This is a genomic window from Sporomusa aerivorans, from assembly GCF_041428895.1.
In the GTDB taxonomy this organism is placed as follows: domain Bacteria; phylum Bacillota; class Negativicutes; order Sporomusales; family Sporomusaceae; genus Sporomusa; species Sporomusa aerivorans.
This window is the reverse complement of the sequence record NZ_CP156926.1, coordinates 2,699,601-2,814,943: the sequence shown is the minus strand read 5'-3', so window position 1 is coordinate 2,814,943 and position 115,343 is coordinate 2,699,601. Positions and strand designations below refer to the sequence as shown.

Sequence of the window (115,343 nt, the reverse complement as noted above, 5' to 3'; positions counted from 1 at the left end):
GCAGCCTGCTCGATTCCAGCGCAGCCACCCAGTACGATCAGGTCGGCCAGCGAAACCTTTTTAGAGTCCTTGTGGGCGCTGTTAAAATCTATCTGAATTTTTTCCAGAGCCAGAAGGACGGTATTCAGTTGATCCGGCTGGTTGACTTCCCAATCCCTTTGAGGTGTCAGGCGGATGCGTGCCCCGTTCGCTCCACCGCGCTTGTCAGAGCCACGGAACGTGGCTGCAGAAGCCCAGGCTGTTGAAATCAACTGGGAGATTGACAGGCCTGAAGCAAGGATCTTGTCCTTGAGATCCGAAATATCCTGTTCACTGATCAGTTCATGATCGACCGGGGGCACCGGATCCTGCCAGATAAGTTCTTCCGTCGGAACCTCCGGACCAAGGTAGAGTGAACGAGGCCCCATGTCGCGGTGAGTCAGCTTGAACCATGCCCGGGCGAAGGCGTCCTGAAATTCTTCAGGGTTTTGCAGGTAGCGCCGCGCGATCGGTTCGTAAACCGGATCGTAGCGCAGGGAGAGATCTGCCGTGGTCATCATCGGCCGGTGTTTCTTTGCTGGATCGTGCGCATCAACTACCATGTCTTCTTCGGCTACATCCTTGGCCAGCCACTGATGTGCTCCGGCCGGACTCTTGACCAGTTCCCACTCGTATCTGAACAGCACCTTTAGATAGCCCATGTCCCATTTAGTCGGGTTCGGCTTCCAGGCCCCCTCAATGCCACTGCCAATTGTATGGCCGCCTTTGCCGCTCCCAAAGCTGCTCTTCCAGCCTAGTCCCTGTTCCTCGATGACGGCGGCCTCGGGCTCAGGACCCACATGAGCCGCCGGACCAGCACCGTGGCATTTGCCGAATGTATGGCCGCCTGCGACGAGCGCAACAGTTTCTTCATCGTTCATAGCCATACGGGCGAAGGTATCCCGAACGTCACGGCCGGAAGCGACCGGATCCGGATTACCGTTCGGCCCTTCCGGGTTCACATAGATCAGGCCCATCTGCACGGCGGCAAGCGGATTCTCAAGCTCCCGGTCGCCGGAATAACGCTTGTCGCCCAGCCACTCGCCCTCAGATCCCCAATAGATATCCTCTTCCGGTTCCCAAACATCCACGCGTCCGCCGCCAAAACCGAACGTTTTTAAGCCCATCGACTCCAAAGCGCAATTTCCGGCAAGGATCATCAGGTCGGCCCAGGATATCCTTCTGCCGTATTTCTGCTTGAGCGGCCAAAGCAAACGGCGTGCTTTGTCGAGGTTCACATTGTCAGGCCAGCTGTTGAGGGGAGCCAAACGCTGGGAGCCAGACCCCGCGCCGCCGCGACCATCATTGTTTCGGTATGTACCAGCACTGTGCCATGCCATCCTTATGAAGAGCGGCCCGTAATGACCGTAATCAGCTGGCCACCAATCCTGCGAGTCAGTCATCAACGCATATAAGTCTTTCTTCAGGGCATCAAGATCGAGACTCTTGAACTCTTCAGCGTAGTTGAAAGACTCATCCATTGGATTGGAAAGCGAGGAATGCTGGTGCAAAACTTTAAGGTTTAACTGGTTCGGCCACCAATCCCGGTTTGAGGTACCGCCGCCGGCAATGGCTTTTCTGGTCATGCCTGTTACTGGACACTTGCTGTCTTCACTCATGAAATCACTCCTTCTCTATTTTGACAAGTCACTTAGGACAAATACGCCGAAATAAATGCTATTCCTGGTGATGCAAAAGGATTGTCACTCACGAATACAACAGTAATGTTTCTTAATAAATATTCTAAATCTATAAATTATTGTAATTTTATTTTATTCATTAAATTATTGGTTGTCAACACAGAATTGGAATTATAATGTCAATAAAAGGCGGAGTTGATGTCATATTATCAACTCCGCCCTTTTGCTTCTAATTTCTAATGTTTTTCATTTTTCAGCTTTTTGATAAATTCCAAACGTTCTTTGATATTTTTTTCAAGGCCTTGCCCTGTAGGCTGATAATACTGCCGGTCGTGCAAGTTTTTCGGCAGACACTGCATATTCGTTACTTTATCCGCGACATTATGTGCATATTGATAACCTTTACCATAGTCGAGGCTTGCCATCAGCTTAGTTGGGGCATTCCGCAGGTGCAAGGGCACACCATCTGCCAGCGTACTGTTCGCATCCTTTTTAGCGTTTTCATAGGCCACATATAGGGCATTAGACTTGGCAGCCACCGCAAGATATACCACCGCCTGGGTTAAATGCACATTACACTCGGGCATACCCAGATAATGGACGGCATTATACACGGCGACAGTCATTTCCAAAGCTCTGGGATCAGCCAGGCCGATGTCTTCAGAGGCAAAACGGACCAGCCTTCTGGCAACAAACAACGGTTCTTCTCCTGCTTCCAGCATTCTGGCCAGCCAATAGACTGCAGCGTCGGGATCACTGTTGCGCATGGATTTGTGCAAGGCTGAGATAAGATTATAATGTTCTTCCCCGTTTTTGTCATATAATAATGCTTTCTTTTGGAGGCACCCTTCCACGATATCCTTACTGATTATCGTAGTGTCCCCCTGTTTGGAACCGCTCATCACCGCCATTTCCAGCACATTAAGCGCTGTCCTGGCATCTCCGTTGGCATATACGGAAATTAATTCCAGAAGTTCATCGGCAATCTCAATTTGTTGGCCGCCATAGCCTCTTTCATCCTGCAAAGCATGCTTTAATAGCCTCATAATATCTTCTGTTTGCAAAGAATGCAGGACAAATACCCTGCTTCTCGATAGCAAGGCGGAGTTAACCTCGAAAGAGGGGTTTTCCGTAGTGGCGCCGATGAGAATAATGTTGCCTTTCTCGACATGAGGAAGAAAAGCGTCCTGCTGTGCTTTGTTAAAGCGGTGGATTTCATCCACAAAGATCACGGTCCGCTCGCCCATCAGCCTGCTCTTTTCTGCTTTCACCATGATTTCCTTAATCTCTTTGATGCCGGAAGTTACCGCACTAAAGGTTATAAATTTAGCATTCGTTATATTGGCGATAATCATAGCCAGGGTAGTTTTGCCAACACCAGGCGGCCCCCACAGAATCATCGAAGTAATATTATCCGATTCTATGATCTGTCTTAGTACCTTGCCCTTACCCAGGATATGTATCTGACCAATATATTCTTCCAAAGTTCTTGGCCTGATCCTGTCGGCCAAAGGGGCTTTATGCATATTTTCAAAAAAAGTGCCTTGTATATAATCCATTTATTACACCTGACCTTCCCAAAACAGTACATATGTTCTATTATATATTATCATCCAATTGCCAAAATATTCAATGGGTACAGCCAACAAGAATATACGACTCTGTACACTACGAAAATTAAAAGTGTTCGTCCCTTTAAAAAGGAGGCGGGATACGCTGGCAGTTATTTATTTAGCCTAATTAAAATGTAATGCTGCATGAAAAAAAGCCCCTTTAGGGGCTGACTGAAAAGCTACTTCAAATGTCAGTCTGGATAAAGACTGTAATGTAAAATTCAAAAAGAACCGTACTATCACTTACTTTTCACTATTTCTGTAAGCAGCCGATGTTATTTATTCTCCCTTAAAAAGTGGACATCAATTTTTCAAGATTTTTCGTAATATCCTCATCGTTAAAGCAGTACTTTAGATCGGTGAAATTACCCCTAAGTTTTGCAACTTCTGCCTTGATGGATTTATTCTTTAGAACGATGTCCGCTATATATTCTGCCGTCTGTTCAAACTCTTTGCAGCCAAAGCCGAATCTCGTCATTTCAGAAACGCCAAGCCTGATTGCGCCGGAAGCCGAGAAGCCTTCTTCTTCAGGCGTAGCCTGATAGTTGACGATGATATTGTTGTTTTCGAGCCTGTTTGCTATTTCCGGCCCTGTGCCATATCCCACCCTCACAATTACCTGATGAGTCTCCGTGTAAGATATAGAAGGATCGCCGGCAACATCCAGTCCGGCATTCTTAAGACATTTTGCAAAATACTTGGCATTTTCGATTATATTCTTCTGGTACTCATCTTTGAAGCTGTTCATTTCATAAGCTGCCATCAGCAGCCCAAGCATAGTACCCAGGTGGTGATTGCTTACGCTTCCAGGAAAAGCTCTTGTTTCGATGGTTTCCCATAATCCGAATTTATAATCATCCTTGTCGTAATTGCCGGCAATGATTCCTCTTTGGGTGCCGAAGAAGGTCTTATGGGTTGAACCTGTGACAATTTCCGCACCTTCAGCAAATGGATTCTGGAAGTAATCCCCTACCAGTCCAAGTACGTGAGCCATGTCATACATGATAACCGCATTGATTTTCTGGTCATCGATAAACTGACGGATTTCTCTTACCGGTTCTTTATGTAATACCATGCTCTTACCGAAAATGATAAGCTCCGGTCTATATTTCTCTATGACTTTTTTCGTTTCCTCAACATCGATTTTGAAACTGTTATCCTTTTCTACCGGAAAATTGACAACTGCGTTTTTTTCGGTGACAGGATCAATGGCTATGTAGTCATGCAAAGCGCCCATAGGCTGGGCACTCAAGTGTCCACCCCTGATAATGTGATTGTTTAGTACGTAGCCCAAACGGGCAGCGTCCTTTTTTCTATTTACTCTGTTTTTGAAATCCATAATCGCACTAAAAACTGCAGTGTTTGCCATCTGACCGCTGACAACTCTTGTTTCTACCTCAGTACATTTGAGGTATTTTTTCATTTCTGCCATCAATAAATGCTCGATCTCATCAATGAAGCCGGTACCTTGATAGTAAAAAATATCGTAGTCATAGAATGATTTCATTTTCTTGTGCTCCGCATACCTAAAAGAAGGATCCATTACCGACAACAGTCTGACAGCGGCAGAGGGTGTCTGCTCAGAGGGAATAAGGTTAATGGCTTCTTTCTGTCTCCATAAGGTGTTCCGGCAACTTTTTTCGATGAGCTGCAAAGCCTTGGTCTTGTAATCTGCCGAACTGTCAAATGTACAGTCTACTAGAGCTCCATAAATAATCGGTCTGGCAAACGGAGGAGCATCGCTTTTCAGATGATAAGGCGTGATAACAGCCTTCACCTTGTTGCCTCTGATCTCCACCGCCACCTTATCGTTCAGTTCTACATCGCCATCAAGCAAGGCCAGACCGATTGCTCTCGTTGCTTTATCATCGGTAATTTTGCTTTCAAGCCCATATCCTTCAGCCTTTAAATAAGGCACCATGGTTGCGCTTGTTATGTAGCCTATTTCCTTATCACCTTTGAAAACCTTACAGCCTGCCCTGGCAACACCTTTATCAAGCAAGGCGATCGGTTTTACTATTCTGGTTAAATCGGCCAGATCGGCAAAATCTCTTTCCATTATCTTTTTAAAAGCTGTATATTGTTTGGTCAAAGCTTCTCTGCCTATATAATCGCCTTTGGCTGCAGCAAAGCTTACGGCAAATTTAGCTAAAGGGCAAGAGAAAATCGGGATTTCCCCGCCGTCAGGACCTAAGCCCAATTCGTGTCCATAAAGAGGCAGTCCGGCCTCAAGCCTCAGTGTATCTCTGGCGCCAAGGCCAATAGCCATAGCCCCGTACGCAAGCAGCCTTTCCCAAATAACGGCTGCCACGGATGCTTTAACAAACAACTCAAAGCCTAACGGCTCTCCGGTATAACCCGTCCTGGCAACAAGCACTTCTTGCCCGTCAAGCTTTAGAATATCCAGTGCGTTCTTTACCGGTTCCGTAAGATAAACGCTGCCGGTAAGTGTACTGAGGATGCTCTTCGAGTCCGGTCCCTGTACCGAAATCATAGCCAGTTCGCTGGACTTATCAGTAATTTCCGCGTCAAATCCCGCTATTTCCCCTTGTAAATGTTCCCAGTCCTTTTCGGCGTTGGCAGCATTTACAACAAGCAAATACTCATCTTCATAGAAGCGGTAAAGATAAGCATCATCAAGCGCGCCGCCATTCCCGTTCGGAATCATGGTATATTGCGCCTGCTTAAGGTCAAGGGCAAAAACATTATTCGTTAAAACATATTGGAGAAATTTCGCAGCTTCTTTACCGGATATAACGAATCTTCCCATGTGCGACACATCAAATATGCCGGCCTTTTTCCTGGTGTAAATATGTTCTTCAATGATTCCCGTTTTATAATTGATCGGCATTTCCCATCCGCCGAAATCCACCATCTTTGCACCTGACTTTACGTGATTGTCATAAAGTACTGTCCTTTTTAACGCTGCCATATTATCAACCTCCATAATTTTCCTGCAGAAAATTGGCGATGAACACCGCGTTTTTCGATACCTAAAACCGACATTCTTGGTAAATATTGGGCTTTATTATGGTGAAAATATTCTCCTTCCATAAATAAAATCCTTTATCCAGACAAACAAATTTTGTAGTTCGGGTGTAAAACTATATCATCAGCTCCGCTCCCTCCACAGAAGCAAAATCCCTCAAAATCCCTGTATAAATACCGACTCACCTAAACAAAAAGTCGCCTAAACATAAGTTTTAGGCGACCATAATAAAACTATTCCATTCTAGCATATCTACAGTGGCAAAATCGCCGGCAGCGGATTATCATTTCACCAGTTCCCATTTACATCGTACCGGCGAAGTGATGGCATTTTCCCCTTTCAATTCTTTAAATGCCTTATCAATATCTTTTCGGTTCAAACCGGACAGTTTCTCAACCTCACCCGCACTTAAAGGTTTGCCGGCAGCTTTCATAGCTGCGATAACAGACTCTTTAACACTCATGTTCTTACCTCCTAAAATTTCAAGTATCTTTTCGCTACATAGTAGCATGGATTCACCACTACTTACCTTTCAGAAACATTTCGAATACCTTTTCGCCAAGGCGATTAAGGGCCTGTTTCGTGAGTCCTGATGATCCTATAATGCAGCATTATTATTTATCCTTGGCGGCAGCTGCCAATTGCGTAAGCTTAGTGACCGTTTTCCAGTTACGCACTGTCATTGGAACATCCAGTTTGGAAAGATTATTCGCAAGCTTGGAAACCCGGATGCTGTGATGAAACAAAAGGTATACATCCCGTCTCTGGATGCAAAAATCATCATTTTTGCTCCGATAAGAGTTCAAGCGTTCAACGCTTTCCTCGGCGGGAGCTTGGAGTAGCAGCGCCACGTACAGGCTTTCCGCTGCCGACGCTTCTTCTGCCGCAGCTATCGCTTCCTTAGAGAAGGGGCATTCCCTGATCATCTGGTTTAATTCCGTAACGGTTCGCAAAACAACAATAACAGGGAAACCAAAAACGCTCGCAAACTCCTGCTCAATTGTTTGCCGAAGCATTTCTTCTGTTTTATCTGATTTGAACAAAACATTGCCGCTTTGAATATAGGTTTGAACAAGCTGTAGTCCGAGTTCTTCAAACATGCGTTTTAAATCCGACATTTTAACTATGTTCTTTCCGCCTACATTAATTCCTCTCAACAGCGCTATATACTGAGTCATTGCTATCACTCCGTTAAAATATCCCACTAATTTGCCTTCGCAGTAAAACCCAAGCTGCTTTTACCTACTTCCATTCTATCAATGCAGTATTTTAATCTTGGCCAATTTCTTGTCCTGGAAATTGGAATTTAAAAAATCAGCGTACCTTCTCTGCTCCCTTGCGAGCTCTTTTTACTTCATACATTGATTTATCTGCTTTTTCAATCAGAACTTCCAGCTCAATGCCGTCTTCACTGAAAAGAGCATAGCCGATACTGGCTCTAAGATTTAATTTCCCGCCTTCAAATTCAAATGATTTTATAATTTCAAAATCTATCCGCTGAATCAACGATCTAAGATCATTCCGAGTCATTACTTCTGCAACAAGGATTCCAAACTCGTCTCCCCCAAGCCTGGCAACAGTGTCCATCTCGCGCAAGGTATTGCTAATCCGCAAAGCAACTTCGTTAATTGCTGCATCACCTGCCCGATGCCCATAATTATCGTTGATCTCTTTCAATCCATCCATATCAAGTGTTATGATTCCGAAATTTTCATGTTTTCTCGAAGCCTGTGACAATTTTTGCCGCAAACGATCATAAAATAAAGACCTGTTTGCTATCCCGGTCATATTATCATGTGTGGCTTTATGAAACAACTCGCTTTCTTCATTACTGATTGCGTTAAACATCGCCGCTGCAATGAGTCCTGACATAATTTCCAGTATTTTAATACTGTCAGCATTGAAATGACCGGCTTTTTCTGAAAGAACCTTTAATACGCCAACAACATCATTCCGGCAGATCAAAGGCACTACGATCATGGAGTTAAGGCCAATTTGCCTGCAGGCCTCCTTATTGACTCTTTCGTCACATTCAATATCATTACTGACCAAAGGCAATCTTGTTTTTATACATTCTCCAGACAAGCTATTTTCCATATTCAATCGTAAGCCAAGGTACTTCTCAGCAATTCCGGAGGCAGCACTGTACACGAGTTCATTTTTCTCAATTAATTCGACAGAAGCGCCAGCTGCATTGGTAATATACTGAGTTCGCTGGGTCACTAACTCCATAATACTGCTCAGATTTATGCCTTGCTGAACCACTTCAGTCTGTATGCTAATAATTTCCATCAAAATATCGCTGCTTAAATTATTTTGATTCAATCCAACCCACCCTATTCTTAATCCTATCAGTTTCCATCATTCAATCACTCGGGTTTAAAATTGTAATCACATTTTTGGCATTGCGAAAGAACAAGCTCGCTGTTCTCTCTGTGGAATACGCCCGACCATTTACAAATGCTTTTCAGAATGGGTACAACGGATTTTCCTCTATTCGAAAGAGAGTACTCCACTCTCGGAGGAATTTCGTCATAAGACTGCCTTTGAACGATTTTATCTGCGATCAATTCCTTTAATGCCGATGCCAGGACCGCATCTGTAATGTTCATCATCTGCTTACACAGCGAGCTGTAACGAAGGACACTTTTCTCTGCCAGAACGCAAATAATGCGTGATTTCCATTTCCCTCCGAAAATTTCTAATCCATATTCCAGAGGGCAACGAATATCCTTTTCTAATTTACGTTGATACATCTCATCATCTCCTGCTTGTATTATAAAGATATCGCTTTCCTACTTCAAGTTACTATTAAATTTAATAGTAACTTATTAATTTACCAATGTATTCCCTGCCAGGAATTGCCGGACTATACTTTAGTCAAGGCTCAAGCGAGAGCAATTCAAAGGGGGTCCATGCAAATGAAAGAAAATGTTGTAAAACTTCTTAAAGAGCAGCTGTGGTATCTGGGTACTTATTCTGACGAACCGAACAACGTACCCGTGGCATTTAAAGATGTAACTACCGATGGTAAGCTGATTGTCGGTGATGTATTCCTTGAGACCACTCTGTCCAACATCAAGACCAATGGCAAGGTAGCCGTTTCCGCCTGCAACGGTGCGACAAGGGAAGGATATCAGATCAAGGGTATGGCAGAGTATGTAACCACAGGTCCCATCGTTGACACCTTAAAGAAGCTAGTATCCGATGTGTCCAAGGGCGCCTTAAAGGCCAGAGGCGCTCTCATTATCATTCCTGAAAAAGTTATTGTCACCACCCCCAGTGCGGATAATAAAAAAGTTATCTGATCATCTGCAAAAAACGCTTGGTTTTATCCGGCAACTAAAAATCCATGCAGCTAGCTGCATGGATTTTTACGTTTCAAAGAAGCATAGCGAGCGTCCCTGCGCGTCTCTTCAAATATGATATACATATAAATGAGATGTCGCGTTTATTGACAGTAGTATTAGTCGGAGATATAATCAAATTTAGAATATATTAACAATTCACTCACATAACTACATTTCGCGAGGTGATTATTCTGGAATACAAGTATATTGAAATTGCCGATTGGGGTATTATTCGCCGACAATGGATCTATGATGATTCTGAGTATGTGGTTGTGTTAGAAAAACACGAGGAAGACCGTTTCACCGTCAAAATTACACATAAAAATAAGAATTTAGAATACTACTCTTACTGGAAAGCTAGTGGGAAACTAACTTTTGGATCGCTGGAAGAAGCACAGTTATTTGCAGAAAACAAACTGGCAAGCATGAAACAAGGGGACTATACCCACTGCACTGGATTAACATGAGTCGAGTGATAAGTTCCTCGCTAAAATTTAAATATCAATATTTCATTCGGTACCGTCAAGATAGTTTTGCAATTTGTTTGTAATCCACAATAAGCAAAATCAGTTAGCACTAAAATCCGGCTCAAGGTCGGTAGTTTCTAAGTGTTTCATATTCTTATACTTTTTGCTACACCACAGTGGGTTTACCTTTGGCATTTACAGTGCCTTATGTAATTCATAGAATTACCGATAAATTAGAATTGTAATGGTTATTCTAATAGGTCTACTTTCAGAAGCATGTGGATTTTTCCCTTGGAAAAATCCACATGCTTCTGTTTTTTGTGTCACTCCCCATGCTCCTTCGCCAGTTCCACTTCCAGGCGGTCCATGCGGAAGTATTGCAACAGTTTGATAAATCAGGGCGAGTGAAGCGGGTCTTCATAAAGAAAGTAATACTTCTATTTCAACGCATCAAGCGCCAGATTCAGCTCCAGCACGTTGACACGGGGTTCACCCAAAATGCCCCATTGCCTTCCTTCTACATGCTGTTCCACCAGTTGCCGCACTGAATCAGCACTTAGCCTTCGCTCCCTGGCAACCCGTTCAGCCTGGGCATAAGCGGCATCAGGCGTAATGTGGGGATCAAGACCGCTGCCTGAGGCCAGCACTAAGTCGGATGGCACCCCAGCCCCTGCGGGCAATCCATTTTCTTCACGTACTTTTTGTACATTATCCTTCACTGTGTCCATCAGCTTCTGATTGGTCGGACCCAGGTTAGAGCCGGAGGAACTAGCACCATCATAGCCGTCCTGGCCAGCCGCCGATGGCCGGCTATGGAAATAGCCGGGGCTGGTAAAATTTTGGCCAATTAATCTGGAACCTACCGGCACTCCGTCTCGAACGATAACTGAACCGTTAGCCTGATCGGGAAATACCGCCTGCGCCACGCCGGTCATCGCCAACGGATAAATAAAACCGGTTATAATGGTTAGTGCGACAAGCATTACTGCCGCACTTACAAATTGTCGGAACATACTTTTTCAACACCCTTTCCTTCTATTCTGTGACAGTTATCTCTTACTCTGCCCCATCACTAGACCAAGCCAAGCGCTACAATGATCAAGTCAATCAGTTTGATCCCAATAAACGGGGCCACAATCCCCCCCAAGCCATAAATTAGAAGGTTACGCCTGAGCAGCACCTCGGCACCCACCGGCCGGTACTGTACCCCACGCAAGGCCAGCGGTATCAAGGCGATAATAATCATCGCGTTAAAGATAACTGCGCTTAAAATCGCACTTTCCGGAGTAGCCAGGGCCATGATGTTGAACACGTTCAGCACCGGAAAAGCTCCGGCAAACATGGCAGGAATGATGGCAAAATATTTGGCTACGTCATTGGCCACGCTGAAGGTGGTCAGGGAGCCGCGGGTAATTAAAAGCTGCTTGCCGATTTCAACCACTTCAATCAGTTTAGTAGGATTGCTGTCCAGGTCTACCATATTGCCGGCCTCTTTGGCAGCCTGAGTGCCGCTGTTCATGGCCACACCCACATCAGCCTGAGCCAGCGCCGGCGCATCGTTGGTGCCGTCGCCGGTCATGGCAACCAGCATTCCTTTTTCTTGATACTGGCGAATCAACCGCAATTTATCTTCAGGTGTTGCTTCGGCCAGAAAATCGTCCACTCCGGCCTCGGCGGCGATGGCTGCGGCAGTCAGCGGATTATCACCGGTAATCATGATGGTTTTAATGCCCATCTGCCTAAGATCCCGGAACCGTTCCTTAATACCGCCTTTCACGATATCTTTCAGATGAATGGCACCAAGCACGCGTGCTCCTTCCGCCACGACAAGGGGTGTTCCACCACTCTTGGCAATCGACTCGCAAGCTTTTTCAACGGCATCAGGGAAAGCCCTGCCCCGCCCTTGCGTATATTTTTTGATGGCATCCACCGCACCTTTGCGGATTTCCTGGTCTTTTACATTCACGCCGCTCATCCGGGTCTGCGCCGTAAACGGAACAAACTCGGCTTCCATGGCCGTTAAATTCCGTTCCCGCAGGTTGTACTTTTCTTTGGCCAATACAACAATGCTACGGCCTTCCGGTGTCTCATCGGCCAGCGAGGCAAGCTGAGCCGCATCGGCCAGTTGTTCCGGACTAATGCCGGGAGCCGGGACAAACTCAGTCGCCATACGATTGCCCAGCGTAATAGTGCCGGTTTTATCCAGGAGCAGCGCATCCACATCGCCGGCAGCTTCCACCGCCCGGCCGGACATGGCCAGTACGTTCCGCTTAAGCAACCGGTCCATACCTGCAATGCCGATGGCGGAAAGCAGCCCGCCAATAGTCGTGGGGATCAGGCAGACCAACAAGGCTATCAAAACCGCAACCGGTATGTTAATCCCGGAATAAATCCCCAAGGGTGCCAGCGTTGTCACGGCGAACAAAAAGATGATGGTTAAGCCAATCAGCAGGATGGTCAGGGCAATTTCATTGGGGGTTTTTTGCCGTTTTGCCCCTTCGACCAGTGAAATCATCCGGTCGAGAAAAGTTTCGCCAGGATTGGCTGTAATGCGGATTTTAATCCAATCGGACAGCACCCTGGTACCGCCGGTAACTGAAGATTTATCGCCGCCTGATTCCCGAATGACTGGCGCCGATTCTCCAGTCACGGCGCTTTCATCTACTGACGCCATGCCTTCGAGGATTTCACCGTCGCCGGGAATAAAATCTCCGGCTTCTACCAGCACCACATCACCTTTACGCAGTTCAACCGCATCCACCAAGTTCGTCCCGCTGCCGTTTACCTTCTTGGCCTTGGTCTGGCTGCGGGTACTGCGCAACGCATTGGCTTGCGCCTTACCCCGGCCTTCAGCGACCGCTTCGGCGAAATTGGCAAACAAAACGGTAAACCATAGCCATAGCGTGATCTGCAGGGTAAAGAAGGTCGACTGACCGCCTCCCAGCACAAAATCGCGTACAGTAAACCAGGTTGTGATAATAGCTCCGATATACACGATTAGCATGACCGGATTACGCAACTGAGTGCGCGGGTCTAATTTTCGGAAAGCATCGCGCACGGCGGTTCCCAGGATCTCTTTATTAAAACTGCTTCGAGTATTCATTCCATTCGCTCCTTTTAAAACGTAGTCCCCTGCAGCATCAGCAAATGCTCAACAATAGGTCCTAAAGTCAGTATAGGTAAAAAGGTTAACGCACCGACAATCAGGATGATGCCAGCTAAGAGCAATACAAACAGCCAGCCGGTTGTGGGGAAAGTGCCGGGGCCGGGAGGGGAAACCTTCTTTTCCGCCATACCGCCGGCAATCGCCAGAATAGGCAGAATGACACCGAAACGGCCAATCAACATCCCCATTGCCAGCATTACATTATAAAAGGGGGTATTGGCACTCAAGCCGCCAAAAGCACTGCCATTATTGCCTACGGCAGAAGCGAACGCATACATGATCTCACTCAGGCCATGCGGTCCGGGATTGAGAATAGAGGATGTTCCGGGTTCCGTAACTGCGGCAATGGCACTGCTGGTCAGCATTGTAACCGAAGGAAATAATATCCCAAGCGTTGCCATTTTAGTCTCCCGGGCTTCAATTTTTTTACCTAGATATTCCGGCGTCCGGCCGACCATCAGGCCAACGATAAACACGCTCAAAATGATAAACAGCATAATGCCGTAAAAGCCGGCGCCAACGCCGCCGAAAATGACTTCTCCCAGTTTCATCTGCAACAAGGGAAAGAAACCGCCCAGCGGCGTAAAACTGTCATGCATGGCGTTAACCGCACCGCAGGAAGCCGCCGTCGTCACCGTGGCGAACAAGGCCGAACCAGCGATGCCAAACCGGACTTCCTTGCCCTCCATCGCTGTGGGACCGTCCACGTCCAAACCGGCCAAAATGGGATTGCCGTTCAGTTCACTGAGATAGGCGCCGGCCAGCATCAGGCCGAACAGCAGCACCATTGTTGCTAATACGGCGTACCCCTGCCGCCGGTCATGGGCCAGCCGGCCGAAAGTCAGCACCAGGGCTGCAGGAATAAGGAAAATGCCTACCACTTGCAGAAAGTTGGTTAACGGCGTGGGGTTTTCAAGGGGGTGGGCGGAATTGGCGTTAAAGAAGCCGCCACCATTTGTTCCCAACAATTTCGGGGCTTCCTGGGAAGCCACCGGTCCCATCGCCAGTGTTTGTTCCGCCCCTTCCAGCGTTTGCAGCGTCAGATAAGGCGACAAATTTTGTATAACCCCTTGTTGAATAAAAATCAGCGTAAATACAATGGATAAAGGTAACAATACCCGGAATGTGCCGCGCACCAGATCGACCCAGAAGTTGCCAATAGTTAAAGCTGTCTTACGGGTTAAACCCCGGATCAGGGCCATCGCCACTGCCAGACCTACGGCTGCCGAAACAAAATTCTGCACAGTCAGGGCCGTCATTTGGGTGAAATAGCTTACGGTTGATTCCCCGCCGTAGGACTGCCAGTTGGTATTGGTCATAAAGCTGACCGCAGTATTGAATGCCAAGTGCCAGGGTGACACCCCGTTCAGCTCGGCCGGATTCCAGAATAGCGCCCCCTGCAGGACTTGAATCAGATAAACTAAAATCGCGCCCAGCACATTAAACATCAGAAGTGCTCCGGCATACTGCCGCCAATTCATTTCCTGTTCCGGATTGATCCCTGCCAGTCGGTAGAGTAGCCGCTCCAACGGCTGAACTACCGGGTCAAGGAATGTCTTTTCCATGGTAAACACTTTTACCATGTACTTGCCTAACGGCCAAGCCAGAAGCAGTACCACAACGAGAAACAGTCCAAACAATACAATATCTGTCATCATGTTAAAATTCCTCCGGTTTCCATAATGCATAAAGTAAGTACACCAATAATAAGACGGCAGTGATTCCTGCCAACCATAAGTCAGCCATAGTTTCCCTCCTATTTCCTTTGGACTTCAGATTTATTGTAGCCCCGGTGGGGATAAAGATGTCGCTAAAAGATCGGCTTACGGCATAAAAAAAAAGTAAAGGTGGTACTGCCTTCGTTCATAATATATGGTCACGATTCCTTTCAATATTGAGATTTGAGACTGATTGTCTCTATACCTACAATACCGCCAAATGCCGTAAAAAAAGCGGCTAAAAATCCTTGTTGCGGCATATAGAATATGTAAAGATCCGACACCTCGCCTACTTTACGCCAATAAAAAACAGACTGCTTATGGCAAGCAGTCTGTTTTTTATTGGCATCAAGATCATCTAACGTCCCATCAGCCGGTAGCCAATACCTGATTCGGTGACAATATAACGGGGCTGAGCAGGGTCCTGCTCAATTTTGCGTCGCAACTGACCGATATAGATGCGGATATAATGGGTATCCTCCCCGTAGGAATTGCCCCATCCCGCCTTTAACAATTGCTTGTGCGTCAGCACCCTCCCGGCATGCTGCATCATAAATTTGATCAATTCATACTCTGTCGGTGTCAGTTTAATTTCCCGGTCATCCACAGTGACCCGTCGCTGCAGCAAATCGACAGCCAAACCACCGCAGCGCAGTATTGGTTCGTTGTCGCTAGTTGCTATTCGCCGCAGGCAGACCCTCATCCGGGCCATTAACTCGCCTATGCCGAATGGCTTGGTGATATAGTCATCTGCGCCAGCATCCAACGCAGCAATTTTTTCCTGTTCCTGATCACGAGCTGTCAAAATAATAATTGGCATCGATGACCATTCGCGAATTTGCTGAATTACTTTTTTTCCGTCCATATCCGGCAGCCCCAGATCTACAATAGCCAGATCGGGTTTAAAGGCAGCTGCCTGTTGAATTCCTTCCAACCCATTGCCCGCCTCGCTTAATTGATAACCATGCGCCTGCAGGGAAACATTCAGCAATTTTCGTATTTGCGGCTCGTCATCAATCACCAAAATTCTGAGGCCCTTTTCCGTCATTCCACTCACCCTCCTTTACTATAGTCCTACCGCCGTTATCCGGTACAGGTATAGCAAAAACAACGCTTGCTCCTCCACCCGAGTTATTCTTGGCCCAAATCCGTCCCCGATGGGCTTCCACAATGCTCTTGCAAATCGATAAACCCAGCCCTGTGCCGGTAACCTGCACCGCTTGCTGTGGCGTACGGTAAAATTTTTCAAAGATTTTTGCCAGATCTTGCACCGGTATGCCGCAACCACCATCCTCCACCGATACAATAATTTCCGGCCCGTTTTGCTCGGCGGCAATAGTGATTTCCGTGCCGGGAGGCGAATATTTAATAGCGTTATCCAGCAAATTGACTAAGACATGCTCCAATAAGACGCAATCAGCCCGCAGCAGCGGCAATTCATGGGCCAGTCGGGTCCGCAGGACATGATTTTTCGTTGCCTCACCCATGCGGCGAATGGCCGTGCCCACAATATCCTCCACATCACACCAGTCGATTTTTAACTGAAGCATTCCACTCTCAAGCCGGGCGGTATCTAGCAGATTGCTCACCACCCGCTCCATCCGGTTAGCACCGTCTTTGACTGTCTCTAGCAACTCGCGCCGGATTTCGGCACTATATTGCTCCCCCATGTCCAGCAAGGTGGCCACGGCTGCGCTAATTGCCGCCAAAGGCGTCCTGAGTTCGTGAGACACCGAATTAAACAGCGCTGTGCGCAACTGATCGGACTCTTTTAATAGCGCCGCCTGTCGGGCATCTTCAGTTAGCTTCCCCCGTTCCACGGCAATGGCCGCCAAACCTGCCCAGGCATAAATGAGCTGCCGTTCTTCCTGTGTCATTTTCTGCTGCCCCAGTTCGATGCCAAACACTCCCACTGTCCGGCGGTCAACGGCCAGCGGCACAAACAAAAAGTCCGCGCCAGGCAGTGTTTCCGTAGACCGCCCTGCTACCTGGCCATTGGCCCACACCCAGTTAGCCACCGCATGTTCTGCGGCTGGCAATTCCGCCTGATCTCCCCTGCCATCCGGCGCACTGGCATCATACCATGCTTCTACTTTTAGATTTCCCTGAGCCTCTGGTAAGAGCAGTACGGTATTACGGCCAATCGCTACACCGGTGTGCCTAACAAACGTCCAGGCAATCTGGTTTACGTCAATGATAGCTGCAATCTGGCTACTAAAATCATATAAGGTACGCACGCTGGTTTCTCGCTGCCGGGTCAGCAGTACCTCTTTTTTCAGCATTTCCGTCCGTCCGCCGACCACAAAGGAAATGACCAAGAAAATGATAAAACTCCATAAATAACGAATATCGCTCACTGTAAACGTCCACAGGGGCGGGGTAAATAAAAAGTCAAATACCAAAACACTGGCCAACGCTGTAATATAGGACGGCCAGCGGCCCCACCGGACAGCGCTGAACAAAATCGGCAATAAATACAACAGGGCAATATTCACTTGCTCTAATTGTTCCCTGCCCAGCCAACTTATTGCCGTAACCGCCGCCGTCATCAACAGCCCCCCGGTAATAGGCAGCCAGGGTATCGCCGGCGCATCAGGCCGGGCTGTACTGATGGTGGAATACGCCTCAGCCTCTGCCTTGCTTTGAATAACATAGACGTTAATTCCTTCACTGCGCCGGATCAACTTATCCACCAGCGAGCCCTGCCAAAACTCCCGCCACCGGCTGTGGCGCGGCTTACCAATCACGACGGCCGTTACATTTTCGTTGCGGGCCACCGTTATCATTTCCTCCACAATGTCGTTGCCGACGACCGTGATAATTTTGCCGCCCAGCTCCTCTGCCAGGCGCAAATTACGCCAAACCCGGTCCCGCTCCTTCTCCCCCATGGGAAAACGGCGCGCTAGGGTATCTACATAGACAGCCAGAAAACCGGCTCGTAGTCCTTTTGCCAGCCGGTGGGCTGCCCTGATAAGCTGAGCCGAAAATGGACTGGCGCTGACACAAACCATCACCCGGCCGGCTGCCGGCCAGGGCCCGTCAATATGATTCTGTCGCATATATTCTGTCATATCCTGATCGACCCGGGAGGCGGTAAACCGCAGGGCCAGTTCCCGCAGGGCATTGATATTGCCCGGTCGAAAAAAGCTTTTTAACGCCTGCTGAGCCTGACCGGAAATATAAACCTTGCCGTCCTTTAAGCGTTTAATCAGGTCTTCCGTCGGTATATCAATCAACTGGATATTGTCGGCCTGCTCAACAAATGAATCAGGCACCGTCTCCCGGACAATGACGCCGGTAATCTGGGCAACCACATCGTTTAGACTTTCTATATGTTGAATGTTCAGCGTTGTATAAACATCGATCCCGGCATTTAATAGTTCCTCTACATCCTGAAAGCGCCGGACATGACGGGAGCCTGTCAGATTGGTATGCGCCAGTTCATCCACTAAAACCAGTTCCGGTTTTTGCTTCAAGATGGCGTCAATATCCATTTCCATTAGATTCTTGGCACGGTATGTTAGCGTTTTAGGAGCAATTTGGGGTAAGCCTGTCACCAGTTTTTCAGTCTCCGCCCGTCCATGCGTCTCCACCCAGCCAATGACTACCCGCACTCCTTCTGCCAGACGGTCATGGGCGGCTTCCAGCATGGTATATGTTTTGCCGACTCCGGCGGCCGCCCCTAAAAAAATTGTCAACTTACCGCGATGCTCTTTATGAATTTGCTGTAGTAACTCTTCAGGATCAGGCCGACGTTCCTCCTCTTTTTTCATATGTTATACCAACTCCTTATAAAGTAGGCTTAGCTTCAGGCGGGGTTTTAGCCCCATCTGAAGGTTAGTCTCAGGATTAAGCAAATGCTTATAATATCCCCGTATTGAAGCGATATTTAAATCTCATCTTGCCGTCAGCAAAACATAGAACGGCACTTATTATTGTACCTCTAATCACTGTAAAAACCATATTAAGAAACAGCAGCCTGATATAAAAAAAGTAAAAGCGCATGGATAGTATTTCTACACATGCAGCTTAAAAACCATTTTTGTATTTTATTAACACACAGAGAGAGATACCATGTCTTTAGAAAAACATGGTATTCCTCGCTATCATCTATTTTTGCAAATGAAAGGGAAGTGTGGTAACAGCCACATTTTTATTAAAGATCAGCAGCGTCCTCAGAACCAGTCCGGTCTGATTATGCAACAGACGATGCCACCATTTCCGGGTCTCGAACTCAGGAATCACCACAGTAATATAATCCTCCGGTTGTTTCCGCCGGGTTAGTTTTTCCACAAAGTGCAATAACGGCTGGATCACCAGTCGGTATGGCGAATAAACCGTCACCAGATTCACTTCCGGATTCCACTGACGCCATTTTTCTTCCACCCGCCGGGCTGTCTCCTTATCGGTTGCAATATGCAGGGCGATAATCTCGTCGCCAATCTTTTTTGCGTACCGCATTGTTTCCGCCACTACCCGAGTGGGGCTGGCAACCGGCACAACGACATAGTGCTTTCCCACCGGCTTTATACTATACGGGCCTTCCTCCAGCGGCAAATGCAGTTGTTCCGCCATATCCAGATAATGCTTTTTTATTTTTTTAAATACGAACATCATGGCGGGAATGAAAATTAGTACAATCCAGGCACCCGCAAAAAATTTGCTGACGGCGATCACTACCACGACAATACCCGTTATCGTCGCCCCAAACCCATTGACCAATGCCCGCCTGCCCCAGTTGCGATTCTTTTGCCGCCACCAGTGAACTACCATGCCGGACTGTGCGATGGTAAAAGAGAGAAACACACCAATGGCATAGAGAGAAATGAGATGTTCCACGTCGCCGTTAAAGCCAATAATGAGCAATCCCGCTACCAGACTCAGCAGCAGAATGCCATTGGAAAAGCTCAACCGTTCTCCGCGCATGCCCAAATAGCGGGGCATATAACCGTCCTGCGCCAAGAGCGACAAGAGTGGCGGCAAACCGTTATAGGCGGTATTCGCCGCCAGGAACAGAATTAGCATGGTAGCCATTTGAATGTAATAGTAAAACCAGCCTCTGCCCACCGTTTGCTCGGCAATCTGCGACAACATGGTCACATGAGCTATCGGCATGACATGATAGTGGAGCAGTAAAAAAGAGATCCCCGTCAGCATAACGGCCAGCAGCCCGGACATCCAGTAGGTCGTCTTTATGGCATTCACATGCTCCGGCTGCTTAAACATTGGCACCCCATTCGAAATGGCCTCCAAACCGGTCATCGAGCTGCAGCCATTGGCAAAAGCCCGCAGCACCAACGCCAGCATCATCCAATCCAACTCCTGGCGGGCCAGCGACGCCGGTGGAAAAACAGGCCCCGGACCGGTTAATGCCTGATAAACTCCAGTGATGATCAAGCCCAGCATACCCAGCACAAACAAGTACGTCGGGAGCACAAAAACATGGGCAGACTCCCTGACCCCGCGAAGATTGATCAAGGTCAGGATGCCAAATAAGACCACAAGGTCAATACTGACTTCCCGGCCCTGTAATGTCGGAAAAGCGGATACCAGCGCCTGCGTGCCGGCACATATGCTCACAGCCACTGTCAGCACATAATCGGCGAATAAAGCGGCCGCTGCCACAAGCGAGGGGTATTCGCCCAGATTCTTTCTGGCTACCGAATATGAGCCGCCTCCGCCCGGATTGGCTCTGGCAACTTGGGTATAAGAGGCAGTAACAATGGCCAGTAAAATAAGTACAGTTAGAAATGCATAGGGATAATAGCCATAGGCTACAAGACCTGAAACAGCCAGTACCAGTGCAATCTGCTCCGGACCGTAACCAACCGAAGATAATGCATCCGAAGAAAATATCGCCAGCGCCTTCCATTTGGGCAATCGTTCGCCCATGGCTTCCCTGTTATGCAATGGCCGCCCAATCAAGATCTTTTTAATGTGATGAAACAGAGTAATTACCTCCTGCTATGATTCCTGTATATTTGCAAATATATTGCTATGAAATATTGTCAGCTGCATTGTCCCATCCATTGTTTTATACCGCTTCTGCCAGCATTTTTAAGCAGCTAACATCAGCACTTCATTCTCATTAAACTAATGTTTTAATAATGCTAGATATCACGCTTACCGTATACCTATCAACAAAGCATATTTTACCTTTAAACACTGTAAAAATGTTATTAAAAAACAGTTCATTACTGTAAAAAAAAAGTAAAGATTTTGCTTCAGGATGGAAAAGAGGTACCCTTAGCGACTGACCCTTATTCACTGACAATAAAAAGCCGGTTGGGTGATTTTCAACCATCCAACCGGCTCGCTTTTTTTATTATGCTCATGATACAACAATTATTGTTTATCCCTTTTTTCCTCCCAAAGGCGTGTGCGTTCTTCAAAACTTACTTCTTTATGCACTTGATGCAGCATCCATTGATAGCCGAAAGAATCTATAAACATAGCATTGGTGACTCCGTAATCAGGCAGTTCAGTCACTGGCTGAAGTTCTGCACAACCCGCGCTGACAGCCTTTGAAAATGTTTCCTTGATATCAGGAACGATGATGTTAAACCACATTGATTGGGGTTCATCCGGGTTTGGCGCTTTTAAGCCGAATTGCGGGTTTTCATCCAACATGTGAAAGCGAACTCCGTATAGGGTAAAAACGACTTCATTTTCACCTTTGGGGAAATTCGTAACCTCAATACTTTGGACATCAAATACCTTTTTGTATAATTCCAATGCTTTCAAGCTGTCGGTAATAACCATGTCAATTTCTACTCCGACCATTTTGAACACTCACCTTTTATAGATTTAACAATATCCCGCTTTCCCCGTCGTCCTGAGTTGCTAGATGAATACCCGGTCAGGACTGTTAGGCTACTCTCACTGAACGCGACAATGAAGCGTGACTTATAGTTCTATTATGCATCAAATTCATTTAAATATAGACCAATACCTATCCTTTGTAATCTTCTATGGTCATCAAAAAACTGTACATTGAAATTGGTGTTCTATACATCTCAACTATTTGATCCTTGACGGTCTTTATTACAATTTTCCTAACCACGTCCAGGGAAACAAGCAGGAATACCTAAAAATTATGGTTTTGGGATAATATTAAAAAATACAAAGGGAAGCCAAATGCTTCACTTGCTTTGTTAACCTATTTTAGGAGGTTACCTTAAGTGCAATAATCATTTTTACAACCTCATATTATATAAAATAATAATCTTTACTTATCTTTTTAAATATACTGTATATGCCAACTTATTTCCAATAAAACCGACTTCGGCAAAACCTATTGCTTTAACTAAATCTAATATGGTTTGCTTTTTTTGGTAATGAGGGTCAAACATAGTTTCCGAAATTGCGAGTATTCCCCCCGGCCTTAATGAGTTATATATTTCCTTTAGAGCAGTAGTTCTGTTTGGTATCTCACCAAGTACAGCTGCCAAGACTGCCCTATCGGCTTTATAGTCTCCAAGTTTTCCTTCTCCCATTGCTATATTCACAACAGTAATATTATGAACATTCGCCTTCAGGGCTTTTCTCTGAACTATATCTAGCATCTCTTGCTGAATATCAACTGAAATAATCTTCCCGTGTTCAGCAACTGCCTTTGCTAAGGGTATACTTATCCGGCCGGGACCACATCCGATATCGAGTATCGTCATTCCTTCTTCAATATCAAGTCCGGAAATAATACTTTTCGATTGACTGCTTCTAGCGAAAGGGTTTTCTAGTTCGACTGCCCAATAAAGCCATGACGGACACGGAACATTTTTCTTCCTTGAGGTAAATTTCCATGCAAACCAAATAATACTAAACAGAATAATTATTCCGATTGAATATGATAGATACATTCTTTCACCTTCCATAATTGCCCTTATGCAAAAGCGCAGCCATAGCTCACTAAAAATAAGCTATGGCTGTTTTTCTCTAGCTTTAATAATATATCCTGCTATATTTTAAATTTCATAACTATAGTTTCGTCGTTTACCGTGTTTTAGAGCAATTCTGACCAATCTTAAACAGTAGTTAGTCCCCTGCCTATAGTTTTGCGCAAAATATCCCAACATTTCGTACAAGGGGTGTACCCTTAGCATACGTTCGCCCCCGCTTGCTGCGTCCATGAGAACACAAAAACACACATTTGAAATTACGCCCAATCCGCATCCCCTTACTGTTCCTGAGCTTTTCGTTCTATTAACCCAATTGACTCCACGTGAAACGTCATCGGCAACATATCCACCGGCTGAATCTCCCGGGCTTCATACCCAAGCCCGCTTAAGACAGCCAAATCCCGTGCCAAAGATGCCGGATGCAGTCTCAAGCACCTTCTGTTCGCAGCCGGCCCGGGGCGGATCAACGACCGTGTCGCTTTTGTTTATCTTGGTCTGCGGAAACTTAGAGAGCGTCAGGCGACAAAATGCGATTGACTAAAGTGAATCAAGAAAGTCGTGCCTTGATTTCCGGTTTTTACATTAATGGTGGCATGGTGCCGGGTGGCAATGCGGTAGCAAATTGGTAGGCCCAATCCCGTGCCAGTATCCTTCGTCGTTAAAAATGGTGTTCCTAGGTTTTGCAGGATATCATCCGGCATACCGGTACCCTGATCCTGCACCCACAAGACAACTTCCTTTTTTTCAAAGCTTGTCCCGATAACAAGTATGCCCCCCCTTGGCATGGCCTCCAAACCGTTACGTACTAAATTCAGTATCAGCTGGCGGATTTCATTTTCATCCAGAGCAAGCGTGGGTAATTCTTGTAATCTAAGACTTACAGCGACATTAAAATTGGCGGCATCAGCCTCAATTAAAGGGGATATTTTATTTATTAATGTATTCAAGCAGTGGTTTTTTAGTTCAACCCGTTTATCTTTGGCTAATAAGAGGTATTCGCTGATAATGGTATTAGCACGGTTCAGTTCTTCCAACATTAAAACCAAACGCTTTTCATACTTATGTAAGTCAGCCTCACGGGCCATTATTTGCAAATAGCCGCAAACCGTTGTTAAAGGGTTGCGTATTTCATGGGCGACACTGGCAGCCATCGCTCCCGCCATATTCAGCTTGTCAACACGGGTGGCAAGGCGCTCCAGTTCTTTACGGGCGGTGACATCCCGGATAATGCCGTCAAGGTAAAGCAAATTTCCTTTTTCGTCATAGTGGTGAACACACTTATTCTCAATCCATATTATATGGTTATCTTTGCGAATTAAACGCAGCGCAAGAGGCAAAGAACTATATTCTCCCGTGGCGTTAATGAAAGCCTTATACGCTGGCAGATCATCGGGATGAATCAAACTCCGCAGCAAGCCGGCTTCGTCATAATATTCCCCGGCACTATAGCCGGTGATGGGAAGTATGGACGGACTGATATACTCCAATTCAGGTTCAGGTAAAAGCCGGTAACGGTAGATGATGTCTACTGCACCTTCTGTTAACAGCCGAAAGTAAGCTTCCCGTTCAAGCAAATCGGCGCGGTTTTTTTCAAAATACACAATTAACGTACCAGAGGCAATAACCAGCCGTAATATTCCGCCAATGGCGTAATTCACGGAAGTTATCCAGGGCAATCCTAAACCGAGGGTATAAAGGGTGCTGGCGGTAAGCAGGCCCCAGAGGATAAAGGCATAGCCGGTAATGCGGTTGCCGATGCCCTTTATTTTTAAATCATAGATAAAAGAATGACCGATAGTGATCAGGATTATGCCGGCGAACATGGCGGGAAAAGAGTGTTTAAACCAAAAGGGTAAATCCAGAAAAGCGGCGGTAATGCTGATTAAAATTACGGCGGTGGCGCCGTACACCCACCAACGGTTAAACGGTCTGCCGACAAAAAGATATTGACTATATAGAAACAATAGTATTGTGCTGTTATACGTTATTTGAAAGATAATAAATCCGGTCAGCGATTGTTTCCAATCAAGTATCCCGGAGTCAAAAAGGACCAGCCGCACGGAAAAGGCGACCCAGGTTATGATCCAAATCCCCATGTAACGTTCGCGGTATAGAACGTAAAGATAGCTGTAGACAAGAATCATACAAAACATTCCGGCTACCGCGCATAATATTGCCAAGCTCGCATGATTCACGAAAGTTCACCTTATTTCAAACATTATTATTGATCGGTTCAAGAATTTATCAATACTATTTTACTACTTCCCATTGTAATAATTACTCGAAATGAGTAATAGTTTACCAAATTTATGCAAAACAGAGACCCTTTATTCAAATGCTGTATTTGAATAAAGGGTTTTTATTTTCAAAAAGGGGCATTTTTTTCAAACCCATAGGGAATACAGCCTATTTCCTTAATTTTTAATTCAAAGGAGGTAATTGGCGTTGAATATAATGCCCTCTATTCGATCGTCCACTACAAACGAAAAAAAGGAGCGAAAAAAATTATGACAAACGTAGTTAGCTTATCTGACAAATCCATCACCATCGGAATTGCGACAACACCACAAGAAAAAAAAGAAATTTTCCGCTTTCGTTACCATATTTACGCAAAAGAAATTGGCCATCGGCTCGCCTCCGTTGACCATCGTAAAGAAATGCTATGTGATGAATTGGACGAATTTGGATTGCTGCTGAATGTAAAGACTGGAACAAATCTCATTGGTACTGTAAGAGTAAATATCGGACGGGTAGAAGATTTCCCACCAAATTTAGCGCAAAATTTTTTATTGGACAGGTTTCAAACCTTTAGTGCTGACGTAGACAATTTATTTGGATATGCTTCAAAGGGTATGATATCTCCGGATTTCCGCCATTCCGCCGCCCATTTTCTGCTGGCAACAACAATTTATGAACTGTATTGCGAAAATAGAATACAATTTGGCTTTCTCAACTGCAATTCTTATTTGCTCCCCTTTCATGAACACTACGGCTATCGACGCTACACACGCAATTGGGTCGACCCGGATTACGGCCTGCAAATACCACTTGTCTTATTAATAGACGATATCGCATACTTGCAGACCGTAAACTCCCCTATACTTAATGTGGCTTATAATAGAACCGCACCGAATGATCAAACCCGCAAATGGTTCTACCGGGAGTTTCCCGAAGCTGCAAAAGTAATCAGCAACCGTGCAGTCGCGGAAGATGCTTATTGGGCTTACCTGAGCAAATGTCTACAACATTCCCCTCATAAGGCAATTCCGGTGCTCCACGGAATTCCTGAACCGGCGGCCAAAAGATTCGTCCACAGTTGCGGCGCAATTCTTAAATGCCACACCGGCGAGCCGATAATAACCTGCAGAGATTCCGGTAATGAACTGAATATTTTACTTGCCGGCAGACTGGAAACGTCGGATGGTACATACATATTACCAGGACAGTTTTTTGGCGAAGTCGGTTTAGTTAATCGTACTAAGCATACATCAAATGTTTTTGCAAGCACCGATGTAGAAATTCTTGTTTTGTCTTTCCAATATTTTAAAAAATTCAGTTATACTTACCCTGATATTTCCCGTAAGATTTTACAAAACTTAGCGGCAACAGGTAGCCTTAGATCCGAGACAAGTTCGTCGTTTTAGGTTTCGATCCTTACTTCTATACATGTAAATTGCCGCTTTAAGTAGACTGAAAAACCCGGCTCATTTATTGAGCCGGGTTTTTCTCTGAAATCGGTAATCGCAATCTTGTCCTTGGGTGATCTTCAAGCCCTCTCTTGCATCAACTCAACTTTTAATTCTTGCCTGTCTTGTCATTTTTAGAGCCCCGAGCAGTTTCATTAGGATGCGCCTCTACTAATACCCTAAAAATTGGTCTTTTTTCTGATAAAATACAGCGGCCGGCGTTTGGACTCATTATAAATCCTGCCGATATACTCGCCGATGACGCCTAAGGTCATCAGCTGGGTGCCGCCAAAGAAGAAGATGGCCACCATCATTGAGGGATAACCTGGCACCGGATCGCCATACAGCCAGGTTTTCACAATAATATAGGCGATATATACGCCGGAAAGCAAAGCTGTCAGAAACCCCACATAGGTTGCCAGTTGCAACGGGACAAAGGAGAAGGAGGTGATTCCTTCCAAAGCAAAATTCCAGAGCTTCCAGTAGTTGAAGCTGGTTATCCCCTTGTGGCGGGGGTTGCGGAGGTAAGGAATGCTTGTCTGCCTGAAGCCTACCCAGCTAAACAGCCCTTTCATAAACCGGTGGTATTCGCTCAACTGGTTGACCGCCTCCACCACCTGCCTGGTCATGAGCCGGAAATCGCCGGTATCGGGCGGTATATCCACCTTGGCGAGGCGGTGCATGACCCGGTAAAACAGGAAGGCGGTCACTTTTCGCAAACTGCTTTCCCCTTCCCGGACCAGCCTGGTAGCGTAAACAACATCATAGCCGTCCTGCCATTTATCTATTAACGCCGGGATGAGTTCCGGCGGGTCCTGCAAATCGGCGTCAATGGGGATGACGGCGTCGCCCTTTGCTTCAAAGATGCCGGCGGTCAGGGCGATTTCCTTGCCGAAATTCCGGGACAGTTCAATTACCTTGAGCCGCTTGTCCCTCGTTGCCAGCAGTTCAATTTTTTCCAGTGTATTATCAGTGCTGCCGTCATTGACGCATATAATTTCATAGTCATACGCCGTTAAGGCGCCCATGACCTCAGATACTTTTTGATAAAAACAGTCTATGTTCTGGCTTTCATTGTACATGGGCACAACAATGGAGATTAATGATTTCATTGGTCAGCCCTCCTTGGCATCTGTATTACTCCTGTGCAGGCAATGGCGGCACAGGCCCCGTTTCTTTTTGCAGCAGTGATCCGACAAACACAAAGCCTTTGTGGCTTAAATAGGGCATATCATAAATTCGGGCAAAATCAATAACCGTAAACAGGGGCTCGCTTTTGCCCAAATGGCCATACAAAAGCTGGGAATTGGCGCTTTCGATCAGCCAAATCCGGCCTTTGTAGTCTGCCAGGACATTTAAATCATAAATAAGTTTAAGCTCCGGCTGGAAGGGATTGGGCTTGGACTCTTCCTGCCCGCCTGGCAAAAACACATAATGCTGATGATTAGGAAAGGCTACCATATAGATCCCCGCCGGATGAATGTCTGTGTACAAAAAGATATCGTCAGGGTTGAGGCTGTAAGCAATATCAGCCCGCAAGTCATTGTTCCGGGGGTTGTAAATTTTATCATAATGCAAATAAAAGTTTACGGAGGAGGCAATAAAAATCGCCGTACATAAAAGAGCAGCCACGCCCTGCCGCCTGACGGCAGCCAGCCCGCAGGCCAGAGCAATGAATAAAAATCCTGAATTCGGCATTAAATACCGGGTTATGAAAATTGGCTTTACCTGGGACAAAAGCAGGGCCAGGCCAATCACGGCCAGATAAATAGCCAGGCTGCTTAGTGCCAGTCCCGCATAGTGCCGTTTCTGGGTAAAAGCCGTGTACAGCCCGAAGCCGCAGACCGCCAGCCAGCCAAAACTCAGCAGCCAGGTGGCAGAGGCCGGCAGGTTTTCGGCGAAATAAAACACCAGCAAATCCCGCAACAGGTGCTGATAATTGATAACAATCCAGTATTCTTTGGTCACCGCAACTACCTGACTGATTAATACGAACAACCACGGAAGATAAAGAATTATCTGGGCCAAAATCGTCACCAGACAGGGCTTGAGCAAATATCTTTTCCTGGAAAAAACAGCCGTCAGCAGGCTAAGATTAATAAAAAAAGCACCAAGCAAGGCATAGTTGTGGGTATAAGCGCTGCCCAGCGAGAAGAACGCAAACAGTACCCAATGGCGCCGTTGATTTTGCCGGTAGGCCAGATAAGCGTAGATCCCGGCACTGGTCACAAAAAACATGGCCCACGAATACATTCTGGCTTCCCCTGAATACTCCAGCATCACCGGCAAAGATACCGCGAAAAAGGTATAATAGAGGCCCGCCCGGTTGCCGCAGATACGGCGGATATGAATAACGCCCAGCAGCAGGAACAGCAGCATCCCGGTTACCGACACCAGCCGGTAAACCACAATATCCTGTCCCCAGACCAGAGAAGCCAGCTTGGCGAGCATATAATACAAAGGCGGATGAACATCGAGGGCTGTGATTTCGCAAATTCTAAAAAAATCATGCCTGACCATGGCCACTGTATACGCCTCATCAAACCACATTTCCTTATAAAAGGCACAGGAGACGAAAAATAAAAGCCCTGCGAGCAATAGCCCCGCATAGCCCAGCTGCCAGTACCGGTCCGACCTGTCTGCAAATATAATACTACGGTAATTGTACATAAATCTTGCTAACACCCTCTCCTGCCAATAAAATCACCATTGCCGCCGTCTTCCCCCTGACGAATAACAGCAATAACGCCAATTGGTCTTAAGCATAATTCTCCATCCCGACTGTAAATCCCTCCCAATTTTAAAATTAAGCAATCTAAACGCCTTTTACCGGCGTGCTCAGAGTACGTTGATTTAAATTGGAAAGCGGCGCTTCCACTCCATTCGTAAAAGCTTGTCCTCTCCATGCTGCCGCGCCGGCACGCCTCGGACACATTGCCGAGGATTTCGGCTAGGCTGAGAACCGCAAGAGGTTGACGTGCCACTTTTATTCTGCCTTACCGGTAAAAAAGATATCAATCATTTTCTCTGCCAGACGTTTCGAAGCATTGGCCTGAGCAACTAGCATCAATATGATTAAAAGAAGCTCAGCCGCATTCCGATTAGTTGTTTCTATAGCAGATGTTTTGCTCTCTATATATTTGACTTTTTCCTCAAAAGTATCATGGAATTCTGCGAATTGTTCTTGTCTTAACTCCAGGAAGGTTATGTATATATCTTGGAGAGGAATAACATCATCGTCAGGGGTATTAATATCGTTTAAAATAGGTGCAAACAATTTTTTGATATCACTAATTGAAAGTATACTTTTTAATTGGGAAATCAATATCAGGAGCATAATATGCTGCCTTCCATATTTTCGGTTCTGAGGCGGTATCAATAGTTGATCTTTGGTATAATTGTTGATCATGGTTTTTGTTAAACCCTTGTCAAGCGGCTCTCTTTTTAACCAATAAAGCCTATTGTTAAGAAACTCTAATAACTGGTCCATATAAAGATTTATATCAGGGATATCGTCCACCTGAATATCCTCGGTCAAGCCAAGACTCTCAATGATTGTTTGTATGATTGCCTTGTTATATTCCATGACTATATCCATTCCTTTCGCTCCGCTCCAGGCGCAAAGCGGACTAAAATCCCTTGCCTAGAGTATTTTTTTGTATGCGCAGCTCCTGATTAAAAATATATTTCCATATAATCTTCTCTATGCCACGAATAGTATGACCATGTTTTTCACATCAGAATAGCTCTTAAATATCCTTTTGATTGATCCCATGCTCATTTACATATCCGGTGTATTCTTCCATAAACTGACAGGACGGGGCACCCGTCCTGTTATATAACATTAAGTATACTGATCATCCGGCGACGATGTTCTGGATATCGGTTTGTCTATTTATAAGGCCAAAATATTCCTCTACCTTGCTAGTAATAGAGCGATTAACTGGGTATAAGCAAAATGATATGCAGCAGTTTCTTATTTTAGAAACTGCTGCATATCATTTTGCTTACTATGTTACCCGGCATGTCGCATGTTGGTTTAGAATATACAACGTTCCGTGTTTGATTATCCATTATTCATATATTAGTTAAACGAAGAAACAACGCGAAAAAAAGAGAAATTTTAAGATAACACATGTTTTTCTACAAAACAAAGTCACTTTTGGTAGTTGCCATGAATACTATATACCGCGATAGGACGAATTATCAATTCCGGAGCAAAAATTGGCGGAGAAAAATTGAAAAAGGGAGAGAGAAAATCTTGGTTAAAGTGGGATTTATCGTTTGTCCGCAATGCGGCGACATGACTTGGGAAACAAAGGACTTTGTAGCAGTGCAAAAAGGAGCGGGTGTATTTAGGGATTTAGGCCCGGCTGCAGTAGTTGGATGTATTGCCTGTGCTGGGTGTCCAGGCAAGCGAGTAGTGGATAGAGCTAAATTATTGATTAAATGTGGCGCCGATATAATTGCGATGTCCTCTTGCATGAGCAGTACTGACTCTGATGAAAATGCCTGTCCTTATTATGAGCGTATCCTGGAGGAACTGTCTAAACAGTTACGATCGACAATTATTATTGACTGCCGTAATGGCGTTGGCGCTTAGCCTGTCGGTAAACACACAGAATTTATAAATGGAGGTATCTCTGTGAGCTTAGAGGAAATAGGCTTATTAATCGCGGTAACTGCCGGTTTGATAGTTTTAACGATTTATCGCAGTAACAAAATACTTACGAAACTAGGAATCCCGAATACAGATAGCAAGAAGAAAGATCCTAACCGCTGAAGTGACCAAAAAAAGTTAGACATTATTTGATTAGTATACTTTGGTATGCTACCCCTTTAGTAGACAGGAAGTACGGTTTAAAACGTACAACTAGTTTACTAAAGTTTTTTCTGTTGCCTGACGCTTTCTAGCCACGTTCAGGGAAACGTTTACCGCATTTTCCCGCAGACTGTGAACCCAGAACCGGCTTGGCTTCACGGTCTGTGTTTTCTTTTCAGCCAAACGCAACACTCCATGTGTGTTAAAAACAACTTTTAATTTTTATAAATCATATTTAAGTTTCAGTTTGCAGGCCCAGAATCAATTGCGACTATTATCTCGACTGGTCAGATCATTGTATTCCAAATATATCTTGCAGGTAGTTATCAAGAATACGAAGGGTATCATGTAAAGCCTGGTTGGGAAACTTGTGAGTTACCTTATAGCATATCCTTGGAGGCACCGGTGCCGATAATTTCTGAAGAACAAAATCTCCAATCCGCATCATATGTGCGCCAATAGATGCGGGAACTATAGTCCATTGTCTTGCGTCCTTCAAAAAAGTAGCGATTAGTCCCGCCGTGTCCAGATGAACACGGGAAGGGCAAAGAGGATCCCACCACTGGTCATGCCTGAATTGAAACTCTCTGTTCCAATTTATGAAGACTTCGTGCTCTGCCGCCAATTCTCCCATTTCAACAGTATCTCCAGCCTGCCGCCCCGGCACTGCCAGACGCAACAGCACCATTTCTTCAGAAAAAAACGGTTTAACCGTGACACTAGGAGACACTATCTCTCGCACCACAAACGCCACATCCATCTCGCGTCGCTCAATACTATCAAATGCTTCCTGAGTATGTTGAGTACGAATTTGCAGTCGGATCGGCGGGGTATGCTGATTTAGCATGCCATATACAGGAGGCAAAACAAAGTGACTTATACTTTCGGCAGCGCTAATTGCCAGACTTAATTGAGAACCGCTGGCCTGTAAGATTTGTGTTTCCCTCCAGAGAGCATCCCATCTTTCCGCAATGCTAAAAAAGTTCTCCCCTTTTGGTGTCAGACGGATTTTGGATGCTCCTTTTCTTCGCTCAACCAAAAGGCCACCCATTTCCTGCTCCAAGGTCTTTAACCGATAGCTTACAGTAGCCTGTGACAAGTGCAACAATTCGGCCGCCTTGCTTATACTCTCGGTCCGTACGATAGCTAAAAACGCCTCAACCCCAGGAAAATACATAGAGCACCTCTCGATATATAGAAATAATTAATATAGTTCACAAAATATTTGAGTTTTACAACAATATTCTTTATGCTTAAAATTATCATTAATGGAGACGATGGTCAAACGTTTTTTCACTGGAGAGATCATAAACAAAATCCACTAAGTAAAAAATGGAGGTTATAAAATGTTTGAAAGTATGATTGAAAAATTAAAAACCAAACATCAAAAGCTAGTATTTACAGAAGGTTCCGATCCAAGAATTCTTGAGGCTGCAAGCCGTTTAAAAAAAGAGAAGATCCTCGAACCGATACTGTTAGGTGATCCAGAAGAGATACATATTGTATCGCAAAAGTATGGTTTTCTTACAAATGAAATTGAAATCATAGATCCTAAAACATATCCGGCTATAGAATCCATGGTTGCGATGATGGTTGAACTTAGAAAAGGAAAAATGGATGAGGCCACCTGCCGAGAGTCTCTGATGAAAACTAATTATTTCGGTACGATGCTTGTAAAAACAGGGTATGCTGACGGCCTTTTAGGTGGTGCAACCTATTCTACTGCCGACACCGTTCGCCCGGCACTGCAAATTATTAGAACATCACCTGGAAACAGGATTGTTTCAAGCAGCTTTATTCTATATCGCAAAATAGAGAATGTTGAGGAAAAGTACGCTATGGCCGATTGTGCTATCAACTTGAATCCAAGTGAGGATGAACTTGTCGAGATTGCTGTTGAAACGGCAAGAACGGCAAAAGTCTTTTCAATTGGTCCAAAAGTTGCTTTATTATCTTATAGTACGTTAGGCTCAGGCACTGGAGAATCAGTTGATAAAATGCGAAATACAGCCACAAAATTAAAGAGTATGAATCTTGATTTTCCAATTGACGGTGAGCTACAGTTTGATGCCGCGTTTTCCAAAGATGTTGCAAAAATAAAAGCGTCACACTCTCCTGTCGCTGGGGAAGCGAACACTTTCATATTCCCGGATATTAATGCCGGTAATATTGGTTATAAGATAGCTCAGCGTCTTGGAAACTTTGAGGCATATGGTCCGATTCTCCAAGGGCTAAATGCACCGATAAATGACCTTTCCAGAGGTTGTAATGCAGATGAAGTTTATAATATGGCAATTATTACTGCTTCTTTAAAAGGATAAATTGCATACATTAATCGGGTTTTCTTCGAAGCATGGTATAGAGCATGAAAGGTGATTTAGCAATGAAGATTCTCATAGTCGGCTATTTTACTGATACCTCAAAATCAAATGTTGCAAGGTATTTTCCGGAAGACTGGGACATTGTAATTGTCCCGCCCGGAAAAGAAATGCTGCATCATATTGAAGATTGCCAGGTAATCATACCTGAACATATAAAAGTGGACCGCAGCCTGCTTTCTATAGCAAAAAAATTACAATTGGTACAGACGGGTGCAGGATTTGATAATGTAGATATCGATGCCTGTACGCAGTTCGGCATTTGGGTGGCCAATGCTGCAGGAGTGAATGCACAGGCAGTGGCCGAGCATGTAATGGCACTGATATTGTCTTATTATAAAAACATACCGTTTCTTGATTCTTTCATGAAAAACAGGCTGGATGAAAATCAATTGGACTATACAGGGAGTGAATTAACGGGTAAAACGATTGGAATTATCGGCTTGGGCGCCATCGGTAAAAAAGTAGCTGAGTTTTGCAGGGTTTTTGATATGAATGTGCTGGCTTATGCTAGAAATGCCTCCCAACAGTCTGACGGTTTTGTGAAAATGACGGATTTCGATAATCTTGTAAGCGCATCGGACATAGTAAGTGTACATATATCCCTGAATCAGCAAACCAAACAGCTGATCAACAAAGCAGTATTCAAGAAAATGAAGAATACCGCGCTTTTTATCAATACAGCCCGCGGCGGGATTGTCAATGAAAGAGACTTGATAGATGCATTAAAAAACAGGGACATTTCAGGCGCATGCCTGGATGTGTTTGAATCTGAACCGCTTCCAACTGACAGTGAGCTCCGGAATCTGGGTAATGTGATACTTACTCCCCATACAGCAGGCATGCCTGACGGTCGCAAATTCCATAAAAAAAGATATGATTTCTTTGTGAATAATATAAAACGTGTAGAGAATGGTGAAGAGCCTGAAAGCAAGCTCAATCAGTTATTATAGATGACCGGACTGGCTTTATTTCTTCTCATTTGTGCTGCCTTCTGCCATGCTTCCTGGAATTTTATATCAAAGAAGGCTTGTGGCGGAGCAATTTTCGTTTGGCTATTCAATGCAACCGCCTCTATAGTATATATTCCAATTGTCATTGGCTCAATGTGGGTCACCAAATCCTCCTTTAGTTGGGATTACACGATTTTCATGCTGGGCAGCGCTTTTCTTCATGTTGGGTACTTCATTCTATTAAATAAAGGATACAATGTGGGTGACCTTTCACTAGTTTATCCTTTAGCCCGTGGCACAGGCCCGTTAATTTCCGTACTTGCAGCCATTCTATTCTTGGGGGAGCATCCTTCTTTACTCGCCTTAATGGGTACGTTGTTTATTGCCATTGGTGTATTTCTTCTGTTGGGCAACCCAGCAAATTACGTTAAAAGAAACGCTTCTCAACCCGTCCTTTTTGCCGTTTTAACCGGCGTTTTTATTGCAAGCTACACACTCTGGGATAAGTATTCAGTCAGCACTATAAACGTTCCTCCGGTACTGATGTATTGGGGAGCTACTGTCGGCCAGGCTTTTTTACTGCTCCCCTATGCCCTGAAAAATCGCGAAGAAATAGTTCATCAATGGATAACAAAACGCCTCTCAATTATTGGTGTTGCAATTTTGTGTCCATTATCTTATATTCTTGTCCTCACCGCTATGGTTTTCACACCAGTAAGTTACGTTGCCCCGGCTAGAGAAGTTAGTATCCTAATAGGGGCCATAATGGGTGCGCGATTTTTGGCTGAAGATGACGTAAAGCTTCGCATAACTGCCGCTACGGTTATTTTGGCCGGATTAGCCTGTCTATCGATAGGTTAAATGCAGATTAGAGCATCAATAATTCTATAACTCCAACCCCAACCCGCAACACGAATTCCACTTGAACCTGAGTTTTTCTTCTCTATTCTCCCGAAAAAGCCTTCAATTTTTGTACTACTTTACAAAAAGCGCCATTGTATACGAATGCTTTTTCGTACACAATGGCGCTTCTAATTTCACTATTTCTCTTTCCGTTCTATCAACGCTGCACACTCAACATGTGCTTTGGAAGAAAGGTAATACTAATACACGGAATTAGAGATTCGTGTAAAGGTTCGGCCCCCCCTAGATGGAGGGGTGTCGTTTTTCGTTTTCCTGAAACGTTAATTTCTCTATTATCAGTCAGCGTATAGAAAAAGGTAACGGGGTACAACGATCTCGTCTTTGCTTGCATCTGGATTCTCGATATATTCAAATACCAAGAATATGTTTTGATTAGGGAGTATAGTATTTTTTTCAATTGTAAGATTCGGTGTTCTTCTAAAACCTCATCAAGATTAGTCTTTATGTTGTGTGTATGAATCCATGACCCGGCTTGAATATCTGTAATGGCATTGCCAATTGGAAAACGATAATTTATTTATTTACAAGTTTCTTTACAGCAGTCTGCATACCTTGGTTTGTTATCATGTATAGATACTCGCCAACCTTTTGTTTTAATCCCGGAACACTCGTCAGATCTTCGCCCCATAACGCGGTATTTGACAGCACGTCTTTCGCAACCATCTGCGCCCCGCTACAGCTACCGTCAAACTCAGACCAAGTACTTACAAAGAACGCCAGTACTGACAAGTCATCTTTCATAATAAATTCGTCTTTTTCCCGGGCGGCTCGCATTGCCGCACCTTCAAGTTTGCCATCTTTGTAGACTGCTATCAAGGCCGCTAAAGAAAAGGTTAGTTTTTCTGGAAGCTTTCCCTGCAACTCGTTATATTCCAAAATCGAAGGTAATACCCGGGCCTTGAACTTAGATGCTGAATTTAACAAAATACTAAGTAAATAATGCCTGATATAGGGGTTTTGGAATCTCTCAATAACTGCCGTCGCAAAATCAGTTAGCATTCGCTTATCCAGATTAATCGAAGGAATAATTTCATCAGTAATAATCTGCCTGGTGAACGCCCCCATAACGCTATGATCCATCATTTCTCCTACCGTATCTAGGCCATATAAAAAGGCTGCCGGTACTGAAGACGTATGAGCGCCATTGAGAATGCGCACTTTACGGGTACGGTACGGAGTCATATCATTAGTCCAGATAACATTTAGGCCGATTTGGGTAAAGGGGAGTTTTTTAGCCAATTCAACAGGTCCTTCAATTACCCACAAGTGGAATAACTCACCGGCGTCAATCAGTTCATCTTGATAGCCAAAACGGGATGTTAGCTCTGCTATCTCATCTTTGGGATAACCGGTAACAACCCTGTCAACCAAGGTATTAAGAAAGTAGTTACATTCTTCTACCCATTCTTTAAACTCTTGCGGCAAGTTCCAGCTTTCAGCCAGTTGTAATACCACTTTTTTAAGAGTAGCACCGTTACGTTCAATGAGTTCACATGGCAGAATAATCATACCTTTGTCTGCTTGGCCGTTAAAATATTGGAACCGGTGATATAAATAGGCAGTCAGTTTTCCCGGAAAAGAAACTGGCGGCCTATTTGTCAAAATGTCGTTAACATCAAAACAAATTCCAGCCTCAGTCGTGTTAGAAACAACAAATTCAATTGCGGGATTCTCGGCGCATTTAATATACTCATCCCACTCAGCATATGGGTTGATACAACGGCTGATAGAGCTGATTACTTCTTTTTGTTCAACAACTTTACCGTCCTGTAATCCCCTTAACAGCAGAGTATACAATCCATCCTGGGCATTGATTTTTCCAGCTAAACCTTCAGCTATTGGCTGAACAACAACAACCCGTCCATTAAACAAGTTGTTTTTATTTAATAAGTGAATCATCCAGTTCACAAAGGCTCTCAAGAAATTTCCTTCGCCAAATTGTATAATTCGTTCTGGTAAGTTAACCGGATAACTCCGCATTTCAACTTCGGCAGAAACTTCAATGTTATTAGTCAATAGAGTTTTATTAAGCCTGCTCATAGTTATCTCCCTACTAATTTAATCAATGTTATAACATAAATAATCTAAGTTAGACCCGATACCCCATCTTATTTGATCCATCGATAAGATGAGGTACCAAGCCCTGAAGGAAAACCTTATAATATCGTCTGGCGATAATCACCATTAGTCACAATATCTTTAGGCAGCACTTTTCACTGCGATTGGCTCTTTAACAATAAACCAGTAACACAAAGCAGCTCCGGCGGCAACAATGCCGCCACTGATAAAGGCCAGCGCAAATGATCCAGTTTTATCGGCAATCATTCCCACGACAATCGGTGAAAATGCCCCGCCAAAAAAACCACCAAAGTTCTGAATAGAGCCAACCGATGCAACCAGTGCTCTAGGAGCAACATCGGAAGCCAAGGCCCACGTATTGGCACTAATAGCAGCTATACTGCCAATGGAGACTGCCATTAACGCCACTGAAACGGAGATACTGGGTGAATAAGAGATGGCTACCGCCATTACTGCTGCTACCAATGCTGAAACACTAATTACAGCACGTTTTGCTTTCATAGGCTCCATAGATTTTTTCTCCACTAACAGCTTGGTCATATACCCGCCGACCAGATCTCCAAAAATTCCTCCCACCCAGGGAAGTGTGGCATAAACGCCAAGGTCTTTTAACGAAACATTGTAACTTTTAACTAAGTACAGTGGTACAAAGTTTTGAAATATATTAGATAACCAGACTACACAAAAATATCCCAGCATCATGCCCCACATACTCCGGTAGGTGAATAACGAACCCCATTTGATAGTGTCTTTACTAGTGGTCTCTTCAACCCCTGAGCCGTCAGCCTTGATATATTCAAGTTCTTCTTTCGAAATGCTTTTACTCTTATCAGGATTAGCGTAATATAAAGCAAATAATACAACATAGATAATTCCGGCGGCGCCCGTTATATAAAACAATGCTCGCCAGCCAAATTCGATCATTAAAGCAACAAGCACCGGTACCGCGAGCGCCGGACCAACCTTTGAGGACGCATCCCAGATACCTGACGCCAGGCCTCTTTCTTTTTGCGGAAACCAGTAGGAAGTAATTTTGGCTGATGTCGGCATGCAGGGTGCTTCAGCAATACCCAGCCATACCCGTACAGCCAGGAATGACGGTAACGTATTGCAAAGACCGGTGGCAGCCGTGGCGGCGCTCCACCAGATTACAGCCTGCGTATAAATCTTTTTAGCCCCCAGACGGTCCACCAACCAGCCTGACGGTAGCTGCCCCAAAGCATAGGCCCATGAAAATACGGCTCCGATTAGGCCGATATCGGTATTGGTAAAGTGCAGTTCCTTCATCATCTCCGGAGCGGCAACAGCGATATTCGCCCGGTCGAAATAATTGATTATGCCTCCCAGCAACAGCAAAAAACTCATTTTCCAGCGCAGGTTCCCGTTGGGCTTTGGGATCGGTGTGTGGCTTGTTTCTGTCATATTAGACATAATTATTCCTCCCCAATAATAAAATGAGCGTAAAATGAGTATGATATCGAAACAATAAATCTTGACTTTTTAAAAACATTAAAATATTCAGTAAAATGAACGCAAACTTGTACTTATTATCGACCGATTCAAAACTTGGTCATATTAGTTACAATTTACGCTGATTTATCGCACTGGGATTCAGACAAGTGGGCGGCTGTTGTCCGTCAAGGGCGGCATATATATTGGCAATACAAAGTTCTCCGGCAGCAACGCGGGTATCCAGCGTGTAAGTGCCAACATGAGGCGTCAGTACAACACGAGAGTGCGAGCGCAAGGCTTCACCAACCACTGGTTCATTCTCGAACGTATCCAGACCGGCGCCAGCTATTTCACCGGCGGTTAACGCTGCTACCAACGCTTCTTCATTGACCACCGGTCCACGGGCCGCATTAATCAAAAAGGCGGTCTTTTTCATGAGTTTAAGTTCCTGCTCATCAATTAAGTGCCGTGTTTCCGTCATCAATGGCACATGCAGGGATACAAAATCAGCTTCCTTTAACAGTGTCGCCTTATCAACAAATATCCCGCCGGTTTTTTCCTCAAAGTGAGTATTAGGCTGCATGTCCGTATACAAAATTTTCATTTTGAAGCCTTTAGCCCGTTCAGCTACAGCCAAACCGATACGGCCGGCACCAATAATCCCCAATGTCTTGCCAGAGACTTTAGTACCCATGAGGTTTTCCGGCGACAGCCAGTTGCCGGTATTTCCCGATTGCACAAATTGGTGACCGCCAACGATCTTCCGGGCAACGGCCAGCATCAACCCCCACGTGATATCGGCGGTATCATCGGTTACAACATCTGGTGTATTACTGACAAAAATTCCGTACTTAGTGGCTGCCTCAACATCAATATTGTTGTAGCCAACACCATAATTAGCAAATATCTTGCACTGCGGACTAACCGCTTTGCAAACGTCTTCGTCCATCACACTTCCGACCACAAATACGGCATCCCGGCCCTTAATTTTCTCCAGGAGTTCAGACTTTGTTAATATCTTATCCTCCCGGTTATAATCCACATGGCAACGCTCGCTAAGTTTATCAATTACCGGTAGTGGGATCAGGCGGGTCACATACACACTAGGTTTAGACATTGTAAGCACCTCCAACAATAATTGTTAACGCAGTCCTACTGCTATAACCTGTTACTCTCCATTCACGAGAGGCTGACGAGTTCTGAACTCTGTAAAAACTCAATACTCTTGGCAATATTTTCTTGAGTTTCCTGTAACGTTTTACCTGGCGGTAATTCGAGGCAAAACAATGCATTCGAAACCTCTGCCATCTCTCGGAATAATGCCTCCATATCATAATCATCAGTTGAAGTTATATAGGGTAAGAGGCTGTGCGCCGCCGTAGTCTTAATATGGAAATAAGGTATCTGGCGTTTGTATTTACGTACAAACGCCAATAGCTCTTCTGCGGACGGCAAAACCCGGACTTGTACTTGATTGGCATAATTCCCGGGGTCAAATACGGTGTTCATATCCTGAATCCGTTCTAGCAACTCACTCATACCGAAATACTGACAATTATCTCCCCGCAAAGGCTCAAATGCATTTTCGAAGCATAAGACTACACCTTTTGCTTGCGCATATTGTGTGTATTGTTCCACTAACTGGCTGATCAGTTTAAACTCATTTTGGTTGTAACCCTTTTTGTCAGGTACGTTTTTAATATGCCAGGGCGCAGCTAACACGCGCGAATAGGTATTCTCGCCAAACACAAGCGCATTTTCAACACCTCTATAGAACAATTGATCATCTGGCTGCAAAAGATCAATCGTATCCCAAGCATAATGAAGGCGAAGCCCTAAACGCCGTCCCAGTTCCTGAATGCTTTGCAGATAATCACTGCTCATAGCTACTGCCGGATCGCGTACCTCGACCCAAGAAAAACCTTTGCTGTAAGCCCACTCAATGATTTGTTCTTGGGTAGTTTCATTGCTTTTAATAAAACTGATAAATGTTCCGGTTGTTAATCCAAAATCTGGTCGTAGTCCATGATTCACAGTTATTTTTTTCATTTTCTATCTGTACCTCCATAACTTCTCTGGCAGTATCAGCTATAACTGTTTTGGCCCCTCCTTCTAGTTAAGCAGGGCCTTACATATTTCAACAGCGGCTCCGGCGTCAGACGCATAGGCATCGGCACCGATGGAATCAGCAAACGACTGGGTAACCGGCGCTCCGCCTACTACAATCTTGACTTGCTCTCGGATACCGGCAGTCTTGATAGCCTGAATGGCAGTGCCCATTTCCGGTAAAGTTGTGGTAAGCAAAGCGCATAACCCAACAATCTGGGGCTTATGCTCTTGAATGGCACTGACAAACTTTTCGGCCGGCACATCGATACCGATATCAATTACTTCAAAGCCTGCTCCCTGCAGAATCATAGCTACCAGATTTTTACCAATATCATGCAAATCGCTGCGAACGGTTCCAATTATGCATTTACCGATATATTGACGTTCTCCTGGGGCAAATAGCGGTTCAATAATCTTGATTCCGCCCTGCATAGCCCTAGCAGCCACCAGCATTTCCGGAACAAAGATTTCTCCCTTTTTGAATTTGTCACCCACTATTTCCATCGCCGGTATGAAGCCCTGGCTGATGATATCGGCCGCATTCATTTTCTCCTCTAGGGCTGCACGAACCAATTCTTGCACTTTTTTAACGGCACCTTTCATAGTGCTTTCTTTGATTTGTTCAATTACTGTCATAATAAAATTCCCCTCTCCCGTGGTTGTATAAATTAATCTAACCGACCGTTGCGGAACTCACTGATATACTCCATGCAATACTCGTCGGTGCCCGCCAGTGCCTCTGCCGCATATATCGCCTTGATCATTTCCTTATTTAAAGGATCGCAGATAACCGCATCTAAGCCTGCAGCAATACACATAATCATAAATGAGCGATTTAACAGTCCCCGCCCCGGCAGACCAAAAGAAACATTGGACAATCCGCAGACAGTATGGATACCCGGATAAGTATTCATTATGGTCGTGATAGTTTCCAGAACTGCCATCGCCTGTGTCCCGTCTGTCGATATCGGCTGAATCAGGGGATCAATATAGATGTCAGTAAGTGGAACCCCATTTTGGGTTAGTTTGTCAATTAGATTCCCTGCCACTCTTATTCGGTCTTTTGCAGTAGACGGCATACCAGTATCATCCATGGCCAGCGCCACAACACCAGCCTTGTATTCCCGCACCAGCGGCACAATCTGCTCATAACGGTCCCGTTCCCCGCTGATAGAGTTGATGAGGGCTTTGCCTTTGTGTTCTTTCAACGCCAGGGCCAAAGCCAGCGGATTAGGGCTGTCGATACACAAAGGAACCTCTACTTTCTCTTGTACGGTTTGAACAAGCCAGGATAAAGCTGCTGGTTCCTCCTCCAGCAATGTCCCGCAGTTTACATCCACATAACAACTGCCAGCCTGGACTTGTTTCCCGGCCTCTTCCTGAATGAAAGCGACATCCCGGTTACGGACTGCCGGCTCGATACCTGGGCGGCTGGTATTGATTCTTTCTCCGATAATTATCATAGTATCAATTAACTCCTTTGTTGTCGTAATAGGTGGTTAATAGCTTAAATCCGTTGTGATACATTATGAATATAATTTGCCGCTACCGCGATGTCCTCGTGCAGTCCCTTCAGGCAACGCCCTTCAATAGTAATCGTTCCACTATAATTCAGGCTTTTTAATACAGAAATAATCGCAAAGAAATCAATCCCGCCAAGTCCCGGGAAATACCTGTTATTATCGGAAATATGAATGTTCTTATAATAATTCTGGTATTTTACCATAGCGGCAAACATATTTGTCTCTTCAATGTTCATATGGTAGGTGTCTGGTAATATCTTAATGCAAGTACCGGCTTTAGCGGAAAAATTCACACCCTCAAGAACTGTATTAACCAATGTTGCTTCATAATGATTGGTTGCCTCCAGGTATATGTCGACCTGGTTAACAAGCTCCAAGCGGCTCAGTTCCAACAGGGAAAGTTCCATTTGTTTAGTCGCCGCTGCCACATTATTATCAGGGCCGCCTTTAATAAATCCGCAGATGATTCCAGCCTTGGCTTGTTCGGCAAATGCCATAATTTTATTCATATGCTGTACTGTTTTTTTCCTAGTCTCTTCATCCAGGGAACTTAACGATAAACCATTTTGTTTGGCGTACATGCCGGTAGCAACCATGGTCAGTTTTAAATCAAAGTCTGACAGGTACCCGGTCAGTTCCAGCGGTTTAATATTGTCAAAATCGGTAATATTTAACTCGACACCGTAGAATCCATATTCTTTCAATAGCTGCAGCGTAGCTTTGAAATTTTTGTCATGATAAATATCATCCGGTACAGCAAGTTGTATACACAGTGGAAATGCATATCGGGTGTTCATATTCTTCATCTTCTCCCAAGTGGCGTTTTTTCTAATCGCAACTAGAATTGCAAGATAACTTTTAACATGTTGCCGGCATTTTTGTCAAAATCCGCAAATGCTTGTACCGCGTCATTCGCGCTATAAACATTTGTTACGATTTTTTCCAGATCCACCTTCCCGCCACCTACAATGTCTATCAGTTGCTCAAAATCTTCCTTTATCGCATTACGGGACCCTAAAACAGTCAGTTCTTTTTTCTGTATCACCGTAAAATTAAAATCCAGGTTCTGTTTAGCAATGCCTATCAGCACCACCCGTCCGCCAAAAGCAGCAGCATCTATGCAGTTCTGAAAGGTTGACGGCAAGCCCACAGCCTCGATAGTTACATCAAACCCGTTTCCCTTGGTAATTTCGTTTACTTTGGCTGTAAAATTTTCCGGGCTGTCATTTAAGATTGCCCCATCCGCGCCAAGTTGTAGAGCGTAGTTGAGCTTTTCCTGTTGCGTATCACTTACATACACGTTGGCACCAAACAACTTGGCGGCGACCATCGCCAGTACTCCGATGGTCCCTGAACCAATAATAAGAACGTTTTCGCCTTGTTGTACTTTGGCGCGCTTTACGCCATGATAGCTGATACAGAAGGGTTCTATTAAGGCCAGCGTTTTGGCTGAAAGTCCTTTGCCAGCGTAAATCCGGTCAACAGGCATCGTAATATATTGGGAAAATGCGCCATCCCGTTGCGCACCCATAGTCTGATTATCCATACAGCAATTTACCAGGCCACGCGTACAGGAATAACACTCCCGACAGTTAAAATACGGATTGGCTGTAACCACCATGCCTTTTTTCAGGCCTTTGTCGTTAGGTCCTATTTCCACGATTTCAGCCGAAAATTCATGACCAGGAATACGTGGATATGAGGAATAGACAAAAGTACCCCGGTAGGTGCCTAAATCCGATCCGCAAATACCCCCGTAAAGAAGCTTAAGTAAGGCTTCATCTTTTTTGGGCACAGGGATTTCCTGGTTAATATATTCTATATTGCCGGGTTCTCTAATCAGGATTGTCTTGTTCATGGGTATACTCCTTATAGTTCAAATTTAAGTCGCTTTTAAAACAAATTGCCATTTGCATCAAAATCCCACTCTGTAGGTTCGGAAACAATCTCGATATCCGGATACTGCCTGACCTCTTGTATATGGGATTCGGATACATAAAACTCGCCCAGTTCCAGCGTGTTTTTAATACGGATTATCTTGAGGTTTTGCCAATCGGAAATGCTGCTTGTTTTGACTGCCGCTTGGATTGCCTGCCTATCATTATCCAGGATCAAGGGCATAAAACAATTTTTTATCGCTGTACTGGTCAATACATTAGGGTATGATTTTTCCCGGTCAAATTTTTTAAAAGCCCGCATGGTAGTAAAGTCGGCCAGTCCGATTCCATTGCCGTTATTGTGGCTGTTGTCACGGATATCCAGCACCACAATGCGTTTGGAAACAAGTCCGCTATGAATATTATCAACGGTCCATCTGCCAGTCACATTTGGGTCCATGCCATCACCGCTGATGTCCTTGCCAATTTCATCCACAACCAGAATGTCGGTTGACGGCAATTTAATTTTTGCCATAGCGGCTTTTGCCTGCTGAAGCAGTTTCGGTTCTTCCTCAGGTATCTCGTCATAAGTTAGTGCCGTAAGCTGAGCGGTTTCTTCATATGCATTTTCCAAAATAGCCAACCCAAATAAAATTTTACTATGCTTGTGAATGCCAAGTCCGTACCGTTCCACATTAACGGCAATAGCGGGCAAGCCCTCCTTATGACATTCTTCCGCGCCGATTTGCTTGGCCAATCCGATAGCCATCATTTTAACAAGGCCGCTTTCATACTTTCCGCGAAACCCGGTATGCGCTTTTATGCGATTTACTACGATAATGCCATCGGCTGCACTGGCGTGCTTGTCTATAAACAGTGGCCTGCCGTTATCTAGCGTACCAATTTGGGTAATCTCCATTGAGGCGATAATCGGACAGCCAACAATCTCTTCTTTGATCAGATAACCGGACAAAACCTCCAGTTGCCCTGCTACCGTTGCCCCGCCATGGCTGCCCATGGCCGGAATTATAAATGGTTGAGCCCCCCGCTCCTTGCACACCGCTACAATTTCACGCAGAATAATATGAATATTGGCGATACCGCGGCTGCCGGCAGTAATTGCAATGCGCATGCCGGGTTTTACGGTCTTGGCAATATCGGTACGAGCAAGCTGGTTGCGCACCGCTGCGGGAATATCCTCAATCACCACCCGATCAAACTTCTGTCTAACTTTAACCATTTTAGGAAGTTCGATGCCTTGTAACAACTCGTTTATCACACTCATTTATACTGCACTCTCTTCTGTGATGATTTTATCCATCCCATATATAGTCTTACTATCCTATCGGTAATTCTTAAGCACATCAAACACTCTTCTCACATTGTCCATAGGGTCATTAATTTGAATATTGTGCCCGATTGAAAATACAAAACCGCCGTCAGCACCAAGGATTCTGATTCTTTCCTCCATTTGCTTTTCCACGTCATCCGGTGTACCTTTAGCAATGGTAGACTGACTGTCAACGCCGCCGCCCCAGAACACCAGTTTTTTATTATATTTGTTTTTCAGCGCTTGAGGATCCATATTCGCAGCCTCACACTGTATCGGATTCAAACAATCCAATCCAAAATCAACCATTTCGTCCATAAACGGTGATACGGACCCACAAGAATGGAACAATGTTTTCCATGTGGTATTTTCATGTACCCAATTACAAACTTTCCGATAATACGGCGTATAAAGCTCCTGAAACATTGCTACTGACATGATAGGCCCTGCTTGTGTGCCAAAATCTGTACTACTAAGAAAAACTGCCTGAGGTTTATTCCCCACCGCTTCTTTGAGCAGTTGCAGATTTTTTATTGCCATATCAGACTGAAATTCAAAAATTTCTTTTACATAATCTGGATATAAGTGATGAGCCATTAACCATTCGGCAAGGTCACGAATACCCGGTGATACTTTCAGCATAGGACCGATTACCTGAGTCGCTGCTCCAAAAGCTGAAACTTCGGCGTTTAAAACAATGCCGTAATCCGTATTGTTATAATAATAGCTTGTGTTTTCTTCGTAGTACCTTAACGTCTCATCATCATATAGCACAAACTGCTCTTTGTAATCCTCAAAGGCATTTGCGCTATCTTCATCAAATGCTTCCTGACGGACAATCTGGTCAAAATAGTACCCATTCTTCGGCAACCTACCGCTTGGCTTCGCAGTTAGATCTCCCTGTGGATAGATAAAAGTAGTTCCGGCACTATCAACTGTTGATGCAAACCCTTCTCCTACCAGGGCAGGTGTCCCATCCGGCATCGTCCAACTTTTCCAATTTTTGTTCCGATAGCCAAAACAAGTAACATCGCTCCATATACCGACCACATCAATGCCAAACATCTCCATGTCTTTCTCATCGATCATGCCTAACATCTGATAAACATCATAGATTTTAACTGGCTCATCTCGTCCATACGCTTTTCTCAGCCTGTATAACATCGATGCGTTAATTCCCGTAGCTTTCGTAGCGCCTAAATCAAATGCCAACTTTCCTATGCACTGGTGATTCAGTGCAGCAATTAATTTTTCTCTTGACTTCAAGAATTGTCCCTCCCTGAATTATTTTCTAGCATAGAAAATGCAAACTTGATTTTGCAATTACATTTCTCAAACCACGTTCCTGTATTACCGATTTTTAACTTTTTAAAAAAGTTCAGAAACGGCCAAAACTGCCAATAACGCGAAAAAATGTTTGAAAATCAAGTTATATTAAAGCATTTCGTCTTGCTAACCTTTCTTTATTATATACATATCTGTATTACAGGTCAATGGTTATATTTAAAAATATTGCCTTTATTCCATATAGTAAATATTTTTCGACAACTTCAAGGTAATTTTTAACTATCTAAAATTATTAGCACCACTCGTCCAACAAATGGTTTGCGCGCCTCTACAAAGAGCGGTTACCGGCCAGTGCCTAAAAACGCTGACTTTCACTTTGTTCAAGTCGTAACGCCTTTGATTCTTTGCCATATCGCCCCCTTAAAGGTAAGCGTCAAAGCAACCACACATGGCAATAAAAAACTACCTGAATATGATAAACAAAACATCAGGTAGTTTCTTAAGGAATCAGTCTATATTATGATTTTGTGACCGATATCTTACAACTTATAGGAATTTGCTCAGTCCATGAAGCATTTTGTCACTCTGTATAGTATCCTATTGTCGGCTCTGCTTTAATGCAAATTCCAGATAGCCTTGTGGTTTTCGAGGGCTTAATTGAACGCTCCGCTCTGTTTAGGCGATACTTCAAGCCGGCCATCTTCCAAAAGCATGAATGCTCATTAGCCTGTTTTTTCTCACTTGTAGCCAGCTGCACTGGAATACGTGCTGCGCTTACTCGTTATTTTTTCTATCATAGCGCGTGTGGTTCGCAAAATTCAGGCACTCCGCTGGCTTAAGCCGATAATAAAACGCTTGTTCAAAATCGCTGTTACAATTTTAAACAAGCATTTTTCCCTTCCTTTCAAAACTTAATTACTCTGAGTTCTCCGCATATGACTTTGCCACATATCTCTTGACATATCTAAATGTTCTTCACTGTAAAAAACTGCAGCCTTGGGGTTCTTCTTTTTAATTGCTTCGGCAATCTTTAAATGTCCATCATGCCCGGCTTTAGCTCCCAGCCATAAATTCGAATCACTGATTTGTTGCTGAAAAATATCGCCTATAATATCTACGACCCGTTCAATTAAAGAATTCTTTGATAGCCGGGCAATAAACTGATGGAAGCTATAATCACTTTCAGAATATAATTTCATATCCCCACTCTGATATATTTGTTCCATATGGGATACTATTTCATTCAGTTCTATTATATCCTCATCTGTTGCTCGTTCTGCAGCATAGCCTGCAGCCATCGACTCAATTCCCCGCCTGAATTCGAGTATTTCCTGGACGTCTCTGGGCTTTAGCACCATAAAAGGAATCAGAGTATTGAACGCTAGAGAAGTAGATGCTTTTTTCACATAAGTACCACCACCATTGCTCGTTTCAACCACCCCCAGGGCAGAGAGCCTTTGAAGAGCTGCTCTAATAGTAACTCTGCTTACACCGAATAACGCACACATTTCATTCTCTGATGGCAGCCTGCTTTCCGGCATATATACACCATTCAAAATACTTTTTAAGATTTGATAAAATACCTTTTCAGCAGAATTTTTATGCATTTCCATAGTTTCCTCCGTTTTTCCAGTAGTTTGACCCCGCTTCAGCCCACTTGAAAAAAGCCTATTACTCATTTGTATATGCATTTAGAAAGCTCGCTTTCAAGAACGCTAAAAGATTTACCGAAGGCCTAATTCACACTGTATTTACTTTAGCAAATTATTTGATATTTTGCATAATTTTAATGAGCTTGGCAGTATCAATCAATTCGCTGGACGCAATGTGTTTCCTTTCTTGCTTATTTCGTCATCGTCTTTATTTTCTCCTGGTTTGTCTTTCGTCGAACAAACTCCTAACGTTAAAGAACATTGTCAAAAATGGACACAGGCTATCCATGATTAGGATATGGTTTTAAACCATTTAGTCATACTTTTCGGAGATCGTTACGCAAGTTGATTACCCCGTAAAAATACGATTCCCCAGCCAAGATAGAAGCATTCATACTAGCACTCGCATATTTATTTCCGTTCCGGCTAGAGGATAGAGACCAGTTATAAAGGTTTCCTAATAATAAAAGCCGCCCCTCTTGCCCAATTGGGGAATAAGGGTCTTTCGCCAGTTCCACTTCCAGGCGGTCCATGCGGAAGTATTGCAACAGTTTAATAAAGCGGAACGAATGAAACGGATCTTCCTGCATACCAAACAGATGACTTGTGCAAGAGCAGTCGGAACGGCCGAAACCAGGAATTTGCCAATCGGCAATCGCACTTATGGCCTCGGCCAGATCATGTTCCAAATCCGCCATGGTGCGTATGGCAATAGCCTCATGGTATTCGCAGAAAGTCCGAAGACTTACAGGGGCGGTTCTTCCAAGTCTAAAAGTCCTGTTAAGCATCACAAATAATAAATTTACCTATAAAAACACAAAGTTTCTACAAAATTATTAGAACATTCTGCAGGAACTCGACTATCTTTTGTATTTACTTGTATTATGAGTTATTTTCGCCATTACCAGTGTGGTACGGTTCTCTGCAATTAATCTTAAACGGTAAGCTTTAATTCCTTCGCATGCATATCTTTACACAAAATATCTTTAGCCTTTCGAGTCTCGTGTAAGGAGTACACCCCAACATGCGTTCGTCCCTATTTACTACGTCTGCGAGAACATAAACACACACATTTGAAATTACGCCTAACCCAAAAAACCTTACTATTTCCGGGCTTTCCGCTCTCTCAACGCAACTGACTCAACATGTGTTTTGATAGAAAGATGATACTGTTACACGTAAATAGCTATTTCGTGTAACAATGCGCCGCCTTTTGAGGGGGTGTCTCGTTAGTTATTTTTTAGATACTTTTACACGATTTACGAATTAACTTTCTATTCCTTACCTGGTGCTTATGGTTATAGCAGACAATCATAAGAAATAGACCGCCAATTATTAACTTGCTAATAGTGGCGGTCTATTTCATCCTTTTCCCAGTCGTAAAGATTACTCATTCATCAATTGAGCGTCAAAATCAGTTCTACTAAAATGCACTAAAAATATTAAGCCTTTTAAAAATCCTCTCTAACGTGGGAAACAGCCCTGACGTGGGAAACAGCCCTGGCGTGGGAAACAGCCCTGACGCGGGAAGCAGCCCTGGCGTGGGAAGCAACCCTGACGCGGGAAACAGCCCTGACGCGGGAAACAGCCCTGACGTGGGAAACAGCCCTGACGTGGGAAACAAAAACTTCGTGGGAAACAGCCAAACGGGAAACAACCAAATCCCCCAAACCCTATCCCAATAAACTGCCGCTCATCCTCAATTCGTAAATCGTCATCATCGTCCCATTCTTCTATTTCAGGGCTCTCCCAGCGAGAGAATTTATTTCTGCGTTTCATAATTCCCCTCCGGTTAAAAATATAGAGAGTATTTACGTTTACTCGCTATATTTTATGAAATTGTTTGGTAATATGTTCCCCCCTATAAATTCTGCAGTAAATGTTACCGCTAATATGGAACTATCGGCAAAAGGCAGACCATCTATTGAAAAAAGCGAAAGAGTACCTTACTCCAGGTACCTTTTCGCGCAAAACGTAGCAGTTACAAAACTTGTTTCGTGTAAGGGATATCGCCCTCAAACAAAAATTCGCCTAAACATAAGTCTAGGCGAATTTAAAACACACATTTGAAATTACTCCCAATCCTCAAACCCTTACTATTCCTGGGATTTTCGGACTATCAACGCAACTGACTCAACGTGATATGTCATCGGAAACATATCTACCGGCTGAATCTCCCCGGCTTCATATCCAAGCCCGCTTAAGACAGCCAAATCCCGTGCCAGAGATGCCGGATTGCAGGATACGTACACAATCCGTTTGGGCTCCATCCGGGCAAAAGTCTCAAGTACCTTCTGTTCGCAGCCGGCCCGGGGCGGATCAACGACAACGACGTCAGGTCTGATACCTTGTTTGTACAGGCGGGGCATGACCTCCACAGCGTCGCCGACGATGAATTCGGCATTGTCCACCTGGTTGTTGACAGCATTTTGGCGGGCGTCGCGGATGGCCTGTTCGATGATTTCGATGCCGTATACCCTGGCCGCATGCCGGGCCAGAAAGAGCGTGATAGTGCCTGTGCCGCAGTAAGCGTCAATCACCGTTTCACTGCCGGTCAGGCCGGCGTATTGCACGGCCTGGTTGTATAATACCTCAGCCTGTACCGTGTTGACCTGGAAAAACGACCTGGCCGAGATGTTGAAGCTGAACTCGCCCAATTTGTCGGTAATGGTATCCCGCCCCCAGAGGGTGACGGTTTTATCGCCCATAATGATGTTGGTCTTTTTGGAATTAATATTCTGCACGATACTGACCAGGCCTGATACTTTGGCCTTAAGCCGTTCGATCAGCGCCTCCCGTTTGGGCAGGCGGTCGGTTGCCGTCACCAGCACCACCATAATTTCCCCGGTTGCTGTTCCCACCCGGCCAAGGACATGGCGAATTACGCCCTGCCCGGTTTGCTCATCGTAGGGTGTAATGCCCAACTCGGCGATAATGGCTCTGAGTTCCCGCACAATGGCGTTATTGCTTTGGTGCTGGATCAGGCAGTTATCGGTATCGACGATATCGTGACTGCCCTGGGAGAAACAGCCGATAACCACGTTCCCCTGCTGGCTGCCCACCGGAAACTGCATTTTATTGCGATAGTACCAGGGATTGCCGGCTCCCAGCGTGGGGTGAATTACTACATCAGGCAGTTTGCCGATTCGGGTTACGGCATCGACCACCTGCCGGCGTTTGGCCTGTAATTGTTCTTCATACTTTAGATGCTGCAGTTGGCAGCCGCCGCACCGGTCATAAATCCCGCATTCGGGTACAATCCTGTACGGCGACGGGATACGAACGGTGGTAAGCGCCCCCACCGCATAAGTCTTTTTGACCGTGGTGATTTCGGCGGTAACGGTTTCCCCCGGCAAAGCGCCGGGGACGAATACCGTAAAATCCTGATAACGGCCTACACCTTCCCCGCTATGACCCAGGCCGGTAATTTCGATCGTATAGGCTTGTCCCTTCGTGACAGGCAGATTGGCAACTTGTTTGGGCACAGATAGTTCACCTTTTTCTTAAAAATCCTTGATTGTGAAGTCAACGTGGGTTAGTTTGTGTTTACCAAAAAAAGGGCGGCTATCCCGCCCTTTTTTAGTCTTTCTTGTCCTCTGCTTCTTTTCCCAGTTTAATCAGGGTATCGGTGTACTCTTTAAGCTTTTTGCTGACAAGCGCATTGACGCTTCCGGTCCGGTAGGTCTCACCGTCGGTTAGTTCACCGGCCGATACTCCAGTCAGTATTTCTATTCCCTGATCAATGGTTTCGACCGGGTAGATGTGAAATTGCCCCTGGCGCACCGCCTCAATGACTTCATCGTTTAAGGCCAGGTTGCTGACATTCTGGTGCGGAATCATTACGCCTTGCTTACCGTTCAGTCCTTTTAACTTGCACACCGAGAAAAAGCCTTCGATTTTTTCGGTTGCGCCGCCAATGGGCTGAATCTCGCCTTTTTGGTTAACCGAACCGGTAACGGCAATATATTGTTTGATTGGCAAACCGGCGATACTCGAGAGGATGGCATATAGCTCGGTGCTGGAGGCGCTGTCGCCGTCAACACCGTCGTAGAGCTGCTCGAAGGTTAGGCTGGCGGTCAGTGCCAGCGGATGCTTCTGGGCGTATTTCTCGCCTAAATAGCCGCTTAAGATGAGCACGCCTTTGGTGTGGCTGGTGCCGCTGATTTTGGTTTCCCGCTCAATGTTGAGCACGCCGCTCTTGCCGAGGAAGGTATTGGCCGTAATGCGGGAAGGCTTGCCAAACATATACTCGCCCACCGACATGACCGCCAGGCCGTTCACCTGGCCTACCTTTTCCCCTTCGGTGTCTATCAGGAGGTGGCCTTCGGCAAACATTTCCTGCAGCCGCTCTTCATATTTATTGGCGCGATACCGTTTTTCCTCAATGGCTTTTTTAATGTGTTCGTCCGTAACGATCTCACTGTTATCCATAGTTGCCCAGACATCGGCTTCGCACAATATCTCCACAACATCATTAAAACGGGTGGTTAGTTTATTCTGCGATCCGGTCAGGCGGGAACTGTATTCCACAATCCGGGCCACAGCCGCTTTGTCGAAGTGTTTGAGCTTCTCACGCGCCACCGTCGAACTGATAAAGCCGGCCAGCTTTTGAATATTAAGTGGATTATTTTCCATAACCACGTCAAAATCGGCATGCGCCTTGAACAATTTCCGGAAGTCTTCGTCATAGTTGTATAAAAGCTGATAGATATAGGGATTTCCGATAAGTACAACCTTGACGTTAATCGGTATGGGCTCCGGCTTGAGAGAAGCCATGGCCAGCACGCCATACTGCTCCCCCAGGTTCTCAATCTGCAGTTTTTTGGTTTTGAGCACCCGCTTCAAGGCTTCCCAGGCGCCGACATTGGCCAGGACGTCACGGGCATTTAAGATCAGATAGCCGCCATTGGCCTTGTGCAGCGCGCCGGGCTTAATCATCGTGTAGTCGGTGCTGACAACGCCCATGCGGGTTTCATATTCGGCCCGTCCTACCAGATTGTAATAGGTTGGGTTGATTTCCACCACCACTGGCGCACCCTCGGTTTCCCGGTGGTCTACCAGTAGGTTCACGCTGTACTTATCCTTGGCATCCTGCGCGGGGCGCTTGAACAAAGCCAGCGGGTTGTTGTCCTCTTCGGTCTGAGGTTTGAATTCATTGATATTTTTGGACACATCCTGCTTAATAGCTTCCAGGTAATCGACTACTGTTTGGTGTCCTGCGTATTTTTCTTTAAGCTCGTCAATCAGATGACCGGCGGCAAACAGGCCGATCTTGACATCAAGCTGTTTCAGTTCCTCCCGAGTGGAGCGCTCCAAAAGCTGGATGCGCCGGACGACATCCATACCCTTTTCGTGGACGGCCAGCATGTTTTTCTCAATGACATCACGCTGCTCTTTGTCAAGTTTTTGGTAATCTTCCGGGGCTACGGCTTTGCCGTCAACCATGGGCAAGCCGACAAAGCCGGTTGAACTCCACTGGGGAGAAATGCCCTGCGATTCGGCGTACTGGGTAAACTCTTCGACCATAACCGAACGCTGTTCCTGGTACTGTTTTACCAAACCGGCTTTAGCCTGTTCATAATCTTCACTGCTAAACACCTTGGGAATATCGGTTTTCAGATCTTCAACAAGTTCCTGCATATCCTGTTTAAAAATATATCCTGCCCCGGACGGCAAAACCAAGGCAATCGGCTGACCGGGAGTCTCCAGGTTATTGACGTAGCACCAGTCATAAGGCGGTTCCTGCTTGCCGGCCACTTTTTTTACGGCGGCCTCAGCATAAGTAATCTTGCCTGTGCCCACTAAGCCGGAGATAAAGATATTATAGCCAGGATTCTTGGTGAACAGGCCAAATTCGACAGCTTTAACAGCCCGTTCCTGGCCGATCATAACTTCTAGTGGCGGTACTGTTTCTGTCGTGACAAAGTTAAAGACGTTTTCATCACAGTTAAAGCGGAGTTTCTCAACCGGCAATTCCTGACGTATTGGCATGAAAAGAGTCCTCCCTTTGTATTTAAATACCTAAACTTCTCGCCGCAGACCTTAAAAATTTACTTGCTGATCAGCGCAGCCATACAGCATGTCGGACTGTTACTGGCACGATGCAGTGTCACACATTTACAACACTGGGAGTGGTTGTCACATTCTGTTTGGGGACAGGGACAGTTTACATCAGGTTTCAGACAGCTGACTTCTTGCTCGTTACTCATTCGTTATCACTCCATCTATGCAAATTTTTCCACATAGATGGGTTCTCTGTCTCATAAAAAAATTCCTGCTATTCTGGTTCTTATCCTGCCGATTTAAGCTTGTCACTGCACCAGCGGAACCCCCAGATACATCATGATGATTTTACTGGTATTAATAAACGAGTGGGCCGTTATCGCGGTTAAAAGCGAGCCGGTCCAGTAATACAGCAGAGCGAAACCGATGCCGACAATAATCATTTCCACCAGCCAATAGGCATTGAAGTGAAAAAGGGCAAAAATACTGGCGCTGGCCAAGGCTCCGCCCCACAGGCCCCATCTATCCTTGAGCGGCAAAAATGTAAAGAGCCGGTACAGCATTTCCTCTGTTACCGGCGCAGCAATTCCGGCGAGAAACAACGGTATAATGAGTTGCTCCCAGGAGATGGCTGCCTGCACCTGGGCCACAAGCGGGTGCTGGGTCGGTTCCACCAGCAGTAAGGTAGTATAGAGGCGTTCACTGTACAGACTGACCAGGAGCAGTGCGACACCGCCGGCCAGGCCTTTCATGACATTAGCGCCCCAGTTGCGCGGTGAGAGCCCCAACTCTCGCCAGCTACCCTGCGTGTCACGGACCTTCCATACTACCAAGGCCAACACGATGAGCCTGTCGGTTAATTCGATGATAAACGAACTGGCGGTAAAAAACAGGGGGTATATGAGGCGCACAACCAGTATGCCGGCAACCAGGCGCAGAATGTGGATAGATAGTACTGAACGCAAATCCCAGGTAGCTTTTAACATGGCTTTTTTGACCTCTTTTTTCCGGCGTATCAATACCATTATGTGCGCGCCAACACTCTTTCATGCAAAAAAACAGGGCGCAAATCACGCGCCCTGTCTGGGAATTTATGTGTTAGTTTATAGTATAGCAGTCAATAAAGATGTACAGGCGGGACATTATCTTTATTGGCTTTCCTATAGTAAAGCCAGCCGTTCCTTCAACAATTTGTTGACAAGTTCAGGGTTGGCGCGACCCTTGCTTTGCTTCATGACCTGGCCGACCAGGAAGCCAATGGCTTTTTCTTTGCCGGCTTTAAAATCGGCGACCGATTGCGGACTGGCGGCAATAACGCCGTCGACTATGGCGACAATGGCGCCTTCGTCACTGATTTGAACCAGGCCTTGCTCTTTGACAATGGCTTCGGCATCCTTACCGCTGGACCACATACCCTCAAACACCGTCTTGGCAATCTTACCGGAGATGGTACCCTTATTGATGAGAGCAATGAGACCGGCCAGCTGAGCAGGCGAAACCGGGCAGGATTCGATGGAGGCATTGGCGGCGTTCAGGTGCTTGGAGACATCCCCCATCAGCCAGTTAGCGGCGGCTTTAGCTTCGGCGCCGGCTTTGACGGCCGCATCATAGTAATCGGCCATAGCCCGGCTGACGGTAATGGTTTCGGCATCATAGGCCGACAAGCCGTAGTCGGCCATCAGTCTGGCCTTGCGGGCATCCGGCAGTTCAGGCAGGCTGACGCGAATGCTTTCTACCCTGGCAGGATCAACGACAATGGGAACCAGCTCTGGCTCAGGGAAATAGCGGTAGTCATGGGCCTGCTCCTTGCTGCGCATGGACAGGGTCACGCCTTTGTTCTCATCCCAGGAACGGGTTTCCTGGATGACGCGGCCGCCTTCCTCCAGCACCTGGGTTTGGCGTTCTACTTCATACTCCAGACCACGCTGCACCGAGCGGAAGGAATTGAGGTTCTTGAGCTCGGCTTTGGTACCGAACGGCTCAGTGCCGGCCGGACGCAGCGAAATGTTGGCATCGCAGCGCAGGCTGCCCTCTTCCATCTTGCAGTCGGACACGTCAATGTATTGGAGAATGGCTTTCATTTTTTCCAGATACGCTTTAGCCTCTTCCGGTGATCTGAGGTCAGGCTCGGATACAATTTCAATCAGCGGCACGCCGGTACGGTTGTAGTCGACCAGCGCATATTCACTATTGCTGATGGTGCCGGAGTGCACCAGCTTGCCGGCGTCTTCCTCCATATGGACACGGGTGATGCCAATGCGTTTGGTTTGGCCGTCGACCTCAATATCCAGGTACCCGTTGACAGCAATCGGCAGGTCATACTGGGATGTCTGATAGTTCTTAGGCAGGTCGGGGTAATAGTAATTCTTACGGTCAAATTTGCTGAAGGGCAGAATTTGGCAGTTTAAGGCCAGGCCGGCTCTGACGGCAAATTCCACGACCTTTTCGTTGATGACCGGCAGCACGCCCGGCAAGCCTAAGCAGACCGGACAAACATTGGTATTTTGATCAGAACCGAATTTGGTGCTGCAGCCGCAGAAAATCTTTGATTCGGTTTTTAGTTCGGAATGGACTTCAAGTCCAATGACTGTTTCATATTTCATGGCGTTAAACCTCCCCCAGCGGCGCAAAACGCGTATGATAATCGTTGGCCTGTTCGAAGGCGTAAGCCGCCTGAATAATAGTAGCCTCTGCCAGCGGTTTGCCGATAATCTGCATGCCTACCGGCAGGCCATGGGCAAAGCCGCAGGGCAGCGAGATTCCGGGCAGACCGGCCAGGTTGATGGGAATGGTGCAGATATCCTGCAGATACATGGCTAAGGGATCGCTCAGCTCACCAATTTTAAAAGCAGTTGTTGGCGCAGTCGGCGTAATCAGGACGTCAACTTCGGTAAAGGCCTTGTCAAAATCCTGTTTAACCAGGGTGCGCACCTGCAGGGCTTTGAGATAATAGGCATCATAGTAACCCGAGCTTAAGGCATAGGTGCCAAGCATGATCCGGCGCTTGACTTCCGGGCCAAAGCCTTCACTGCGGGTCTTTTTGTACATATCAATAATATCGGTGCCCTCGGCCCGGTGGCCGAAGCCTACGCCGTCATAGCGGGCCAGGTTGGAGCTGGCTTCTGCCGGTGCGATAAGGTAGTAAGCCGGCAAGGCATATTCGGTGTGCGGCAATGATACTTCCTTCACTTCGGCGCCCATGGCCACAAGCTGTTTAACGGCTTTATCAATGGCCTCGGCGACTTCCGGCTGGATGCCGGCGGCGAAATATTCTTTGGGCAGGCCGATTTTAAGACCTTTGACATCGTTCACAAGGGCTTTGGTATAGTCTGGAGCAGCCTCGTTGACAGATGTCGAGTCCTTGGCATCATGCCCGGCGATGGCATTTAAGACCAGGGCGCTGTCGGTAACATCCCGGGTGATGGGCCCGATCTGATCAAGCGAAGAGGCGTAAGCTACCAGACCGTAACGGGATACCCGTCCATAGGTTGGTTTGAGGCCGACATTGCCGCAATAAGCGGCCGGCTGGCGGATAGAACCGCCGGTGTCGGAACCGAGCGCCCAGATAGCTTCACCGGCAGCTACCGACGAAGCCGAACCGCCGCTTGAACCGCCTGGAACCCGCTCGGTGTCCCAGGGGTTGCGGGTAATAAAGAAGCCGGAGTTTTCGGTGGAGCCGCCCATGGCAAATTCGTCGCAGTTGGCTTTACCGGTAATGACTGCGTCCTGGACTGCCAGCCTGTCCACAACGGTGGCATCATATGGCGGAACGAAATTGGCCAGTATTTTGGAGGCACAGGTCGTCTTAATGCCCTTGGTGCAAATATTGTCTTTAAGAGCGCCGGGAATGCCGGCCAGCGGTGCAAGGGCTTCGCCCCGGGCAATCTTCTCATCGACGCGGGCGGCCTGGGCCAGCGCCAGGTCTCTGGTTTCGGTTATGTAGGAGCGTATCTTGGGCTCAACGGCATCGGTTCTGGTAAAGATGTCCTTGGCCAGTTCCACAGCCGATATTTCTTTTTTTACCAGCAGTTCATGCAAGGCATGAATAGGTTTCTTGAATAGTTCCACTTGTTGACCTCCCATCCTCTACCCTTCCATAATCTTGGGTACTTTGAAATAGCCGTCCTCGGCCTCCGGCGCATTAGAAAGCGCCAGTTCCCGCGGCAGTGAAGGCTTAACCGCATCAGGCCGCATAACATTCTTTAACGGCAGTACGTGAGCTGTCGGCTCAACGTCTTTGGTATTTAATTTATTAAGAACGTCGGCATACTCCAGGATGGCATTAAGCTGTCCGGCATAGGCGTCCAGTTCTTCTTTTGTCATCTCCAGCCGTGACAAAAGAGCCACGTTTTCAACATCTTGGCGGGTAATTTTCATCAGATCACCTTCCCAAAGGCAAAATGTGCCAGTATTTTCAATAATAACAGATATTATATCATGCCTCAGGCGTTTGCACCAGCACCCGGAACTCTTCTTCATTCAATACCGGAACACCTAATTCCTGGGCTTTGTCCAACTTGCTGCCGGCTTCCTCGCCAGCCACCACATAACTGGTCTTCTTGCTGACCGAGGAGGAAATCTTACCGCCACAGGCAGCGATCAGGGCCTCGGCTTCTTTGCGTGGCATGGACAGTGTACCTGTCAGCACAAAGGTCTTGCCGGCCAGCTCCTGACTTACCGGCTCCTGGCGCTCCTCGGTCAATTTGACGCCAACGGCTTTGAGCTTGGCAATATAGGCCAGATTATCCGGCTCGGCAAACCAGCCGGCCAAACTTTCGGCAATTTTGGGGCCGATTTCGTCAATTGTCATTAATTCTTCGGTGCTGGCGACGGCCAGCTTGTCGATATCGCCATACTGCCTGGCCAGAACAGCCGAGGCCTTGGCGCCGACATAGCGAATGCCTAAGGCAAACAGCGCCCGGGCCAGACCGGCCTCTTTGCTGGCGGCAACAGCCGCTACCAGATTGGCAGCAGATTTTTCCCCCATCCGTTCACGGCCCGCCAGGGTATCACTTTTCAGCAGGTAGAGATCGGCTGCATCGTTAATGAGGCCGGCGTCCAGCAGGCTGGTGATAACGGCCGGACCCAGCCCGTCAATATTCATCGCATCACGGGAAACAAAATGAATGAGTCCTTCCCGTAGGAGCGCCGGGCAATGAGGATTGATGCATTTATGGGCGACCTCGCCGGCCTCACGCACAATAGGCTTCCCGCATTCCGGACAGTCAGTCGGCATGACAAAAGGCTGCTCGCTGCCAGTTCGGCGGTTCTCAACAACCGAAATTACTTCCGGAATGATCTCTCCGGCTTTATGAACAATGACGGTATCGCCAATGCGAATATCCTTTTCTTCAATAAAGTCGGCATTGTGCAGCGTGGCCCGGCTGACCGTGCTGCCGGCCAGGCGGACGGGCCTGAGTATGGCTGTCGGTGTCAAAGCACCGGTGCGCCCCACCCGGACAAAGATATCTTCCACCACGGTAGCTGCCTGTTCGGCGGGAAACTTGTAGGCAATGGCCCAGCGTGGGTCTTTGGCGGTTGAGCCTAAAGCGTGCTGGTGGGCTAAGTTATTAACCTTAATGACCAGGCCGTCAATGTCATAAGGCAGGTCTACCCGTTTTTCCGCCCAGCTTTCACAGTATTCTGCGACAGCCTCAATGTCGTCAAACAGCCGGTAATGGGGATTGATTTTAAAGCCCAGCGCTTTGAGTTTCTCCAGCATGGCCGCATGGGTGGTCACCCCCAGACCTTCTTCCGTTCCCAGACCGTGCATGAAGATCGCCAGCGCCCGTTCGGCCGTGATCTTGGGATCAAGCTGACGGATAGAGCCGGCGGCCGCATTGCGGGGGTTGGCCATCAGCGGCTCGCCGGCGGCTTCCCGCAGTTTATTGAGCCGGTCAAATTCCTTTCTGGGCAAATATACTTCCCCGCGCACTTCCAAAAGCGGCGGAATGCCGCCGGTTTCACTCAGAACCAGGGGCACCGACCGGATAGTCCGGAGATTGGTGGTCACATCCTCGCCGTAGGTGCCGTCTCCCCGGGTAGCGCCCCGGGTCAGCCGGCCGTTCTCATAGACAAGATTCATGGCCAGACCGTCTATCTTAAGTTCAACAACGTATTCTACCTGGTTCTTGTCAAGCCCGCTTTTAACCCGGGCGTCAAAAGCCCTTAATTCTTCACGGGAAAAGGCATTGCCCAAACTTAAGAGGGGGGTTAGGTGAACCACCCGATCAAAACCGTCGGCCGGGGAGCCGCCCACTCGCTGGCTGGGCGAGTCGGGGGTAATCAGCGAGGGATAGGCCGTTTCCAGGTCAATGAGACGCCTTAAGAGCTTATCAAATTCCCGGTCGCTCAGTTCGGGATCGTCCAGTACATAGTAGCGGTGGTTATGATAGTGAATGGTCTTTCTTAAATGTTCGATTTCCTGGGCGGCAGCCGACAGAGTGTCCGGTAGCGCGTTGTTCATACAATGTAACCCCCGAAATATAAATTAGACTTTACTGATTGGCGCCGCCTGGGCCAGCAGTTTTTTAATGCCTTCATTAGGAAAGGCGATGCTAAGCTGCATATTGGGACCACTGCCGGTCACGGCAACAACGGTGCCGGTGCCCCATTTGGCGTGATACACCTTTTCCCCGGCTTTCCAGTTCATTTCCTTGGGATTAGCCGGATTCTGCACCGGACTCTTTAAGACGGTCAGTTCCGGCTTAGGTACGGCCCGCGGCGGGATACTGACGGCTCCTGGCCGGTTGCCCTGGACGGGCGGTAAAAAGGATGGCCGCTTAGGGGCATAGCGTTCGATAAGATCTGCTGGAATTTCATCCAGGAAACGCGAAGGTGCATAACTGACGGTATTGCCGTAAATCATGCGGTGGTGCGCATTGCTGATATAGAGCTTGTGCTCCGCCCGGGTGATACCGACATAGCACAGACGGCGTTCTTCCTCAATCTCCCGTTCATCCATGAGCGTGCGGACATGGGGGAAAATTCCTTCCTCCAGACCGGCCAGAAAAACGACCGGAAACTCCAGGCCTTTGGCCGAGTGCAGCGTCATCAGGGTAACTTTATCATCCGAAGTCTCGGCGTTGTCAAGATCTGTCAGGAGGGATACCCGGCTCAAAAAGTCTTCGAGCGTGTTTTCCACTTCTGTCTCGGCAAACTTCTTGGCGTCACTGACAAGTTCTTTCAGGTTTTCAATACGGTTAGGAGCCAACGGGTCGCTATCGGCTTCCAGTTCGGCCAGATAGCCGGAGTCACGCATAACTTTATTCACCAGTTCAGCAATCGGCAAGGTACTCATGCAGGATATCAGATTAAAGATTAGTTCGGCCAGCGCTTCGAGCTGATGCCTGGCACGCGCCGTCAGTCCCGGCACCAGATCGGGATTGGATACGGCATCGAATAAAGGTACATTGTTCTGGGCCGCATATTCGTTCAAGCGGCCGATGGTAGTATCACCAATGCCCCGGCGGGGCACGTTGATAATTCTCAGTAGACTGATGGCATCGGCCGGGTTAAAGAGAACCTTGATATAGGCCATAATGTCTTTAATTTCTTTACGGTCATAGAACCGGAGACCTCCGACCATGGTATAGGGGATGGCGGCGTTGCGCAGCCCTTCTTCCAAAACCCGCGACTGGGCGTTGGTCCGGTAGAGAATGGCAATATTTTTATATGGCGTGCGATACACGGTATTAAGCTTGACAATATTGTCGGTAATATAGCGGGCTTCGTCCCGTTCATCCATCGCCAGGTAATGGGTGATGGTTTCCCCGGCCACATTGTCGGTCCACAGCGATTTGGGCTTGCGGTTGCAGTTATTCTCAATAACGGCATTGGCGGCATCCAGAATGGTCTGGGTGGATCGATAGTTTTGCTCGAGCTTGATGACCTTGGCGTCGGGATAGTCGCTTTCAAAGTCAAGGATATTTTGGATATCGGCGCCCCGCCAGGCGTAGATACTCTGGTCAACATCGCCTACGACACAGATATTGCGGTGCTTGGCGGCCAGCGTACGGGCCAGCAGGTACTGGGCCCGGTTGGTATCCTGATACTCGTCGATCAGAATATAGTGAAATTTATTCTGATATTTTTCCCGCACCATGGCATTATATTCCAAGAGTTCCACTGACAGCATCAATAGGTCGTCAAAATCCAGGGCATTATGGGTCCTGAGTTTGTTCTGGTAAAGTTTATACACCTCGGCCACCCGCAGATTATAGAAGTTGTCGGCCTGCGAAGTAAAAGCCCGCACATCCTGCAGTGCGTTTTTGGCATTGGAGATGGTGGACTGCACACCACTCGGCGTAAACTGTTTTTCGTCCAGATTGAGCTCTTTCAGACAGGCTTTAACAAGCGACTGGGAATCACTGGCATCATAAATAACAAAATTGTGCGTATACCCGCCGAGGTTCTCAATCTCCATCCGCAGAAACTTGGCGCAGAAGGCATGAAAGGTACTGAGCCACAGATCTTTGGCCACCAGCCCGACCATGCCGGCCACCCGTTCTTTCATTTCGGCCGCTGCTTTATTGGTAAACGTTATGGCCAGAATATTATACGGCGCCACTCCCTGGGCCAGGAGATTGGCGATCCGGCTTGTCAGCACCTTGGTTTTGCCGGAACCGGCCCCGGCCATAATTAAGAGCGGACCGTTAGTATGGGCAACAGCTTCCTGCTGCGCCGGGTTCAAGCGGTCAAATAGGTTATTCATAGCTTCCTCCCAATGTTCAGTAGGGTGTAGGGTCAAACATATTTATTTTCTCCATACTTTTCCCTTTTCCTGTCGCAGCCTGAAGAAAAATATAGGGCCTGCACCGGCAGGCCCTGGTAATGCGTATCATATTCAGCAGTTAATTAATCAAAAAGACAGGCCTGCTTATATTGAGAACCCGGCCTTGGTTTAAAAGCCTGCTCACAAATAAGCTGCTCCCGGGGAATATCGGCGACAAACGGCGATGGGCTGCGGCCTGTTAAGAGGATCAGTTCATCCCGGGCCCTGGTCATGCCGACATAGAAGAGCCGCCGCTCCTCAGCCATATCCAATTCGGCTATACCGTTTCGCAAGGGAATCAGGCCATCGTTTACGCCGCAAATAAATGTAACCGGGAACTCCAGGCCTTTGGCCGCATGCATGGTCATCAGGGTGACGGCATCTGACGAATAGACCTTACTGCTGCTGCGGACGACATCACTTTCCCGGCCCAGCATGAGGTTCTGGATAAAGGCCGCCAGGTCCTTGTGCGCAACCGCTGTATGTACAAGCAACTCCAGGCACTTTATGCCGGCCAGGTGGTTGTCACTGATCCAGGCATCCATAATTTTTCCCGGTTGCTCTTTCTGGATAAGAGGTTCATATTTCTTTAACAGGGTTATAAACGCCTGCGGGTCGCCTGGTTTATTGAGCGGCCAGGGTGTCGCCGCGAGCAGCTTTTCCAGGGCGGCAATGTCTTTCTTACCGGCATTATAACTGTCCAGAATTTTCAAATTGAGCTCGGGCGTATAGATGTTATTGGCTTTGAGGCAGGTAAGCAGGGATGTAACATCGCCGGGGTTAAGTAAAAACTTAAAAAACGCCAGCGTCTCGCGGACCGGCTTTTCGGCCAGAAACTCGTCCCGTCCGACAACCACATAGGGAATTCCTTCCTGTAAAAGGCATTGCTCCAGGACATCGGCCTGGCGGTTGGTGCGGTATAAGATGGCAATATCGGCAAAACCGCGGGCTTGCCTGTCCGCCGGCTTAAGCTTCCGAACCGCCGTCTGCAGGTGTGCGTCAAGCATATCGATACCGCCGACCATACGGTTGATCTCCTTGGCGACAAAAATCGCTTCGCCGAGTTCATCCTGGTTGTCGATAAGCCGCACTTTGCTGCCGCTCTCTCTGCTGGCTGCCAATAAGCAGCTCTTATCGCCTGCTTGTTTTTTGGCGATTACTGCCTGGGCGGCGGCAATAACCTCCGGAGTTGACCGGTAATTCTGCGTCAGCTCAACCTGCCGGATAGCAGGAAACTCGGCGGTAAACCGGGCAAAATAGCGGAAATCTGAACCCCGGAAACCATAGATCGACTGGTCAGGATCACCGATGACAAAGATACTCTCGCTACTTTTGCCCCATGCTTTGATCAGATTAAACTGAATGCTGTTTATGTCCTGAAATTCATCCACTAAGAGGTGGGAGCAGACGTGCGCCACACTCCCCGTTTCAGTTCCGCTGCTCACATCTTCAAACCGGTGAAGCACCTCCATGAGGATATCGTCATAGTCCATTACGCCGTAGCCCTTAAGCTGTGCGCAGTAGGCGGTGTACAGTCTGGCGGCCGTATCGCTTTTTTCCGTCTCAGCTGCCGTTAGTACACCGCTTTTCAGCAGCGCGATCTCCTTCAGGGCATCCCGGGGCGAAATGGCCAGCTTCATACTCTTTACCAGTTCCTCGACGATGGAACGGACATTATACTCATCAATAATGGTCACATTATTTTTGCCGCGCCATAAGCTCAGCAGCTTCAGGCAGATGGAGTGAAACGTGCCGATTGTCATGGCCTTGACCAGCCGCTTGTTCTTGAAATGCTGCTCCAAGCGGCTCTTCATCTCCTGGGCCGCTTTATTGGTAAAAGTGACGGCCGTGATCTCTGCAGGCGGTACCCCGCACTGTTCTACCAGATAGGCAATACGGCTCACCAGGGTTTTGGTCTTGCCGGTTCCCGGCCCGGCAATGACGGCTATGGCCTGATCAGGAGCCGCAACAGCTTCCCACTGTTCTTTGTTCAGTCCATAAGGCAGGACGGCTCCAGCGGCTTGACCGGCCTGTCCGTTCCTTGCCGGCAAGCGGGCATCAGCCTGCACCGGTGCAGGTTCTTTAAGCGGCGCCGTCAGGCCGGCAGCAGCTTCAGCAACATCTGCCACCGGCTGGCAGGCAGCGGTATCGGCTAAAACCTGATCAGTCAGAAAGCACATTTGACCGGACAGCCTGTCGATGTCACTTTGGTCCAGTACCTTGACTTTACCGTATTCACCGTCAAAGCCGGGCTGGATGTCAATTTTTCCGTCTCGTAGCCGGCGGATGCCTTCGGCAATGCAGGGACCGGCAACTAATTCAATGTCAGGCAAGGCCGCCTCCCGGAGAATAAACAGCTCCGGGCCAAGATTCTGCAGCAGTTGGTCGTATTTTTTCTTTACCCTGACACTGGCGACGGTGGTCCCCTGAGAAGAAGCGATAATCTCCGCCAGCGGGACAAGACTGGTAAAAGGCTTGGCGGCCGGCGGCCTGAAGCCTTCCTCCCTGTCGGCCAGGGCCTCCACCCGGTGCAGCACGCCGACGGTCAGCCTGCCGCCGCATACCGGGCAGATGCCGCCGGCCGCTCTGGTGGCTGGCGGCTGCCAGCACACTTTGCAGTGCCGGTGTCCGTCGTAATGATATTTGCCTTCTTCCGGAAAAAACTCGATTGTTCCGGCAAATTCCTGCGTACTGCGGTTTTTTAACGCCTGCAGCATGCATGGGTAAGAAAGGCCGGTTTCGAAAATATTGGCTTCTCTGGCCAGGTTGGCCGGAGAATGGGCGTCCGAGTTGGATACCAGCGTATAGTTGTCCAGGGCCGAGAGACGCCAGTTCATGGGCGGATCGGAGGACAGGCCGGTTTCGAGGGCATAGATGTAGCCGGTAAGGTCGCCAAAACACTCGGTAATGTCGTCAAATCCGGAATAGGCGCCAAACAGTGAGAAATGCGGCGTCCAGATGTGGGCCGGTATAAAAATAGCCTCAGGGCAGGCATCCAGAACGATCTCCAATAGATCCCGGCTATCAAGTCCCAGTATCGGCCTGCCGTCCGAGCGTAGATTGCCGATGGCCTCCAGCCTGCGGGCTATTGTTTCGGCCTGTTCCAGCCCGGGCAGCAGGATCAGATTGTGAACCTTGCGTACCCTGCCGTTCTTTTTGTAGATTGAGCTGATCTCGCCGGAAACAACAAACTGCGGCTTGAAATCAGCGCCGGCAAGATTGTCCGCCTGCCGGAACTCATTCTTAAGGGTATACAGGCCTTCACCGGCCGGGATAAACTTTTCCTTTAGCTCCGCCCGCCAGGCCGGATGCGTAAAATCCCCGGTACCAAGCACATGAATGCCTTTCCGCCGCGCCCACACGTCAAGCACTTCTGGTACGCAATCCCGGCTGGTGGCTCTTGAGTATTTGGAGTGTATGTGAAAATCCGCGATAAATTTCATAATTCCACCTGTTTTTCTGTAATTTACCTTTTACATTCTCAGTAAGGTACAGAAATTCCTCCGGTGAAAAAGATTATCCATAAATATTTAGCGGGTGATCTAAAAGGTTAGTCTTGAGCATAAAGAAAAATAGAACGAAAAAAACAACGTCCCTGTCTCCATGTTTCTAATAATATAAATAAAGGAAATATCACCATTTAATGTAATTACATACATAGCTAAACATATACTTTTTTAAATTATAGAAAGGAGACACCAAAACTATGCCAGGCAGCCAAAGCTGGAAAACAGCCTTCCTAGTGGCCTCTGCACGACTGCAGGAACAGTATCAGCCACCAAAATTGCGCCTGTTCGCTGATCCCGTCATTAAGATTTTCTTCAGTAAGTTAACCCTGTTTCTTCTGAGTTTTAAGATCTTCAGAGCCATGGAAACTATGGTATTCCAGCTTACGGCCAAAGGTGTACTGGGCTCTTTATTATGCAGGACTAAATATATCGATGATTCATGCAAAGCCGCAATAGATGCTGGCATTGACCAGATAGTTATTCTGGGGGCGGGTTTGGACACACGCCCCTATAGAATAGCAGGTATAAATAAGGTAAAAATTCTCGAAATTGACTTACCGGCTATACAGAATATAAAGAAGAAAAAACTCAAACAATTTTTGGGGGCATTACCCGCAAATATCACCTATATTCCCATTGACTTTAACATTCAGACCCTTGCTGAAGCACTAAGCGCTACAGAGCTTGACTTAGCTAAGCGTATTTTTTTCATTTGGGAAGGAGTCACTCCCTATATCACTGCCGAAGCGGTAAAGAACACCCTCTCATTTATTGCAAAATCCTCTCCCGGCAGCATACTGGTATTTACGTATATCTTGAAAAGTGTGATAGACAAGACCTCTGCAATACCGGGCGCAGATAACCTACTGCAGTATTTCGAAGAAAAGGACCAAGCCTGGATTTTTGGCCTGGAACCATCCGGTTTATCTGATTTTCTCCAACAGTTCAATCTTACACTTGTTGAAGATATAACTGCCTCCTATTACCGGGAAAATTATTTAAACCCGTTAAAGCGGGACTTACCGGTAGCTGAGTTTGAAAGAATAGCCTATGCGCGGATCATTTAAACAACTATCGCAGTAACGCTATATTCCCGGTCAGTTTGTTTACCTTCTTTTTCGGCCCGTACAGGCAAACCCCCAGGTAATACAGGTCTGGTCCGGACAAACGGGATAACACGCCGGTATAATCAGCATACTCCAGGCTTCTTTGGGCCACCTCACTGAAATCAATCGTGGTTACATCGGCGAAAGCAGTATCAAACAGCCTGTCCCGGAGTTCTTTAATCTGTTCCCTGCCGCCGCCTAGAATCGGGATTGTCTGCGCGGTAATGCCAATATGCGTGTTGCCGTCGGCATCCTCTACATCAGGCCCAACAATATCCTTCTGAAACATTTTGCTCAGACTTATTCCTAATACAGCCGCCGTATTGGCAATCATGCCCAAAGGCAGTTCCTTATCAATAACCATAACGAGTTTCATAATTGCTCTCCTCCCTTTCCATGCCATAGTAACAGATCTCAGCCAGGCTGTATTGTAAAAAATTGACGGTCGTAGAACGCGGGGACAGGGATGCTGTTTCGTTTTTTACTTTTACCCAAGAAGCAGGTAGCGCCTCGGTCCCCTGTTTCTGTTACAGTATACAATTGGATAGTATATTTCAAAAAAGTGCGTACTTGCCAACTGATATATGAATGTTTATTATTACAGCTAAGAATGCATGGAAATAATAGGTAGAGGAGTGCAGGCTATGAAGCTGATTGAAGTAGACAAAGAGCGGTGTACCAAGTGCGGCATTTGCACAGAAGTGTGTCCGGTAGGAATTCTCACTGAAGAAGTAAACGGTATAGAGGCAGGTTTTCCCGGCGCTTGTATCGCTTGCGGGCATTGTGTAGCTATATGCCCCAATTCTGCAATTGACAATCAGAAAGCCCCGTTGGAAAATCAGGCAACGTTGGAAAATTTTCCGGTTTTGGATGAAAAAACAGCGCAGCAATTTCTTAAGTCGCGCCGCTCTATTCGGCGCTACAAAGCAATCCCCGTACCCCGGGAAAAACTACAGCAGTTAGTTGAAATTGCGCGTTTTGCGCCTACCGGCAGTAATCGGCAGGGTGTATCTTATACTATTGTTGAGGATACAAAGATTCTTCATAAAGCTACTGAAGCAATAATAGCGTGGATGGAAGAACAGAGTAAATCCCAGGCGCACTGGAGCTTTGATTATCATATTCGCTCCTATAGAGAAAAAGGGAAAGATCCTATATTACGTGGAGCTCCCCATCTTATTTTAGGTACTACGCAAAATAATTTTCCTCGCGGCCGGGAAAATACAATTTTTTCGCTTGCATATCTTGAATTATTCGCAACGGCTTTGGGTCTAGGTTCCTGCTGGGCAGGACTTTTTGAGATGTGCGCTTTAGCAAACTATAATCCTTTGCTAAAGTTGTTTGATATTCCCGAAAATAAGGTCATAACCGGCGCCGTCATGGTCGGGTATCCTCAATACAGCTACAAAAGGTTTGTTGACCGGAACCCGCAGGAGGTAACCTGGTTGTAGTTCTTGGTATGAAAAGAATCTCATAAGCGGTGACCAGGAACAGAAATAGACGGATGCGGGTAAGCATCCGTCTATTTCTGCTATATTCCAAAGACACATTGATTGAAAATGCCTAAAAACAGGAGTATCAGCAGAGCAGTTCCACCCCCATATTCCCGCGGGCAGAGAACTGCTTTACTGCATTTCTCCCGGCCTGGTTACCTTAATTATTTCATTACTGCACGCGAGCTGGCGGTTATAACCAGCAACAGGGCGGCAACCCCGGTAAAAGCAACGGCAAGACTTGTTGCATGCGCTACAAAGCCTACGAGCGCCGGCCCGGCTAGTATACCGGAATAACCAAGCGTCGTGACAGACGAGACTGCCAAGTTGACTGGCATTACTTGCTGACGGCCTAACGCGGAAAATAGCACCGGCACAATATTGGAAGCCCCTAAGCCGACAAGACCAAAACCAATAAATGCGGCTAGCCAATGGGGGATTATTATAGCCAGAGCTAACCCAGCCGCCGCACAGCCGCCGCCGAAAATAAGTATCTTCCTGCCGCCAAATTTTTGTACCACCCGGTCGCCACATAACCGACCTAACGTCATCGTAACAGCAAACAGAGAGTAACCAAACCCTGCATAAGCAAAATCGACATTACGCATGGTGGTTAAAAACAAAGCACTCCAATCCAGTATCGCGCCCTCGGCAAGAAAAGCAATGAAACATAAAGCGCCAATGAATAGCACTATTCCCTTAGGCATAACAAGCAAAGGTGCATCCTTTGCTTTACTCCCGTAAGGCAGCAAATGCTTGCCGAATGTAATTACAAGTATGGCAATTATACCGGAAGCACATAACGCGGCGGTCATGGGTGACATTCCGCTCCCGAGAAGGCCGCTGATAAATCCTGCCCCGGCAATCCCCCCAATACTCCAGAATCCGTGAAAGCCGGACATTAAAGCTTTGCCACTGGCCGTCTCAACAATTACAGCCTGAATATTGATTGCCACATCAATCGCCCCAAGAGCAGCGCCGAAGACCAGCAGAGCAACAATAAGCGCTGTAATGGTTTCCGCCGTAGCCAAAAGCGGCAAAGAAAAACCAATAAATAAACTGGCCACCGTAATCATAAACCGGCAGCCAAAACGTGCCGCAAAGGCTCCGGAAATAGGCATAGTAACAATAGATCCGGCGCCCAGGCACAGCAAAAGCAGCCCCAGAACTCCTTCATCGATACCAAGACGGCTTTTAGCATAGGGAACAAGCGGTGCCCAGGAAGAGATTCCAAAACCGCCAATGAAAAAAGCCACGCGTGTGGATATGGATGCCCAGTCAGGCTCATTTCTTTTACTCATTTTCATCCTGCCTATCAATTATTTGGGAACTAATTGCTAAATTCTTTTTTCTACCATTTGTATATTACAATTCAGGCTTTCTAAAGTAACGGAAAACAAACCGTATAAATAATCCTCCTGCATATCCTCCCGGATAATTATCTGCGGCATATGCTCACAGGGTATTATTTTCCGGCAAGAGCCAGCAAGAGCGTCCAGCATATCCGAACGGATTAGCCCGCCTGTTATTACAATGGTTTCCGGATTAATAACCGCGATAATTGAGGTTATGATCTTCACCATTACAGGAAAAAAAGACTCCGTGCAACTTGTCTGCTGTAATTGCTCCTCCCGCGAAATATCAAGCGGCAAATAGGATACTTCCCCGGCAAAATTTGTATTGCCTTTAATTATATGTCCATCAACAATTATGCCTGCGCCGGCACAATTATCCTGCGGAAAAGTTACAACAGCAACCGTTTTGCCGTCACCATAGTTTTGCTTCTTATAGAAACCGTAAGTAGTCAGATTCATATCATTTTCAACTGTAAAATTCACGTTATAGCTGGCTTTTAACCGGCTGACCAATAAAATATTGCTCAGTTCTTCAATATCACAGGCGCCAATCACACCATTTTGGACAATTCCGGGTATACCAAAGCCAACAGCCCTAATATTCCCGTAGCTGCCAATTAGTTTTGCAATCAGATTATCTATAGTTTCATAGTTGATGCTTTCTACTTCTGTCGAGTCTTTCTCAATCATCTCACCCGCTAAATTAGTAACCGCGTGTATGATTCTGCAAGTACCGCCTTCCTTAGCCACATAAATACAAGCAATATAAGCGTAGTTTACATTGTAGATAAACCGCCGGGCCGGACGGCCGCCACTAGACTGCTCTAAATCGGCTTCGATAACCTCGCCCCGCTCTAATAATTCATTAAGAATGTTGCCGCACGTTGCTACACTTAATCCGGTTGCATTCGCTATAGTTAATTTAGTTCCAAATGACAAAGCTCTCAATGCGGTTTTAACAAGTTCAACATTGATCTGCTTTACTCTAATCGTATTGTTTACTATCGGAAACATAGTTTGTACTCCTTATGCAACTTTCTAAAATACTTATTAAAAGTACTATTATAAAATACCATTTCACCTTAATTTTTGCAACATTTTTTGTTCATATGAATATGATATATAAAATCCTTTATGTCAACCAGTAAGTCAAGCATAACAATCGCCCCCAGCGATATGGGAAGGAGAAATAGTATGTCAAATAATTTCGAAGGTCCAAAAATAATTGGTTTTAAAGAAGCCTTAGAATTACTACTGAAATGCAACCCCTGTGAGCATGGATATACCGGCGCCGGGGCTACAGGGGCTACTGGGGCTACTGGCGCTACAGGATTAATTGGGGAAACTGGCGCTACCGGCGCTACAGGATTAATTGGGGAAACTGGGGATACCGGCGCTACCGGGGAAACTGGCGCAACTGGGGCTACTGGCGCTACCGGGGAAACTGGCGCTACTGGCGCTACTGGCGCTAGAGGATTAACTGGCGCAACTGGGGATACCGGCGCTACTGGGGATACCGGCGCTACTGGGGATACCGGCGCTACCGGGGAAACTGGCGCAACTGGCGCTACCGGCGCTAGAGGATTAACTGGCGCAACTGGGGCTACCGGCGCTACCGGGGCAACCGGCGCTACCGGGGAAACTGGCGCAACTGGCGCTACCGGCGCTAGAGGATTAACTGGTGCAACTGGGGCTACCGGCGCTACCGGGGAAACTGGCGCTACTGGCGCTAGAGGATTAACTGGCGCAACTGGGGCTACCGGCGCTACCGGGGCAACCGGCGCTACCGGGGAAACTGGCGCTGCTGGGGCAACCGGCGCTACCGGGGAAACTGGCGCTGCTGGGGCTACTGGCTCTACCGGGGCCGGCGAAAATACGATTTATTTAGGTTCAGGCCTCGCAATTAGCAACAATGATTTCATGGGACTCGGAACCGCATCATCGAATTTTATTCGAAATACCGTACTCATACCACAGACTTCAACCATTACAGGCCTAGTTTTTAGTATCCGAGATGAGCCCTTGGATGTGGGACAGTCAATAACGGGTGAGATAGTTAGAAGTACAGACTGCGGGGTTACTCCTGTCCTTACGGGAATACGAGCAACAGTAGCAGGGCCAAACCCGCCAAATTGTTGTGCAGTCACAACTGCCAACCTAGTTGTTAATCAATGTGATCTGTTATCGATACAAATCACCCGTGTGGGTACCAGTGCCGCTTTACCAAATGGCGCAGCAGCCACTATTCTATTAACTATTCCCTGATAGGAGCCTGACATAAGGTTGAACTGAAAATTAGTCCCCGTCCTCAGGACGGGGACTAATTCCGTTAGATAACCATCATTTATCGGATGCGTTAACCGACCTCGTGGCATAATAAACTGTAAAACATCTCTTAAGCAAGGGGGAGCCTATGCTACTTGCCGTAACAGGTATGCCGCTTGAGTCGGAAATGCAGAAACTGCTTACTTCTACCCATATCGAAAACTGGCTGCGCGAGGATGCTTTCCAGCTTAAATGGTGGTTTTTGCTTAGTTTGTCTATTTTAGCCGTAATCTGCTGGTGGAAACTGCTTGACAAAACACGACTGCCGGAAATTACGCTGTATGCAGTTTTAACAACAATCATAATAATGGGTATTGATGAATATGGTGCAGAATTAATTTTATGGGACTATCCTATTTACTTATTTCCCATTTTCCCAGCCATAGCAGCTATTAATTTAGCGCTATTTCCCATGATATTTTCTCTTGTTTACCAACATTTCACTACCTGGAGAAGCTATATTCGAGCCAGTCTTATGTCAGCCGCCTTGCTGTCTTTTATTATTGAACCATCCCTCTCTTATGGTAATTTTTATCAGTTAATTAACTGGAAATATTATTATAGCTTTCTGCTATATATTGCTGTTGCCTTGCTGATCAAAGGGTTGCTTGTCAAGGTTTACGCCCTTGCGGGAAAGGCCTAGAAGCAGTCACTTCCAAGGAGGCGTATAATATTGATCTTGGATTCAACGGCAGCGGCTGCTGTGGAACTGCAAAGATTATTAACTACCCTGCGCGTAGAACAGTGGCTACAGGATGAGGTGTTTCATTTTAAATGGTGGCTTATGCTGGGCTTATTCGTCTTCTCCATATTTACCTGGTGTAAACTGGTCGATAAAATCCGCTTACCGGAAATCATGCTGCATAGTGGATTAACTACAATAATTACCTTAGTCCTGGATGAGTTTGGCGAGGAACTGGTTTTGTGGGATTACCCCATTGATGTAATCCCAATTTTTCCGCCTTTAACCGCAGTTGACCTGGCCAGCCTGCCCGTCATCTATTCCCTGATTTACCAGTATTGCCCGACGTGGAAAAGCTTCCTGTACGCTACTATATTAATGGCGGCCGTGTTTTGCTTTGTTTTAGAACCTATACTGGTATGGGGTGGCTTTTACCAATTACTTAAATGGAAATATTACTACGGTTTTCCTGTCTATATTATCATGGCACTATTCATCCGGTGGTTGGTTATTAAAATTTATACCATTGCGGAACAAGCCAAGAATCCCCAGTTGCAATGAAAAATCCGAGGCCTGATCAAGGCTTCGGATTTTTTGTCTAGTACGCAGTTTAGGTATCAATAAACAGGAGCTGGCCAAGCAGCAAATAAATCTACAATAACCTTTCAATATCCGCTTTCATTTCTAGCGGAGATGTAGTAGGTTCGTAGCGCCCGGCAACTTTTCCTTGACGGTCAACAAGAAACTTTGTAAAGTTCCATTTTACAGAATCCCCTTCGAGTATTTCAGGAAAATTATCCCGCAATACTTCTTGAAGTTTTCCACCGATGGGGTGCTTCAAATCAAACCCTTTAAAAGGTGCGCTTTCAGTCAGGTAATTAAACAAAGAATGGGCATTTTTGCCGCGTACTTCTATTTTTTCGAACATAGGAAAGCTTACCCCGTAATTGATCTGGCAAAAGTTTTGGATTTCCTCATTACTCCCAGGCTCCTGTTCGGCAAATTGGTTGCTAGGAAAGCCAAGGATAAGCAAGCCTTTATCGGCATATAAATCATAAAGTGTCTGCAGTTCCACATATTGCGGTGTAAACCCGCATTTACTGGCGGTATTAACAATAATTAATACCTTTCCTTTAAACTCAGCCAATGAAAGTTCTCTGCCATTTATGGTTTTTACGCTAAAATCATAGATGCTCATAATATTCCTCCTAACACTTGCTAAGTAACTCCCGGAGCTTTTCAACTTAAACAGCGAAATGAAAATTTATAGGCTATTGGCGGGAGACATTCTAGCCAGCCTCTCTCACAATCAAATTCACACCGGGATAGTTCCCTGACTGCTAGAGTGAGACGTTATTACGTAATCTTACCCAGATTTTTATAAATTACTCTTTCACATCCTGGCAAATTGCATATTCTCTTAAAAAAAACCAAATTGTGTTATAATGTAGTCGTAGAATCCATAGAAATAAAAATGAAGTAAACTTTTAAAGAAACATAGGAGAATCTGCCCATGAGTGAACAAAAGCATCCGCTTCTTACCAAATCCGTGTTATTAGTTGCACTTAGCCACGCAATCACCGATTTAAGCCAAGGGGCCCTGCCACTCCTGCTGCCCTTTTTAAAAAGCGCTTTTTCCCTCTCCTATTCCCAGGTTGGGTTCATCGTATTGACCCAGAATCTAACCTCCTCAGTGATTCAGCCCATTTTCGGATATATCAGCGACCGCTTTCCGATGCCCTGGCTGGTCCCGGCCGGGCTTTTGCTTTCCGGGGTAGGCATGGCAGTCACCGGCTTAGCGCCGTCTTACACGAGCCTATTAATGATAGTCATCATAACCGGCTTAGGAATCGCGGCTTTCCATCCTCAAGGCGCAAAAATGATTCACAATACCAGCCATTCTGATACTCGCGGCCAAAGCATGGCCATATTTTCGGTTGGCGGTAATCTGGGGCAAGCATGCGGCTCAGTGTTTATGATGGTTTTGTTAGCTTTGCCAGGCTCGGTAAACAACACCCTTTACTTCTGTCTTCCGGCTATTCTGCTCGCTTTTATGCTCTGGAGGAACCTGCCCGTACTATCGCCCGCAACAGTAAATCAACCGCTAAATACCATTCAAAAGAAAAAGACCTCTGCGCCCATACCGTGGGCAATGATAACACTCCTGCTGGCATATATCTTCTTTCGCAGCAGCATTGCCGCCGGGCTGACTACCTATATTCCTCTCTACTTTGGCGAGTATCTGGGCGGCAGTCACGCCTATGCCAGTTATCTTGTCTCCGGCTATCTGCTGAGCGGCGTATTAGGCACTTATATCGGCGGGGTACTTGGGGATAAAATTGGCCGTAAGACCATCATTCTGGGTTCCATGCTCCTTACATTGCCTTTATTGATCCTGTTACCGCATGCAACCGGTTACTGGGCTTTGCCGCTGGTTGTAATAATTGGTTTTGTCTATATTGCCTCTTTCTCGTCCACAACCGTGCTGGCCCAGGAGATGATGCCAGGCTACGAAGCGCTTGGGGCCAGCCTTACCATCGGTTTCAGTATTGGTTTAGGGGGACTGGCGGTTACTATCCTGGGATACATTGCCGACCACTTTGGCATCCCCAGTGTATTTTCGGTTATTTCCCTTGTACCTGTTGCGGCTGCTGTATTGGCGTTTTTCCTGCCAGGCCGTCTTTTTAAAGCCGATAATGTAGCCGTAAGTAAGCAGCCGGCTTCTTAAGCCAACTTCTTTGCTTAAACCTTATCTCTTATCGCAATCTTTTCCCGCTTACACATAGTAAGCCTCTGCTTTGGGGCACGCTACAAGTAACTAACTATGAAGGGGTTGCGCAATGAAACTAATTTCAGTTGGTGAGAATGCACCGAATTTTACTTTGACTGATAACAATGATCAGTACGTTTCTCTGACAAACTTTCAAGGCAAAAAAGTACTACTTTCCTGGCATCCCTTAGCCTGGACACCGGTATGTACCGATCAGATGCGAGCATTAGAGAACAATTTTCAAACTTTTCAAAGCCTGAACACAGTTCCGCTGGGTTTTAGTGTAGATCCCGTCCCCTGTAAAAAGCTTTGGGCTGCCGCCATACAACTAAAGCAACTGCAAATTTTAGCTGATTTTTGGCCTCATGGACAGGTCGCCAAGCAATATGGAATATTCCGTGAGCAGGACGGTTACTCCGAACGCGCTAACATCATTGTCGACGAGAATGGCAAGATAATGTGGGTGAAAGTATATCCGTCCGCCCAACTTCCTGACATTAACGAGGTTTTAAGCGTCTTGTCCGGGAGTACCCGTAAGTAGTTTCGATAACAAAGTTAATTAGCCCGGGTATAAAATTCATGTTAAAAGGGACAGTTTCAATAAAAATTGAGACTGCCCCTTTTAACATTCTGTAAGCTGAAGAAACAAGTAGGATTTTGGTTCCTTAAGTGTAACCATTTTTAAATTGAATAAATATATTTTACTAAGCGGCTAATTTTGTCAATCCCTTTTAATCCATAATAGGAGATTAATTGAATGGATAACATTAAATCAAACTTACCAGTATGGAATTTTGTTTCATCCCCGGCTTTGCACCCCATGAAGGTTACTATTAATGTTAATAAACCCTGTACTGCTTCCGGCTTACTATTTGTTGCGCCTTATACTTCGTATGAGGCAACAATGATCGGGCAAACAGGCGCTCTAATCATGGATCAAAAAGGTAACCCAGTCTGGTTTAGGCCCCTCGATAGTATATATAAACAAAATGCGGACTTTAGAGCACAGTGCTATAAGGGTGAACCAGTTCTGACTATGTGGGAGGGAACTATATCAGGAACCCAGTCTGCAAATCCAAATCTGCCGGCAGGAGACCCTGAGCCCGGCGCTTACTATCTGATCATAAACCAGAATTATGAAGTTGTTAAAAAAATCACTGCACAAAGAGGCTTCACTGCCGATGTCCATGAATTTACTATTACCAAACAAAATACGGCTTTGTTTACTGCAGTGAAACAAGTACCGGGAGATCTTACACCGTTTGGAGGCCCAGCAGACGGATATTTTGATAATTATTCCATTCAGGAAGTTGATCTTCTAACAGGCAAGCTTCTTTTCTTTTGGAATGTGCTTGCTCATGTAGATCCGGCTGACTCAATGCTATCAGCATCATCTGCAACAAGCTCTAATAATATTTGGGATTGTTTCCACGTAAATTCAGTGGTAGAGGGACCGAACCATACGATCTTGATTAGCATGCGTAACATGTGGGCCATCTATAGCATCGATAAAAAAACAGGAAAAATAATCTGGCAGCTTGGTGGAAAACAGAGTGATTTCGCTTTTGGTCCGAACGCTACATTTTCCTGGCAACATGATGCCCGTCATAGACCAGGGCAAAGAATAAGCTTATTCGATGATGCTTGTTGTGCATCGCCCAATTCCCCGCCTAATGGGCCGGCACGTGGCTTAATCCTTCACCTCAATTTCCAAAACCGGACTACAGAGATGGATCGAACATACTATCATGCTCCGATTCTAATGGTTCCCAGTCAAGGAAATGTTCAACCTCTACCTAACGGAAATGAACTCGTCGGCTGGGGACAGGAACCATATCTATCTGAGTTTGCCCAAGCAGGCAATACCACAGAGGATCCGTCAATGAATTTTTTATATGATATGCAGTTTCCTAATCAAAACATTTCTTATAGAGCGTTTAAGAATGAATGGATAGGATTGCCGCACTATCCACCCAGTATTGCTGTAAAGCAATTATGCGAAGATGCGTCGATAATTTATGCATCATGGAACGGCTCAACTGAAACGGCTGCATGGCAGGTATTAGCCGGACCAACCCCTGATAAATTGTCAGTATTGGTAAAGTGTACTCCCCGCACCGGATTTGAGACAGATATTTGTATTGATTCAGTCGGTCCGTATTTTAAGGTAAACGCATTAAATTATTGTGGCGAAGTCATTGGTACAACACGAATTGCCCACATATGTGAACAGCATTGTTAATGGCACTAGAAAACTCCCCGCTTTCAACAGAAAATCTCTTCGTGGAAGAGAGAATTATGCTAAAAGACGGGGAGCTTTTTTAATAAGCAAAAATGTCTTTTTATCTCTATTTACATATTATGATATTGAAATCAATTTGATTAAGGGTTAACTCTTCTTATATTAAATATTATCGATAAGGAGAAATAATGAGCATGGAAAAATATCGAAAAATGAAAGGGGCCGCTAAAGGAGGACTTACTGATGTTCCCGGCATTCTGGTGGGGAACGCCGAAAGCGAATGCGGTTGTACGGGATGCACGGTAATTCTCTGTCCGGCTGGGGCAGTCCCTGGCGTATCCGTAAGCGGAGGCAGCCCAGGTACGCAGAATACCGATTTAATCCGCCCCGGTACCGCGGAATATCCTATATATGGCCTTCTCCTCACCGGCGGCAGTTTCTTCGGACTACCGGCGTCGGGAGGAGTTATGCGCTGGATCGTTGAGCGTGGGATTGACGAGGTGCCGCTTGTACCGGCAGCGGTTATTAATGACCTCACATTCGCCAAGGGCTCTCCCCCGCCTACTGCAGCCTTGGCCTACGCCGCCTGCCAGGCTGCAAATGCGGGTCCCGTGCCGGAAGGAAATGTGGGGGCCGGAGCAGGTGCTACGGCGGGAAAAATCTACGGGAGGCCGATGAAATCCGGACTGGGCACCGCCTCAATATGCATTCCCGGCGGTCCTGTAGTGGCTGCGCTGGCGGTGGTCAATCCTCTTGGTGACATATGGCGTGGCGGCCGCATCGTCGTCGGAGCGCTAAATACTGACGGAAGCTTTGTCAATCAGACCCAGGCGATGTTAACCGGCGTGCCGCCACGGTATAGCCAGAGCATGAACACCACAATCGCGGTAGTAGCTACCACCGCGACGTTGACCAAGGCAGAGGCCAACCGAGTGGCAGAACTTGCCGAAGATGGAATGGCTCGGTCCATTTCTCCCGATCACACTCAGTTGGACGGTGACACGATCTTCTGCCTTGCCCTTGGTTCATACACCAGTAACCTGACGGGCGACGAGCTCGTTACACTGGTGGGTACAGCCGCTGCGGTGGTGCTGGAAGAGTCGATTATCCGTGGGGCACTGGCCGCGCAATAATCAAGGACATACGTACAAAAAAAATATCCTACGCAATAATGTAGAGGTTTCTTATTAATATGCCCGGAACACATGTAGCTCCGGGCATATTCTTATTTGGTTTCGCTCACTCAGCAGATTAAAGTCCATACTAAAAAGACCTTCGTTAGTTTTTATGTTCCATATTAAATTTCTTTTGCAGCATAATAATTTTCTCAGTAGGTACAAGGTAATCAGTATATTGTCTAATTACACTGCATTTTAAATTTTTATTCTGGTAAATTGCTTCGCCCAGTATTTCCGCTCTTATTAAAATTTCCGCCTCATTAACGCCTAATAAAGAGCGCATTCCCGTGGAACTGCTGAAGCGAGGGTTGATTTCAAAAATATAGGGGTTACCCTTGAGAAGACGCAATTGAAAATTGCACGGGCCGTAAGGTTTCAGGACCCGGGCTACTTCTTTGCAGTAATCGGTGATCTCCGTAAAATCATCTGCGTCCGCTGACATAGTCATGCCTTCCTGCAAATATCTTTTTAGGGTTATCCCGGAAAGAATCCTGCCGTTGGCCCCAGCGCAAATACCGGTCGTAAATTCTCCGCAGTCATCCGGCAAATATTGCTGAAGGATAATGTCTTGTTTGTTTGCGATGAGAGGGTGAATATCTTCATATTGATTAACGATGTATAAACCCTGCGATCCGGCGCCCTGTCTCGGTTTAATTACAATGGGAAATTGCACTGCTTTAATAAATTCATTGATTTTGTCCTGATCTTCCGGATAGCGAATGGTAACAGGAAAATTAAAGCCCTTTTCTTTAAGAAAGTTTACTGTAAGCCATTTATCATTACATATATTCATGGTTTCGGGGAGATTGGTAAACACTTTGACTCCGGTCTTTTCTTCAATATCAAGCTTATTACGGCTATAAAAAGCAAGCTCATGTGAGGAAGCAACAAAAATAGCGTGTATATTTTCCTTGGCAATAATATTTAACAAGCTGGTTAAATATAGTTCCTCCTGGTGGGCAGGCGGTACGATATAGGCCTGATGTGCCAGGTATAGTCCTAAGGTGCGGGCGCTGATATCACAGGCTACCAGGTTTAAGGGTAAATCCGATCTCAGCAAAGATTCAATGACAGCTACTCCATAAAGGGATCCGGAGCCCGATATCAATACATTAACTTTTTTCACATGATCACCTGCTTGGTAAGATAATCTTTACTGTTGGGGCCACAGTTAAATATCAAATCCACTGCCGACAAATTCGGCAGGAAGTCTCCCCACTCCTGTGGGTAAACAGGATGTTCAAATTTCTGGTAAACCAGCCGGATGTTGCTTTTTGCAAAGGCTGCCTCGTCATTATAGGCTTGTGCTCCGATGCCGGAAAAGTAGATATCGGCTTTACATTGTTTACATAGACTAATGATACGGTCACCTTTGTTTCCCTCTATTCCAGGGATTTCGGAAGATCGGATCATCGGCGTCTTAATTTCCAAGACTTCCCGGATCACATGGATTAATCGCAGGTTCAGGTCAGCCAGCAGTTCCCCTGGATTTTCATAAATGGGAAAAAACAAGTTTTTGTACTTCTCCCAATAGGGAGATCGGGCATAGCAGGTTTGTAACGAACCCCAGTGGTTTAAATACCACGGGAAATCGTTTTGCAGAGCCGCATCTTTAATCAAGCTCTTTTTTCTGCTTACCTGCACGCTTAATAACCGCTCTCCCTCCGGAGCCTTTATTTTGTTCTTTTTAGTAACTTCCCTTCTCGCAAGAAGCACATCATCCAGGATGACAAACAAATCACAGGACATCATTTTATGAAAATATCCCAGCCATGGTAGGTAATTCGGTTGATGACCGCTAATAATCACATATAAGCCCCCTCAACGGTAATTATTAATTACTTCTACAATGGTTGTTAATTCATTCCGGGAAAGTGCCGGATGAACAGGTATTGAAACACAGCAGTCGGCCAGGTCTTCGGCCACCGGCCAGGCGCCTGCGCAGGTCGCTATATTTTTATATGCCGGTTGGGCCGGCATAATTAACGGGTAATGAATGCCGTAGCCGATGCCGTTGGCATCCAGGCAGGCTGTTAAAGCGCTTCTGTTGTCTACTTTTAAAGTATATTGATGATAAACATGCTTTCTATCTGGCGGTAAAACCGGTTTTTGGATACCTTGATTAACAATGTGGTCATCGTAAAATTTTGCGTTCTCTATTCTTTTCTGGTTATATATATCTAATTTTTTAAGCTGCTCTAACCCAATAGCTGCATGAATGTTGGTCATCCGGTAGTTATAGCCCACCATTTCATGATAGTAACGCCGGCGCTGGCCCTGATTAACCAATATTCTTACTTTTTCTGCGATCATTGGATCATCGGTTAAGACCATACCGCCTTCGCCGGAGGTTATATTTTTACTTGGATAAAAACTAAAGGCTGAAGCTTTACCCAAAATACCGACCTTTTTGTTTCGGTAAATAGCTCCGTGGGCCTGGGCACAATCTTCTATGACAATGAGATTATTTTTGTTTGCAATCGCTAAAATTTCATCCATATCTGCCGGTAACCCAAACAGATGAACCACGATCACAGCTTTAGCCTCCGGATGGTCCTTCACCGCATTATCCAGTGCGGCGGGCGAAAGATTGTACGTTACCGGATCAATATCAGCAAAAACCGGGGTGGCCCCTGTATATAAAATGGCATTCGACGTAGCAATAAAGGAAAAGGGGGTAGTTATGACCTTATCACCGGCGCCGATACCCATAGCTTCTAAGATTACATGTAGGGCGGTTGTACCGGAGGAAGTAGCAACGCCGTACCCGGAACCGTGATACCGCTTAAACTCATCTTCAAACTCCTGAACATAGCTGCCCGCCGCCAGCATACCGCTGCGCAGCACTTCGATCACCCGATCTTCTTCTTCTTTGCCCAATTGGAGCTTCACGTGGGGAATCATGTACACAACTCCTCCTTAACTTGCATCTTTAATTTCTGACATAGTTGATTGTTGTCTTTATGTCCTGTTCGAAAGCCAATAAAGTGACCCTTTACGGGTCGCCCCATGGTATGAATGTCTCCTAGCAAGTCTAGCACCTTATGCCTTGCCGGCTCATTGTCCCATTGTAAATTTAGCGGACCTTTTGAAATGACCAGACAATCCTCAATATTTTTGCCAATTAATTTGACAACCGTTTCATATTCACGCTCCGTGATATATGACCTTGCCGCGGCCAGCTCGGAAGTAAAATCTGATAGATTACCGAATGCAAAATGAGCTGTCTGGGTGGGAATTTCTTTATCCGGGTAGTCTAACAGATATGTGAGGATAAGTTCAGGCGCGGGTAATGCCAGCAGAAACCGATCATAACGCTTATCTTGATGAAAAAATGAGTTTTCGACACAGACCGGTTCTTTTACACAAAAATATTTTTTCGCCTTATCCTGTAAAACAGGTTCTGCAGCTGAAAGAGTCTGCACAAACTCCCGGCTGCTAAAGCTGCTTACCACCGGGATAAACGGGCTGTTCAGTCTAATCTGCAAATTATCCAGGCCCAGTCCGGCAATGGCTGCCAGCAGGTGTTCCGTATGTTCAATGCGTATATCATTGTCAACCAATGAAGTCCAGCGGGCGTCCACCTGTGCATATTCCGGACGGCATGGAATTTCCGGTTTCCCCGGCAAATCTTCCCGGATAAAAACAATACCGGTATCGGGTGGCGCTGGATGAAACATTGCTGTGCAATCTGTCTGACCGGTAATGCCAATGCCAGTACAACTAGCTGCTTGTTTTATAGTTTTCTGCATGATTTAGCCTGCCTTAAACCTGTAAACTTAAGGATTTGTGCAGCCCTGTCACCGTACGTATTGTGGTAAGAATATACTTCCTGCTGACCTGCTAACGCAATTTCCTTTCTCTTTTCATCCTGCTCCAGGTAAAAATCTACCATACGCAGGGTTTCATCTTCTGAGCGGGTAACGGCCAAGTGTTTTCCTGGTTCAAACTTTTCTAAAACGGCGGTAGTAGCCGGTACCAGGAGAAATCCCCTGGCACCCATAACCTCGTAGGTTCGCGAGGTTAATTCCGTGGTTACGTTCTGAAACCCGAGAATTATTTTAGCCGAACTGTAAACACGGTTTGTTTCCAGATAGGATAACTTCCCCCGCAGATGCCGGGAGGCCACATTAAATCCGACAATATCCGAGTCCAGGTTATCCCAGCGTTTACCCCAAATGGCAACATTATAGCCCCTCTCCACTAAAGGTTTTAATAATATCCGGGCACTGTCCCGGCGGTAGGAACTCCAGGTTATCCCGGCAGTAGCTACAACTGCGATATCGCATTTGTACTTTCCTACAGGCTCGACAGGCCGGTGAAACTCCGGATTGCAAGCCCAGGGCAAATAGTCAGCCTTAAAACCAAGCCGGTTGTAAAAGGATACTGATTCCCGGTCAATTGTAAAAATATATTCCGGCTTAGTTGCTTTAATATAAGGCAATGACCATTCATCCGTCCAGCGGGGATCTTCTGTGGCCCAGTAGGCATGTTTTAAGCGGTATTTCTCCACCATCTCCCCTAATATTTTAAGTCTTGAGTCAGTGTGTATTTTAGTCCATCCGGCAGTTACCACAAGATCCGGCTGATATTCTTTTAATACCTGCTCCAGTTCTGCTTTTACAATATCCTGTAATATCTTTACTTCACACCCTTGTCTTTCAAAACCGGCAGGTAAACCCAGTAAATACTGGTGATCCACATCAATAAAAAGTATTTTCACAAAAGCACCTCCGTTTATAAAAAGAACTTAGCTTCAGGTGGGGTTGGAGCCCCACCTGAAGTTTAGTCAGACTTATCCGGAGACCAAATCGCTCGCCGGTGCCCGTAGGGGTATATCTCCTGCCTGCAGCAGCGGGAGTCTTAGAGCGGCTTAGTCATCGAATAACTCAAGATTATACATTTCCCGCAATACGCCCCGCCCGCCGAACTTTTCTTTAAAATCAAAGAGTCCCTGATTTATCTTCAATCCCTTGTCTTCAGTGGAAATACCCCAATCCAAGTAATAAAAGCCTTTTTTCATACCCCAGCTAATTAATTGGTAAAATAACAGTTCCCCGGAGCGCAGGCTTTGATATCTATTGTCACTGGCGATGTAGAAACAGTTAATAACACGACTGTTGAGCAAAAATGCGACTACTCCGCTAACCATTTCGCCTTGCAGAAACGCGGCGAAGAGCTTTATGGACTCGGGATACCTATTTGTTAAATCAAGGATTTCGGCAAGGGTATGGGTAGGTTCTGCATTATGTCTTTCTTTAAGGTTATTGGTAAGAATACGCCAATACGTTGTTAAATCATGACTTTCTTCGATGGTAACTCCGAGCTTTTGCGCTTTACGAATATTTCTTTGCGTACTCTCGATCAGGTAATCGGAAGGCTCAGCAAGTTCTTTTAAAGGCAAGGCCGTGGCTAATTCGGTTCTGCCTATGGAAAAGCCGTAATATCGCAAGGCAAAGTCTATTTCATCACTAGGCCAAAAATGATAAATGCGGGGAATCATTTTTATTTCTATAGCGTCAAAGCGATTCGACTTGCAGTGTTCAGTTAATAAGGGTATCAAAGCCATTGCTTCGGAGGTGCCAAACCTTTGATCAACAATGATTCCGCCGTGTGAAGCACCCGGATAAGAGGAAAATACTTTTTTTTGCTCTGTCATTTTTTGCGCTGCCGGTATTACAGCGATTAATTTTCTGTGGGAGTTATAAACCATCAAGGAACAATCAATAAAGCGGTCTGCCGGGTGATAGTTTAGAAAATTTCGCTGCTGCATAAAAGTACCGTTCCGTGAGGCGCCGACGAAATTATCCCATTCTTGCTGATGAGTTTGGTTATATATCTCTATCTCTAACATTTGTTTCACCGTTCCCATCCCAACAGAGTTTTGCTCCATTGCTCATAAGTGACTGTTCCACTAGCTCTGTCGCCTTTATTACCCAGAGAATATCTGCGGCCCCAGTCCTTGGTGCTGACTTGGATTTTATACAGTCCACAAAATGCATACACTGGTTGGTTAGCGGCAAACACTTTTCAAACTCAGGCATAGTAATCTCGCAGTTATGAGCTATTAGCTGTAACTTATCGGTATCTTGGACATCGTCAAAGACCAATGTCATCTGATCTCCTGAAACTACCGCCTGTCGTTTTTTTATTGGACTGATCCAGTTTGCGTGAATTTGTACAAACAAATCACCGGGAAACTCCATAATAATGCTAACCAGGTCATATATGCTTGGTTGTTGATAGCTTACACCATGGGCAGCTACCCATCTCGGATTTCTGTTAACCAGGTATCTGACCATGGAAAGATCATGCACCGTAAGATCCCAGTGTACGCTAACATCATTGCGAATTTTTCCAAGACTGGTACGTTCCAGCAAGATATATCTCAACTGACCCAGCCGCCCCTGACTAATATGCTCTTGCATTTTGCTAACTACCGGGTGGTACTCCATTAGATGCCCTACCATTAAAACAGTATTGTTTTTTTCGGCCAGCTTAATTAAAGTATCTGCTTCATGATAGGAAAGAGTACACGGCTTTTCCACCAGCACTGCCTTGCTTTGCGATAAAAATTCTGCTGCAATGGAAAAGTGACTATGAGGCGGCGTTGCAATGATAACACCGTCCAACTGGTCATCTCTTAAGAGTTCACGGTAGTCGGCGGTTGTTCTTATATCAGGGTAATTTTTTCTTGCCTTGTGCAGCGATTCTTCTTTTATGTCGCATACACTTTGAAGCTTTACTTCCGGTATAAAACCTAACGTTTTGATATAATTAAATCCCCAGGCTCCACAACCTACCAAACCAATTCTAATCATATTACACCATCCGCTTGAAATAAAAAGTTTCTATTTATTACTAGGGTATTCTGCGGACATTTGAAGCGTGATAATTTGGGGAATTAACAATAACCGCTCCCTTAAAGGAAGGTAACCTATAGTGAATGAACAATGCTGAAAATTTAGCCAGCAGCTTTCATACTGTACTGAGAGCAACTTTGACAAATTTCCTTATAAAATGTAGCCATGCGGGCAGCTTGCTCTTTTATATCAGGCGGGTAATGTGCTCCATTCCTTTTTTACCAGACATACGAAGACCTCCTATAGTAGGTTACTTTCATCCTACCATAGGAGGTCTTTTCGTTCGTCTTCCCGATTAGGGGTTCACTTCACAGCCGGAGCCGTTGTTTCTGCTTCGATGTTTTTCTTTAGTAGTGTTAAAATAACCAATTCCGGGATTATTTTTTCACAACTGCCAGAAGCTTCTGCTTCAGTTCATTCTCAATATTACCAAGTTCGGCCTCTGCGGCCCGGCGTTTCTGTTTGCCGTCCTCCTGCACCTGAATTACTTCTTCAATGGTAGCAATTAGCTGCTGACTCACATACTTAATGGTTTCTATATCTACAATGCCCCGCTCCGATTCCTTGGCAATTCCCACTGTACTAGTTTTTAACATTTCAGCGTTCTTTTTCAAAAGTTCATTAGTAACGTTCGTTACAGCCTTTTGAGCTTCCAGAGCTTTCTGGGCGTTAGACAGACCCATAGCCAGCACCATATGATTTTTCCAAAGGGGAATGGTATTGATGATGGAGTTTTGGATTTTTTCCACCATTGTGCTATCATTATTTTGCACCAAACGGATCTGAGGTGCCATTTGCATACAGATGCTTCTTGTCAATTCCAAATCATGGATCTTTTTGTCGAAGCGATTGCACATGTCTTCAAAATCCCGGGAAAGCTGGGCATCTTGGGGCAACCCACTCGCCTGGGCCTTTTCTCGCAAGGCCGGCGCCTCAGCCTCTAACGCCTCTTTAAGTCGCGCTTTTCCTGCAACGATATACATGGTAAGTTCCTTGTAATAGGTAAGATTCATTTGATACATTTTATCCATAGTGGAAATGTCTTTTAAGAGTTGAATTTTGTGGTTTTCTAAAGAATTGGTAATACGGGTTATATTAGCTTCCACACTTGCATATTTAGTACGCAGGACTTGCAGTTGGTCTCCGGCTTTTTTAAAAAAGCCCAGTATCCCTTTTCGTGGTTCGGCGTCTGTTGTAAAATCTCGAAGCTCTACAGTTAATCCGGTAAGTATGTCACCTACCTGTCCCATGTCCTTAGTCATGACCTTATTTAAGGCAGCTTCAGAAAAGTCCGATACATTCTTTTGTGCGGAAAACCCATATTGCAGTAACTGATTGGTATCCGTCAAATTGATTTTCTTTGAAAATTCTATTACTTGCTGTTTTTCTTTTTCGCTTAGTATACTCTCGTCAGTCTGCACGGAAAGGGGTATAGGAGCAGGAGCTGTTTCGGGTTGCTTCTCGGAATTTTCGATTCCAGCAACATCTTCCCCAAGCGTCAGGTTGATTTCCGGTAGGTCATCCTTATTTTTCATCATTTACATTCATCCTTTTTCTGACAAATAATTCATTTTTCCCCTCTGTTAAGCCGTTTTGAACAAAAATATCCTTTAGCACCTTTACATCTGTTGAAATCTCAGAGGTAATGTCATTAAACATACTGTTGTACAGATTCTGAAAGGCCTCTGTTATAGTAATAAGAACACTCTCAATTTCAGCCATGGCAGCGGTCATCTGGTGATTTTTCATGGGGTTGTTGGACAATTCAATATACCTCTCCAAAAGTTTGACGATTTCCGGCATGTAGTAATTGTTCAACGTTCTGACTGCATCCTGCTTTTCCGGGTGTTTTTCTACGTAATCAAATATATTTGTCAATACCGACTCTATTTTATCAAGATAGGCGCTGACGGTTTCATCAGTAATGGGAGCGTTTAAATTCCGTATTTTTCGGACAAATTCACGGTCGGACATATGTACTTCCGATAGTGTTGGCTCAGACTCAATGATACGACCTGCTGTTTCTTGGTCGGAATCATACTCCTTTTCGATACTTTCGTAAAGCGCCTGATTTTCGATCTGCTCCTGCTTGCTTTGATAGATATCCAGACGAATCAGATATTCTTTCCGACAAACAAAGGCATGGATAATTCCAGCGAAATAGGCAACTAATGAAATGGATACGGTCAAGCGGTTTGCCGCAGGTAAAGGGCAAAGGAGAAGAACCATGTAAAGAACTCCTGCAAGCTTCCATTTCCGGCAGCAGGTTCGAAAACCGATGATAAAAAATGATAAAAATGACACCGGATAGAAAAACGCAAGCAATATGTACCATGAATTTTTAAATTCCCATAACCTTCCTCTTTTGGTTATATCAGGCAAACGCCCTTCCTCCTTTTAATGAATTTATATTATTTTTTAAATAAGCTTCCCTCATAAACTTGCAGCAACTGTTGATACCACTATGTTTTCGACATACTAAGTAGGTTTCCCTTTTGGGTTTATTTTGCCGGCTCATTTAACAATAAAAATGCTCCGAAGTTTGCTATAACAAACTTCGGAGTATCTTTATTTATACCGCATTTTGCTGAGCCGCTCCATTCGCTGTAGCTTCCTTAGCCATGACCCGCGTTTTATCGCTTCGCGAACATTGAGCCAACCTATCCTGTCGTAACGTTGCTCCAAGAAGAGGTATTTTTCGTTTTTGTTTGCTGGAAATAAAAACGTCATTAAGATGTGTCACGGGGGTGTTGCCAACAAGGAATTTTAGGATCTTTATATTATTCGTACTCTCTTGAAAAATTCAGAACAACTATAATTAAGTATCGTCGTCAAATGAACATAATAATACGCAACACCTTGTTCCAAACGATTAGTAACCACCTCAAAATTTCCTGCTGTCCCTGCCACTTTTCCAGAGGAAGCAATAGATTCAAATGCTTCCCTCATGGCTTTTTGTACAACCGGGTGCTCAGAATTGCCCGGATGTCCTAATGACTGGGAAAGGTCGGATGGGCCGATAAATAAGACATCAACCCCCTCTACACCCGCAATTGCGTTAATATTATTGAGCGCATCTGTATCCTCAATTTGCACACAAACCAAAATTTCTTTGTTAGCCTGCTGTGTATATTCACCCAGGGTAATACCGAACCCGTAGTTTGCCGCGCGTGTTCCCACCGCAAGGCTGCGCGTACCCAGAGGGTGATATTTCACGGCGGATACCACCGCTCTCGCCTCATCTACCGTGCTTACATGCGGAGCCTGAATACCCATCACGCCGCGGTCCATGTACTGAAGAATAATCTCCGGATCATTCTTCGGCGGCCGCACAATCGGGATTAAGCCGCTTGCTTGTGCGGCCATGGCCATAAGTTCAACCGTCTCCAACGATATGGCGCCATGTTCACAGTCAATGAGAACCCAGTCGAAACCTAGCTTGCCAACCATTTCGACGATTTGTACCGATGGAATCATAATAGAAACCCCGAATGCGGCTTTTCCCTGCAGGAGTTGTTCTTTCATGCGATTAACCATTGACGATCACCCTTTTCACCGAATAGTATCATTCTATTTCCAGTAATAAGTCTTCGGAACGGTAGTATAACTTCTATCACTTTATTTTGGAGAGATCCAAATTTAACGCTTTGGCAGTATCGCGAATGAGTTGAAAGTTTTCATCCGTAGCAGATACATATTTACTGGCACTTAAAGGCTTTAAGGCATCAGGCCTCACTTCGTGAACTTTAGTCATCGCATCGACAAACTTCTGCTTTAACGCCGGATCTATATCTTTGGCCACAGCAAACGGAGATTGGGGAATAGGCGGACAAGTATAAAAAACCGGCACCTCGTCTTTGGTGATAATTCCTTTTTCCACTGCGCGCGTATAGCTCATTTCATCCACCGCTGCGGCATCAACCTGTTTATTCTTTACCGCCAAAATGGATGCATCATGCCCGTTGGAGTAGATTACGGAAGCAAAATCCGGGGATGATATTCCGTTATCCAGCAAAACTTTGGCGGGAACAAGATAGCCGGAAGTCGAGGCGGGATCAGTATATGCCAGCGCCTTACCCCGTAAATCGTTTAAGGTTTTGATGCCACTGCCTTTGTGGGTAATAAAATAGCTGTTATAAGTAGGCGACCCATTTCCGCCTACCCGCACAACACATACCTCTGCACCGGCTCTTTCTGCGGCCATAATGTACGAAAAGGGTCCAAACATGGCAGCATCAATATGTTTGGTTCGCATTGCCTCGACAACTGCGTTATAATCTGTTGCCACATAAGGCTCAACCTTAACTTTCATAGTTTCCTCCAGATAAGCGACTAAGGGTGAAAATTGTTTTAAGGTTTCCTGCCCGTTTTCGGAAGGAATGATGCCAAGACGAAAGGTTTTTTCGGTTTTGGCTGTCTGACATCCTGTTAATAGTAATGACATAAAGACAAAGCTTACCAGTAACATAACATAACGATTTACTAAATATCTTCTCATGATTCAATTATCCCTCCGTTCAATTTCAATCTGTAAGTAACCTGAGCGCTTTTTCCATCCTATCCATGGCAATCTCCAGATTTTCCAGAGAATTTGAATAGGAAATGCGTACATAATCCGGCGCCATAAAGATTACTCCGGGCGACATTAATACATTGGTTTCATTCAAGATGTACATCGAGAAATCCATAGAGTTTCGAATCATGCAATCCTTATATGACTTGCCAAAAAAGGCCGCTACATTGACCATAATGTAAAATGCACCCCGGGGAGTAAGACAGCTAATTCCTTGCATCTGCTGCAAACGCTGGACAATAAACCGTCTCCGCCGGTCAAATTCCCGGACCATATGGTCAACGGATTCTTTGGACCCTGATAGCGCGGCGACGGCAGCCTTTTGGCTAATGGAGTTCATGTTTGATGTCGTATAGCTTTGGATTAACCGCATAGCGTCAATAACTTGTTTAGGTCCTGCCGCATAACCAACCCGCCACCCTGTCATGGCAAAAGCCTTTGACAAGCCGTTGACCGTGATTGTTTTTGCTTTTATATCACTGCTGATTGACGCCATGGAGAAAAACTCTCCTTCATAGGCCAGATACTCATATACTTCATCAGAAATGACATAAAAATTGCCTTCATGAGCCAGATTACCTATTTCCCGCAGCAGTTCCCTGTCATAAACAGCACCGGTGGGATTATGGGGGTTGTTGAGTATAATGGCTTTTGTTTTATCGGTAATATGTTGCTTAATCTTATCTGCAGTTAGGACTGCTCCGCCCGGTTCTTCAGTGTTGACAAAGACAGGCGTTGCGCCGATCAATTTAACCATTTCCGGATAACTGCCCCAGCATGGGGTCGGTATCAACACTTCATCGCCTTCATTGCAAATAGCGTATAAAGCGTTTGCCAGAACCTGCTTGGCTCCCGTGCTGACAATGATATCCGCCGGTGTATATTCAACATTATTCTCCTCACGAAACTTTGTACAAATGGCTTCCCTCAACTCATAGATACCCTCGACAGGCGTATATTTGGTGAACCCCTGTTCAATAGCCTCGATAGCAGCCTGACAGATATGTTCCGGAGTGTTAAAATCAGGTTCCCCCACATTCAACGAAATAATTGGCCTGCCGGCTCTTTTAAGAGATTCCAGCTGACTGCGAAATTCCGCACTGAGGTTGATGTCCATCAGACTCACCCGGTTGTTTAAACTGGTCATACTTCTCCTCTTTTCTTAAATAATTTTTGCCCTGATGCGATTATTGACTTGGTCGATAACGGCGACGGTAATCAAGGTTAACAACACAATGGCCAAAGCTTCCTGATACTGAAATAATCTTATAGCTGTAATCAGATCGAAGCCAATGCCGCCTGCGCCTACCATGCCTAACACAGTCGCCGATCGTATATTAACCTCCCACCGATACAGAATAACAGTAACAAGTTCCGGCAATACCTGCGGCAGCACAGCAAACTTCAAAACCTGAAAGGTGTTTGCTCCCGTAGATTTGATAGCCTCTATTTCTCCTTTACCAACATTCTCAATCGCTTCAGCATAAAATTTCCCCAACATACCTGCCGAGTGTACCGCAAGCGCCATCACGCCCGAAAAAGGCCCCAGCCCTACCGCCGTTACAAAAACAAGGGCAACAATCATTTCCGATACTGACCGTGTGAAATTCAAAAGCGTTCTACAACTTTTATAAACAATTGGATTAGGAGAAAAATTGACTGAAGCGCCAATACCAATCGGCAAAGCAATAATAATCGCTAAAATTGTACCAGCAACAGAAATCTCAATTGTTTGCAAAATGGATAGTGCCAATTCGTTAAACCTGGTAAAATCCGGCGGAAATGCATGCGCAACAAATTTCGCCATCTCCGGTAAACCTTTTATTAATTTTGCGAAGGAAAATCCAGTTTGTTGAAAACAAATCAGCACCATAATCAGCAATATGATGTAATACCAGCGAAAACTTGGCGACATTTCGTTTTTTATTGTTTCTATATCGATTTTTGGCTGGAAACTAAGTTCGTCTTTTTTCACCAATTGGCGACCTCCTCAAACTGATCGTATACGGAATATAATTCCTTGGCATTCGTTTTATTTGTATTGTAGCGGGCCATAATTTTACCCTGATTCAAGCCAATAATCTCCTTGGAATATTGCAAGGCCAATTCCACCGAATGTAAGGTTAATACCAAACTAATTTTTTCTTCCTCACTGATTTTAGTTAGTAAGTCAAGAATTACCAGCGATGTTTTGGGATCCAAACTGGCAACAGGCTCATCTGCCAGTAAAACTTTGGGCCGTTGCATTAAGGCTCTGGCAATAGCGATTCGCTGTTGCTGCCCGCCGCTTAATTGTCCTGCTTTTTGCAGGCGCTTATCATAAAGCCCAACTTTATCAAGGTATTGGCAGGCCAATTCATAATCGGCGTTCGTAAACCTGGTTAGTAAAGACTGAAATATAGAAGTATAGCCCAGCCGCCCGCATAGTACATTCTCGATAACAGATACCCGTTTAATAAGATTAAATTGCTGAAAAATCATGCCGATGGATTTTCTAAATTCGCGAAGCTGTTGCGGATGCCGTGGCAGTGCCACATTGTCAATGGTGATCTGGCCACTGTCAGTAGTAACTAACCCGTTGATACACCGGAGAAGCGTCGATTTGCCAGCACCGCTGGGACCAAGTAAAACGGTTGGCGTATACCTTTCAATACGGCAAGACACGGATTGTAATACTAGCTCCTTACCAAACGACTTACTTACATTATTTATGCATATCATAAACATCACTCCCTACGCCTGTTCACATTACGAACGTCTGTTATATCACTCTCGCTGTACTTTGATTATAATAAATTTTGTGTGGGAAAATGTTACGAGAATGTTAAAACCACATTAAACTCACATAAAAACAATATAAAAACAACACAGCTATATCATTATTCAGTTACAGAGAATAAGCAATATATTCACATCCGAATTTCAATAGGTTTATTTCCTGAGAAAACGCTGCAAAAATAGTCAAATTAGGTTAAAATTTAAGTAACATTAAACTTTTATGTAGGTGAATATAAATGCTATATGAATCCATTGAACAAAGAAGACAAAAAATACTTGATGAACTAAATGTCAAAAATAAAGTATATGTAAAAACATTAGCCCAAAAATTTGGCGTATCCATGGAAACCATTCGCCGCGATCTCGACTATTTAGCCGCAAACAATCACCTTACTAAAATTTTTGGGGGAGCAATCAAAGTTAAAAATACGCATTTGGAACTTTTGTATAATGAACGGGCGGTCTATAATCTGGATATAAAAAAACAAATCGCCGCCACAGCTGCAAATCTTATTGAAGACAACGATACAATTGCCTTATTAGGCGGAAGCACAACCGAACAAATAACACAGAATCTTTTAATGAAAAAAAATCTGTTTGTTATTACCAATTCTTTACCAATTTCATTTGGATTACTAAACTGCAAAAAGGAAGGGACTTTTGATGGCAGAGTGGTCCTTGTTGGCGGGGAAGCCAACGCTGTGTCCATGGCCACAAGTGGTTTTTTTGCTGAAAATATGCTGGCGAAACTCTCTGTTAATAAGGCCTTTTTATCTTGTGCCGGTTTTTCCCCGGCAAATATTAGCACCTTTCTGGAAGAGCACATCCAGCTTTCCAAGCTGCTTATAGAAAAATCTGATCTCAGCATCTTAGTCGCCGATTCCAGCAAAATGAATGTTAATCATTTGTATAACTTTGCAAGCCTTAAAGATTTCGATATGGTTGTTTGTGATCACGAAATGCCTGATGAATGGATAAATGAGATTGATTTAGACCAGTTGCAATGGTTGACTGCAAAATAACGTGAACTCGTTTCAAAAAAGCTGAAACTTCTGGGGTTCAGGTGGAGAGTCAACGCCACCCCCGAACTGACGCCGCCTCTAGAGGCGGGAGTCTTAACTCGTCGGATAAGATAAAGTTTATCTAATGATGTTTTATTATGAGGCACAAAAAACACTACAATATTACTTCAAGGCAATGGCCTGTTATGTAATACATGAAAATACCCGAAGAATTTAATCTTCGGGTATTTTCATTATTTTGCATTTTGATGTGCTGCGCCATTGGCTTTAGCTTCTTCCGCCATCGCCTGTTCGCCGCGTTTTATCGCTTCTTTGACCATCAGCCGACTTCGCCTGCCGTGACGTCGCTCCAATGAGATGTTCGCATATAACCTTTTGCATTTGGGCAGGAAAATTAAATTATTCAGGGAAAACTATCCATAAGAATGAATCGTTAGGGGGATATTATGCTTAATAGACAATACCTCTCAGAAACCAAACTTTTCACAATCTTAATCTTGACTATTTTTCTAATCACATTTATACCATCAGTTGCAAGCGCCGAATCGCCAGCAGAAGGATATTATAACAGTGGCTCAGACTATTATAAATTAGAACAATACGAGAAGGCTATCTCCTCTTTAGACAAAGCCATTGCGATTAATCCAAAGTACGGAGACGCATACGGGTTACGCGGTTTAGTCCATGAACGGCTTAAGCATTATGAACAGGCTATTGCAGATTTCAGTAAAGCAATTGACTTCGCTCCTCAGAGCGCAGGTAAATATTTTTTGCGCGGTAGAGTTTATTTTTGGTCAAACCAACTTGAGCCAGCTATTGCTGATTTGAACAAAGCGATCACCCTTAACCCACAGTTTGGCGAAGCTTACTTTTGTCGTGGTCTCGTCCATACTGATTTAAAACAATACGAACAATCTCTCATCGATTTTGATAATGCCCTTACCATAAATCCTAAGCATGCGGCCTCCTATTTAAGACGCGGCATAGCATATTATAATCTAAATCGCTGCGAGCAAGCGGTCACTGACTTTAAGCAAGCGATTGCTATTAATCCCTTAGACGCAGAAGCCTACTATCAACGGAGTCTGGCGTATTCGCGGTTAAAACAATATGAAAAAGTTATCGCCGACTGTGATCAAGCCATTGCTATTAATCCCAACTATTCAAAAGCCTATGCCATTAAAGGAGCTACACTGCCGCTGCTAGGCCGTACCCAAGAGGCAATTGATGCTTTCCGGCAATGCATCCGGATTGGCGATAATCCCACCCTTGTTGACATTGCAAAAAAATCAATTATTAAACTGGGTGGCCCCCCTGACAAGTGACGAGTGTCCCTATCGCATCAACTAGGTAAGCTCTTTTTTCCATTAAAAAAGGAGATTCCATACAACAATGGTTAAATAACGCACAGGATATTAAGCCAAAGGGGCTGGGTTTCGTGTTACGCCATCTAAAACATAAATCCGGTGTTTCGTTAATTATCTGTATTTTACTGCTTGCCTCTATGCCTTTGTTAGCGAATGCCGAGCCACAGGATGAAAGAGGGTATAATAATCGCGGACTTGACTTCTTCGTAGAAGAAAAATTTGACCAGGCTATCTCCGACTTCACGAAAGCCATCACCATTAATTCGCGGTTCGAATATGCATACAACAACCGTGGCATTGTGTACATTGCGCTAAAACAACCTGACTTAGCCATCGCCGATTTTAGCAAGGCCATTGAGGTTAATCCCAAGTATGGATATGCGTATTATTGGCGTGGCAAAGCTTATTACGCCAAAGGACAATTTCAGCAAGCTATAACTGATATTAACCAGGCCATTTCATCCGGATATCAACACATCGAGGTCTACAGAACAAGAGCGATTGTCTATTTTGATCTGGAACAATACCCCTCGGCCATCGCTGACTTTGATAAGTATCTAGCAATTGATCCACAAGATATGAACTTACATTTTAAAAGGGGCCTTGCTTATAGTAACCTAAAGCAATTTAACCAAGCCATCGATGATTTTAATTTGGTCATATTAACTAATCCACAGGATGCTGCCGCGTATAGCGGTCGTGGACTTGCTAACTATCATCTACAACAATATGAACAGGCTCTTGCTGATTTTGATAACGCAATTACCATTACACCTAATTCTGCTAGTTTTTACTTTTACCGTGGAAATGCATATTGTACTTTAAAACAAAACGACAAAGCTATCGCTGACTATGATAAAGCCATAACAATTAATCCCAATTTCGAACTTCCATATTCTAATCGGGGCTTCGCTTACTATGAGTTAAGACAATTCGATAAAGCTATCGCCGACTATGACAGAGTCATAGCAATTAATCCCAAGCTCGAACCCACGTATGCTAACCGGGGCTTTGCTTACTACGAGTTGGGAAATTTTGAGCAGGCTATGTCTGACTTCAACAAAGCTTTAGAGTTTTCCAAGGCGATTCCGAATACATATTTCGGCCGTGGCAATACCTATTTAGCCTTAAAGCAATATGACAGTGCCGTCGCTGACTACAACAAAGCGCTGGCGCTTGAACCGAACCAAGAGAGTGTCTTTAGGTACACATTATATCGAGGTATAGCTTACTTACAGTCAGGTAAATTCCATCAGTCTATTACCGACTTTGAAAATGCCCTTGCCCTTGATCCCCAATTTGCCGCTTTGTATTATTACAAAGGACTCGCATTAATGAACCTGGACCGCAACCAGGAGGCCATTGCTGCCTTCGGTCAGTACATTGCGCTTGGAACTGACGACTCATCACTCAATGAGGCAAAGGACTATATCCTTAAACTCACTGAAACGTCATGATTAGGCTCTTATTGATCCAAACGTCAATTGGATAATTAAATGTAATTTATCCAACTTAATCATTAGGAGGTACTATGCGTATATGGTATCTAAATGACAAGTCTCCATTCAAAGTTTTACTGCCTTTATTACTAGTTGCTCTTTTTCTGATTTTGTCACGTTCCTCAGTTGCAAAGGCTGAAGAATTAATGGCAAAGGATTTCTTTGATCTTGGAGTCGCGCAACTGAAGGCACAACAATATGACCGATCCATCGTTGAATTTAACAAGGCCATTGCTATCAATCCCAAATATGCTGAAGCTTATTATAACCGTGGCAAAGCGTACTATGAACTGAAACAATATGATAACGCTATTGAAGACTTTAGCCAAACAGTCTCTTTGCAGCCGGATAACCCCTCCGTATATTATTACCGTGCTTTTTCCCACGAGCATTTGAATCAATATGAGCAAGCTATCACTGATTATAATAAAGGCATTGCCATTAGACCTACGGATCAATACATGTATAATGCCCGTGGTAACGCCTATGCCGAATTAAACCAGTACGAGCAGGCCGTTGCCGATTTTGACAAGGCAATTGCCATTGACCCAAATTACGCGCATGTTTACTATAACCGGGGAAAGATTTATTACAAGCTGAAGCAGTATGAAAAGGCTCTCGCGGATTTTGATAAAATGATAGCCAATAAGCCTAATCATGCATCTGTATATACCAACCGTGGCGCTACTCATGCCGCCTTAAAGCATTATGAGCAGGCCATCGCAGATTATGACCAAGCGATAGCTCTAAACCCAAAGGATCCTGTCACTTATTATAATCGCGGCACCGAATACGCACATATAAACAAGTTTGATCAAGCGATTTCCGATTTTGACAAAGCTATTGCAATTAACCCCCAGTATATAAATGCATATTACAACCGTGGTCTTGCCCATGCACGGTTAAACGAATACGCAAAGGCTATTGCCGACTATGACAGAGTCATTGACATTAATCCTCAGTATGCGAATGCTTACACGAGCAAAGGCGTTGCCTACGTTTATTTAAATCGATATGAGCTAGCTATCACCGAATATAACAAGGCAATTGAAATTGATCCTTTGTCTGCACTCATGTACTATAATCGGGGCCAGGCCTATTGCCGATTAAGTCAATATGAGCACGCCATCGCCGATTTCGATAATACCATCGCCTTAGATCCCCGGTATGCAAAAGCTTATTATATGAAAGGAGTAGCATTGGCCTCCCTTAATAATAACCAAGAGGCAATAGCCACCCTTCGTCAAAGCATTCAACTCAGCACAGACCAGGAAATGATTCGAATGGCTAATGACCTAATCCGGCAATTTGCTGGCACACCCTAACAAGGGCTACGGTGTAAACAACCGGCATCTAAAATCAAGAACCCGAAGCTATCTATCGGCTTCGGGTTCTTGATTTATTTAATATAATCTTGCTGCTATTGAAACAGTTCCATCTCACTAGTAAATACTATTTTATCAGACTTAATTTCCATGTTGCTGATACATCCCCTGGATTGATTTTTAATGCCGCTTTATAATAAGCAATTGCCTTTTGTACATTACCTTCTTTTAGCGAAGTATCAGCATCCTTCATATGATTTACATAGTGATCCAGTTTTTTTCCGGTTTGATCATAATAATAACCGCCAACTACTACTATTTTTTGTTTTGAGTAAAAATAATCCACAGCTTTATCAAATACAGGCTGAACCACCCAGTTACCTTTCTTGTCAATAACACCAAACTTGTCGTTCCATTTCACCCTGGCTATACCATTATGAAATGAGCTGAAGTCCAGCGCCATCATAGGGAGCCATTTACCGACGGGATCATACTGCGCCGGCAAAACCATATTTCCGCTGGTATCAATATAGCCAATCTTTTGTCCTACGAAAACAGCCGCCAGTCCATCCCTGAAATCAGTTGCACAGTCAAACACAGCAGGAATGGTGAGTATCCCTTGCTTATCAATGAAACCGAACCTGTTATCAATTTTAATTACGGCTAGCCCCTCATGAAACGAACTCCACCGCAGCCCGTCTATCAATAAGCTTGGTTGCGGTTCGATTACAGTTTGCCCTGATTTATCTATAAACTCTACCGCAGCTCTTCCTTGAATTTTAATTACTGGGGCAAGACCTTCGAGGAAATTTTGGCCTCTTCCATCCACTTCAAACATCACTGCTCCGGCTTTATTAATGTACTTTGTTCTTGCTCCTGAAAAAACCGAGTAAAGACCCTCAGAAAAAGGGTTCACCACACCAGATTGCAATTCGATCACTTGTTTCCCGGTCATATCAATAAATCCGGTCAGCTTACCTACCTGCACCTCCATCAAGTCCTCAGACCAGGCCCATCCTACCTTGTCATATTCGGGTTTTATCACCATTTGTCCCTTAATATTGATAAAACCGTATTTTCCCCCCATCTTGACCGCCGCTAGCTCGGAACCGCGAAAAAAAGTGTTACGGGCTTCCTCAAATTGAGGTAAAATTACCCACTTACCGTTGTTTACCAATAGGTAGCCGCATTTTTCTCCACCCGGCAGAGCGACCTTCATCATTACCAAATCGTCCGGCTTATAATTCGGTTGATTTACAGCTCCCGCCGACAATGTCAGGCCTAGCATCAAAAGAATAATCAAAAACAAGATTCCAAACCACTTTTTCATTGTTACTATCCACTCCTTTATGAATAACCCAGAAATAAGTATAAAAATTTCCAAATAATTATATTTTCCTATTTCTATTTATTACTGTGTATTTATTCAAGTTTTTGAACCTTTAATATTAAAAAAGATATGACCTTGACCATGAAAAAACAGACCCTTCCATTTTTAATGGTTAATCGGTGTAGAGGCCCATTCGTGTATCAGCCATAACAAAGCTTTCTTTATTTACTCAAAGACAGATTATATTTTTTCATTTGGGCACTCAACATAGCTTGACCTTCTATTGACTAGAAGGTCAAGTGTCTAATGATAAAATAATTTGACTATTGGAATGGTATTTGTAATTCTGTCACGAATTTATTGCAATCATTTGTAATTCCTGTATCAATTATAGTAATTTCTACAGAATCCCCTTTAACTTGGAAGCCAGAATCTTTAAGATAATTTAATAGCAAAGCGTAATACGGCACAGCATCTTCATGAGTTCCCTGATATTGGACGGTTGCATAAGAGCCTTCTGGCAATACATTATCTTCATTTTTGAAACCGTCGGTTTCAACGATTACAAAAATAGATGAAAAGTGTATAAATTGTCTTTTGATTAAATCCTGCTGACTAACAGATACACCAACATTTCCAAGAAAAATATCATCATCCAGACAATGATTTTTACATAAATCCCGAATGAGAGGTTCAAAATCATCAGCAAAAGTAAATTTTTTCTTTAATAATACAATCTTTCTTTGTGGTAAACACTTGACTATGACCTTACCATATGGTGCTGATAGGGCAGTTTCTATTTGTTCAATGCGGTTTGAAATTTTTTTTTCAATCCGTGCTAACTGCTCTTGCTTTTTTAAGACACTATCACGCTGCTCAATAAAAATAGATAAAATGGTATTGACATCTTTTTCATCGAAAAAATTAGATATTTTTTCTAGTGGTACATCTAAAGCACGCAAATATTTTATTGTATTCAAACGCTCAAACTGATTTGTAGAATAGTAGCGATAATTTGTATCTTGATTTACATATTCCGGTTTTAGGATGCCAAGTTCATCATAATATCGAAGTGTACGAATATTCATGTGAAAAAGCTGGGCCATTTGACCAACCGTGTAAAAGGCCTTTTTACCAGCTTCTTTGTGATCCTCATCTGACATTTTTCAATACCTCCTTGCGTACAAAGCTATTATAACAACATTAAGTTACGAATTATTCTATTTTATATATTAGCTCACCCTGTTTGTTCAATCAATATTGCGATATATCCAAACCATTGGAAACAACAAAACTATTTGCTATTACAATACAAACTCAAAATCACTTGACTCTCTAGCTGCTAGAGAGTTTATAGTTATTTTATAGTTATTGTTGTGAAAGGAGAATCTTAGTGATTGGAACATTTGTAAATACCGGCACAATTTTGGTTGGAAGTGTAGTGGGTATTGTAATAAGAAAAGGACTTAAAGTGAAATACCACAATATTCTTTACGATGCTATGGGACTTGCAGCAACAGGTCTTGGCATACATGGCTGTTATAAAAAATATGTCCAACAGCGCCTATCCTGATTTGTTTATTATAAGTCTTGCAATTGGTGGCATTTTAGGCACGGCTATAGATCTGGATGGCAAATTTAATAAACTTGTGGGAAAATACTCCAAAACTAATCTCGGACAAGGTTTATCGACAGCTATTATCCTTTTCTGCTTTGGAATCTTGTCTATTCTCGGACCAATTGAAAGCGCACTTAATCAAAACAACACTTATTTGTTTACTAATGCAACATTGGATTTAGTTACTTCTCTTGTGTTGGCTTCAACTTATGGAATAGGAATTTCCTTGTCCGCCTTGGTATTGTTTATCTGGCAGGGGAGTATTTTTCTTCTTGCGCATCAAATTGCCCCATTCCTTACATCTGAATTTATGACGGAAATCTCCATCGTTGGAGGGTTTCTCATTTTGGCTTCCGGGCTATCCATATTAAAAGTTAAATCATTCAATACATTAAATCTACTGCCATCTTTACTGGTCCCCACCATAATGGTTTTTGCTCATTCACTTATTAGGAGGTTTTTATGAAATTCGCAGTGGAAGATAAAGTTTTTGAAATCCTTGATACGGTTTGCTTTGCCGTTGTAATTGCACATGGAGTAGATAATACGGTGCTTAATTTAAAAATTCAAAAGTTTTTAGAGGAAAATATACTTTTGTGTCAATCTTCTCTTAAGAATATAAACGTGAAAGAAATAGAACCGGTATTGTGCTACCGGGAGGCTTTCCGTAAGCTTAATGTCAATCCTAATAAATATATGTGTTCTATCGAAGCATTGTTGACAAAAATAGCTAAGGGAAAAGACATACCAAGCATTAACACAGTAGTTGATTTGGGTAATGCCATATCGCTTAAATATAAAATTCCGCTTGGTGCACATGACATTGATACAATGAATGGAGAAATGACTTTACGGTTTTCAAAGGAGCAAGATAATTTCATTCCGTTTGGATGTAAAGAGTTTGAGCCAGTGGATAAGAATGAAATTGTGTATGCCGCCAATAACTCAGTGAGGACAAGAAGATGGACATGGCGGCAAAGTGAAGAGGGAAAAATCACTACTCAATCTAAAAATATTTTCTTTCCAATTGACGGCTTTTCTGATAACAATATGGATATTATGCGTTCTGCTCAAAAAGAACTAGCCCATGTACTCGAATATGAGCTGGGCTGTGAGGTAAGTATCGGATGGGTAGATGCTAAGGATAAAAGCTTTAGTATAAGTGCTATTTAAGTTTATAAGAAAAAAAAGTTGATGAACACAAATAGGAGGTAATTCATGGAAAGAAACATAAAGAAATTGTTTATTTGCACAGTTATATCCTTCAATTTGGTTATTGCAATCTGGCTTATAATCTTCTTTGTAGTAGATAGCAATTATGGCACTGATTTGAGTATTGTTTCATTAATTCCTTGCGTTTGTTATGTGGTGTATAGAAAAAAATTACTTAACGAATTAGGAATAGAAAAATTCTATCCTATACTTTGACACTGCCTTTTTAGAAATTGTACCTGCCTCGGAACGAATTGATATGAGCTTAACAATTAAGCAGTTAAGTAACTCCGTGTCCTTTTTAACTCAAAGAACACATTATCCATATGAATTGTTACCATAGATTATTTGATGAATAACCCGTTCTATACTATGACTAGAGCCTTAGCTATACTATTGATAGTTAAGGCTCTAGTTCGATGACTTACTTATTTTCCCTTTAAATTTGTTATTTTTATGAACAGGGCACCAGTGAAATGCTTATAAATAACCTTTTCTGAAAAAACATCTCACGGACAATAACTTCACTACACCAAATAACCTATTTATTTAATGTGAATTGTCATTTTGTATTTAGGTGTAAGCAGTCAATCAAAATGCAGAGTTTTCCGCCACAAAGTGCAGAGTTTTTCAAGTAATACTTTTGCGGTGCTTTAAGCGATAACTGTCACCAGTCATATTGATAATCTCGCAGTGGTGGATTAGGCGGTCAAGAATGGCTGTTGTAATCGTTGCATCGCCAAGGAACTCAGCCCACTCGTCGAACCCTTTGTTTGATGTAATAATCATCGAAGTACGCTCGGCCATAGAAGACACAAAGCTAAAGAATAAATTAGCCTCTGCCGGGGAGAGTGGCATAAACCCAACTTCGTCAACAATCACCAGAGCAGCCTTACTTAAATATCTGAGTCGACGTTTGCTGGCTCTGGAAATTTCGGACGTTTTTAGAATCTTCATAAGGGTATCCAAGGTTTCAAACGCCACTGCATAACCCAAGTTCAGCCCCTTCACCGCCAGGGACAAAGCAAGATGGGTTTTACCAACGCCGGGAGGCCCCAACAAGCAAACATTGTATGCTTGTTCAACCCACGTCATATCACTTAGCCGCAACATCTGTTCCTTGGAAACACTGCGTTGAAAACCGAAATCAAAAGAATCCATGGTTTTCTCAGCAGGCAGGCTTGCTCTGCGGCGGCGTAGCAGATTCTGTTTTTGTACTCGAAGCCGTTGCTGTTCCAGTAAAAACAGTTCTACACTCTCCACGGGTGTTAGTGAATTTTTACCTGCAAAAAGTGCTTCAAAATCCACGGGAGTCATGCGTAAATCAGAAAGTAGTCCAGTTACCCGGTCAATTGGCCGCATCATCATCGGTCACCACTTTCCTTGGCATAGACATCAAGCGAGCGCTTTTGCGTTGTCACATGATACTTTGCATTGCTCATCGGAAGGGGCAACTCTGGCGGCTGGGGTTGTTTAAAGGCATTGTGTTCCAGATAGTCTTTTATGTAATTCGCGCTGTAAAGGTTACTGTACTGGCAAAAACCTACAGCTTCCAGGACAGCGTCTACAGCATATTGGTCGCAGAGCGTATGGATCAGCTTAAATTGATCTCTGGCATACCGGGATTTCTCTGTACGGATCGTTTGGAGAAAGTCATCCGCCTTGGCAAGAAGAAGCGTACCCAGTGCAACCTGCATCTGGTTCAGAGAGCTGGTTCTGTCGCGCTGGTGGCTTCTGCTTTGGATGAGCAGACCCCGACCGTTGGAAATGCGATGTTGGCAAATGCGATCGCCAAATACAGTCTGAATGTATAAAATGCCATCTTTGGGCACAATACAAACCTCTTTTTGCGCATTGTAAGTGCCAAGTGGAACGGAATAACGGTTGCTGTCATAAATAACGGTATTGTCCTTGCGGACAGTTCTACATAGGTGAGCGCCGTTATTTTCTGCGCAATCGACCAGCGGCCGTAAGTATTCCCGTTCTTCGGCAAATACTTCGGCAGGCACACGCTTTGTTGTTCCGTGAATTTTTGCGTTTGCGGTACGCTCCAACCAATCCAGGCAGCTGCTGTTTAGAATATCATCATCCACGTAAAGCCGGTTTTCCAGAAAATTGCCTTTCACATATTTCACGGTGCTTTCCACCTTCCCCTTGCTTTCAGGGTCAGCACCACGGCACATATAAATACTCAGTTTGCACTCCTGCCGAAGTTTTTCAAATTCATAAGTATGTATGATATCACCGGCATTTTCTGCCACGCAAACGATACTATCCTGGTCAAAAACCATCTCTTGCGGCATTCCGCCCATATACCTGAAGCATTGGTGACATACTCGCACCAAATCCGAAGCGGTGTAGGGGCGGCTCTGTAATTCGGCATATTTAAAACGGGAATGTGCCAGAACAAAAGCTGCAGCATAGACCTTGATGCGGCCACCGTCTACATTTTTCAGCCACTTCTCGCCAAAGTCTACTTGCAATTGCTGCCCCATTGGCAATTCAGGAACAGCTGCATAATCTCGTTGATTGAGTGCTTTGCGCAGATCATACTCATTCCGCAGGTTCTTTACATACCGAGAGACCGTTCGTTCGCTAAAGGTCGCGCTGTAGTGTTCTTTTAACCAATCACAAACCTGTGCTGCGCTAAGCGTAGGATAATCCCGTAGCCAGCTGATGATTGTGTCCTGGTAATCGTCTAGCAGCCTGACCTTGCAGACCGTGGCGACATTAGATTCATACTCATCCACCGTCATATTCCAGTAGCGGTCCACTGTTCTCCAGTTGATGCCAAGACTTTTCGCCACGGTATCTTTTCGGAATCCGCGTTCTTTTAGTTGATGTATTTTGCTATACACAGAATATCCCTTCATTTCTAGCAGCCTCCATACTCAGCGTGCTTCTATTGTATCAGCTGACTGGAAACTGTGTAGTTATTGGCGAAAAACTGTGTGCTTTGTGGCGAGAAAGTTTGTAGTTCTACTGGCTTAAAACTCTGTATTTTAGTTTACCATTTACATTAGGTACTTGTAATATATCAAAACCGACTACGATTAGCTCCCTGTTATTCTGTAACACCGCATTTGCAAGTTCCAGAGGAATACCTCCTTTTGAAACTGGAATCGGTTGATTTTGTATAGCCGCCAATTCTTGTATAAGCCATTCTTTAGATATCCAGTTTCCCATGTTTTGCGGTGTTTCGTTCAGCCACCTACTCATTTTCGGTAATAACTCCATACTATCTAAGACCGACGTCTCTTTTGGGTAGATAACGCTAGCAACATTGGACGTATAACTGTCATGAACGGGATCTATTCGGTATAAACGTATGGAGTTGATGTCAGAAAAGTTTTTCAATAGTTCAAAGTCATCTTCTTCTATTTCCGAAACGTTATATACTCCCAAATCTGTAATGGTCTGATCATTCTTACCCCATAGCCGCTCTTGTCGCGCTCTTGATAGTACTCCGATATTTCGCAGCATATCTAAGATTTCTCCCGTACCATCCAAATCGGCCTCTAATGCTCCGGAATAATAACTGAAAGCACCCTGATCCGGAATATAGAACTTCTCAAATTTATTCCGCACAATGCTTTCCATAATTCTCCTGGAACTATCTTTATTTTCAGTCGAAGCATCGCTCCATAAAAAATTGGTCAGTATTCTTAATGCACGGAAGGTAGCCAATGACCAGTCGTGCTGTTCGGCTAAATCTTGAGGCATAGGCACGGAAAGCTTCTGCAGTGTATTAGCAAACATCGCCTCTTTATATCGCAGAGGAAATTCGGTATGGCGGTTGTTGCCTTGATCATCCACAAAAAGTCTGACAACATGTGAAGTAGCTACTAAATCTCCTGAATCTAACAGTTGTCCGGAACTCCTCAATCTGGGTCCCCAAAATCCAGTTTTGCTGTCCTGATTTTCGTAAAACCATTGTAAAAGTGCATGTTTCCACTCCGGAGAAAAATTGTATAAATTAACACGTTCCAGGTCTGGAAAGTAGACTATTTCAAAAGCCAATATATATGGCGTCTTAGGTAACTTGGATGCAACCCAACCTGCTGTAGACAGATCATCTAAATAATTCTTTAATTTTTCTCCTGTATTAATCTGATCTAAGAAGCTTAGCGGGTACTTTAGATGAAGTGGCTCACCTATTTCCTTTGCCAAAAGTTCAAGGTGGCTCACCATATTAAGTGTAGAACCAACATATGTACAAAGAGGATACGAATCATCCATAAATGCACCTGTCCTGGAATTTTGCAGTCCCAAATAAAATTCTAATTCCTTTTTCTTATCAGCAAACTTTGGAACTTTAATTAAGCCCTCTCTGTTCTTTAATTGCTTATGAAATTGATTGAGCCGGCTAAATGCTGTTATATATTGACCTTTGTCAATATAGTAGACGATTCCGACCATCTTAAATTCAAATTCTCCCATATAATATCCTTCGGCGCGAAGCTCACCATTTAATTGAAACATTTCTGGAATCAATTTTAAACTTTTATAGACTAAACTTCCTGAAACAATTAAACCAATTGATATCATGACCGTTATTACAGTGATTAAATACTTTCGCTGAGTATTATTACGGATCCCCCCATATACCATTGTGTTTATTCACTCAACTTCCCGCAGCATTTTTTCTATACTAGTGATACGTATCCGCAGCTCGGAAAGTTCTTCAATCATTTTTTGTTGATTTTCATTCATTTTCTGTTGTGTTAAGATTGCTTCCTCCGTCAACTTACGATACGCCTCATCTCTTGCTATTTCAGCCGTACTCGTAATTCGAATTTGACGCATTTTAAACCATTGCCACGCCAACATCAACATCAGTATCATTCCGGCAACCAAAAAAGTAAATCCATAAATATCAAAGCTTTTCATTCGTTTTCCCCCTCTTCCTTATCAACGCCCAAAGTAGCCTCACCGAACTCTTTTACATTGATTGGCTTCATCACTTCCGCAATACTCTCCGGACTTAAGCAAAGTACAAATGGTGTTACCTCATAATAGTTCATTGCTTTTCCATCCGCCGATAATTCTAGTTTACTAGTTACCAAACCAGCCTGCTCTAAACGCTTCAAATGCAAATATAGTAATGGTCGACTTATCCTAACCTCACGAGCAAGTTGACTCACATGAATACGCCTGTCGCACAACAATGCAATAATTTGCAAGCGATGCGGATTTGCCATTGCCTCCAACATTTTAATTAAATCCTCTCTAGAAGGTGATATTGGCTGTATTTTTTTTTTATTTTCTTCCCCTCCAATTCTCCCATCTAAAGAATCCTCCACCATTTAAAACAACAGTCTTCCACCTGTAATAAACATATTACAGGTGGAAGACTATTGTCAATATTTTGTTTTACTTATAACACGCTGGAAGAGAAAATATGTTCTTTTAATTATTTTACAAAATTAAAAAAGATGACCCGAAGCTCTAGTAAGATCTTCGGGTTATCTTTTTATATTTAATCTGCATTCTGATGTGCTACACCATTCGCTTTAGCTTCTTCCGCCATCGTCTGTTCACCGTACCTAACAGCTTCTCTGACCATAGAGCCAACTTCACCAGTGGTTACATCACTCCAATGAGATGTTCGCATATAACCTTTTCTACTTTTTCTTCTTTGCTACACATTCGATGCCAAAAAAATTATCCTGTTTAGAGTCAGTTGTAGTTCGAATTGCGGCAGTTATATCTGCTAAAAACCTGCTAGCAAACGCTAATTCACTTTGACTATATGCACTAAAAATTTTCTTAAAAACTTCTTCCGCCTCCTTGTGCAAGGTTTCGTGAAGTTCAAAAACTTTTCTCCCCAGCGGCTTTAAACGATAGTAAATTTCTTTCTGATTATTTGTCAGACGATAAGCTTCGATCATATTTTTCTTTATTAACTTAGTTGTTATCTTGGAAATACCGCCCTTAGTTATGTTTAATTTTTTGGCAATAGTTGTTGTATTAGGCATTTCATTGCGTTCAATACAATCTATCACATGACATTCCGCCAAAGAAATACTTATATTATGCAGTTCTGCATGTCCTTGCTCCAGCACAATATTTTCCAAATTCTGTTTCTCATAATCTTCCAGATCATTAAAATGATACATTAAGATTTCAAGCTCGCTAATTAAAATCTGAACCTTCCGCTCTCTATTTTGCATACTATCAACCCAACTTTTACATAATGTCATTCTTATTTGAAACATTTTTATTATACAACATATAATTACACGAAGCCAAGCATAAATTGTTTCCATGTTAATAATTTTATAGTTGACACGGAAATAATATTGTTTTATAATAAAATTGGTTTCCAAGGAAACCAATGGTATTACAAGGAGAGATGCATAATGAAAATTGATCTATCAGTTACCGTTACCGAAGAAATTCTAAAATCAATGTCGAGTATGACTGCTGCCGGTGAAATACCTCCTGTTGTTCAATTCGGCCATATCGGCACCCACTTCGATGTTATGAATAAAAAATTTCCGTTGGAGAATACCGAAAGAAGAGGAATACTCTTTGATGTCAGCCACGTGAAAGACAGAGAAATTGAAGCAGACGATATCAATATGGACGAAATCACTGAACACGATTTTATTATGTTTTATACCGGGTGCTTAAAAGAAAACAGGTTTGGAACTCCTGAATATCTCCAAAGCCGTCTCGAATTATCAGATGCGCTAATAACCGATCTTGTAAATAAAAAGGTGAGCATGATTGGCATTGATTTCCCGGGTATCCGTAAGCCTGCCGAACATCCCCGTGCTGACCAATATTGTGCGGATCATGGAGTCTTTGTTATTGAAAATCTAGCAAACCTGGAAATATTGCTTGCTGCGGCTAAAGGCCAGCCGTTTTTAATGCATACTTATCCGGTCAATTATGAAGGACTGACAGGGCTCCCCTGCCGGGTTGTTGCCGAAGTCTAACACCGCTGGCAGGTAAACCCATATATAACTGAAACCGCTGATTTTTAAACGCGTGTCCACCAAAACAGACAGCACTCTTCCAAGTCGTGCTGTCTGTCTACTTTAATCATATTTCTGAGCATGTTTCAATACTGGTACCGGAAAATATGTTTGGCTGTAATAGTACATTTAAGCCTGTATTCGTTCTAAACTCATCAGTTAAACCTTGAAAGGTGTGAACAGTATGCCATTCCAAATTAACGCTGACTGTAAAAAGTGTGGGATATGTCAGTTACCATAAATTGACTGTACACACACGGAGGAGATCAATTAAAACTAGCAATCCGCACCATTGACAAAAAGAAGAAATCCTGCTTGCCTCCCGGTGAAGGTAAACAAATTCAGGATCTAATATACAATAAAAGCCTACAAATCCTTATAAATCAAGGATTTATAGGCTAATTCCATTTCTAGCCTTTTAAGCCGTATTTAACCGTGTTTAATACATAAAACAGCAACCTCAAAAACCTGATGTTTTCTAACCATATCCGGGGAAACATAAACCACCTTTTTCCACAACCCGTGAAGCCTTGTTGCACAAGGCTTCACGGGTTGTGTTTTCTTTGCAGCCAAACTACACACTCGATGTGCATCGTGATAAAGTTGGAAGGATTGAAGGTCGTACATCGTGACATAAAACCAGATAACATAATCTGTGGCGATGGTGGCGAATATTATCTAATTGATTTCGGGATTACTAGACAGTTAAATCGGGCATTTTAACGATGATGCAAGTTTAAAAGCGGTAATTAAGCTGCAAAAAAGGACCGTTCAGGCTTATTTTCGCATACTCATCTTTGGAGCCTGACTTTGCGGTTACATAGCGGTATCCGGCTATAAAATCAGCTTTTTTCGAGAAGTTTCTTTTAACGCCAACTTCAGATGCATACGAATACTTGTTACCACTGGTAACTGACGCAGCTATTTCACCATAATAAGATGTTGGGGTTAGAGCACCTATTTCATAACGTGCGCCAACAATAGGGGCAAAGGACTTGAATGTTTTCTCAGCATTTTTTCCTGGGGCTTCCATTTTGCTTTTAATTTTCGAATTACTAACACCAAATAACCAGGAGAAATTACGCTCGCTTTTAGCATTATATGTAGGCAGCCACTTAACAGCAATATAGGTAAATTCGGTTGTCGCTTTTACACGATCAGCAGGATTGTAAGAGATACCGTCAAAGGTATAGCCGGCACCCGGATTTTTTGTGCCGTCAAAAGAAAAATCGTCATAATCGAACTGAAGCTTGCCTTCTTCGCCAAAAATGAGGCCAACTGACAGTAAGTTTTTATTTTCAATCCCCAAATTATCTTTAAAATCTAACGCTGTCCCTTTTTGGACCTTTCCATCCAACGAGGGAAACCAGCTACGAACGGATAAGCCGTAATCGGCTGCATAGGCAGCCTGGGCAGAGATCAAGCATAAACCAAATACTAACGATAACGCAGCAGCTTTTAAAGATTTCATCTACACCACTCCTAAACCATACGTTTTAACAAGAAGGGTAATATTCACAAACAAATTGAAATTTGTTTTCGCGCGTCATGGCCAACACTGGCTGCAGCGAGGGTCAGCCCGAATTTTTAAAGCAGGCTACAGTCCGAAACTTACTCCCGCCAATGACTTACAGTATTTTTATTTTCCGGGCGGTGGTCGTAATAAACGGCTTTTCAAAAGCGTGGATATGAAGCTTGAATAATTTCGTGCGCTAAGTTGTTAATTTCTTCCCACGACAAAGATGTATCCCAGACAACCGGTATGGTTTGAATCGCTCGATGAATACGTCGCAAGTTTATCCCTCCTTTCTATGCCATATATTCCTATTGGCTAAGCCACAGCCAATAGGAATATATGGCATAGCTGTTCTAAAAGCTTCCAGTATTCAAGTCTAGAAATTCCAGTACAATGACTGTACTTTTGGTACTGAGAAAAGAAAAAAATACATCTATTCGAGACGATTTTATTGGGACTGATTTTCGTCTAGGCATCATCCGAAGTATTCGTCTTCAGAATGCTTCTGCATAATAGGTCTGCAATTTATGCATATAATCAACGCATTCCCCCGTCGTCAAGCTCAATAATACGATCGGCCATATTTAGAATCCGATAGTCGTGCGTAACCAGAAGTATAGTGGCGCCTTGTTCGCGGGCAAGGCGTTGAAGTATATGAACAGCCTCTTGACCATTTACTTTATCTAATGATGCGGTTGGTTCATCAGCGAGTATCAGCTTAGGATTTGCAACAAGTGCCCTGGCGATGGATACACGTTGTTTTTGACCACCGGATAATTTTGCGGGTTTATAATGAAGACGATCTCCAAGCCCAACTGCAGATAAAATCTCTGTTCCCAGGCACTTTCTTCTTTCCATGTTGTAGCCTTCGCGCAACTCAAGTGACATGCATACATTTTCAAGGGCGGATAAACTTTCAAGCAGATTGTGATTTTGAAAAATATATCCTATGTTTAGGCGAGTTTGGTTGTAAATTTCTTCCCCGAAGCCAATCAATTCCTGTCCCAAAACTTGAACTGAGCCTTCACCTGCTGCGCGGAGAGCACCGATAATAGTAAGCAAAGTGGTCTTTCCCGAGCCGGAAGGGCCTGTCAGTATAACAATTTCCCCCATCTTGATCTGAAGGTTCACGTCTTTAAGCACCTGGTTTTTCAGTTCGCCGCTACCAAAACTGAAGTTCAAATCCTGCACTTTAATTATCGTATCCATCAAAACATATCCGCCGGATTAGCTGAACGCATTTTTTGCATAGCAATTGCCCCCGCAAACACGCACATCACGAGTATCATAAGAAACACGTTTATCACCTTGGTTAGCGGCATCGGCATGGGGATAAACGTAAACGATTCAGCGACATTATAGAGACCCAGAGAAAGCAGGAATCCGGGGATGAATCCAAGGATCGCCAAAATTAAAGACGAACTGAAAACGACCAGCAGCAGATAACGATTTGAATAGCCCATTGCCTTTAAGGTGGCAAACTCCTTTAAGTGATTGGTAATATCCGTAAAGAGAATTTGGTATACGATTACCAGCCCAACGACTAATCCCATGATCGTACCAAAGCCGAAAATAAATCCAAGCGGTGCACTACTCTGCCAATATTGATATTCGAAATCAATAAATTCCTTGTCCGTAAAAACATGAACATTATCACTAAGAAGGAGACGCAGGTCTTGCTGTAATTGACCAATATTAGTATTTGCTTTTACCCGGATAACGCCGACATCAATCTGAGACGGATGTCGGCTTGGAAAAATCCGAAAAAAGTTCTGGTCACTTGTAATTAAATTGCCGTCAGCCGCGAACGATGTTCCGATACGCACTGTACCAATTACCTCCATCTTACGGTCGTTGATTTCTGTTACCACCGGACCTTGCTTCAACAATACAGCAATATCACCAAACTCCGGCCGGGACGACTCATCAAACACAGCCGTATCCCGTCTTGTCAGCGCGGCCCGGAATTGCTCAATATCTGTGAGGCTTAGGACAGTCTCAGTGGGTTCACTACCCCATACCATAAGGGTGCGATTTACCTTGGTTTCCGGATTCTTAAACTGAGCCTCGCCAATATAAACAGGAACAACTGAATCAACGTAAGGGCTTGCTAATACCCGTTGAAGTTCAGTTCGGGGAAAAGCAGCTGTCGCCGACAACGCTTGGCTCTGTTTATGGACTAAAAACAGTTCCCCTCGAAACCGTTTGGCGATTATTGTTGAACTTTCGTTCAGCGAATCCATAAATCCTAGTTGCATAAACACCAACACGCAGGCAAACATTACTCCAAGAGTGGCAGCTGCAAGCTTGGCCCGCCCGTGAGTCAATTGTCGCCAAGCCAGGTGCGTCGCAAAATAAAACTGCCTGCTTAGCATCATATCAGCCTCACATCAACTTGCATGTATATCAAATGACGAAGTGACTCAATAGCTGCAGAATCTAGCGTAATACGAACTTCCACAACTCTATTATCTTTATCAGCCAGCGGGTCAGTGTCATTTATGTCGTTCTTTCGGATCAGAAACCCGATATCCCGTACCTCACCAATAAATGGCTCCCGCAATCCTGCGACCTTGACTTCGGCTTTTTGACCAATCTTTACTCGCGTTATGTCTCTCTCATAGACTTCGGCTACGACATCGAGCCGCGTCAAATCCGCTATTTCAACAACACCGGAACTCCCGACAAGCTCTCCTGGCCTAGCTTTTACAGCGAGTATCGTACCGTCCAGCGGACTTAAAAGCTTGCCTTGCGATAGTTCTTTTTGCGAAAAATCCAAATCGGCACTGCCAGAGGCCATCTCCGCCCTAAGAGCAGCTACTGTAGCCTGGGACTGGTGCAAATTGCGCTCTGCTTCATCAAAGCGAGACTGTGAGATTGCTCCTACTTT

Annotated in this window: 100 protein-coding genes (2 of these 100 cut by a window edge); 24 read left to right on the top strand and 76 right to left on the bottom strand. The window is 44.9% G+C overall.

Annotated features, from left to right (window positions below; genetic code table 11):
- The 7 genes from katG to SATMO3_RS13125 form a co-directional block, all read right to left on the bottom strand.
- On the bottom strand, positions 1 to 1,637 hold the 5' portion of the coding sequence (gene katG, locus SATMO3_RS13155) for a catalase/peroxidase HPI (protein ID WP_371381240.1). It extends 559 nt beyond the left edge of the window; the window shows 1,637 of its 2,196 coding nt (coding positions 1–1,637); it begins with the start codon at positions 1,635 to 1,637; its stop codon lies beyond the left edge, outside the window.
- Between the two features lie 257 nt (positions 1,638 to 1,894).
- The gene (locus SATMO3_RS13150; protein WP_371381239.1) at positions 1,895 to 3,217 is read right to left on the bottom strand and encodes a replication-associated recombination protein A; all 1,323 of its coding nucleotides are present in this window, start codon (positions 3,215 to 3,217) and stop codon (positions 1,895 to 1,897) included.
- A gap of 343 nt (positions 3,218 to 3,560) precedes the next feature.
- Positions 3,561 to 6,203 carry a glycine cleavage system aminomethyltransferase GcvT gene (gene gcvT / locus SATMO3_RS13145; RefSeq protein WP_371381238.1) on the bottom strand — a complete coding sequence of 881 codons (2,643 nt, stop codon included), beginning with the start codon at positions 6,201 to 6,203 and terminating at the stop codon, positions 3,561 to 3,563.
- A 340-nt stretch (positions 6,204 to 6,543) separates the two neighbouring features.
- A complete protein-coding gene (locus SATMO3_RS13140; protein ID WP_371381237.1) occupies positions 6,544 to 6,723 on the bottom strand; it encodes a hypothetical protein in 180 nt (59 codons plus the stop codon).
- Positions 6,724 to 6,874: 151 nt separating this feature from the next.
- Positions 6,875 to 7,438, bottom strand: a complete 564-nt coding sequence (locus SATMO3_RS13135; protein ID WP_371381236.1) for a DUF1697 domain-containing protein — start codon at positions 7,436 to 7,438, stop codon at positions 6,875 to 6,877.
- A gap of 136 nt (positions 7,439 to 7,574) precedes the next feature.
- Positions 7,575 to 8,585 carry a diguanylate cyclase domain-containing protein gene (locus SATMO3_RS13130; protein WP_371381235.1) on the bottom strand — a complete coding sequence of 337 codons (1,011 nt, stop codon included), beginning with the start codon at positions 8,583 to 8,585 and terminating at the stop codon, positions 7,575 to 7,577.
- A 44-nt stretch (positions 8,586 to 8,629) separates the two neighbouring features.
- Positions 8,630 to 9,016, bottom strand: coding sequence for a winged helix-turn-helix transcriptional regulator (locus SATMO3_RS13125; RefSeq protein WP_371381234.1), 387 nt, complete (start codon positions 9,014 to 9,016; stop codon positions 8,630 to 8,632).
- Between the two features lie 165 nt (positions 9,017 to 9,181).
- Between SATMO3_RS13125 and SATMO3_RS13120 the strand changes: the two genes are divergently transcribed.
- A complete protein-coding gene (locus SATMO3_RS13120; protein WP_371381233.1) occupies positions 9,182 to 9,568 on the top strand; it encodes a pyridoxamine 5'-phosphate oxidase family protein in 387 nt (128 codons plus the stop codon).
- Between the two features lie 224 nt (positions 9,569 to 9,792).
- A complete protein-coding gene (locus SATMO3_RS13115; RefSeq protein ID WP_371381232.1) occupies positions 9,793 to 10,077 on the top strand; it encodes a hypothetical protein in 285 nt (94 codons plus the stop codon).
- A 437-nt stretch (positions 10,078 to 10,514) separates the two neighbouring features.
- On the opposite strand, the gene kdpC is transcribed toward SATMO3_RS13115, so the two are convergent.
- The 11 genes from kdpC to SATMO3_RS13060 all read right to left on the bottom strand — a co-directional run bounded on the left by kdpC (position 10,515) and on the right by SATMO3_RS13060 (position 25,054).
- Positions 10,515 to 11,090: a potassium-transporting ATPase subunit KdpC gene (gene kdpC / locus SATMO3_RS13110; protein WP_371381231.1), complete on the bottom strand. Its 576-nt coding sequence runs from the start codon at positions 11,088 to 11,090 to the stop codon at positions 10,515 to 10,517.
- A 59-nt stretch (positions 11,091 to 11,149) separates the two neighbouring features.
- Positions 11,150 to 13,180 (bottom strand): potassium-transporting ATPase subunit KdpB, encoded by a 2,031-nt coding sequence (kdpB, locus tag SATMO3_RS13105; RefSeq protein WP_371381230.1) that lies wholly within the window; start codon positions 13,178 to 13,180, stop codon positions 11,150 to 11,152.
- Positions 13,181 to 13,194: 14 nt separating this feature from the next.
- A complete protein-coding gene (gene kdpA / locus SATMO3_RS13100) occupies positions 13,195 to 14,901 on the bottom strand; it encodes a potassium-transporting ATPase subunit KdpA (RefSeq protein WP_371381229.1) in 1,707 nt (568 codons plus the stop codon).
- Between the two features lies 1 nt (position 14,902).
- On the bottom strand, positions 14,903 to 14,989 hold the full coding sequence (gene kdpF, locus SATMO3_RS13095; RefSeq protein ID WP_371381715.1) for a K(+)-transporting ATPase subunit F: 87 nt from the start codon (positions 14,987 to 14,989) through the stop codon (positions 14,903 to 14,905).
- A gap of 330 nt (positions 14,990 to 15,319) precedes the next feature.
- On the bottom strand, positions 15,320 to 16,009 hold the full coding sequence (locus tag SATMO3_RS13090) for a response regulator (protein ID WP_371381228.1): 690 nt from the start codon (positions 16,007 to 16,009) through the stop codon (positions 15,320 to 15,322).
- Positions 15,975 to 18,734, bottom strand: a complete 2,760-nt coding sequence (locus SATMO3_RS13085; RefSeq protein ID WP_371381227.1) for an ATP-binding protein — start codon at positions 18,732 to 18,734, stop codon at positions 15,975 to 15,977. The genes SATMO3_RS13090 and SATMO3_RS13085 overlap by 35 nt, the downstream gene beginning before the upstream one ends.
- A gap of 337 nt (positions 18,735 to 19,071) precedes the next feature.
- On the bottom strand, positions 19,072 to 20,853 hold the full coding sequence (locus SATMO3_RS13080; RefSeq protein WP_371381226.1) for an APC family permease: 1,782 nt from the start codon (positions 20,851 to 20,853) through the stop codon (positions 19,072 to 19,074).
- 453 nt (positions 20,854 to 21,306) lie between these two features.
- Positions 21,307 to 21,744 carry a VOC family protein gene (locus SATMO3_RS13075; RefSeq protein WP_371381225.1) on the bottom strand — a complete coding sequence of 146 codons (438 nt, stop codon included), beginning with the start codon at positions 21,742 to 21,744 and terminating at the stop codon, positions 21,307 to 21,309.
- A 449-nt stretch (positions 21,745 to 22,193) separates the two neighbouring features.
- Complete coding sequence (locus tag SATMO3_RS13070) at positions 22,194 to 22,835, bottom strand: class I SAM-dependent methyltransferase (RefSeq protein ID WP_371381224.1); 642 nt, start codon at positions 22,833 to 22,835, stop codon at positions 22,194 to 22,196.
- 302 nt (positions 22,836 to 23,137) lie between these two features.
- The gene (locus SATMO3_RS13065; RefSeq protein ID WP_371381223.1) at positions 23,138 to 23,290 is read right to left on the bottom strand and encodes a hypothetical protein; all 153 of its coding nucleotides are present in this window, start codon (positions 23,288 to 23,290) and stop codon (positions 23,138 to 23,140) included.
- An 84-nt stretch (positions 23,291 to 23,374) separates the two neighbouring features.
- Entirely contained in the window at positions 23,375 to 25,054 is a 1,680-nt protein-coding gene (locus tag SATMO3_RS13060) for an ATP-binding protein (protein WP_371381222.1), read from the bottom strand.
- Between the two features lie 312 nt (positions 25,055 to 25,366).
- On the opposite strand from SATMO3_RS13060, the gene SATMO3_RS13055 reads away from it, so the two are divergent.
- Positions 25,367 to 26,503 (top strand): cyclic nucleotide-binding domain-containing protein, encoded by a 1,137-nt coding sequence (locus tag SATMO3_RS13055; RefSeq protein ID WP_371381221.1) that lies wholly within the window; start codon positions 25,367 to 25,369, stop codon positions 26,501 to 26,503.
- A gap of 221 nt (positions 26,504 to 26,724) precedes the next feature.
- Here the strand turns inward: SATMO3_RS13055 and SATMO3_RS13050 are convergent, their stop codons facing one another.
- The 3 genes from SATMO3_RS13050 to SATMO3_RS13040 all read right to left on the bottom strand — a co-directional run bounded on the left by SATMO3_RS13050 (position 26,725) and on the right by SATMO3_RS13040 (position 30,143).
- Complete coding sequence (locus SATMO3_RS13050; protein WP_371381220.1) at positions 26,725 to 27,657, bottom strand: glycosyltransferase family 2 protein; 933 nt, start codon at positions 27,655 to 27,657, stop codon at positions 26,725 to 26,727.
- 25 nt (positions 27,658 to 27,682) lie between these two features.
- Positions 27,683 to 29,215: a hypothetical protein gene (locus SATMO3_RS13045; protein ID WP_371381219.1), complete on the bottom strand. Its 1,533-nt coding sequence runs from the start codon at positions 29,213 to 29,215 to the stop codon at positions 27,683 to 27,685.
- A 316-nt stretch (positions 29,216 to 29,531) separates the two neighbouring features.
- Complete coding sequence (locus tag SATMO3_RS13040) at positions 29,532 to 30,143, bottom strand: DUF1836 domain-containing protein (protein WP_371381218.1); 612 nt, start codon at positions 30,141 to 30,143, stop codon at positions 29,532 to 29,534.
- Positions 30,144 to 30,815: 672 nt separating this feature from the next.
- Between SATMO3_RS13040 and SATMO3_RS13035 the strand changes: the two genes are divergently transcribed.
- Positions 30,816 to 31,148 carry a CGGC domain-containing protein gene (locus SATMO3_RS13035; RefSeq protein ID WP_371381714.1) on the top strand — a complete coding sequence of 111 codons (333 nt, stop codon included), beginning with the start codon at positions 30,816 to 30,818 and terminating at the stop codon, positions 31,146 to 31,148.
- Positions 31,149 to 31,418: 270 nt separating this feature from the next.
- On the opposite strand, the gene SATMO3_RS13030 is transcribed toward SATMO3_RS13035, so the two are convergent.
- Together SATMO3_RS13030 and SATMO3_RS13025 are read right to left on the bottom strand one after the other, a co-directional pair.
- Positions 31,419 to 31,550 (bottom strand): hypothetical protein, encoded by a 132-nt coding sequence (locus tag SATMO3_RS13030; RefSeq protein ID WP_371381217.1) that lies wholly within the window; start codon positions 31,548 to 31,550, stop codon positions 31,419 to 31,421.
- A gap of 109 nt (positions 31,551 to 31,659) precedes the next feature.
- The gene (locus SATMO3_RS13025) at positions 31,660 to 32,544 is read right to left on the bottom strand and encodes a LysR family transcriptional regulator (RefSeq protein WP_371381216.1); all 885 of its coding nucleotides are present in this window, start codon (positions 32,542 to 32,544) and stop codon (positions 31,660 to 31,662) included.
- A 169-nt stretch (positions 32,545 to 32,713) separates the two neighbouring features.
- Between SATMO3_RS13025 and pta the strand changes: the two genes are divergently transcribed.
- The 3 genes from pta (at position 32,714) to SATMO3_RS13010 (ending at position 35,559) form a co-directional block, all read left to right on the top strand.
- Complete coding sequence (gene pta, locus SATMO3_RS13020; RefSeq protein ID WP_371381215.1) at positions 32,714 to 33,688, top strand: phosphate acetyltransferase; 975 nt, start codon at positions 32,714 to 32,716, stop codon at positions 33,686 to 33,688.
- A gap of 62 nt (positions 33,689 to 33,750) precedes the next feature.
- On the top strand, positions 33,751 to 34,698 hold the full coding sequence (locus SATMO3_RS13015) for an NAD(P)-dependent oxidoreductase (RefSeq protein ID WP_371381214.1): 948 nt from the start codon (positions 33,751 to 33,753) through the stop codon (positions 34,696 to 34,698).
- Complete coding sequence (locus SATMO3_RS13010) at positions 34,699 to 35,559, top strand: EamA family transporter (RefSeq protein ID WP_371381213.1); 861 nt, start codon at positions 34,699 to 34,701, stop codon at positions 35,557 to 35,559.
- Positions 35,560 to 36,135: 576 nt separating this feature from the next.
- Here the strand turns inward: SATMO3_RS13010 and SATMO3_RS13005 are convergent.
- The 22 genes from SATMO3_RS13005 to SATMO3_RS12900 all read right to left on the bottom strand — a co-directional run bounded on the left by SATMO3_RS13005 (position 36,136) and on the right by SATMO3_RS12900 (position 67,150).
- Complete coding sequence (locus SATMO3_RS13005; RefSeq protein WP_371381212.1) at positions 36,136 to 37,662, bottom strand: tagaturonate reductase; 1,527 nt, start codon at positions 37,660 to 37,662, stop codon at positions 36,136 to 36,138.
- A 159-nt stretch (positions 37,663 to 37,821) separates the two neighbouring features.
- A complete protein-coding gene (locus SATMO3_RS13000; protein ID WP_371381211.1) occupies positions 37,822 to 39,132 on the bottom strand; it encodes an MFS transporter in 1,311 nt (436 codons plus the stop codon).
- 148 nt (positions 39,133 to 39,280) lie between these two features.
- Entirely contained in the window at positions 39,281 to 40,270 is a 990-nt protein-coding gene (locus SATMO3_RS12995; protein ID WP_371381210.1) for a 2-hydroxyacid dehydrogenase, read from the bottom strand.
- 62 nt (positions 40,271 to 40,332) lie between these two features.
- Positions 40,333 to 41,202 (bottom strand): hypothetical protein, encoded by an 870-nt coding sequence (locus tag SATMO3_RS12990; protein ID WP_371381209.1) that lies wholly within the window; start codon positions 41,200 to 41,202, stop codon positions 40,333 to 40,335.
- Between the two features lie 63 nt (positions 41,203 to 41,265).
- Positions 41,266 to 41,898 (bottom strand): B12-binding domain-containing protein, encoded by a 633-nt coding sequence (locus tag SATMO3_RS12985; RefSeq protein ID WP_371381208.1) that lies wholly within the window; start codon positions 41,896 to 41,898, stop codon positions 41,266 to 41,268.
- A 32-nt stretch (positions 41,899 to 41,930) separates the two neighbouring features.
- Positions 41,931 to 42,725 (bottom strand): methyltetrahydrofolate cobalamin methyltransferase, encoded by a 795-nt coding sequence (locus tag SATMO3_RS12980; RefSeq protein ID WP_371381207.1) that lies wholly within the window; start codon positions 42,723 to 42,725, stop codon positions 41,931 to 41,933.
- Positions 42,726 to 42,769: 44 nt separating this feature from the next.
- Positions 42,770 to 43,582 carry a sugar phosphate isomerase/epimerase family protein gene (locus tag SATMO3_RS12975; RefSeq protein WP_371381206.1) on the bottom strand — a complete coding sequence of 271 codons (813 nt, stop codon included), beginning with the start codon at positions 43,580 to 43,582 and terminating at the stop codon, positions 42,770 to 42,772.
- A gap of 41 nt (positions 43,583 to 43,623) precedes the next feature.
- Positions 43,624 to 44,643 carry a zinc-binding alcohol dehydrogenase family protein gene (locus tag SATMO3_RS12970; RefSeq protein WP_371381205.1) on the bottom strand — a complete coding sequence of 340 codons (1,020 nt, stop codon included), beginning with the start codon at positions 44,641 to 44,643 and terminating at the stop codon, positions 43,624 to 43,626.
- A gap of 35 nt (positions 44,644 to 44,678) precedes the next feature.
- Positions 44,679 to 45,947: a lactate racemase domain-containing protein gene (locus SATMO3_RS12965; protein WP_371381204.1), complete on the bottom strand. Its 1,269-nt coding sequence runs from the start codon at positions 45,945 to 45,947 to the stop codon at positions 44,679 to 44,681.
- Positions 45,948 to 46,004: 57 nt separating this feature from the next.
- Entirely contained in the window at positions 46,005 to 47,258 is a 1,254-nt protein-coding gene (locus tag SATMO3_RS12960) for a uroporphyrinogen decarboxylase family protein (protein ID WP_371381203.1), read from the bottom strand.
- A gap of 932 nt (positions 47,259 to 48,190) precedes the next feature.
- Entirely contained in the window at positions 48,191 to 48,892 is a 702-nt protein-coding gene (locus tag SATMO3_RS12955) for a FadR/GntR family transcriptional regulator (RefSeq protein WP_371381202.1), read from the bottom strand.
- A gap of 356 nt (positions 48,893 to 49,248) precedes the next feature.
- Entirely contained in the window at positions 49,249 to 49,719 is a 471-nt protein-coding gene (locus tag SATMO3_RS12950) for a DUF123 domain-containing protein (RefSeq protein WP_371381713.1), read from the bottom strand.
- Between the two features lie 663 nt (positions 49,720 to 50,382).
- Positions 50,383 to 50,601 carry a hypothetical protein gene (locus SATMO3_RS12945; protein WP_371381201.1) on the bottom strand — a complete coding sequence of 73 codons (219 nt, stop codon included), beginning with the start codon at positions 50,599 to 50,601 and terminating at the stop codon, positions 50,383 to 50,385.
- 426 nt (positions 50,602 to 51,027) lie between these two features.
- The gene (gene rlmD / locus SATMO3_RS12940; protein WP_371381200.1) at positions 51,028 to 52,416 is read right to left on the bottom strand and encodes a 23S rRNA (uracil(1939)-C(5))-methyltransferase RlmD; all 1,389 of its coding nucleotides are present in this window, start codon (positions 52,414 to 52,416) and stop codon (positions 51,028 to 51,030) included.
- 94 nt (positions 52,417 to 52,510) lie between these two features.
- The gene (locus SATMO3_RS12935; protein WP_371381199.1) at positions 52,511 to 54,922 is read right to left on the bottom strand and encodes a Lon protease family protein; all 2,412 of its coding nucleotides are present in this window, start codon (positions 54,920 to 54,922) and stop codon (positions 52,511 to 52,513) included.
- Positions 54,923 to 55,242: 320 nt separating this feature from the next.
- On the bottom strand, positions 55,243 to 55,959 hold the full coding sequence (locus SATMO3_RS12930; RefSeq protein WP_371381198.1) for a lysostaphin resistance A-like protein: 717 nt from the start codon (positions 55,957 to 55,959) through the stop codon (positions 55,243 to 55,245).
- A 135-nt stretch (positions 55,960 to 56,094) separates the two neighbouring features.
- Positions 56,095 to 57,537 (bottom strand): Asp-tRNA(Asn)/Glu-tRNA(Gln) amidotransferase subunit GatB, encoded by a 1,443-nt coding sequence (gene gatB, locus SATMO3_RS12925; protein WP_371381197.1) that lies wholly within the window; start codon positions 57,535 to 57,537, stop codon positions 56,095 to 56,097.
- A 4-nt stretch (positions 57,538 to 57,541) separates the two neighbouring features.
- Positions 57,542 to 59,002, bottom strand: coding sequence for an Asp-tRNA(Asn)/Glu-tRNA(Gln) amidotransferase subunit GatA (gatA, locus tag SATMO3_RS12920; protein ID WP_371381196.1), 1,461 nt, complete (start codon positions 59,000 to 59,002; stop codon positions 57,542 to 57,544).
- A gap of 18 nt (positions 59,003 to 59,020) precedes the next feature.
- Positions 59,021 to 59,311 (bottom strand): Asp-tRNA(Asn)/Glu-tRNA(Gln) amidotransferase subunit GatC, encoded by a 291-nt coding sequence (gene gatC, locus SATMO3_RS12915; protein ID WP_371381195.1) that lies wholly within the window; start codon positions 59,309 to 59,311, stop codon positions 59,021 to 59,023.
- 58 nt (positions 59,312 to 59,369) lie between these two features.
- Positions 59,370 to 61,400, bottom strand: coding sequence for an NAD-dependent DNA ligase LigA (gene ligA, locus SATMO3_RS12910; protein WP_371381194.1), 2,031 nt, complete (start codon positions 61,398 to 61,400; stop codon positions 59,370 to 59,372).
- A 24-nt stretch (positions 61,401 to 61,424) separates the two neighbouring features.
- A complete protein-coding gene (gene pcrA / locus SATMO3_RS12905; RefSeq protein WP_371381193.1) occupies positions 61,425 to 63,647 on the bottom strand; it encodes a DNA helicase PcrA in 2,223 nt (740 codons plus the stop codon).
- Between the two features lie 143 nt (positions 63,648 to 63,790).
- The gene (locus SATMO3_RS12900) at positions 63,791 to 67,150 is read right to left on the bottom strand and encodes a UvrD-helicase domain-containing protein (protein ID WP_371381192.1); all 3,360 of its coding nucleotides are present in this window, start codon (positions 67,148 to 67,150) and stop codon (positions 63,791 to 63,793) included.
- A 263-nt stretch (positions 67,151 to 67,413) separates the two neighbouring features.
- Here SATMO3_RS12900 and SATMO3_RS12895 point away from each other — a divergent pair, with 263 nt between their 5' ends.
- A complete protein-coding gene (locus tag SATMO3_RS12895; RefSeq protein ID WP_371381191.1) occupies positions 67,414 to 68,283 on the top strand; it encodes a class I SAM-dependent methyltransferase in 870 nt (289 codons plus the stop codon).
- A 4-nt stretch (positions 68,284 to 68,287) separates the two neighbouring features.
- Here the strand turns inward: SATMO3_RS12895 and SATMO3_RS12890 are convergent, their stop codons facing one another.
- Entirely contained in the window at positions 68,288 to 68,698 is a 411-nt protein-coding gene (locus tag SATMO3_RS12890; protein ID WP_371381190.1) for a DUF2000 domain-containing protein, read from the bottom strand.
- 268 nt (positions 68,699 to 68,966) lie between these two features.
- On the opposite strand from SATMO3_RS12890, the gene SATMO3_RS12885 reads away from it, so the two are divergent.
- Positions 68,967 to 69,773: a nitroreductase family protein gene (locus SATMO3_RS12885; protein WP_371381189.1), complete on the top strand. Its 807-nt coding sequence runs from the start codon at positions 68,967 to 68,969 to the stop codon at positions 69,771 to 69,773.
- Between the two features lie 206 nt (positions 69,774 to 69,979).
- Here the strand turns inward: SATMO3_RS12885 and SATMO3_RS12880 are convergent, their stop codons facing one another.
- Positions 69,980 to 71,116, bottom strand: a complete 1,137-nt coding sequence (locus tag SATMO3_RS12880) for an MFS transporter (RefSeq protein WP_371381188.1) — start codon at positions 71,114 to 71,116, stop codon at positions 69,980 to 69,982.
- A 36-nt stretch (positions 71,117 to 71,152) separates the two neighbouring features.
- A complete protein-coding gene (locus tag SATMO3_RS12875; RefSeq protein ID WP_371381187.1) occupies positions 71,153 to 72,184 on the bottom strand; it encodes an ROK family protein in 1,032 nt (343 codons plus the stop codon).
- A 180-nt stretch (positions 72,185 to 72,364) separates the two neighbouring features.
- Here SATMO3_RS12875 and SATMO3_RS12870 point away from each other — a divergent pair, with 180 nt between their 5' ends.
- The 3 genes from SATMO3_RS12870 to SATMO3_RS12860 all read left to right on the top strand — a co-directional run bounded on the left by SATMO3_RS12870 (position 72,365) and on the right by SATMO3_RS12860 (position 74,738).
- Positions 72,365 to 73,435, top strand: coding sequence for a hypothetical protein (locus SATMO3_RS12870; protein WP_371381186.1), 1,071 nt, complete (start codon positions 72,365 to 72,367; stop codon positions 73,433 to 73,435).
- A 148-nt stretch (positions 73,436 to 73,583) separates the two neighbouring features.
- Positions 73,584 to 74,138 carry a CBO0543 family protein gene (locus tag SATMO3_RS12865; protein WP_371381185.1) on the top strand — a complete coding sequence of 185 codons (555 nt, stop codon included), beginning with the start codon at positions 73,584 to 73,586 and terminating at the stop codon, positions 74,136 to 74,138.
- Positions 74,139 to 74,168: 30 nt separating this feature from the next.
- A complete protein-coding gene (locus tag SATMO3_RS12860; protein ID WP_371381184.1) occupies positions 74,169 to 74,738 on the top strand; it encodes a CBO0543 family protein in 570 nt (189 codons plus the stop codon).
- A 91-nt stretch (positions 74,739 to 74,829) separates the two neighbouring features.
- Here the strand turns inward: SATMO3_RS12860 and SATMO3_RS12855 are convergent, their stop codons facing one another.
- Positions 74,830 to 75,375: a glutathione peroxidase gene (locus tag SATMO3_RS12855; RefSeq protein ID WP_371381183.1), complete on the bottom strand. Its 546-nt coding sequence runs from the start codon at positions 75,373 to 75,375 to the stop codon at positions 74,830 to 74,832.
- Between the two features lie 315 nt (positions 75,376 to 75,690).
- On the opposite strand from SATMO3_RS12855, the gene SATMO3_RS12850 reads away from it, so the two are divergent.
- The 4 genes from SATMO3_RS12850 (at position 75,691) to SATMO3_RS12835 (ending at position 80,322) form a co-directional block, all read left to right on the top strand.
- Positions 75,691 to 76,905 (top strand): MFS transporter, encoded by a 1,215-nt coding sequence (locus tag SATMO3_RS12850; protein ID WP_371381182.1) that lies wholly within the window; start codon positions 75,691 to 75,693, stop codon positions 76,903 to 76,905.
- Positions 76,906 to 77,017: 112 nt separating this feature from the next.
- Positions 77,018 to 77,488 carry a redoxin domain-containing protein gene (locus SATMO3_RS12845; RefSeq protein ID WP_371381181.1) on the top strand — a complete coding sequence of 157 codons (471 nt, stop codon included), beginning with the start codon at positions 77,018 to 77,020 and terminating at the stop codon, positions 77,486 to 77,488.
- A 216-nt stretch (positions 77,489 to 77,704) separates the two neighbouring features.
- The gene (locus tag SATMO3_RS12840) at positions 77,705 to 79,189 is read left to right on the top strand and encodes an arylsulfotransferase family protein (RefSeq protein WP_371381180.1); all 1,485 of its coding nucleotides are present in this window, start codon (positions 77,705 to 77,707) and stop codon (positions 79,187 to 79,189) included.
- A 194-nt stretch (positions 79,190 to 79,383) separates the two neighbouring features.
- On the top strand, positions 79,384 to 80,322 hold the full coding sequence (locus SATMO3_RS12835) for a P1 family peptidase (protein ID WP_371381179.1): 939 nt from the start codon (positions 79,384 to 79,386) through the stop codon (positions 80,320 to 80,322).
- A 145-nt stretch (positions 80,323 to 80,467) separates the two neighbouring features.
- On the opposite strand, the gene SATMO3_RS12830 is transcribed toward SATMO3_RS12835, so the two are convergent.
- From SATMO3_RS12830 to phnC, 14 genes are all read right to left on the bottom strand, one after another.
- Entirely contained in the window at positions 80,468 to 81,493 is a 1,026-nt protein-coding gene (locus tag SATMO3_RS12830) for an ATP-grasp domain-containing protein (RefSeq protein WP_371381178.1), read from the bottom strand.
- On the bottom strand, positions 81,490 to 82,176 hold the full coding sequence (locus SATMO3_RS12825; protein WP_371381177.1) for a WbqC family protein: 687 nt from the start codon (positions 82,174 to 82,176) through the stop codon (positions 81,490 to 81,492). The genes SATMO3_RS12830 and SATMO3_RS12825 overlap by 4 nt, the downstream gene beginning before the upstream one ends.
- A gap of 12 nt (positions 82,177 to 82,188) precedes the next feature.
- Complete coding sequence (locus tag SATMO3_RS12820; protein ID WP_371381176.1) at positions 82,189 to 83,271, bottom strand: DegT/DnrJ/EryC1/StrS family aminotransferase; 1,083 nt, start codon at positions 83,269 to 83,271, stop codon at positions 82,189 to 82,191.
- Positions 83,268 to 84,119 (bottom strand): UDP-3-O-acyl-N-acetylglucosamine deacetylase, encoded by an 852-nt coding sequence (locus SATMO3_RS12815; RefSeq protein WP_371381175.1) that lies wholly within the window; start codon positions 84,117 to 84,119, stop codon positions 83,268 to 83,270. The genes SATMO3_RS12820 and SATMO3_RS12815 overlap by 4 nt, the downstream gene beginning before the upstream one ends.
- Positions 84,104 to 85,090: a glycosyltransferase gene (locus SATMO3_RS12810; protein WP_371381174.1), complete on the bottom strand. Its 987-nt coding sequence runs from the start codon at positions 85,088 to 85,090 to the stop codon at positions 84,104 to 84,106. The genes SATMO3_RS12815 and SATMO3_RS12810 overlap by 16 nt, the downstream gene beginning before the upstream one ends.
- Positions 85,091 to 85,240: 150 nt before the next feature.
- Complete coding sequence (locus SATMO3_RS12805) at positions 85,241 to 86,221, bottom strand: GNAT family N-acetyltransferase (protein WP_371381712.1); 981 nt, start codon at positions 86,219 to 86,221, stop codon at positions 85,241 to 85,243.
- The gene (locus SATMO3_RS12800; protein ID WP_371381173.1) at positions 86,199 to 87,188 is read right to left on the bottom strand and encodes a Gfo/Idh/MocA family protein; all 990 of its coding nucleotides are present in this window, start codon (positions 87,186 to 87,188) and stop codon (positions 86,199 to 86,201) included. Before SATMO3_RS12800 ends, SATMO3_RS12805 begins: the two co-directional genes overlap by 23 nt.
- Before the next feature lie 419 nt (positions 87,189 to 87,607).
- A complete protein-coding gene (locus SATMO3_RS12795; RefSeq protein ID WP_371381172.1) occupies positions 87,608 to 88,768 on the bottom strand; it encodes a toxic anion resistance protein in 1,161 nt (386 codons plus the stop codon).
- Entirely contained in the window at positions 88,755 to 89,459 is a 705-nt protein-coding gene (locus tag SATMO3_RS12790; RefSeq protein WP_371381171.1) for a 5-bromo-4-chloroindolyl phosphate hydrolysis family protein, read from the bottom strand. Before SATMO3_RS12790 ends, SATMO3_RS12795 begins: the two co-directional genes overlap by 14 nt.
- Positions 89,460 to 90,005: 546 nt before the next feature.
- Positions 90,006 to 90,767: an HpcH/HpaI aldolase/citrate lyase family protein gene (locus tag SATMO3_RS12785; protein ID WP_371381170.1), complete on the bottom strand. Its 762-nt coding sequence runs from the start codon at positions 90,765 to 90,767 to the stop codon at positions 90,006 to 90,008.
- Between the two features lie 76 nt (positions 90,768 to 90,843).
- Positions 90,844 to 91,728: a phosphonate ABC transporter substrate-binding protein gene (gene phnD / locus SATMO3_RS12780; RefSeq protein ID WP_371381169.1), complete on the bottom strand. Its 885-nt coding sequence runs from the start codon at positions 91,726 to 91,728 to the stop codon at positions 90,844 to 90,846.
- A gap of 25 nt (positions 91,729 to 91,753) precedes the next feature.
- A complete protein-coding gene (locus SATMO3_RS12775) occupies positions 91,754 to 92,950 on the bottom strand; it encodes a pyridoxal phosphate-dependent aminotransferase (RefSeq protein WP_371381168.1) in 1,197 nt (398 codons plus the stop codon).
- 15 nt (positions 92,951 to 92,965) lie between these two features.
- Positions 92,966 to 93,778 carry a phosphonate ABC transporter, permease protein PhnE gene (gene phnE, locus SATMO3_RS12770; protein WP_371381711.1) on the bottom strand — a complete coding sequence of 271 codons (813 nt, stop codon included), beginning with the start codon at positions 93,776 to 93,778 and terminating at the stop codon, positions 92,966 to 92,968.
- Positions 93,775 to 94,524, bottom strand: a complete 750-nt coding sequence (phnC, locus tag SATMO3_RS12765; RefSeq protein WP_371381167.1) for a phosphonate ABC transporter ATP-binding protein — start codon at positions 94,522 to 94,524, stop codon at positions 93,775 to 93,777. The genes phnE and phnC overlap by 4 nt, the downstream gene beginning before the upstream one ends.
- Before the next feature lie 293 nt (positions 94,525 to 94,817).
- Between phnC and SATMO3_RS12760 the strand changes: the two genes are divergently transcribed.
- From SATMO3_RS12760 to SATMO3_RS12745, 4 genes are all read left to right on the top strand, one after another.
- Positions 94,818 to 95,603: a DeoR/GlpR family DNA-binding transcription regulator gene (locus SATMO3_RS12760; protein ID WP_371381166.1), complete on the top strand. Its 786-nt coding sequence runs from the start codon at positions 94,818 to 94,820 to the stop codon at positions 95,601 to 95,603.
- A 446-nt stretch (positions 95,604 to 96,049) separates the two neighbouring features.
- Entirely contained in the window at positions 96,050 to 96,928 is an 879-nt protein-coding gene (locus tag SATMO3_RS12755) for a tetratricopeptide repeat protein (RefSeq protein WP_371381165.1), read from the top strand.
- 113 nt (positions 96,929 to 97,041) lie between these two features.
- On the top strand, positions 97,042 to 98,427 hold the full coding sequence (locus SATMO3_RS12750; protein WP_371381164.1) for a tetratricopeptide repeat protein: 1,386 nt from the start codon (positions 97,042 to 97,044) through the stop codon (positions 98,425 to 98,427).
- A gap of 74 nt (positions 98,428 to 98,501) precedes the next feature.
- Complete coding sequence (locus SATMO3_RS12745; protein ID WP_371381163.1) at positions 98,502 to 99,794, top strand: tetratricopeptide repeat protein; 1,293 nt, start codon at positions 98,502 to 98,504, stop codon at positions 99,792 to 99,794.
- Positions 99,795 to 99,921: 127 nt separating this feature from the next.
- Here SATMO3_RS12745 and SATMO3_RS12740 read toward each other — a convergent pair whose 3' ends face one another.
- Together SATMO3_RS12740 and SATMO3_RS12735 are read right to left on the bottom strand one after the other, a co-directional pair.
- The gene (locus tag SATMO3_RS12740; RefSeq protein ID WP_371381162.1) at positions 99,922 to 101,124 is read right to left on the bottom strand and encodes a WG repeat-containing protein; all 1,203 of its coding nucleotides are present in this window, start codon (positions 101,122 to 101,124) and stop codon (positions 99,922 to 99,924) included.
- A gap of 323 nt (positions 101,125 to 101,447) precedes the next feature.
- A complete protein-coding gene (locus SATMO3_RS12735) occupies positions 101,448 to 102,287 on the bottom strand; it encodes a MerR family transcriptional regulator (protein ID WP_371381161.1) in 840 nt (279 codons plus the stop codon).
- A 230-nt stretch (positions 102,288 to 102,517) separates the two neighbouring features.
- Between SATMO3_RS12735 and SATMO3_RS12730 the strand changes: the two genes are divergently transcribed.
- Genes SATMO3_RS12730 through SATMO3_RS12720 form a run of 3 tightly spaced genes read left to right on the top strand, consistent with a single transcriptional unit; the run spans position 102,518 to position 103,915 of the window.
- The gene (locus SATMO3_RS12730) at positions 102,518 to 102,697 is read left to right on the top strand and encodes a DUF554 family protein (RefSeq protein WP_371381160.1); all 180 of its coding nucleotides are present in this window, start codon (positions 102,518 to 102,520) and stop codon (positions 102,695 to 102,697) included.
- Positions 102,657 to 103,208 carry a DUF554 domain-containing protein gene (locus tag SATMO3_RS12725; RefSeq protein WP_371381159.1) on the top strand — a complete coding sequence of 184 codons (552 nt, stop codon included), beginning with the start codon at positions 102,657 to 102,659 and terminating at the stop codon, positions 103,206 to 103,208. The genes SATMO3_RS12730 and SATMO3_RS12725 overlap by 41 nt, the downstream gene beginning before the upstream one ends.
- The gene (locus SATMO3_RS12720) at positions 103,205 to 103,915 is read left to right on the top strand and encodes a B3/4 domain-containing protein (RefSeq protein ID WP_371381158.1); all 711 of its coding nucleotides are present in this window, start codon (positions 103,205 to 103,207) and stop codon (positions 103,913 to 103,915) included. The genes SATMO3_RS12725 and SATMO3_RS12720 overlap by 4 nt, the downstream gene beginning before the upstream one ends.
- A gap of 669 nt (positions 103,916 to 104,584) precedes the next feature.
- On the opposite strand, the gene istB is transcribed toward SATMO3_RS12720, so the two are convergent.
- From istB to SATMO3_RS12685, 7 genes are all read right to left on the bottom strand, one after another.
- Entirely contained in the window at positions 104,585 to 105,322 is a 738-nt protein-coding gene (istB, locus tag SATMO3_RS12715) for an IS21-like element helper ATPase IstB (protein WP_371371064.1), read from the bottom strand.
- Positions 105,319 to 106,827: an IS21 family transposase gene (gene istA / locus SATMO3_RS12710; protein WP_371371065.1), complete on the bottom strand. Its 1,509-nt coding sequence runs from the start codon at positions 106,825 to 106,827 to the stop codon at positions 105,319 to 105,321. The genes istB and istA overlap by 4 nt, the downstream gene beginning before the upstream one ends.
- Before the next feature lie 106 nt (positions 106,828 to 106,933).
- Positions 106,934 to 108,565, bottom strand: coding sequence for a hypothetical protein (locus SATMO3_RS12705; RefSeq protein WP_371381157.1), 1,632 nt, complete (start codon positions 108,563 to 108,565; stop codon positions 106,934 to 106,936).
- A 9-nt stretch (positions 108,566 to 108,574) separates the two neighbouring features.
- Positions 108,575 to 108,844, bottom strand: coding sequence for a hypothetical protein (locus SATMO3_RS12700; protein WP_371381156.1), 270 nt, complete (start codon positions 108,842 to 108,844; stop codon positions 108,575 to 108,577).
- The gene (locus tag SATMO3_RS12695) at positions 108,841 to 109,260 is read right to left on the bottom strand and encodes an ArsR/SmtB family transcription factor (RefSeq protein WP_371381155.1); all 420 of its coding nucleotides are present in this window, start codon (positions 109,258 to 109,260) and stop codon (positions 108,841 to 108,843) included. Before SATMO3_RS12695 ends, SATMO3_RS12700 begins: the two co-directional genes overlap by 4 nt.
- A gap of 173 nt (positions 109,261 to 109,433) precedes the next feature.
- Complete coding sequence (locus SATMO3_RS12690) at positions 109,434 to 109,568, bottom strand: hypothetical protein (RefSeq protein ID WP_371381154.1); 135 nt, start codon at positions 109,566 to 109,568, stop codon at positions 109,434 to 109,436.
- Positions 109,569 to 109,578: 10 nt separating this feature from the next.
- The gene (locus SATMO3_RS12685) at positions 109,579 to 110,127 is read right to left on the bottom strand and encodes a MarR family transcriptional regulator (protein ID WP_371381153.1); all 549 of its coding nucleotides are present in this window, start codon (positions 110,125 to 110,127) and stop codon (positions 109,579 to 109,581) included.
- 189 nt (positions 110,128 to 110,316) lie between these two features.
- On the opposite strand from SATMO3_RS12685, the gene SATMO3_RS12680 reads away from it, so the two are divergent.
- Positions 110,317 to 110,898 carry a cyclase family protein gene (locus SATMO3_RS12680; RefSeq protein WP_371381152.1) on the top strand — a complete coding sequence of 194 codons (582 nt, stop codon included), beginning with the start codon at positions 110,317 to 110,319 and terminating at the stop codon, positions 110,896 to 110,898.
- 775 nt (positions 110,899 to 111,673) lie between these two features.
- On the opposite strand, the gene SATMO3_RS12675 is transcribed toward SATMO3_RS12680, so the two are convergent.
- From SATMO3_RS12675 to SATMO3_RS12660, 4 genes are all read right to left on the bottom strand, one after another.
- Complete coding sequence (locus SATMO3_RS12675) at positions 111,674 to 112,408, bottom strand: hypothetical protein (protein WP_371381151.1); 735 nt, start codon at positions 112,406 to 112,408, stop codon at positions 111,674 to 111,676.
- 582 nt (positions 112,409 to 112,990) lie between these two features.
- The gene (locus SATMO3_RS12670) at positions 112,991 to 113,662 is read right to left on the bottom strand and encodes an ATP-binding cassette domain-containing protein (protein ID WP_371381710.1); all 672 of its coding nucleotides are present in this window, start codon (positions 113,660 to 113,662) and stop codon (positions 112,991 to 112,993) included.
- Positions 113,662 to 114,831, bottom strand: a complete 1,170-nt coding sequence (devC, locus tag SATMO3_RS12665) for an ABC transporter permease DevC (RefSeq protein ID WP_371381150.1) — start codon at positions 114,829 to 114,831, stop codon at positions 113,662 to 113,664. The genes SATMO3_RS12670 and devC overlap by 1 nt, the downstream gene beginning before the upstream one ends.
- Positions 114,828 to 115,343: the 3' portion of an HlyD family efflux transporter periplasmic adaptor subunit gene (locus SATMO3_RS12660; protein ID WP_371381149.1), read on the bottom strand. It continues 426 nt past the right edge of the window; the window shows 516 of its 942 coding nt (coding positions 427–942); its start codon lies beyond the right edge, outside the window; the stop codon is at positions 114,828 to 114,830. Before SATMO3_RS12660 ends, devC begins: the two co-directional genes overlap by 4 nt.

What these genes read in the sequence shown, in the direction of transcription:
- SATMO3_RS13150 (WP_371381239.1), bottom strand. Translation starts at nt 3,217, where the DNA reads ATGGATTATATACAAGGCACTTTTTTTGAAAATATGCATAAAGCCCCT.
- gcvT (WP_371381238.1), bottom strand. Translation starts at nt 6,203, where the DNA reads ATGGCAGCGTTAAAAAGGACAGTACTTTATGACAATCACGTAAAGTCA.
- SATMO3_RS13140 (WP_371381237.1), bottom strand. Translation starts at nt 6,723, where the DNA reads ATGAGTGTTAAAGAGTCTGTTATCGCAGCTATGAAAGCTGCCGGCAAA.
- SATMO3_RS13135 (WP_371381236.1), bottom strand. Translation starts at nt 7,438, where the DNA reads ATGACTCAGTATATAGCGCTGTTGAGAGGAATTAATGTAGGCGGAAAG.
- SATMO3_RS13125 (WP_371381234.1), bottom strand. Translation starts at nt 9,016, where the DNA reads ATGTATCAACGTAAATTAGAAAAGGATATTCGTTGCCCTCTGGAATAT.
- SATMO3_RS13120 (WP_371381233.1), top strand. Translation starts at nt 9,182, where the DNA reads ATGAAAGAAAATGTTGTAAAACTTCTTAAAGAGCAGCTGTGGTATCTG.
- kdpC (WP_371381231.1), bottom strand. Translation starts at nt 11,090, where the DNA reads ATGTTCCGACAATTTGTAAGTGCGGCAGTAATGCTTGTCGCACTAACC.
- kdpB (WP_371381230.1), bottom strand. Translation starts at nt 13,180, where the DNA reads ATGAATACTCGAAGCAGTTTTAATAAAGAGATCCTGGGAACCGCCGTG.
- kdpA (WP_371381229.1), bottom strand. Translation starts at nt 14,901, where the DNA reads ATGATGACAGATATTGTATTGTTTGGACTGTTTCTCGTTGTGGTACTG.
- kdpF (WP_371381715.1), bottom strand. Translation starts at nt 14,989, where the DNA reads ATGGCTGACTTATGGTTGGCAGGAATCACTGCCGTCTTATTATTGGTG.
- SATMO3_RS13090 (WP_371381228.1), bottom strand. Translation starts at nt 16,009, where the DNA reads ATGACGGAAAAGGGCCTCAGAATTTTGGTGATTGATGACGAGCCGCAA.
- SATMO3_RS13085 (WP_371381227.1), bottom strand. Translation starts at nt 18,734, where the DNA reads ATGAAAAAAGAGGAGGAACGTCGGCCTGATCCTGAAGAGTTACTACAG.
- SATMO3_RS13080 (WP_371381226.1), bottom strand. Translation starts at nt 20,853, where the DNA reads ATGGGCGAACGATTGCCCAAATGGAAGGCGCTGGCGATATTTTCTTCG.
- SATMO3_RS13075 (WP_371381225.1), bottom strand. Translation starts at nt 21,744, where the DNA reads ATGGTCGGAGTAGAAATTGACATGGTTATTACCGACAGCTTGAAAGCA.
- SATMO3_RS13070 (WP_371381224.1), bottom strand. Translation starts at nt 22,835, where the DNA reads ATGGAAGGTGAAAGAATGTATCTATCATATTCAATCGGAATAATTATT.
- SATMO3_RS13055 (WP_371381221.1), top strand. Translation starts at nt 25,367, where the DNA reads ATGACAAACGTAGTTAGCTTATCTGACAAATCCATCACCATCGGAATT.
- SATMO3_RS13050 (WP_371381220.1), bottom strand. Translation starts at nt 27,657, where the DNA reads ATGAAATCATTAATCTCCATTGTTGTGCCCATGTACAATGAAAGCCAG.
- SATMO3_RS13045 (WP_371381219.1), bottom strand. Translation starts at nt 29,215, where the DNA reads ATGTACAATTACCGTAGTATTATATTTGCAGACAGGTCGGACCGGTAC.
- SATMO3_RS13040 (WP_371381218.1), bottom strand. Translation starts at nt 30,143, where the DNA reads ATGGATATAGTCATGGAATATAACAAGGCAATCATACAAACAATCATT.
- SATMO3_RS13025 (WP_371381216.1), bottom strand. Translation starts at nt 32,544, where the DNA reads ATGTATTTTCCTGGGGTTGAGGCGTTTTTAGCTATCGTACGGACCGAG.
- pta (WP_371381215.1), top strand. Translation starts at nt 32,714, where the DNA reads ATGTTTGAAAGTATGATTGAAAAATTAAAAACCAAACATCAAAAGCTA.
- SATMO3_RS13015 (WP_371381214.1), top strand. Translation starts at nt 33,751, where the DNA reads ATGAAGATTCTCATAGTCGGCTATTTTACTGATACCTCAAAATCAAAT.
- SATMO3_RS13010 (WP_371381213.1), top strand. Translation starts at nt 34,699, where the DNA reads ATGACCGGACTGGCTTTATTTCTTCTCATTTGTGCTGCCTTCTGCCAT.
- SATMO3_RS13005 (WP_371381212.1), bottom strand. Translation starts at nt 37,662, where the DNA reads ATGAGCAGGCTTAATAAAACTCTATTGACTAATAACATTGAAGTTTCT.
- SATMO3_RS13000 (WP_371381211.1), bottom strand. Translation starts at nt 39,132, where the DNA reads ATGTCTAATATGACAGAAACAAGCCACACACCGATCCCAAAGCCCAAC.
- SATMO3_RS12995 (WP_371381210.1), bottom strand. Translation starts at nt 40,270, where the DNA reads ATGTCTAAACCTAGTGTGTATGTGACCCGCCTGATCCCACTACCGGTA.
- SATMO3_RS12990 (WP_371381209.1), bottom strand. Translation starts at nt 41,202, where the DNA reads ATGAAAAAAATAACTGTGAATCATGGACTACGACCAGATTTTGGATTA.
- SATMO3_RS12985 (WP_371381208.1), bottom strand. Translation starts at nt 41,898, where the DNA reads ATGACAGTAATTGAACAAATCAAAGAAAGCACTATGAAAGGTGCCGTT.
- SATMO3_RS12980 (WP_371381207.1), bottom strand. Translation starts at nt 42,725, where the DNA reads ATGATAATTATCGGAGAAAGAATCAATACCAGCCGCCCAGGTATCGAG.
- SATMO3_RS12975 (WP_371381206.1), bottom strand. Translation starts at nt 43,582, where the DNA reads ATGAACACCCGATATGCATTTCCACTGTGTATACAACTTGCTGTACCG.
- SATMO3_RS12970 (WP_371381205.1), bottom strand. Translation starts at nt 44,643, where the DNA reads ATGAACAAGACAATCCTGATTAGAGAACCCGGCAATATAGAATATATT.
- SATMO3_RS12965 (WP_371381204.1), bottom strand. Translation starts at nt 45,947, where the DNA reads ATGAGTGTGATAAACGAGTTGTTACAAGGCATCGAACTTCCTAAAATG.
- SATMO3_RS12955 (WP_371381202.1), bottom strand. Translation starts at nt 48,892, where the DNA reads ATGGAAATGCATAAAAATTCTGCTGAAAAGGTATTTTATCAAATCTTA.
- SATMO3_RS12950 (WP_371381713.1), bottom strand. Translation starts at nt 49,719, where the DNA reads ATGCTTAACAGGACTTTTAGACTTGGAAGAACCGCCCCTGTAAGTCTT.
- SATMO3_RS12935 (WP_371381199.1), bottom strand. Translation starts at nt 54,922, where the DNA reads ATGCCAATACGTCAGGAATTGCCGGTTGAGAAACTCCGCTTTAACTGT.
- SATMO3_RS12930 (WP_371381198.1), bottom strand. Translation starts at nt 55,959, where the DNA reads ATGGTATTGATACGCCGGAAAAAAGAGGTCAAAAAAGCCATGTTAAAA.
- gatB (WP_371381197.1), bottom strand. Translation starts at nt 57,537, where the DNA reads ATGAAATATGAAACAGTCATTGGACTTGAAGTCCATTCCGAACTAAAA.
- gatC (WP_371381195.1), bottom strand. Translation starts at nt 59,311, where the DNA reads ATGAAAATTACCCGCCAAGATGTTGAAAACGTGGCTCTTTTGTCACGG.
- ligA (WP_371381194.1), bottom strand. Translation starts at nt 61,400, where the DNA reads ATGAACAACGCGCTACCGGACACTCTGTCGGCTGCCGCCCAGGAAATC.
- pcrA (WP_371381193.1), bottom strand. Translation starts at nt 63,647, where the DNA reads ATGAATAACCTATTTGACCGCTTGAACCCGGCGCAGCAGGAAGCTGTT.
- SATMO3_RS12900 (WP_371381192.1), bottom strand. Translation starts at nt 67,150, where the DNA reads ATGAAATTTATCGCGGATTTTCACATACACTCCAAATACTCAAGAGCC.
- SATMO3_RS12895 (WP_371381191.1), top strand. Translation starts at nt 67,414, where the DNA reads ATGCCAGGCAGCCAAAGCTGGAAAACAGCCTTCCTAGTGGCCTCTGCA.
- SATMO3_RS12890 (WP_371381190.1), bottom strand. Translation starts at nt 68,698, where the DNA reads ATGAAACTCGTTATGGTTATTGATAAGGAACTGCCTTTGGGCATGATT.
- SATMO3_RS12885 (WP_371381189.1), top strand. Translation starts at nt 68,967, where the DNA reads ATGAAGCTGATTGAAGTAGACAAAGAGCGGTGTACCAAGTGCGGCATT.
- SATMO3_RS12880 (WP_371381188.1), bottom strand. Translation starts at nt 71,116, where the DNA reads ATGAGTAAAAGAAATGAGCCTGACTGGGCATCCATATCCACACGCGTG.
- SATMO3_RS12875 (WP_371381187.1), bottom strand. Translation starts at nt 72,184, where the DNA reads ATGTTTCCGATAGTAAACAATACGATTAGAGTAAAGCAGATCAATGTT.
- SATMO3_RS12870 (WP_371381186.1), top strand. Translation starts at nt 72,365, where the DNA reads ATGTCAAATAATTTCGAAGGTCCAAAAATAATTGGTTTTAAAGAAGCC.
- SATMO3_RS12865 (WP_371381185.1), top strand. Translation starts at nt 73,584, where the DNA reads ATGCTACTTGCCGTAACAGGTATGCCGCTTGAGTCGGAAATGCAGAAA.
- SATMO3_RS12855 (WP_371381183.1), bottom strand. Translation starts at nt 75,375, where the DNA reads ATGAGCATCTATGATTTTAGCGTAAAAACCATAAATGGCAGAGAACTT.
- SATMO3_RS12850 (WP_371381182.1), top strand. Translation starts at nt 75,691, where the DNA reads ATGAGTGAACAAAAGCATCCGCTTCTTACCAAATCCGTGTTATTAGTT.
- SATMO3_RS12845 (WP_371381181.1), top strand. Translation starts at nt 77,018, where the DNA reads ATGAAACTAATTTCAGTTGGTGAGAATGCACCGAATTTTACTTTGACT.
- SATMO3_RS12840 (WP_371381180.1), top strand. Translation starts at nt 77,705, where the DNA reads ATGGATAACATTAAATCAAACTTACCAGTATGGAATTTTGTTTCATCC.
- SATMO3_RS12835 (WP_371381179.1), top strand. Translation starts at nt 79,384, where the DNA reads ATGGAAAAATATCGAAAAATGAAAGGGGCCGCTAAAGGAGGACTTACT.
- SATMO3_RS12820 (WP_371381176.1), bottom strand. Translation starts at nt 83,271, where the DNA reads ATGATTCCCCACGTGAAGCTCCAATTGGGCAAAGAAGAAGAAGATCGG.
- SATMO3_RS12815 (WP_371381175.1), bottom strand. Translation starts at nt 84,119, where the DNA reads ATGCAGAAAACTATAAAACAAGCAGCTAGTTGTACTGGCATTGGCATT.
- SATMO3_RS12805 (WP_371381712.1), bottom strand. Translation starts at nt 86,221, where the DNA reads ATGTTAGAGATAGAGATATATAACCAAACTCATCAGCAAGAATGGGAT.
- SATMO3_RS12800 (WP_371381173.1), bottom strand. Translation starts at nt 87,188, where the DNA reads ATGATTAGAATTGGTTTGGTAGGTTGTGGAGCCTGGGGATTTAATTAT.
- SATMO3_RS12795 (WP_371381172.1), bottom strand. Translation starts at nt 88,768, where the DNA reads ATGATGAAAAATAAGGATGACCTACCGGAAATCAACCTGACGCTTGGG.
- SATMO3_RS12790 (WP_371381171.1), bottom strand. Translation starts at nt 89,459, where the DNA reads ATGGTTCTTCTCCTTTGCCCTTTACCTGCGGCAAACCGCTTGACCGTA.
- SATMO3_RS12785 (WP_371381170.1), bottom strand. Translation starts at nt 90,767, where the DNA reads ATGGTTAATCGCATGAAAGAACAACTCCTGCAGGGAAAAGCCGCATTC.
- phnD (WP_371381169.1), bottom strand. Translation starts at nt 91,728, where the DNA reads ATGAGAAGATATTTAGTAAATCGTTATGTTATGTTACTGGTAAGCTTT.
- SATMO3_RS12775 (WP_371381168.1), bottom strand. Translation starts at nt 92,950, where the DNA reads ATGACCAGTTTAAACAACCGGGTGAGTCTGATGGACATCAACCTCAGT.
- phnC (WP_371381167.1), bottom strand. Translation starts at nt 94,524, where the DNA reads ATGATATGCATAAATAATGTAAGTAAGTCGTTTGGTAAGGAGCTAGTA.
- SATMO3_RS12760 (WP_371381166.1), top strand. Translation starts at nt 94,818, where the DNA reads ATGCTATATGAATCCATTGAACAAAGAAGACAAAAAATACTTGATGAA.
- SATMO3_RS12755 (WP_371381165.1), top strand. Translation starts at nt 96,050, where the DNA reads ATGCTTAATAGACAATACCTCTCAGAAACCAAACTTTTCACAATCTTA.
- SATMO3_RS12745 (WP_371381163.1), top strand. Translation starts at nt 98,502, where the DNA reads ATGCGTATATGGTATCTAAATGACAAGTCTCCATTCAAAGTTTTACTG.
- SATMO3_RS12740 (WP_371381162.1), bottom strand. Translation starts at nt 101,124, where the DNA reads ATGAAAAAGTGGTTTGGAATCTTGTTTTTGATTATTCTTTTGATGCTA.
- SATMO3_RS12735 (WP_371381161.1), bottom strand. Translation starts at nt 102,287, where the DNA reads ATGTCAGATGAGGATCACAAAGAAGCTGGTAAAAAGGCCTTTTACACG.
- SATMO3_RS12725 (WP_371381159.1), top strand. Translation starts at nt 102,657, where the DNA reads ATGGCTGTTATAAAAAATATGTCCAACAGCGCCTATCCTGATTTGTTT.
- SATMO3_RS12720 (WP_371381158.1), top strand. Translation starts at nt 103,205, where the DNA reads ATGAAATTCGCAGTGGAAGATAAAGTTTTTGAAATCCTTGATACGGTT.
- istB (WP_371371064.1), bottom strand. Translation starts at nt 105,322, where the DNA reads ATGATGATGCGGCCAATTGACCGGGTAACTGGACTACTTTCTGATTTA.
- istA (WP_371371065.1), bottom strand. Translation starts at nt 106,827, where the DNA reads ATGAAGGGATATTCTGTGTATAGCAAAATACATCAACTAAAAGAACGC.
- SATMO3_RS12705 (WP_371381157.1), bottom strand. Translation starts at nt 108,565, where the DNA reads ATGGTATATGGGGGGATCCGTAATAATACTCAGCGAAAGTATTTAATC.
- SATMO3_RS12700 (WP_371381156.1), bottom strand. Translation starts at nt 108,844, where the DNA reads ATGAAAAGCTTTGATATTTATGGATTTACTTTTTTGGTTGCCGGAATG.
- SATMO3_RS12695 (WP_371381155.1), bottom strand. Translation starts at nt 109,260, where the DNA reads ATGGTGGAGGATTCTTTAGATGGGAGAATTGGAGGGGAAGAAAATAAA.
- SATMO3_RS12690 (WP_371381154.1), bottom strand. Translation starts at nt 109,568, where the DNA reads ATGCGAACATCTCATTGGAGTGATGTAACCACTGGTGAAGTTGGCTCT.
- SATMO3_RS12685 (WP_371381153.1), bottom strand. Translation starts at nt 110,127, where the DNA reads ATGCAAAATAGAGAGCGGAAGGTTCAGATTTTAATTAGCGAGCTTGAA.
- SATMO3_RS12680 (WP_371381152.1), top strand. Translation starts at nt 110,317, where the DNA reads ATGAAAATTGATCTATCAGTTACCGTTACCGAAGAAATTCTAAAATCA.
- SATMO3_RS12675 (WP_371381151.1), bottom strand. Translation starts at nt 112,408, where the DNA reads ATGAAATCTTTAAAAGCTGCTGCGTTATCGTTAGTATTTGGTTTATGC.
- SATMO3_RS12670 (WP_371381710.1), bottom strand. Translation starts at nt 113,662, where the DNA reads ATGGATACGATAATTAAAGTGCAGGATTTGAACTTCAGTTTTGGTAGC.
- devC (WP_371381150.1), bottom strand. Translation starts at nt 114,831, where the DNA reads ATGATGCTAAGCAGGCAGTTTTATTTTGCGACGCACCTGGCTTGGCGA.